The organism is Frankia sp. AgPm24 (genome assembly GCF_023243055.1).
Classification (GTDB): domain Bacteria; phylum Actinomycetota; class Actinomycetes; order Frankiales; family Frankiaceae; genus Frankia; species Frankia umida.
This window is the reverse complement of record NZ_JALKFW010000210.1, coordinates 1-115,343: the sequence shown is the minus strand read 5'-3', so window position 1 is coordinate 115,343 and position 115,343 is coordinate 1. Positions and strand designations below refer to the sequence as shown.

Annotated in this window: 97 protein-coding genes, 4 tRNA genes and 1 pseudogene; 84 read left to right on the top strand and 18 right to left on the bottom strand. The window is 71.0% G+C overall.

Annotated elements, in window-relative coordinates; all coding sequences use genetic code 11:
• The first annotated feature begins 63 nt into the window (after positions 1-63).
• Positions 64-1,365, top strand: coding sequence for an extracellular solute-binding protein (locus MXD61_RS22435; RefSeq protein ID WP_248815403.1), 1,302 nt, complete (start codon positions 64-66; stop codon positions 1,363-1,365).
• A gap of 515 nt (positions 1,366-1,880) precedes the next feature.
• Positions 1,881-3,230: a transcriptional regulator gene (locus tag MXD61_RS22430; protein ID WP_163550314.1), complete on the top strand. Its 1,350-nt coding sequence runs from the start codon at positions 1,881-1,883 to the stop codon at positions 3,228-3,230.
• Positions 3,231-3,320: 90 nt separating this feature from the next.
• Here MXD61_RS22430 and MXD61_RS22425 read toward each other — a convergent pair whose 3' ends face one another.
• The gene (locus MXD61_RS22425) at positions 3,321-4,511 is read right to left on the bottom strand and encodes a folate-binding protein YgfZ (protein WP_248815402.1); all 1,191 of its coding nucleotides are present in this window, start codon (positions 4,509-4,511) and stop codon (positions 3,321-3,323) included.
• A 642-nt stretch (positions 4,512-5,153) separates the two neighbouring features.
• Between MXD61_RS22425 and MXD61_RS22420 the strand changes: the two genes are divergently transcribed.
• Positions 5,154-5,891 (top strand): phosphoglyceromutase, encoded by a 738-nt coding sequence (locus MXD61_RS22420; RefSeq protein WP_248815401.1) that lies wholly within the window; start codon positions 5,154-5,156, stop codon positions 5,889-5,891.
• A gap of 117 nt (positions 5,892-6,008) precedes the next feature.
• On the opposite strand, the gene phoU is transcribed toward MXD61_RS22420, so the two are convergent.
• A complete protein-coding gene (phoU, locus tag MXD61_RS22415) occupies positions 6,009-6,656 on the bottom strand; it encodes a phosphate signaling complex protein PhoU (RefSeq protein ID WP_248815400.1) in 648 nt (215 codons plus the stop codon).
• Between the two features lie 431 nt (positions 6,657-7,087).
• Between phoU and MXD61_RS22410 the strand changes: the two genes are divergently transcribed.
• From MXD61_RS22410 to MXD61_RS22360, 11 genes are all read left to right on the top strand, one after another.
• A complete protein-coding gene (locus tag MXD61_RS22410; protein WP_248815399.1) occupies positions 7,088-8,512 on the top strand; it encodes a cell wall metabolism sensor histidine kinase WalK in 1,425 nt (474 codons plus the stop codon).
• Positions 8,509-9,189, top strand: coding sequence for a response regulator transcription factor (locus MXD61_RS22405; RefSeq protein WP_163549896.1), 681 nt, complete (start codon positions 8,509-8,511; stop codon positions 9,187-9,189). The genes MXD61_RS22410 and MXD61_RS22405 overlap by 4 nt, the downstream gene beginning before the upstream one ends.
• 130 nt (positions 9,190-9,319) lie before the next feature.
• Positions 9,320-10,630, top strand: a complete 1,311-nt coding sequence (locus tag MXD61_RS22400) for a Ppx/GppA phosphatase family protein (RefSeq protein WP_248815398.1) — start codon at positions 9,320-9,322, stop codon at positions 10,628-10,630.
• A gap of 445 nt (positions 10,631-11,075) precedes the next feature.
• A complete protein-coding gene (locus MXD61_RS22395) occupies positions 11,076-11,984 on the top strand; it encodes a sugar phosphate isomerase/epimerase family protein (RefSeq protein ID WP_374629385.1) in 909 nt (302 codons plus the stop codon).
• A gap of 72 nt (positions 11,985-12,056) precedes the next feature.
• Positions 12,057-12,851: a class I SAM-dependent methyltransferase gene (locus tag MXD61_RS22390; protein ID WP_248815397.1), complete on the top strand. Its 795-nt coding sequence runs from the start codon at positions 12,057-12,059 to the stop codon at positions 12,849-12,851.
• Positions 12,852-13,268: 417 nt separating this feature from the next.
• Positions 13,269-15,254 carry an acyltransferase gene (locus MXD61_RS22385; RefSeq protein ID WP_248815396.1) on the top strand — a complete coding sequence of 662 codons (1,986 nt, stop codon included), beginning with the start codon at positions 13,269-13,271 and terminating at the stop codon, positions 15,252-15,254.
• A gap of 137 nt (positions 15,255-15,391) precedes the next feature.
• Positions 15,392-16,189 (top strand): pyrroline-5-carboxylate reductase, encoded by a 798-nt coding sequence (gene proC / locus MXD61_RS22380; protein WP_248815439.1) that lies wholly within the window; start codon positions 15,392-15,394, stop codon positions 16,187-16,189.
• Positions 16,190-16,295: 106 nt separating this feature from the next.
• Complete coding sequence (locus tag MXD61_RS22375) at positions 16,296-16,394, top strand: 30S ribosomal protein bS22 (RefSeq protein WP_003948845.1); 99 nt, start codon at positions 16,296-16,298, stop codon at positions 16,392-16,394.
• Positions 16,395-16,628: 234 nt separating this feature from the next.
• Entirely contained in the window at positions 16,629-17,492 is an 864-nt protein-coding gene (locus MXD61_RS22370) for an S-adenosyl-l-methionine hydroxide adenosyltransferase family protein (RefSeq protein ID WP_248815395.1), read from the top strand.
• Between the two features lie 236 nt (positions 17,493-17,728).
• The gene (locus MXD61_RS22365; protein WP_248815394.1) at positions 17,729-18,772 is read left to right on the top strand and encodes an NAD-dependent epimerase/dehydratase family protein; all 1,044 of its coding nucleotides are present in this window, start codon (positions 17,729-17,731) and stop codon (positions 18,770-18,772) included.
• Between the two features lie 321 nt (positions 18,773-19,093).
• Positions 19,094-20,215: a lysophospholipid acyltransferase family protein gene (locus MXD61_RS22360; RefSeq protein WP_374629402.1), complete on the top strand. Its 1,122-nt coding sequence runs from the start codon at positions 19,094-19,096 to the stop codon at positions 20,213-20,215.
• Positions 20,216-20,248: 33 nt separating this feature from the next.
• Here MXD61_RS22360 and MXD61_RS22355 read toward each other — a convergent pair whose 3' ends face one another.
• On the bottom strand, positions 20,249-21,130 hold the full coding sequence (locus MXD61_RS22355; RefSeq protein WP_248815392.1) for an HAD family phosphatase: 882 nt from the start codon (positions 21,128-21,130) through the stop codon (positions 20,249-20,251).
• A 188-nt stretch (positions 21,131-21,318) separates the two neighbouring features.
• Entirely contained in the window at positions 21,319-22,248 is a 930-nt protein-coding gene (locus tag MXD61_RS22350) for a sigma-70 family RNA polymerase sigma factor (RefSeq protein WP_248815391.1), read from the bottom strand.
• A 178-nt stretch (positions 22,249-22,426) separates the two neighbouring features.
• Here MXD61_RS22350 and MXD61_RS22345 point away from each other — a divergent pair, with 178 nt between their 5' ends.
• The 8 genes and pseudogenes from MXD61_RS22345 to MXD61_RS22310 all read left to right on the top strand — a co-directional run bounded on the left by MXD61_RS22345 (position 22,427) and on the right by MXD61_RS22310 (position 32,822).
• On the top strand, positions 22,427-22,738 hold the full coding sequence (locus MXD61_RS22345) for a glutaredoxin family protein (protein WP_163547755.1): 312 nt from the start codon (positions 22,427-22,429) through the stop codon (positions 22,736-22,738).
• Between the two features lie 189 nt (positions 22,739-22,927).
• A pseudogene (locus MXD61_RS29025) lies at positions 22,928-23,689 on the top strand (redox-sensing transcriptional repressor Rex); the annotation flags it as partial.
• A gap of 452 nt (positions 23,690-24,141) precedes the next feature.
• The gene (locus MXD61_RS22335; RefSeq protein ID WP_248815389.1) at positions 24,142-25,509 is read left to right on the top strand and encodes a glutamyl-tRNA reductase; all 1,368 of its coding nucleotides are present in this window, start codon (positions 24,142-24,144) and stop codon (positions 25,507-25,509) included.
• Complete coding sequence (gene hemC, locus MXD61_RS22330) at positions 25,506-26,720, top strand: hydroxymethylbilane synthase (protein WP_248815388.1); 1,215 nt, start codon at positions 25,506-25,508, stop codon at positions 26,718-26,720. Before MXD61_RS22335 ends, hemC begins: the two co-directional genes overlap by 4 nt.
• A gap of 2 nt (positions 26,721-26,722) precedes the next feature.
• Positions 26,723-28,534, top strand: a complete 1,812-nt coding sequence (locus MXD61_RS22325) for a uroporphyrinogen-III synthase (RefSeq protein ID WP_163547759.1) — start codon at positions 26,723-26,725, stop codon at positions 28,532-28,534.
• The gene (gene hemB / locus MXD61_RS22320; protein WP_248815387.1) at positions 28,531-29,556 is read left to right on the top strand and encodes a porphobilinogen synthase; all 1,026 of its coding nucleotides are present in this window, start codon (positions 28,531-28,533) and stop codon (positions 29,554-29,556) included. Before MXD61_RS22325 ends, hemB begins: the two co-directional genes overlap by 4 nt.
• 462 nt (positions 29,557-30,018) lie before the next feature.
• Complete coding sequence (locus MXD61_RS22315) at positions 30,019-30,231, top strand: heavy-metal-associated domain-containing protein (RefSeq protein WP_248815386.1); 213 nt, start codon at positions 30,019-30,021, stop codon at positions 30,229-30,231.
• A 56-nt stretch (positions 30,232-30,287) separates the two neighbouring features.
• Positions 30,288-32,822, top strand: coding sequence for a heavy metal translocating P-type ATPase (locus tag MXD61_RS22310; RefSeq protein ID WP_248815438.1), 2,535 nt, complete (start codon positions 30,288-30,290; stop codon positions 32,820-32,822).
• A gap of 78 nt (positions 32,823-32,900) precedes the next feature.
• On the opposite strand, the gene MXD61_RS22305 is transcribed toward MXD61_RS22310, so the two are convergent.
• Complete coding sequence (locus MXD61_RS22305) at positions 32,901-34,415, bottom strand: methionine--tRNA ligase (protein WP_248815385.1); 1,515 nt, start codon at positions 34,413-34,415, stop codon at positions 32,901-32,903.
• 255 nt (positions 34,416-34,670) lie between these two features.
• Here MXD61_RS22305 and MXD61_RS22300 point away from each other — a divergent pair, with 255 nt between their 5' ends.
• The 10 genes from MXD61_RS22300 to ccsB all read left to right on the top strand — a co-directional run bounded on the left by MXD61_RS22300 (position 34,671) and on the right by ccsB (position 46,846).
• Positions 34,671-35,720, top strand: a complete 1,050-nt coding sequence (locus tag MXD61_RS22300; RefSeq protein ID WP_248815384.1) for a cation diffusion facilitator family transporter — start codon at positions 34,671-34,673, stop codon at positions 35,718-35,720.
• A gap of 138 nt (positions 35,721-35,858) precedes the next feature.
• On the top strand, positions 35,859-37,010 hold the full coding sequence (locus MXD61_RS22295; protein ID WP_374629400.1) for an RNA polymerase sigma factor: 1,152 nt from the start codon (positions 35,859-35,861) through the stop codon (positions 37,008-37,010).
• A 186-nt stretch (positions 37,011-37,196) separates the two neighbouring features.
• Positions 37,197-38,654 carry a cytochrome P450 gene (locus tag MXD61_RS22290; protein WP_248815382.1) on the top strand — a complete coding sequence of 486 codons (1,458 nt, stop codon included), beginning with the start codon at positions 37,197-37,199 and terminating at the stop codon, positions 38,652-38,654.
• A gap of 349 nt (positions 38,655-39,003) precedes the next feature.
• On the top strand, positions 39,004-40,380 hold the full coding sequence (hemL, locus tag MXD61_RS22285; RefSeq protein ID WP_248815381.1) for a glutamate-1-semialdehyde 2,1-aminomutase: 1,377 nt from the start codon (positions 39,004-39,006) through the stop codon (positions 40,378-40,380).
• 5 nt (positions 40,381-40,385) lie between these two features.
• The gene (locus MXD61_RS22280) at positions 40,386-41,024 is read left to right on the top strand and encodes a histidine phosphatase family protein (protein ID WP_251080423.1); all 639 of its coding nucleotides are present in this window, start codon (positions 40,386-40,388) and stop codon (positions 41,022-41,024) included.
• 5 nt (positions 41,025-41,029) lie between these two features.
• Positions 41,030-41,986, top strand: a complete 957-nt coding sequence (locus MXD61_RS22275; RefSeq protein WP_248815379.1) for a methyltransferase domain-containing protein — start codon at positions 41,030-41,032, stop codon at positions 41,984-41,986.
• Between the two features lie 262 nt (positions 41,987-42,248).
• Entirely contained in the window at positions 42,249-42,809 is a 561-nt protein-coding gene (locus MXD61_RS22270; protein WP_248815378.1) for a TlpA disulfide reductase family protein, read from the top strand.
• A 7-nt stretch (positions 42,810-42,816) separates the two neighbouring features.
• Complete coding sequence (locus MXD61_RS22265) at positions 42,817-43,746, top strand: cytochrome c biogenesis CcdA family protein (RefSeq protein ID WP_248815377.1); 930 nt, start codon at positions 42,817-42,819, stop codon at positions 43,744-43,746.
• On the top strand, positions 43,743-45,686 hold the full coding sequence (locus MXD61_RS22260; protein WP_374629377.1) for a cytochrome c biogenesis protein ResB: 1,944 nt from the start codon (positions 43,743-43,745) through the stop codon (positions 45,684-45,686). The genes MXD61_RS22265 and MXD61_RS22260 overlap by 4 nt, the downstream gene beginning before the upstream one ends.
• Positions 45,686-46,846 carry a c-type cytochrome biogenesis protein CcsB gene (ccsB, locus tag MXD61_RS22255; protein WP_248815376.1) on the top strand — a complete coding sequence of 387 codons (1,161 nt, stop codon included), beginning with the start codon at positions 45,686-45,688 and terminating at the stop codon, positions 46,844-46,846. The genes MXD61_RS22260 and ccsB overlap by 1 nt, the downstream gene beginning before the upstream one ends.
• A gap of 73 nt (positions 46,847-46,919) precedes the next feature.
• Here the strand turns inward: ccsB and MXD61_RS22250 are convergent, their stop codons facing one another.
• Positions 46,920-47,339 carry a PLD nuclease N-terminal domain-containing protein gene (locus MXD61_RS22250; protein WP_248815375.1) on the bottom strand — a complete coding sequence of 140 codons (420 nt, stop codon included), beginning with the start codon at positions 47,337-47,339 and terminating at the stop codon, positions 46,920-46,922.
• A 417-nt stretch (positions 47,340-47,756) separates the two neighbouring features.
• Between MXD61_RS22250 and MXD61_RS22245 the strand changes: the two genes are divergently transcribed.
• From MXD61_RS22245 to MXD61_RS22210, 8 genes are all read left to right on the top strand, one after another.
• On the top strand, positions 47,757-49,208 hold the full coding sequence (locus MXD61_RS22245; protein ID WP_163547770.1) for a menaquinone biosynthesis decarboxylase: 1,452 nt from the start codon (positions 47,757-47,759) through the stop codon (positions 49,206-49,208).
• Positions 49,205-50,155: a menaquinone biosynthesis prenyltransferase MqnP gene (mqnP, locus tag MXD61_RS22240; RefSeq protein WP_374629374.1), complete on the top strand. Its 951-nt coding sequence runs from the start codon at positions 49,205-49,207 to the stop codon at positions 50,153-50,155. Before MXD61_RS22245 ends, mqnP begins: the two co-directional genes overlap by 4 nt.
• Positions 50,156-50,174: 19 nt before the next feature.
• On the top strand, positions 50,175-50,942 hold the full coding sequence (locus MXD61_RS22235) for a UbiX family flavin prenyltransferase (protein WP_248815374.1): 768 nt from the start codon (positions 50,175-50,177) through the stop codon (positions 50,940-50,942).
• 121 nt (positions 50,943-51,063) lie between these two features.
• On the top strand, positions 51,064-51,312 hold the full coding sequence (locus tag MXD61_RS22230) for a hypothetical protein (RefSeq protein WP_163547780.1): 249 nt from the start codon (positions 51,064-51,066) through the stop codon (positions 51,310-51,312).
• Between the two features lie 86 nt (positions 51,313-51,398).
• A complete protein-coding gene (gene mqnE, locus MXD61_RS22225) occupies positions 51,399-52,547 on the top strand; it encodes an aminofutalosine synthase MqnE (protein WP_248815373.1) in 1,149 nt (382 codons plus the stop codon).
• A 14-nt stretch (positions 52,548-52,561) separates the two neighbouring features.
• On the top strand, positions 52,562-52,810 hold the full coding sequence (locus tag MXD61_RS22220; RefSeq protein WP_248815372.1) for a hypothetical protein: 249 nt from the start codon (positions 52,562-52,564) through the stop codon (positions 52,808-52,810).
• The gene (locus MXD61_RS22215; RefSeq protein WP_225438086.1) at positions 52,810-53,058 is read left to right on the top strand and encodes a hypothetical protein; all 249 of its coding nucleotides are present in this window, start codon (positions 52,810-52,812) and stop codon (positions 53,056-53,058) included. The genes MXD61_RS22220 and MXD61_RS22215 overlap by 1 nt, the downstream gene beginning before the upstream one ends.
• Complete coding sequence (locus MXD61_RS22210) at positions 53,055-53,906, top strand: menaquinone biosynthetic enzyme MqnA/MqnD family protein (RefSeq protein ID WP_163547773.1); 852 nt, start codon at positions 53,055-53,057, stop codon at positions 53,904-53,906. The genes MXD61_RS22215 and MXD61_RS22210 overlap by 4 nt, the downstream gene beginning before the upstream one ends.
• Before the next feature lie 39 nt (positions 53,907-53,945).
• On the opposite strand, the gene MXD61_RS22205 is transcribed toward MXD61_RS22210, so the two are convergent.
• Positions 53,946-54,455, bottom strand: a complete 510-nt coding sequence (locus MXD61_RS22205; RefSeq protein WP_248815371.1) for a response regulator transcription factor — start codon at positions 54,453-54,455, stop codon at positions 53,946-53,948.
• A gap of 435 nt (positions 54,456-54,890) precedes the next feature.
• On the opposite strand from MXD61_RS22205, the gene MXD61_RS22200 reads away from it, so the two are divergent.
• The 5 genes from MXD61_RS22200 (at position 54,891) to cobA (ending at position 60,462) form a co-directional block, all read left to right on the top strand.
• Positions 54,891-55,832: a helix-turn-helix transcriptional regulator gene (locus MXD61_RS22200; RefSeq protein ID WP_248815370.1), complete on the top strand. Its 942-nt coding sequence runs from the start codon at positions 54,891-54,893 to the stop codon at positions 55,830-55,832.
• A gap of 237 nt (positions 55,833-56,069) precedes the next feature.
• The gene (locus MXD61_RS29020) at positions 56,070-56,261 is read left to right on the top strand and encodes a putative leader peptide (protein ID WP_374629370.1); all 192 of its coding nucleotides are present in this window, start codon (positions 56,070-56,072) and stop codon (positions 56,259-56,261) included.
• Between the two features lie 60 nt (positions 56,262-56,321).
• Positions 56,322-58,022: a nitrite/sulfite reductase gene (locus tag MXD61_RS22195; protein WP_248815369.1), complete on the top strand. Its 1,701-nt coding sequence runs from the start codon at positions 56,322-56,324 to the stop codon at positions 58,020-58,022.
• Between the two features lie 183 nt (positions 58,023-58,205).
• Positions 58,206-58,877, top strand: a complete 672-nt coding sequence (locus MXD61_RS22190) for a phosphoadenylyl-sulfate reductase (RefSeq protein WP_163550282.1) — start codon at positions 58,206-58,208, stop codon at positions 58,875-58,877.
• 19 nt (positions 58,878-58,896) lie between these two features.
• Positions 58,897-60,462, top strand: a complete 1,566-nt coding sequence (cobA, locus tag MXD61_RS22185; protein WP_248815368.1) for a uroporphyrinogen-III C-methyltransferase — start codon at positions 58,897-58,899, stop codon at positions 60,460-60,462.
• Here the strand turns inward: cobA and MXD61_RS22180 are convergent.
• Positions 60,434-60,832, bottom strand: coding sequence for a sirohydrochlorin chelatase (locus MXD61_RS22180; RefSeq protein WP_163550675.1), 399 nt, complete (start codon positions 60,830-60,832; stop codon positions 60,434-60,436). The genes cobA and MXD61_RS22180 overlap by 29 nt on opposite strands.
• Before the next feature lie 4 nt (positions 60,833-60,836).
• Positions 60,837-61,859 carry an NAD(P)/FAD-dependent oxidoreductase gene (locus MXD61_RS22175; protein ID WP_248815367.1) on the bottom strand — a complete coding sequence of 341 codons (1,023 nt, stop codon included), beginning with the start codon at positions 61,857-61,859 and terminating at the stop codon, positions 60,837-60,839.
• 144 nt (positions 61,860-62,003) lie between these two features.
• Here MXD61_RS22175 and MXD61_RS22170 point away from each other — a divergent pair, with 144 nt between their 5' ends.
• Positions 62,004-63,533 (top strand): serine/threonine-protein kinase, encoded by a 1,530-nt coding sequence (locus MXD61_RS22170; RefSeq protein WP_308222821.1) that lies wholly within the window; start codon positions 62,004-62,006, stop codon positions 63,531-63,533.
• Between the two features lie 66 nt (positions 63,534-63,599).
• Positions 63,600-63,863, top strand: coding sequence for a hypothetical protein (locus MXD61_RS22165; protein ID WP_248815366.1), 264 nt, complete (start codon positions 63,600-63,602; stop codon positions 63,861-63,863).
• Between the two features lie 70 nt (positions 63,864-63,933).
• Here the strand turns inward: MXD61_RS22165 and MXD61_RS22160 are convergent, their stop codons facing one another.
• Positions 63,934-65,298 carry a DUF222 domain-containing protein gene (locus tag MXD61_RS22160; RefSeq protein ID WP_248815365.1) on the bottom strand — a complete coding sequence of 455 codons (1,365 nt, stop codon included), beginning with the start codon at positions 65,296-65,298 and terminating at the stop codon, positions 63,934-63,936.
• A 493-nt stretch (positions 65,299-65,791) separates the two neighbouring features.
• Between MXD61_RS22160 and mqnC the strand changes: the two genes are divergently transcribed.
• From mqnC to MXD61_RS22065, 19 genes are all read left to right on the top strand, one after another.
• On the top strand, positions 65,792-67,012 hold the full coding sequence (mqnC, locus tag MXD61_RS22155) for a cyclic dehypoxanthinyl futalosine synthase (protein WP_374629365.1): 1,221 nt from the start codon (positions 65,792-65,794) through the stop codon (positions 67,010-67,012).
• Between the two features lie 2 nt (positions 67,013-67,014).
• The gene (gene add, locus MXD61_RS22150; protein ID WP_308222820.1) at positions 67,015-68,082 is read left to right on the top strand and encodes an adenosine deaminase; all 1,068 of its coding nucleotides are present in this window, start codon (positions 67,015-67,017) and stop codon (positions 68,080-68,082) included.
• Entirely contained in the window at positions 68,079-68,798 is a 720-nt protein-coding gene (locus tag MXD61_RS22145; RefSeq protein WP_248815363.1) for a demethylmenaquinone methyltransferase, read from the top strand. Before add ends, MXD61_RS22145 begins: the two co-directional genes overlap by 4 nt.
• A 254-nt stretch (positions 68,799-69,052) precedes the next feature.
• Positions 69,053-70,369 (top strand): geranylgeranyl reductase family protein, encoded by a 1,317-nt coding sequence (locus MXD61_RS22140; protein ID WP_248815362.1) that lies wholly within the window; start codon positions 69,053-69,055, stop codon positions 70,367-70,369.
• 216 nt (positions 70,370-70,585) lie between these two features.
• Positions 70,586-70,948, top strand: coding sequence for an NADH-quinone oxidoreductase subunit A (locus MXD61_RS22135; protein ID WP_163548224.1), 363 nt, complete (start codon positions 70,586-70,588; stop codon positions 70,946-70,948).
• Positions 70,939-71,709, top strand: a complete 771-nt coding sequence (locus MXD61_RS29015; protein WP_372511886.1) for an NADH-quinone oxidoreductase subunit B family protein — start codon at positions 70,939-70,941, stop codon at positions 71,707-71,709. Before MXD61_RS22135 ends, MXD61_RS29015 begins: the two co-directional genes overlap by 10 nt.
• Entirely contained in the window at positions 71,706-72,440 is a 735-nt protein-coding gene (locus MXD61_RS22125) for an NADH-quinone oxidoreductase subunit C (protein ID WP_248815361.1), read from the top strand. Before MXD61_RS29015 ends, MXD61_RS22125 begins: the two co-directional genes overlap by 4 nt.
• Positions 72,441-72,453: 13 nt before the next feature.
• Positions 72,454-73,785: an NADH-quinone oxidoreductase subunit D gene (locus tag MXD61_RS22120; RefSeq protein ID WP_248815360.1), complete on the top strand. Its 1,332-nt coding sequence runs from the start codon at positions 72,454-72,456 to the stop codon at positions 73,783-73,785.
• Positions 73,785-74,465, top strand: a complete 681-nt coding sequence (nuoE, locus tag MXD61_RS22115; RefSeq protein ID WP_248815359.1) for an NADH-quinone oxidoreductase subunit NuoE — start codon at positions 73,785-73,787, stop codon at positions 74,463-74,465. The genes MXD61_RS22120 and nuoE overlap by 1 nt, the downstream gene beginning before the upstream one ends.
• A 2-nt stretch (positions 74,466-74,467) precedes the next feature.
• Positions 74,468-75,769 (top strand): NADH-quinone oxidoreductase subunit NuoF, encoded by a 1,302-nt coding sequence (gene nuoF / locus MXD61_RS22110; RefSeq protein ID WP_248815358.1) that lies wholly within the window; start codon positions 74,468-74,470, stop codon positions 75,767-75,769.
• On the top strand, positions 75,766-78,258 hold the full coding sequence (locus MXD61_RS22105) for an NADH-quinone oxidoreductase subunit G (RefSeq protein ID WP_248815357.1): 2,493 nt from the start codon (positions 75,766-75,768) through the stop codon (positions 78,256-78,258). Before nuoF ends, MXD61_RS22105 begins: the two co-directional genes overlap by 4 nt.
• The gene (gene nuoH / locus MXD61_RS22100) at positions 78,255-79,565 is read left to right on the top strand and encodes an NADH-quinone oxidoreductase subunit NuoH (protein ID WP_248815356.1); all 1,311 of its coding nucleotides are present in this window, start codon (positions 78,255-78,257) and stop codon (positions 79,563-79,565) included. Before MXD61_RS22105 ends, nuoH begins: the two co-directional genes overlap by 4 nt.
• A gap of 3 nt (positions 79,566-79,568) precedes the next feature.
• Positions 79,569-80,141, top strand: coding sequence for an NADH-quinone oxidoreductase subunit NuoI (gene nuoI, locus MXD61_RS22095; RefSeq protein ID WP_248815355.1), 573 nt, complete (start codon positions 79,569-79,571; stop codon positions 80,139-80,141).
• Complete coding sequence (locus MXD61_RS22090) at positions 80,138-81,013, top strand: NADH-quinone oxidoreductase subunit J (protein ID WP_248815354.1); 876 nt, start codon at positions 80,138-80,140, stop codon at positions 81,011-81,013. The genes nuoI and MXD61_RS22090 overlap by 4 nt, the downstream gene beginning before the upstream one ends.
• Positions 81,010-81,309 (top strand): NADH-quinone oxidoreductase subunit NuoK, encoded by a 300-nt coding sequence (gene nuoK / locus MXD61_RS22085; RefSeq protein WP_163548232.1) that lies wholly within the window; start codon positions 81,010-81,012, stop codon positions 81,307-81,309. Before MXD61_RS22090 ends, nuoK begins: the two co-directional genes overlap by 4 nt.
• 25 nt (positions 81,310-81,334) lie before the next feature.
• The gene (gene nuoL / locus MXD61_RS22080) at positions 81,335-83,284 is read left to right on the top strand and encodes an NADH-quinone oxidoreductase subunit L (RefSeq protein ID WP_248815353.1); all 1,950 of its coding nucleotides are present in this window, start codon (positions 81,335-81,337) and stop codon (positions 83,282-83,284) included.
• A 1-nt stretch (position 83,285) separates the two neighbouring features.
• A complete protein-coding gene (locus MXD61_RS22075) occupies positions 83,286-85,028 on the top strand; it encodes an NADH-quinone oxidoreductase subunit M (protein WP_248815352.1) in 1,743 nt (580 codons plus the stop codon).
• Positions 85,025-86,590, top strand: coding sequence for an NADH-quinone oxidoreductase subunit NuoN (nuoN, locus tag MXD61_RS22070; RefSeq protein WP_248815351.1), 1,566 nt, complete (start codon positions 85,025-85,027; stop codon positions 86,588-86,590). Before MXD61_RS22075 ends, nuoN begins: the two co-directional genes overlap by 4 nt.
• A gap of 7 nt (positions 86,591-86,597) precedes the next feature.
• The gene (locus MXD61_RS22065; RefSeq protein WP_248815350.1) at positions 86,598-87,614 is read left to right on the top strand and encodes a polyprenyl synthetase family protein; all 1,017 of its coding nucleotides are present in this window, start codon (positions 86,598-86,600) and stop codon (positions 87,612-87,614) included.
• A gap of 45 nt (positions 87,615-87,659) precedes the next feature.
• Here the strand turns inward: MXD61_RS22065 and MXD61_RS22060 are convergent, their stop codons facing one another.
• From MXD61_RS22060 to MXD61_RS22050, 3 genes are all read right to left on the bottom strand, one after another.
• Positions 87,660-88,985, bottom strand: a complete 1,326-nt coding sequence (locus tag MXD61_RS22060) for a hypothetical protein (protein ID WP_248815349.1) — start codon at positions 88,983-88,985, stop codon at positions 87,660-87,662.
• A 406-nt stretch (positions 88,986-89,391) separates the two neighbouring features.
• Positions 89,392-90,453, bottom strand: coding sequence for a 2-oxoacid:ferredoxin oxidoreductase subunit beta (locus MXD61_RS22055; RefSeq protein ID WP_248815348.1), 1,062 nt, complete (start codon positions 90,451-90,453; stop codon positions 89,392-89,394).
• Positions 90,450-92,345, bottom strand: coding sequence for a 2-oxoacid:acceptor oxidoreductase subunit alpha (locus MXD61_RS22050; RefSeq protein ID WP_248815347.1), 1,896 nt, complete (start codon positions 92,343-92,345; stop codon positions 90,450-90,452). The genes MXD61_RS22055 and MXD61_RS22050 overlap by 4 nt, the downstream gene beginning before the upstream one ends.
• A gap of 610 nt (positions 92,346-92,955) precedes the next feature.
• Here MXD61_RS22050 and MXD61_RS22045 point away from each other — a divergent pair.
• Both MXD61_RS22045 and htpX read left to right on the top strand, forming a co-directional pair.
• Positions 92,956-93,933, top strand: a complete 978-nt coding sequence (locus tag MXD61_RS22045; protein ID WP_248815346.1) for a Rossmann-like and DUF2520 domain-containing protein — start codon at positions 92,956-92,958, stop codon at positions 93,931-93,933.
• Positions 93,934-94,095: 162 nt separating this feature from the next.
• Positions 94,096-94,971 (top strand): zinc metalloprotease HtpX, encoded by an 876-nt coding sequence (gene htpX / locus MXD61_RS22040; RefSeq protein WP_248815345.1) that lies wholly within the window; start codon positions 94,096-94,098, stop codon positions 94,969-94,971.
• A 234-nt stretch (positions 94,972-95,205) separates the two neighbouring features.
• On the opposite strand, the gene MXD61_RS22035 is transcribed toward htpX, so the two are convergent.
• A complete protein-coding gene (locus tag MXD61_RS22035; RefSeq protein ID WP_163547612.1) occupies positions 95,206-95,694 on the bottom strand; it encodes a YajQ family cyclic di-GMP-binding protein in 489 nt (162 codons plus the stop codon).
• Between the two features lie 144 nt (positions 95,695-95,838).
• Here MXD61_RS22035 and MXD61_RS22030 point away from each other — a divergent pair.
• A tRNA-Tyr gene (locus MXD61_RS22030) sits at positions 95,839-95,923 on the top strand.
• A gap of 93 nt (positions 95,924-96,016) precedes the next feature.
• Here the strand turns inward: MXD61_RS22030 and pyrE are convergent.
• Positions 96,017-96,547, bottom strand: coding sequence for an orotate phosphoribosyltransferase (pyrE, locus tag MXD61_RS22025; RefSeq protein ID WP_248815344.1), 531 nt, complete (start codon positions 96,545-96,547; stop codon positions 96,017-96,019).
• Positions 96,548-96,589: 42 nt separating this feature from the next.
• On the opposite strand from pyrE, the gene MXD61_RS22020 reads away from it, so the two are divergent.
• Positions 96,590-97,045, top strand: a complete 456-nt coding sequence (locus tag MXD61_RS22020) for a gamma-glutamylcyclotransferase family protein (RefSeq protein WP_248815343.1) — start codon at positions 96,590-96,592, stop codon at positions 97,043-97,045.
• Positions 97,046-97,062: 17 nt separating this feature from the next.
• Here the strand turns inward: MXD61_RS22020 and MXD61_RS22015 are convergent, their stop codons facing one another.
• Positions 97,063-97,698 carry a hypothetical protein gene (locus MXD61_RS22015; protein ID WP_248815342.1) on the bottom strand — a complete coding sequence of 212 codons (636 nt, stop codon included), beginning with the start codon at positions 97,696-97,698 and terminating at the stop codon, positions 97,063-97,065.
• 236 nt (positions 97,699-97,934) lie between these two features.
• On the bottom strand, positions 97,935-99,266 hold the full coding sequence (locus MXD61_RS22010) for a GH25 family lysozyme (RefSeq protein WP_248815341.1): 1,332 nt from the start codon (positions 99,264-99,266) through the stop codon (positions 97,935-97,937).
• A 350-nt stretch (positions 99,267-99,616) separates the two neighbouring features.
• Between MXD61_RS22010 and MXD61_RS22005 the strand changes: the two genes are divergently transcribed.
• From MXD61_RS22005 to MXD61_RS21985, 5 genes are all read left to right on the top strand, one after another.
• Positions 99,617-99,692 (top strand) — tRNA-Thr (locus tag MXD61_RS22005).
• Positions 99,693-99,790: 98 nt separating this feature from the next.
• Positions 99,791-99,864, top strand: a tRNA-Met gene (locus MXD61_RS22000).
• A gap of 127 nt (positions 99,865-99,991) precedes the next feature.
• On the top strand, positions 99,992-100,123 hold the full coding sequence (rpmG, locus tag MXD61_RS21995) for a 50S ribosomal protein L33 (RefSeq protein WP_070131962.1): 132 nt from the start codon (positions 99,992-99,994) through the stop codon (positions 100,121-100,123).
• Between the two features lie 214 nt (positions 100,124-100,337).
• Entirely contained in the window at positions 100,338-100,796 is a 459-nt protein-coding gene (locus MXD61_RS21990; protein ID WP_163547617.1) for a MaoC family dehydratase N-terminal domain-containing protein, read from the top strand.
• 83 nt (positions 100,797-100,879) lie between these two features.
• Complete coding sequence (locus MXD61_RS21985) at positions 100,880-101,308, top strand: MaoC family dehydratase (RefSeq protein ID WP_248815433.1); 429 nt, start codon at positions 100,880-100,882, stop codon at positions 101,306-101,308.
• Between the two features lie 11 nt (positions 101,309-101,319).
• Here MXD61_RS21985 and MXD61_RS21980 read toward each other — a convergent pair whose 3' ends face one another.
• The gene (locus MXD61_RS21980; protein WP_248815340.1) at positions 101,320-102,519 is read right to left on the bottom strand and encodes a pyridoxal phosphate-dependent aminotransferase; all 1,200 of its coding nucleotides are present in this window, start codon (positions 102,517-102,519) and stop codon (positions 101,320-101,322) included.
• A 306-nt stretch (positions 102,520-102,825) separates the two neighbouring features.
• Here MXD61_RS21980 and MXD61_RS21975 point away from each other — a divergent pair.
• The 9 genes from MXD61_RS21975 (at position 102,826) to MXD61_RS21935 (ending at position 115,190) form a co-directional block, all read left to right on the top strand.
• Positions 102,826-102,898, top strand: a tRNA-Trp gene (locus MXD61_RS21975).
• Positions 102,899-102,945: 47 nt separating this feature from the next.
• A complete protein-coding gene (secE, locus tag MXD61_RS28555) occupies positions 102,946-103,194 on the top strand; it encodes a preprotein translocase subunit SecE (protein ID WP_163547619.1) in 249 nt (82 codons plus the stop codon).
• Positions 103,195-103,333: 139 nt separating this feature from the next.
• Entirely contained in the window at positions 103,334-104,125 is a 792-nt protein-coding gene (gene nusG / locus MXD61_RS21965) for a transcription termination/antitermination protein NusG (RefSeq protein ID WP_163547620.1), read from the top strand.
• Positions 104,126-104,178: 53 nt separating this feature from the next.
• Positions 104,179-104,613 (top strand): 50S ribosomal protein L11, encoded by a 435-nt coding sequence (rplK, locus tag MXD61_RS21960; RefSeq protein WP_163547621.1) that lies wholly within the window; start codon positions 104,179-104,181, stop codon positions 104,611-104,613.
• Between the two features lie 103 nt (positions 104,614-104,716).
• The gene (gene rplA / locus MXD61_RS21955; RefSeq protein ID WP_248815339.1) at positions 104,717-105,433 is read left to right on the top strand and encodes a 50S ribosomal protein L1; all 717 of its coding nucleotides are present in this window, start codon (positions 104,717-104,719) and stop codon (positions 105,431-105,433) included.
• A gap of 386 nt (positions 105,434-105,819) precedes the next feature.
• Positions 105,820-106,410, top strand: a complete 591-nt coding sequence (gene rplJ, locus MXD61_RS21950; protein WP_248815338.1) for a 50S ribosomal protein L10 — start codon at positions 105,820-105,822, stop codon at positions 106,408-106,410.
• A gap of 126 nt (positions 106,411-106,536) precedes the next feature.
• Positions 106,537-106,929: a 50S ribosomal protein L7/L12 gene (rplL, locus tag MXD61_RS21945; RefSeq protein WP_248815337.1), complete on the top strand. Its 393-nt coding sequence runs from the start codon at positions 106,537-106,539 to the stop codon at positions 106,927-106,929.
• A gap of 898 nt (positions 106,930-107,827) precedes the next feature.
• Positions 107,828-111,253, top strand: coding sequence for a DNA-directed RNA polymerase subunit beta (gene rpoB, locus MXD61_RS21940; protein ID WP_248815336.1), 3,426 nt, complete (start codon positions 107,828-107,830; stop codon positions 111,251-111,253).
• A 46-nt stretch (positions 111,254-111,299) separates the two neighbouring features.
• Positions 111,300-115,190 carry a DNA-directed RNA polymerase subunit beta' gene (locus MXD61_RS21935; protein ID WP_248815335.1) on the top strand — a complete coding sequence of 1,297 codons (3,891 nt, stop codon included), beginning with the start codon at positions 111,300-111,302 and terminating at the stop codon, positions 115,188-115,190.
• Positions 115,191-115,343: the final 153 nt, after the last annotated feature.

Here is a 115,343-nt window from a genome sequence, read left to right as displayed (position 1 = left end):
TGGTCGAGAGGGTCTCGCCTGATGCGTATCCGTCGGATGCTACCGCTACTTGTCGCTCTCGGCATGATTTATCTCACGGCGTGTGGCGGTGGCGGATCGGCCGGCTCGGCCGGAGACGGGCGTCCCGCGGCGCGTTCGGCGACACCGGCCGTCGACGATCCGGCTGGCGCCAGAGCCTCGGCGGCCTGCGCGGCCCAGGTGCGGACGCTGCGACTGGTCACCGAGGACATCTACGGCGACGTGGCGCGGGCCGGCGCGGCGGCGATGCGCAGGGCCCATCCCGGGCTCACCGTCGACGTCGTCGCGGATGCCCATGACGACCCGTCGCTGGCCGCCGCGATCCGCGCCGACCGGGTCGCGGGGCGCGGCGTGGACGTGGCAGCCGCGGGGCTCGCGATGCTGCCCGAGATGGCCGGCGACCTCGGCGCCCAGCAACTGTCCGCGCGGTCGCTGCGGGCCTCCTACGACCAGCGCGCGCTCGGCCTGGGCACCGTGGCCGGCCGGCTGGTCGGCATCCCGACGCAGCTCACCACACTGGCGCTGGTCTACAACCAGGACCTCCTGGAACGGGCCGGGGTCGACCCGAAGACGCTGTCGGACACCGACGGCGTGCTCGCCGCCGCCGAGCGGATCAGGGCCACCGCAGGAGGCATCCAACCGCTCGACGTGATCACCGACGGGCAACAGGGCCAACTGCTGCTCGCCACCCTGGCCAACTCCCGTGGCATCCCGCTGCAGGACGACGCCGGCCGCCCCACGCTCACCACCGCGGCCACCCGCGAGGCCGCCGCGTTCCTGGCCAGGATCGGTGGTTACGGTCCGCAGCCCGACCTTCCCATCCTGGCGCTGGCGCGCTTCGGGCCGCGCCGCCAGACGGCGATGCTCGCCATGGACCTCCGCGCGCTCACCGGCAACCTGAGGATCGTCGCTGGGGACGGTACGCGGGGCCCGCGGATCGGCATGGTTCCCTTCCCCGTGCTGCCCGGCGGAACGTTCCATCCGGTCGCGCAGGGAAACGCGCTGAGCGTGCTGGCCACCGACCGCTGCCAGCGGGAGATGGCGACGGAGCTGGTGGTCACGCTGTTGTCACCGGAGTTCGTCGCCGGCGACACCCGGGCGTCCAGCTCCATCCCGCTCGACACCGCGGCCGTCGGTGCGCTGTCCGCCTTCTACGCCACCTACCCGCAGCTGCGGGTCTTTCTCGGCACGGTCGGTTCGCTGGTCCGTCCGCCCTCCTGGGGCGGTGCGCTCGGCGGGCAGGTGGCCGGTGCGCTCAGCGGTCAGGTCGCCCGCCTGCTGCGCGGCGCGGATCCGAGCCAGAGCCTCGCTGCCGCCCAGACCGAGGCCGAGAACCTGACCCGATAGTCACAATTATTCATCTGAATACGGGTCAACCTCGGTTTCGAGGGAGAACCGCGGTCGGATGCGGAAATGCGTGACGTCGGGCCGGAGATATGATTTGCTTCCCGTCAAAGGGAATCGGGTGGTGTCAGAGGTTCGCGGCAGCGGTTCGGGTGGCAGTGGTTCGGGTGGCAGTGGTTCGGGTGTCGGTGTCGAGGTGTGGCGTGGCCTGCGGGAGACTCCACGTGTACGTGGGGTGCGGGTTCGGGTGTCCGGTTGGGCGTCCGGGTGGGTGTTCGGACGCATAGGTCGCTCAGGTACCCGTTGCTGTGGTCGTGGGGGTCGTTTCGGGTGATGAGCGGCCATTCCGGAGATGAGTTCCCGGTTGGGGCGTGCATTCACCGCCAACAGTGGTCCTTCCGTAACCCCTGTGCACGCATCGCGCCGGGGTAATCACTATGGACACCAGGATGTCGCGACATAGCGTTAGTGAGCGCTCACGGAATTCGCCCAGAGGATCCGACTCGAGGAGATCGTCGATGCTGACGGATAACGCGCACGCCTGCACACATCCGCTCGCATTCGTCCGCGCCCAGCGCGGTTGGTCCTACCAGCGACTCGCCCGCGTAGTTGCTCGCCGTGCCCGTGACCTGGGGGTGGCGAACATGGCGGCGGAACGGCAGAAGGTCTGGCGCTGGGAGCACCGCGGTGTGGTGCCGGACCGGGTTTCCCAGCTGGCGCTCGCCGCCGAGCTCGGTGTGCCGAACGACCGGCTGGAATCGCATCCCTGGCCCGCCTGGCTGCCCACCGGCGACGCCGTCCGGACCGAGTACCCCTGGACCCCGGGCGGCAGCGTCACCAGCCTGATGGACGTCGTCGAGGATGCCCTGTCCGACCGGCGGGGCTTCCTGACGATCACCGGGGTCGGGGTGGCCGAGCTCGCGTCGCAGTGGCTTGGGCTCGAGCCCGCGGAGCTCTCCGTCGCGTTGGCCGGCGGCCGGGTCGACGACCAGATCGTCAACCGGATCGAGCACAACATTCCGGGCCTGCGGGTGATGGACGAGCGCCTCGGTGGGGAGAGCGTGCGCCGCCTGGTCGACGCCGAACTCGGCCTGGTCGCGGACCTGCTCGTGCGCGGCTCCTACACCGAGCGGGTCGGGCGCCACCTGCACACGGTGGCCGCGGAGCTCGCCCGGTTCGCCGGCTGGGTCTCCTTCGACGCGGGTTTTCACACCGCCGCCCAGCGGTACTGGACCACGGCGCTGCACTGCGCGCACTCGGGCGGTGACCGCATGCTTGGTGCGAACGTCCTGAAGAACATGTCGCTGCAGTGTGTCGACTTCGATCGTCCGCGGGAGGCGGTCGAACTGGCCGAGGCCGCGGTGGCCTGCGTCGGCTCGGCCAGCAGCAGGGTCAGCGCCATGCTGCACATGCGACTGGCCCGGGCCTACGCCGCCACCGGCGAGACCTCCGCCTGCACGCAGGCGATCGTGCGTTCGGAGGAGGGCATGGCCGCGGCGGCCCCCGAGGAGCCGGCCTGGGCGGACTACTTCGACGACGGCGAGTTCCTGGCCCAGGTCGGCAGCTGCTACATCGACCTGGGGCACCTCGCCCAGGCGGACCGCTGGCTGGACCGTTCGCTGCAGGCCCTGCCGGTCTCCCGGGCCCGGGACCGGGCGACCTACCTGCTGCGACGGGCGTCCGTCCAGATCGATCTCGGCAACGTCGACCAGGGCTGCGCGATCACCCGGGAGGCCATGCCGATGCTCGAGGCGACCAGGTCCAAGCGCAACGCGCGTCGCGCCGACGAACTGCGGCGGCGACTACGGCGACACAGCGGCGACCCGCAGGCGCGCGAGCTCGATCAGGCGCTCTCCCGGTCCTCCTGACGGTCGCCGCCAGGGCGGCTGGCGGACCAGGCGGCGGCAGAGCAGGCGAGAGCGGACTGGGGAGCAGGACGGGCCCCGGGGCCGGGTGGCTCAGGAGGAGCGGAGCAGGCGTCCGGCGGGGCGCTTCGGCGTGGCGGGGGACTCGTCGCTGTCGGGGTCGATCGCGGCGGCGATGGGTGCGCCGTCCGGATCGGTGACGACGAGGGCGGTGTCCCCGGCGACGGAGCGCTTCACGATCGCCAGGGCGATCGGCCCCAGTTCCGCGTGCATCTCGGAGGTCCCGACGAAGCCGATCTCCCGGCCCGCGGCCGTCACCGGCGAACCGGCCGCGGCCACCATCCCGTCCAGGTGCAGGAGAACAAGCCGGCGCGGTGGACGACCCAGATTGTGCACGCGGGCGACGGTCTCCTGGCCCCGGTAACACCCCTTGTCCAGGTGGACGGCGGTGGTCAGCCAGTCCACCTCGTGCGGGATCGTGCGATGGTCGGTCTCCCGGCCAAGCCTGGGGCGACGGGCGGCGATCCGCTCCGCCTCGAACGCCGCGAGCCCCGCGGGCACCGCACCGACGTCGCGCAGCCGCTGCGCCGTCCGGGCCAGCGCCGACCGTTCGACGAGCAGGTCCAGACCGTGCGGCAGCCGCCGCACCAGGACGCCCCCGGCCACGCGGATGACCGGGTACGGACCCACCGTGGGGGCACCGGTCGGCTCCGGGGACAACGGATCGGGCAGGCCGAGGTCAGCTCCCAGGGCCGCGTCGCCCTGCGCGGACAGGGCGGCGGCGACCACCAGGGACGCCTGCGGCCCGAGCACACTCAGGACGGCCCAGCCGGCGGTGACATCCTCCGGTTCGACCCGCAGCATGAAACGCATCGACTCCAGATAGCGCATCAGCCCGGCGGCGGTGCCCGGCTCGACATCGATCCAGGTGGCCGAACCGTCATCGGCGAGCACGAGGTGGTGCTCGACGTGCCCCTGCGGGGAGAGCACCAGCGCCTCGCTGCCCCGCAGCTCGCCCAGACCGGACAGGTGCTGCGAGGTGATGCTGTGCAGCCAGCTCAGCCGATCCGGCCCGCCAACCCGCACGACACCGCGATGGGAACGGTCGACGAGGACCGCACCGGTGACCGCGGTGCGCTGCTCGCGCAGCGGATCACCGTAGTGCGCGGCCACCGGACCGTCGAGGCCCTGGCCGGCGACGGCACCGGGCAACCCGAGCAGCGGGGACGCCGCCCCCGTGGCTGCGGTCGACTCGGTCGGGCCCGGCTCGGGTTCGGCGCTCATGTACCGAGTCTAGGTCGCCGGCCGGGATCAGCCCGGTCGCGATCACCGGACGGGCGGGCACCGCGGTGTCCCCGCCAGCCGGGTGTCATCCGGGTGTCATCCGGGTGTGGGCCGGGGCCGGGGCTGACCTGGCAGTCCTCGCGGGGTCGCGGACGACGCTCGTTTGTTCCCGTCCCAGGGTGTCGTGAGCGTCCCAGTCGCCCCGGCGAAAAAGGCGTTGCGAGGGGCCCCCCGGGCCGCGTAGCGTTCTCGGTACACGAGAAGGGAGGTGGTCCACGCTTTGTATGCTCATAGGACTCGTGAGGTGACTGTCCGCTAGCCGGTCTCGTGGTCCTCACCTCTGGCCGTAGCCCACGGGCACCGGCACCGGCGAGTACCAGGCAGATCACCCGACCCCCGGGCGCCGTCGACAAGTTCCGACGGTCCTCGCTCCGCGCCTCGGCGCGGGCGGGGAAACGCCCGGGGGTCGCTTGCGTTCCGGCGTGGTTCTCGGCCGGGTGCCTCTTCGGTGGGGCGCCCGCGGGCATCCGCGGGCGAACGGGCCGTCGGTGACCGGCCACGACAGGGGCGCCGCCGGCACCGGGCCGTTGTCATGGCGGCAATGCTGGCCGAGAGCCGGGGCGGACGGGCAGGATCTCGGGTATGCCGACTCTCGTCCTGCTCCGCCACGGTGAGAGCAACTGGAACCGTGAGAACCTGTTCACCGGCTGGGTGGACGTCGACCTGTCCGACAAGGGTGTCAAGGAGGCCGCCCGCGGCGGTGAGCTGCTGCTGGAAGCCGGTGTGCTGCCGGACGTGGTGCACACGTCCGTGCTGACCAGGGCGATTCGCACCGCGTGGCTGGCCCTGGACGCCGCCGGCCGAACCTGGATTCCGGTCCGTCGCCACTGGCGGCTCAACGAACGTCACTACGGTGGCCTTCAGGGTCTGAACAAGGCCGAGACCCTGGAGAAGTTCGGCGCCGAGCAGTTCCAGCTCTGGCGCCGTTCCTACGACACGCCCCCGCCGGAGATCGGGGCGGACCAGGCCAGCGGGATCGACGAGCGTTATGCCGATCTTGCCCCCGACCTGATCCCACGCACCGAGTGCCTGGCCGACGTGGTCGCCCGGATGCTGCCCTACTGGTACGACGCGATCGTGCCGGACCTGCGGGCCGGCCGCACCGTGCTGGTCGCCGCGCACGGCAACTCGCTGCGGGCGCTGGTGAAGCACCTGGACGGGATCAGCGACACCGACATCGCCGGGCTGAACATCCCGACCGGCATCCCGCTGCGGTACGAACTCGATGACGACCTTGGTGTCATCAGCTCCGGGTACCTGGACCCGGACGCCGCGGCGAGCGCGGCGGCGGCCGTCGCCGCGCAGGGCTCGAAGAAGTGACAGCGAAGCCGTAACGGAGCCGCCGGCGGGCCGACCCGACAGGTCGTCCACCAGGCCCGCGCGTGGTCGCGGGCCTGGGCACGCCGCCGGCGCCGCCGGCCGGACCGGCCTCGCCGGTCACGCCGACGCGATCTCCCCGGTGACCAGGTAGATCACCCGACGCGCGACCGACACCGCGTGGTCGGCGTACCGCTCGTAGTAGCGGCCGCACAGCGTGATGTCGATCGCCGCTTCCATGCCGTGCGGCCAGGGCTTCTCGATCAGCACGTGGAACAGGGTGCGGTGCAGCCCGTCCATCGTGTCGTCGTCGGCCTCGAGCTGCTTGGCCAGGTCGGTGTCGCGGCTGGCGATGACGGAGCCGGCCTTGGCCACGATGCGCTGGGCGACCTGGCCCATCTCCAGCAGCGTCCCGCGCAGCTCCGGTGGGACGGCCCGCCCTGGGTAGCGGCGGCGCGCGACCTTCGCCACGTGCAGCGCGAGGTCACCCATCCGCTCGAGGTCGGCGACGATCCGCAGCGTGGTGACCATGATGCGCAGGTCGGTCGCGACCGGGGCCTGCCGGGCCATCACGTCGAACGCGCGCTCCTCGATCTCGTTGCGCAACAGGTCGACGGTCTCGTCGCCGCTGATCACGTTCTCGGCGAGCTGCAGATCGGCGTCCAGCAGCGCGGTCGTCGCCCGCGCCATGGCCGAGGCGACCAGGTTGGTCATTTCGATCAGGGACTGGTCGATGCTGTCAAGTTCGTCGGTGAAGGCGTCCCGCACGGACGGCTCCTTGTCTTCGTTGGGTGGGGCTTCGCTGGGTGGTCTGCACGCGGTGGATCTTCGCGGAACGGGTCTTCGCGCAACGGCCTTCGCCGGGCGGTTCACGGACCAGAGTGGACGAGGCGGGATCGACAGGCGAAGGCGTGTGGATTCATGAGATCACAGCGGCGGCGCGGGTAGGACACGCCGAACCTTGACGATGCGGTGCAGCTCTCGCGGTTCGGTGAACGTCGACGATAGGTCCGATGAACAACGGGCGACGATCGGCGTTGGAGGACCGCACAGCGATGCCCAGGTGGCATGGCGGCACCTAGCATGCGGCGAGTGGGTGACAGGTCGGTGGATGCCGTGACATGCCGTGTGCTTCACGTGAAGTCGACTGTCTGTGCTGACCGTCCCGCTTCGGCGGACGGATGTCCCGAGGATGGACGATGACGCTGGTACCCGGCCGCACACCGGCGCACGCCGAACCAGGTGGGGGCGCGCTCGACGGCGTGCTCCTGCCCCCGAAGCTCATCCGTCGAGTGATCTCCGGGCTGCCGACCGGGCTGGTCGTGCTCGACGCGACCGATCGGGCGGTGCTGGTCAACACGGTCGCCCGCCGGATGGGTGTGGTCCGCGACTACGAGATCGCCGTCGCCGAACTCGCCGATCTGGTGCGTTCCACCCGCCTGGCCGGACGCGACCACGAACGTCAGATCGACCTGCCGCCGGTGCCCGAACCGCCGCTGACCCGGCCGCGTCCCGACCAGGAGGCGCTCGCCGTGCGTACCCGCGCACGCCTGCTGGACTCGACTGGTCATGTTGCCGTCATCCTCGATGACATCACCGAGTCACGTCGGGTCGAGGCGGTGCGGCGCGACTTCGTCGCCAACGTCAGCCACGAACTCAAGACGCCCGTCGGCGCGCTGCACGTGCTCGCCGAGGCGGTCGCCGCGGCCAGCGAGGACCCGGTGGCCGTGCGCCGGTTCGCCTCGCGGATGACCCGGGAGTCCGACCGGCTGGCCCGGCTGGTGCAGGAGATCATCGACCTCTCCCGGCTCCAGGGCGCCGAGCCGCTGCCCGACCTGCGCCCCCTGCTCACCGGCGAGCTGCTCACCGAGGCGGTCGACCGCAACCGACTGCACGCCCAGGCCCAGGAGATCTCCCTCGCGGTGATCGGGGACGGTGCGCTGCACGTGCTCGGCGATGAGGGGCAGCTGGTCACCGCGGTCGCGAACCTGCTGGAGAACGCGATCAGCTACTCGCCGCGAGGCACCCGCATCGTGCTCGGTGTGCGCCGCAGCGGGACGACGGTCGAGATCTCGGTGGCCGACGAGGGCATCGGCATCGCGGAGAAGGACCTCGAGCGCGTGTTCGAGCGCTTCTACCGGGCCGACCCCGCCCGCTCCCGGGCCACCGGCGGCACCGGCCTGGGCCTGGCCATCGTCAAGCACATCGCGACCAACCACGGTGGAACCGTCACCGTCTGGAGCTCCGAGGGGGCCGGCTCGACCTTCACCATCCGCCTGCCCCTGTTCGCCAACGCCGCGGCGACCGCGACGCCCTCCGCCGGGATCGCCGTCCCCGTGGTCGTCGTCCCCGGTATCGCCGACGTCGGTGCCAGCTCGGACGTCGGTGCCAGCTCGGACGTCCCGGATGTGTCGGACCCCGGTGACATCCTCGATGCGCGGGAGATCCTGGCCGCGTCCGTCCAGGATGTGCCGGGTTGGGAGGCGTCCGTCCGGGACGAGGGTGCCACCGAGGTCGACGGCGATCAGGCCCGGGGCGATCATGATGCTGCGTTCCGGGGGGAACGCGGGAAGCGGTCCGGGTCGGCCGGTCCGTCGGACGGGACATGGGGAGCGATCGGGTGACCCGGCTGCTGGTAGTGGAGGACGAGGAGTCGTTCTCCGACGCGTTGTCGTTCATGTTGGAACGGGAGGGTTTCGAGGTGGGCGTCGTGGCCGATGGTCCCAGCGCTCTGGCGGAGTTCGATCGCCGTGGCGCTGACCTGGTCCTGCTCGACCTCATGCTGCCGGGGCTGTCCGGCACCGAGGTGTGCCGCACCCTGCGGACCCGTTCGAGTGTGCCGATCATCATGCTCACCGCGCGCGACAGCGAGATCGACAAGGTACTCGGCCTGGAACTGGGCGCGGACGACTACGTCACCAAGCCGTTCTCGTCGCGCGAACTCGTCGCGCGGATTCGAGCGGTGCTGCGTCGCCGCTCGGAGACGGAGGAGGTCTCGGACACGACGCTCGAGGCCGGGCCGGTGCGGATGGACGTCGAACGGCACGTCGTCACGGTCGAGGGCGCGATGGTGACCCTGCCGCTGAAGGAGTTCGAGCTGCTGGAGATGTTCCTGCGTAACGCCGGGAGGGTACTCACGCGGGGGCAGCTGATCGACAGGGTGTGGGGGTCCGACTACGTGGGTGACACCAAGACCCTGGACGTACATGTCAAGAGGCTTCGGACGAAGATTGAGCGCGAACCCGGGAACCCGCGTCACCTCGTGACGGTGCGGGGCCTGGGCTACAAGTTCGAGCCGTGACCGCTGGCCGGTCCGGCGGAGGGGCGGTGTTCGGGTGCTCGGAGGCGTTCGTCCGGCGGGCTGGTTCCCGCTCGGGTCGCATCGTGCGGCCGCGCGGTCGAGAGTCGGCGAGTCGGACCGTCCCACCACGGTGGCCACGGCCGGGCCCGCGGATGCGGCCGAGCCGGCCGATCCGGTGGAGTCGGCGGGAGCGGGGCTGGTCGCAGCGGTCGAGCTGACCGGGCTGGTCGACCCCGCGGGCCAGATGCCCGCGGGGGAGCCGGGCTCGCCGGCCGCGCCGGGTTCCGACCCCGCCGCGTCGGACGGTTCCGTGCCGGATCCGGCGGCATCCGGTGGGTCGGTGCCATCGGGTGGGTCGGTGCCATCGGGTGGGTCGGTCGTGCTGGCCGGGGCGGTGGTGCTCGCCGGGGATGGCGTCCTGGTGCGGCCCGCGGGCGCCGCGCGCCCACGGGCGGGCGTCGGCGTTGGGCCGCTGCCGGCCGGGCCGCATCCCGGCCCGATGCGGATGGGCGTGATCGACATCGGGTCGAACACGGTGCACCTGCTGGTCGTGGACGCCCACCGTGGCGGGCAGCCACAGCCGGCGGCCAGCGTCCGGGTGCCGCTGCGCCTCGTCGAACTGCTCGAGGCCGACGGCTCCCTGGGTACCGAGGGGGAACAGGCGCTGACCGCGTGCGTGCGGGACATGCGTGAGCAGGCCGAGGCGCTCGGGGTGCAGGATCTCGCGGCGTTCGCGACGTCGGCGCTGCGCGACGCGAGCAACGGCGACCAGGTTCTCGCCCGGGTCCGGGCGGCGACCGGGGTCGGGATCGGGATGCTCTCGGGCGAGGAGGAGGCCCGACTCACCTTCCTCGCGGCGCGGCGCTGGTTCGGCTGGAGCGCCGGGCGGCTGCTGGCTCTGGACATCGGTGGCGGCTCGCTGGAGATCGGCGCCGGCATGCACGAGGATCCCGAGGTCGTCGCCTCGCTGCCGCTGGGCGCGAGCCGGCTCACCCGCGACTGGCTGGCCGGCGCGGACAACGACCCGCCCCGACGCGCCGACCTCGCGGAACTGCGGCGCTACGTGCGGGCGCAGATCGCTCCGGTCGTCGCCACGATCTACCACCTCGGCGAGCACACCCGGGTGGTGGCGACGTCGAAGACCTTCCGTTCGCTGGCCCGGATCGCCGGCGCCGAACCGTACAGCCGCGGCCCCTACACCCGCCGGGTGCTGCGTCGTGACGACCTCGCGGACGTCGTCACGAAGATCACCCGGATGACCGTCGAGGAACGGGCGGCGCTCGCCGGGGTCTCGGCGAGCCGGGCCGGGCAACTGGTCGCGGGCGCGATCGTGGCCGCGGAGGCTCTCGATCTGTTCAGCGTCGAGGAGGCGGAGATCTGCCCCTGGGCGCTGCGGGAGGGAGTCATCCTGCGCCGGCTCGACTGGCTCAACTCCGGCTGACAGTATCCGCCCATAAGGGGAAAAAAGTACTTTTCGGGTTGTGGGGGATTCGCCGGGATGCGATGATGATCGGATGTGGCCGCTGTCACGTGCGATATCAGGCTATGTACTGTCGGTGGACGAGCCGCAGCATGGGCGAACCCGCGGCGATGGCCTAGCCTGGACGAGGAAGGCACCCGGCAGCTCCGGCCGCCGGCTTCTACGGCAGGGAGATGGATTGCGGGCGAGGCGTCCGAGCACACGACCGGCCGATGCGGCCCGGTCGGATGCCGCCGGCCCGCCCCCGTCCCAGGCGCCGCTGCCCGAGCCCCCATCGGCCGACTCGGCCGTCTCCCGATGGCCGGTTCCAGTCGGCTCCCGCACGCCGGACCCGACCCCGCCCCTTTCGGCTCCGCCCCCCTCAGCTCCACGCCCCTCGGCTGGGCGGGTTGGCCGTCCGGCCATCGTGACGGCGCGGCGCGAGAGCGGTTCGACGCTGCGGGTACCGGCGGCGCGGGTGGCGCTGTCCACCGCGTCCACCTATCCCGAGTCGACGGCGTCCGCGTTCGAGATGGCCGCCCGGCTCGGCTACGACGGTGTCGAGATCATGGTCTGGACGGATCCGGTCAGCCAGGATCCGCAGGCGCTGCGTCGCCTGGTCGACTACCACGGGATACCGATCCTGGCGATCCACGCGCCGTGCCTGCTGCTGACCCAGCGGGTCTGGGGCACCGATCCGTGGGCCAAGCTGGTGCGCGCCCGCAGCGTCGCCGAGACGCTCGGCGCCGGGACGGTCGTCGTCCACCCACCGTTTCGCTGGCAGCGCGACTACGCGCGTGAGTTCATCACCGGCATCGAGCGGATGGCCGGGGAGACCGACGTCCGGTTCGCGGTGGAGAACATGTTTCCGCTGCGCGCCCGCGGTCGGGAGGTCTCGGCCTACGCACCCGACTGGTCGCCGGTGGACGACGACTACGCCCATGTCACCCTCGACCTCTCCCACACCAGCGTGTCCCGTTCCGATGCCATGGCCATGGCCGGTGAGCTCGGGGAACGGCTCGTCCACGTGCATATGGCCGACGGTATGGGCTCGGCCAAGGACGAGCATCTCGTCCCGGGACGGGGCACCCAGCCCTGCGCCGAACTGCTGGAACAACTCGCCACCAGCGGATTCGACGGCACGATCGTGGTCGAGATCAACACCCGGCGGGCCGAATCCCGGGTGCAGCGCGAGGCCGACCTGGCCGAGGCGCTGGCCTTCACCCGCCTGCATTTCGCCGCCCCCGCGCTCGCCAGCGCCGCGAACACCAGCGCCGCGAACACCACCACCACCACCGACAGCGGCACCGCCAGCACTCCCGGCGTTCGGTCGTGATGACCGTCCGGCCAGGTGGTTCGCGACCCGGTGGGGGCTGACAGCGGCCGAAGCCCTCGGCACAATCAGGCCGTGACCGGTGCTCGTACCGCCACCGGCTCGATCTTCGACGCGCTGGCGGACGCGTACGCGGCGACACGCCCTGGTTACCCGGAGCAGATCCTGCTCGACATCGAGCGGATTCTTGGACGGCCGTTGGCCGGCGCGGATGTCGTCGATGTCGGGGCCGGTACGGGCATCGCCACCCGGCTGCTGCTGCGGCGCGGCGCGCGGGTCCTGCCGGTCGAACCCGGGCCGGACATGCTTGCCCGGCTGCTCGCCGCCACTCCCGGGCTCCCCGCGGTGCGTGGGGACGGTGAGGCGCTGCCGCTGCGCGCCGACGCGGTCGACCTCGTCTGTTACGCCCAGGCCTGGCACTGGGTCGATGTGCCGGTCGCCGCCGCGGAGGCCGCCCGGGTGCTGCGGGGCGGTGGCGTGCTCGCCGTCTGGTGGAACGACGTCGACGCGTCGGATGCCCGCTGGTGGCAACGTCAGCAGGATCGACTCGAGCGGATGAGCCCCGGCTACCGGCGCGACTACCGCACCCGCCCCTACGCCGACGAACTGCGCTGGACGGGCCACTTCGAGGAGGTCGTCACCCTCACCGGGCGGTGGCAGCGGCGGATCGCCCTCGAGGACTACCTGACCTGGCAGCGCTCGAAGTCCTATGTGGCAGCCATCGGCGCCGACCTCGACGAGTATCTCGGGGCCGAGCGCGACAGCGTCCTGCGCGCCTTTCCGGACGGGATCGTCGTCGAGCCCTTCCGTACCCTGTTGGTGATTGCCCGCGTCCCGGCGCGACCCGGGTCGTCGACGCCCGTCGAGTAGTACGAGCCGCCCGGAGGGTAGCTGTTCGGGTACCCCCGCTCGGCTATCTCCAGGTGTAACGCGGGACGACCTTCGAGCACCCCGATAGTGGTCCCGTTTTGCTTTGGATGTGCGCTTGTTTGTAATGAATCGAATACGTCACGTCGAATCGAGTCGTGTGATTCATCGTCGGTTTCTCTCTCGTGCGTCGATCCGTTAGTCTTGGCCGCGATCGCGGGGTGGAGTCGTACTTCGCCGGTGCAGTGCGTGGATGGTCTGGCCGCAGGGCCTCGCCGCCGCGCCGCCTCCGGTGAGGATGACAGTGCACGGCCCATCCCGCCGTCGTATGCCCACCCCGGACGCAGGGTGCCGCCCGTCGGCGCACTGATCGAGGAGGTGACGGCCCTGGTGCGGGGTGCTACCAAGTCAAGACCACAGGTGACGGCTCCGTCGCACCGCCGACCCGCCGGCGGATCGGCGGGCCACCGGGCCGACGCAGGACAGACGGGGCAGGCCGCCCAGGCCGCCCAGGCCGCGGCGAAGTTCGCCTACCATCCGGCTCTGGACGGTATACGGGTGATCTGTATCTATGTGATCCTCGCCGGTCACATGGGTGCGATTCGAGCGAGCAACGTCGCGGTCGACGTCTTCTTCGTGCTCAGCGGATTTCTGATCACGGCGCTGCTGCTGGCCGAACATCATCGGACCGGAACCGTCTCCATCGGTCGGTTCCTGGTCCGGCGAGCCTTCCGGCTCATGCCGGCGATGTGGGTCTACCTGTTCGTGGGGCTTCTGGTCACGGCGCTGTTCAAATGGGACGACACCGCGTTCCGTGACGATTTCGTCGGCAGTGCGACATCGGCCTTCTTCAATGTGAACAACTGGTACAAGGTCGCACACCCGGAGGCGGGTGGACGCTGGCTCGCCCACGTCTGGTCGCTCTCCCTGGAGGAGCAGTTCTACCTGCTGTGGCCGGTGATGTTCGTGCTGGTGCGCCGGTCCGCGCGGCTGCGCCGGCACCTCGGGCTGATCCTGCTCGGCCTGGTCCTGATGCTGGCCGGCTGGACCTACGTCCTGGCAGGCGACGGCGCGCCGCACACCCGCGTCTATCTCGCTCTCGACACGCATGTCGCCCCGCTGCTGATCGGATGCCTGCTCGCGGTGTGGCGCGACACCCGACTGCGCGCCCTGTCCCGGGCCGAGGACCTCGCTCCGCCCGTGCCGCCCACGCCACCGCTGCCGCTGCCGTTGCCGTCCACGCCACCCGGGCCGTCCGGACGTCCCGCCGCGTCGACCTGGTCGGCGGCGAGGGCTCAGGGCCATCGGCGACATGCCTCGCGACCTCGGACCGGTAGCGACAGTGCCACCGGTGGCCACAGGGGTGGCGCGGGTCGGCCGGACGTGACCGCGGCCGTCGTACGACGGTGGCCGGCGGGACGGCGCATCGCGGCGCTGGGGCTCGCCGCCGCGATCGGGCTGGTCCTGTTCGCCTTCCTCGGCCCGAACAAGAACGTCCACGCCGCGAACTGGCTCGACCGCGCCGCCTACCTGCCGAGCGCGCTGCTGGCCGCGATCGTCGTGCTCAGCGCCGACCTTCGCCGGGATGCCGTCTGGGTGCGGCTGCTCGGCCGGCCGCGGATGGCCTCCCTCGGCAAGATGACCTTCAGCGTCTACCTGTGGCACTACCCGGTGATCTCGGCGGCCAACGGACAGCTGGTGCCCCGGATCGGCCTGTGGCCGGCAGTCGTCTGCGCGGCGGTGGCCAGCACGTTCGTCGCCTACTTCTCCCATCGTCTGATCGAGCGCCCGGCGCAGCGGATACGTCCGGGGTGGGCGGACACCCCGCGTGGCCCGCGACGGGCGGCCGTCGCCGTGGCGGAGCCGTTCGCGCATCCCGCCGAGCGGCGGGTGGAGGACACCGCTGGGCTGCGCTGGCGGTGGGAGTCCGCGGACGAGGGCCGCCCGAGCCGCCGGGCGGGCATGGTCCGCGCAGATGAGGACACCCTCGCCCTCCGGCGCGGCAGCCCGACGCGCTCACCCGAGCTGGGATACCCGTGGTCCAGCGAACCGGAGACCGACGACGTCTGGGTGGATGAGGGCTATGCGCGTATCCCCGTCGGGTACGCGAGCCACGCCGCACGGGGGTTGGATACCCACGGCGACGTCCGCTACGCCGATGTCCAGGTGGATCCGGTGGGCGCCGTCCCCGGTCCGTCCGCCCCGCCGGCATATGATCATCGGCGGTCGGTGGCCGGCTGGGATCCGGTGACCGGTCCGAGTCGGCTGCCCGCCGATCCGGCGTACGTGGACGAGGTGTACCCCGGTGAGCTGATCATCGCGCCCCGCGAGATGGGCGTTCCCGCACGTGTGGAGGACCCCTGGTACTCACCGCGCGGTGTCTCGCGTCGGCCCCTGGCGGGCTGACCCGCGGGTCCGGCGGTGGCCGGGCGTGGGTGGGGGGCGGTCGGCCGCGGGGGTACGTCGGGGTGGGCCATACTCTCCTGGCCGGCACGCTGGACACGCTGGACACGCTGGATCAAGGGCTGAGGAAAGGGACGTTCATGGTCATCGGGGTCATGGGGGCGGGCAGGCTCGGGAGCGCGGTGCTTGCCGGCCTGCTCGCCTCCGGGCACGCCGCCGAGGACGTCGTCGTGGCGGAGAAGGACGCGGCCCGGGCGGCCGAGGTCGCGGGTCAGCACGGGGTGGAGGTTCATCCGCCGAGGGTCGTCGCGCAGCGGGCGGACGTCCTGCTGGTCGTGGTCAAGCCGCAGGACGTCGCCGCCGCGCTCACCGAGGTCGCCCCCGTGGTGGCCGCCGACACGTTGGTCGTGTCGCTGGCGGCCGGGGTGACGACCGCGGCGATCGAGGGGCACCTGCCGTCGAAGCCGCCGGTCATCCGGGTCATGACCAACACGCCTCTGCTGGTCGGGGCGGCGATGTCGGCGATCTGCGCCGGTCAGCACGCTGGGGACAGGCACCTGGCCGCGGCCGAGGCGCTGCTCGAGCCGGTCGGTCAGGTCGTCCGGGTGAGCGAGGCGAGCCTTGACGCGGTGACCGCGTTGTCGGGCAGCGGGCCGGCCTACTTCTTCTACGTGGTCGAGGCTCTGGTCGAGGCCGGGGTGCGGCTCGGGCTGCCGCGGGCGCTGGCGACACAGCTCGTCACCCAGACCGCGACCGGCTCCGCGCGGATGCTGGCCGAGACCGGCGAGAACCCGGCGTTGCTGCGTGAGGCGGTGACCTCGCCGGCCGGTACGACCATCGCCGCGCTCCATCACCTGGATCGCGCGGCGGTGCGCGCGGCGCTGATGGACGCCTGCCTGGCCGCCAGCGACCGCTCCCGCGAACTCGGCCAGACCTAGCCGACCAGTGTCGTCGCTGGCAGCCCGGAGCACCGGGCTCCCGTGTTTGCCCGCCGAGGCGGGTAGGCTCGCTCGGTAACCTCCTCAACATAGATCGGTCGGGTACGTGGGCTCAGTCATCAAGAAGCGTCGTAAGCGGATGGCCAAGAAGAAGCACCGCAAACTGCTCAAGCGCACGCGCGTCCAGCGTCGTAACAAGAAGTAGGCACGGCCCCGCCGTCTCGCTCCTGTGACTCCGCTCGTCCGAGCCCGTCCGTCGGACGATCCGGCTGACCGCGTCCAGCACGGGCGCCTGCCTGGTCACCGGCCCGCCACCAGCACCCTGTCGTGTACCTCAGGGAAGCACGGCATATCGCTCTACGTGCTCTGACGATTGCGGTGTGGCAGGCTGGTGTCACAAGGTGGCGTTGCCGCGTGCTGACGCAGGCAGGGGAGTGAGATGGCGAGTTCGTGGATCAACTTCCTGTCCGACTACGGTGTGGACGACGCCTGTGTCGGCGTCTGTCACGGTGTGATCGCCAGGCATGCCCCGTCGGCCCGCGTGCTTGATCTCTGTCATGGGATCGCACCGCAGGACGTCGGTCATGCCGCCATAACCTTGGCCGATGCGGTGGGCTACCTGCCGATCGGCATCCATCTCGTCGTTGTCGAGCGCCTCGACGCGGACGGCTACACCCGGGGGATCGCGGTTCGTGCCGCCGACGGCTCGGTGTTCGTCTGCCCGGACAACGGCGTCGCCTCGCTGGCCTGGGAGGCCCGCGGCGGGATCGTCGAGGTTCGCGAGATCGCCAACCGGGAGCTGTGGCTGCCGCTGCCGACCGCGGTCTTTCGCGGGCGTGACGTCTACGCGCCGGTCGCCGCCCGGATCGCCGGGGGCCTCGACCTGGCCCAGGTCGGCCCGCCCCTCGACGCGGCCAGCCTCATCCAGTTCCGGCCCCGCACCTGCGTCGTCGACGACGATCATGTGCACGGTGAGGTCGTCTCGATCGACCACTTCGGCAACCTGTCGCTGAACATGACGCGTAACGACCTCGAGGCCGCCGGCATCCTGCTCGGCGATCCCGTGGAGGTCCGCACCGGCAGTCGGGCCATGCGGCTGACCTTCACCCACACCTACGGCGAGGTGCCCCGGGGTGGCGTGACGATCTGCGAGGACGCGCTGCGCCGTCTGATGATCGCGGTCAACTGCGGGCGTGCCAGCGACGCGCTGCGGCTGCGCCGGGAGGACGCCGTCGTCGTCGGCCAACTGCCCCGCGAGACGTCTCCCTTTCAGATAGTCCGGGATCTGCCCCTGTCCGTCTGACCCGGCGACCGTCCACCACCGCGAGATGGCTACTCAGAGTAGCTAGCACACCGCCGCATCCTTACGCTGCGCAGTGAATGCGGCGTGTGTGCGCGTACGATGACGAGGACGATGGCGCAGCCACGAGCACCCGGTGGATGGTGGACGGGTAGCTGGTGGTCTGCGGGGGCATCTCGCGATCAGCCGTGGCGTGGCACGTCACCGCGTCGGGGCCGGGCCGTTCCGGGGAGACTGCGATGAGACCACGCCGGGTGCTGGTGACCGGTGTCGCCCGTCCGCTGGGCGCCGAGGTCGCCTCCGTGCTGGCAGCCGATCCCGAGATCGAATCGGTGATCGGTGTTGACACCACCGTTCCCACGGCCGATCTCGGCCGTACTCATTTCGTTCGTGCCGATATCCGCCATCCGCTGATCGCCAAGGTGATCTCCGCGACCGGTATTGACACGGTGCTGCATCTCAACGTCATCGCGACGCCGCTGGGAGCCGGCGGTCGAGCCGCGATGAAGGAGACGAACGTGATCGGCACGATGCAGCTGCTCGCCGCGTGCCAGAAATCGACCACGGTCACCAGGCTCGTGGTGAAGTCCACCACCGCGATCTACGGTTCCTCCGCGCGCGATCCCGCGCTGTTCACCGAGGACACACAGCCACGTGCGCTGCCCACGGCCGGTTATGCGAAGGATGCCGTCGAGGTCGAGGGCTACGTGCGCGGATTCAGCCGGCGCCGGCCCGACATCGCGGTCACCGTGCTGCGGTTCACCAACATCCTCGGCCCGCACTCCGACAACGCGCTGGCGCTCTACCTCGATCTTCCGGTGGTGCCGACGGTGCTGGGCTTCGACCCGCGCATCCAGTTGCTGCACTCCACCGACGCGCTCGCGGTGCTGCTGCGCGCCGCGCGCGGCCACCACGCGGGTACCTTCAACGTCGCGGGGGATGGCGTGATGCTGCTGTCGCAGGCGATTCGACGGGCCGGCCGGCCGAGTGTCCCCGCTCCCTTCCCGGCCATCGAACTGCTCGGGGGGCTCGCCCGCCGACTACGGATCATCGATTACTCCGCGGAGCAGCTCGATCTGCTCACACATGGGCGGGCGGTGGACACGAGTCGGCTGATCGGGGTTTTCGGCTACCGCCCGCGGTATTCGACGGTGGAGACCTTCGACGCGTTCGTGCGGTACCGGGACCTTCGATTCACCATCGATCACGAGCTGGTCTCCCGCGTCGAACATGGTCTGCTCGGTTCGCTGAACCGGCGATGGCTGGCGGGTTCGGCGCGATGACGGCCCGGTTCGCGACGTTCCGCCATGCCTGGCGGGAAGCCAGGGAAGGCGGCGGCGTTCATGTCCGACGGTGACGTACCCGAGCCCACACAGGGCGAGGCGAAGATCATCCCGCTCAACGGTGACCGACGCCCGGATCAGGAGGGCGCGAGGCCCGGTGCCACCCGCCGTGACCGGACCCGCGCGCGTGGCACCACCCAGCCGGCACAGCGCCGTTCGACCACCCCGACCACCCCGACCACCCCGACCGCCGCGACCAAGCCGACCGCTCCCGCCGCGGCACGTGCCACCCCCGGCGCCGACGATGGTGGCGAGTCGCCCCTGCGCGGTGTCGGCCCGGACGCCGCCGGCCCGCGGGGTGCGAACCGGACCCCCGCGGCCTCCCGCACGGCCGCGGAAACACCATCGCGTGGCCGGACCGGTGCGACCGGTGCGACCGGTGCGACCGGTGAGGTCGCGCGGGCACCTCGAGCCCGCCGCAGGACGCTGGACGGCCCCGCGTCGGCCGATCCGCCAGCCACGGTCACCGAGATGGGCCCGCGGCCCGCGGCCGACGATGCCGACCGGCCGGCGGACGACGCCGTGCGACCCGGTGCGGGCACCGGTGACCTCGAGTCGGCGCTGGCGGGCGTGCTCGCCTTTCTGCGCCGCCGGATCACCGGCGACTACGTCATCGACGAGCATGGCTTCGATGCCGATCTGACCGAGCACGTGCTCGCTCCGCTGCTGCGCCCGATCTACCGCGACTACTTCCGGGTCGAGACCCGGGGCCTGGAGAACATTCCCGACACCGGTGGTGCCCTGGTGGTCGCCAACCACTCCGGCACCCTGCCCATGGACGCCCTGATGATGGCGATGGCGATCCTCGACCACCATCCCGCCCACCGCAACCTGCGGATGCTGGCGGCGGATCTCGTGTTCGCCGTGCCGTTCCTGGCGCCCTTCGCCCGCAAGATCGGTAACACGCTGGCCTGTCAGGCCGATGCCGAGCGGCTGCTGGGTGCGGGCCATCTCGTGGGTGTGTGGCCGGAGGGGTTCAAAGGGGTGGGAAAGCCCTTCCGGGATCGCTACACCCTCCAGCGTTTCGGCCGGGGCGGATTCGTCTCGGCGGCGCTGCGGGCCGGTGTGCCCATCATTCCGTGCACGGTCGTCGGCGCGGAGGAGATCTATCCGATGATCGGGAACGCGAAGTCACTGGCTCGACTGCTCGGGCTGCCCTATCTGCCGATCACGCCGACCTTCCCCTGGTTGGGGTTGTTCGGTCTGGTCCCGTTGCCATCGAAGTGGTACATCGAGTTCGGTGAGCCGGTCGCCACCGATGTTCATCCGCCGGAGGCGGCTGACGATCCGATGCTCGTCTTCGAGCTCACCGACAGTATCCGGGAGACGATTCAGCACACGCTGTACAGCCTGCTGATGCAGCGCCGTTCGGTCTTCTTCTGACCGGGGCCAGCCGGCCGGTGGGTCGTGGGCGGATCAGGCGCTGACGACCCGCCGCCGCAGCGCCATCCCGGCCGCGACACCGCCGGCGAGCGCGCCCGCGCCGGCGGCCGCCGGAATGCCGATCCGGACCGCCTTGCGGGCCGTCCGGAAATCCTTGACCGGCCAGTCCCGTTCCCGGGCGATCGCCTTGAGATCCGGGTCCGGGTTGATGGCGACCGGATGGCCGACCAGGGAGAGCAGCGGAAGGTCGTTGATCGAGTCGGAGTACGCCCAGCAGCGGGACAGATCCAGCCCCTCACGTTCGGCCAGGGCCGCCACCGCCTCGGCTTTCGCCTGGCCGTGCAGCAGGCCGCCGACCAGCCTGCCGGTGTAGGAGCCGTCGCGGACCTCGCTGACGGTGCCCAGCGCACCGGTCAGGCTCAGGCGGCGAGCGATCACCGAGGCGAGTTCCACCGGAGTCGCGGTCACCAGCCAGACCCGCTGGCCGGCGTCCAGATGCTGCTGGGCGAGCGCGTGGGTGCCCGAGTAGATCTGCTCCGCCATCCGCTCGTCGTAGATCTCCTCGCCGTAGCGGACGATCTCCGCGACCGAACGGCCGGCCACGAAGGCGAGGGCGGTCTCCCGGGCGTCCTGGATGCCGTCGGAGTTCTCCTGCCCGCGCAGCCGGTAGGTCAGGTGCGCCAGCCCGAAGCGGAGCAGATCGCGGGAGTCGAAGAAGTCCCGGGCGGCCAGACCGCGGGCGAAGTAGAAGATCGACGCGCCGGCCATCACCGTGTTGTCGACGTCGAAGAAGGCGGCCGTGGACTCGTCGAACGGTGGACGAGGGACTTCCTGCGCCGCGACCTTCAGCGCGGCGATCGCCGCAGCCTCGGCCGCCTGCCTGATCTCGGCCGCACCCTTGCGTCGCACCCTCATCCGGTCATCTCCATGCGGTCCTGCGCCCGTCAACGTGTCGTCAGACTACGGCGCGATGCTGTCGGCGGACGGCTCCCGGCGGGGATCTGATGGCGCGAAGGTGCTCCCGCCAACAACAACGCGCAGGGCGGGTCGGTGATTCGCCGGAAAATTCCGCGGATCGCGAGTCCGGTCCGATGGATCGGTGCTCAGGCCGATCTGTGCGCGGGCAGGGAGCGCGCCAACGTGCGTACCGCGCGCAGTTGCAGGGCCCGGACGGCGCCCTCGTTGCGGCCCATCGCCAGCGCGGTCTCGCGCACCGACATCTCCTCGAGGAACCGCAGCGCGATGCACTCCCGCTGGTCCGGCCCCAGGCGTTGGATCGCTTCCAGCAGTTCCTGGCGGGTCAGGCCCGCGACGATCAGCTCCTCGGGGCCGGGCGTGACGTGCCGGTGGCCGCGGTCGGCGGCGGCGAGGATGTCCGCGGTCGGGATCTCGAAGCGACGCCGCGCGGAACGGGCCTGGTCAACCAGAAGATTGCGGGCGATGGTGATGAACCAGGCGCCGATGTCGCGGCCCTGCCAGGTGAAGGCGCCAATCATCCGCAGTGCCCGGAGGAACGTTTCGCTGACGACGTCCTCGGCCGCCGCCGGATCACCGCCCACCCGGTAGAGCGCGTAGCGGAACACCCGATCGGCGTAGTGGTCGTAGAGCTCACCGAAGGCATCGCTGTCGCCCCGGCTGGCCCGGGCGACCAGGGCCGCCCAACGCTGGTCGGCGGGTTCGTGCCGGTCGGGTTCCGCGGTCGGGTCCGGTCCGCCCGCCGGGGCGGTCGAGCTGGTGGGGGCGTCCGGGCTGTCGCTGTTGCGGCCGGGGCGGTCCGGGCCGGGCGTCGCGGCGGTGGGACCGGCGGTGGTGCGCTCCGCGGGTGCGTCGATGGGCGGTGACGCGCCCGTCGCCGCCACCGAGGTGGCGAGCAGCCAGCGGCCGAGCCGGGCGAGGCCAGGCAGGCCAACCCGGCCGACCTGGCCGGCCGGTCGGCCGGGCGCGGGGAACAGCGCGGGGGCCGGTCGCACGTTCCGGCCTCGCCGCGCACTGGCAGGGCCGGCGGCGACGTTGGTGAACGTGCAGTCGGTCACAGTCCGGACTCCGGAGGTTCGGTCGCGCCAGGACGGCCGCGAGGCCTCGGTGGACAAGGACTCAGGTAGCTGAGTGTAGCTGTACCGCGTACGGGTGGCAGCCGGGGATCGCTCCGGGTCGCCCGCGGTCGCCCCGCACCGACCCTCCCAAGCACGGCCTGGACCTACCATCGGGGGCATGAGACCCGACGGCCCAGGCTCCGCGGAACCGGACGGCGAGGCCCGCATCACGCTCCTGACCCGGGTGGGTTGCCACCTGTGTGACACCGCCCGCGACGCGATCATTCGCGTCGCGGCGCAGGAGGGGGTCGGCTGGCGCGAGGTCGACGTCGACTCCGACGTCCGGCTCGCCGACGAGTACGGCGACCGGGTGCCGGTCACCCTGGTCGACGGCCGCGAGCACGGTTACTGGCGGGTGGAGCAGGAGCGGCTGCGCCAGGCCCTCGTCGGCGGCGGCCGATGGTCGATGCGTCCCACCGGCCGTCCCTGACCCATGTCCAGAGCACTTTCGTGCACTTCGTGAATCGCTTCACGAAGTCGTACACTGCCCGACGACATCTGACTTGTGGCGCCGCACCTCGACGAGGATCGGCAAGGCCACGAAAGATGGGCCCGCGACTTCTGACGGGATCTCCCGTCCTCGCAGCGAGGGACGCGTGCCCGCAGATCGGAGCCGCGGATGAGCCAGCCACGGCGTCGCCCAGCGGTCATCAGGCGACGTGCGCGCAGTGAACCGGCGGCCAACCGATCATCGGTGCCGGAGGCGACGGTGGCCCGGCTCCCGCTCTACCTCCGCGTACTGACGACCATGGCGGATCATGGCGTGCACACTGTGTCGTCCGACACGCTGGCCGCCGCCACCGGTGTGACGTCGGCGAAAGTCCGCAAGGACCTGTCCTATCTGGGTTCCTACGGCACTCGCGGGGTGGGCTACGAGGTGGATGTCCTGCTGGACTGCATCGCCACGCGGCTCGGGCTCACCGAGGACCGTTCCGTTCTTCTGGTCGGGGTGGGCAATCTTGGCCATGCTCTCGCCGGTTACGGGGGGTTTCATGCGCGGGGTTTCCGTATCGTGGCTCTGGTCGACGCGGATCCCGACCGGGTCGGCGAGCGGGTCGGCGAGGTGGTCGTCCGTCCCGTCGACGAGCTGGAGCAGGTGATCGCCGAGTGTGCCGTCACGATCGGGGTGATCTGCACTCCGGCGGCTGCGGCACAACGGGTGTGTGACCGGCTGGTGGCCGCGGGGGTCACGAGCATTCTCAATTTCGCCCCCACGGTTCTGATGGTGCCGGAAGGGGTGGACGTGCGTAAGGTCGACCTCGCCGTGGAACTGCAGATCCTTTCGTTCCACGAGGCGCGCAAACGACCGGCGGGATCCGCCGCCGACGGGTCGTCCAGCCCCGCCCCGCCCGCGCGGACCGGCAAGGCCGCGGATTCCGCCACGACGGTCAGTGCCCGTGGCGCCCTCGAGGTCCACAGCGGAGCGCGGGCGCGACCGCGGAGGTTGACCGGGGCGGTGGGCGAACCGCGTCCGGGGCCGGCGACGACGCCGGCGGCGGAGCCACCCGTCGCGGATCGCGACCGGCTCGGCGATCCGCCCCCGACGACAGCGGCACGTGGGGTGAGCTCCCGGCCGGACAGGGTGACAAGCGAGACGGATGGGGTCGTGCGGGTGACTCGTCAAGCCGGACAGGCACGGCCGGCGCAGGTCGTGCACGAGATCGGACCGAGCTGGCCGGGGCAACCGAGCTGGTCGGGGCAACCGAGCTGGCCGGGGCAACCGAGCTGGTCGGGGGGACCGACATCGCCGGTCCTGCCGCGCGGTGTGGTGGCCGCGCCGCCGATGTTCGCCGCCCGCCCGAGTGCCTCGGGTGGTCCGGGTGGTGAGTGGGCATGAGCCTGCTGGTCGTCGGACTCAACCACCGCACGGCGCCGACCTCCCTGCTGGAGCAGGCATCGGTCTCGCCCGCGGACACCCCCAAGGTCCTGCACGATCTGACGGCGGCCGCGCACGTGAACGAGGCGGTCGTGCTGTCCACCTGCAACCGCACCGAGTTCTACGCGGAGGTCGAGACCTTCCACGGCGGCGTCGCCGACATCTCCGACCAGCTGAGCCGGATCTGCGGCATCGACCTCGCAGACCTGGCCGCGCACCTGTACGTCCACCACGACGCGCGGGCGGTCGGGCACCTGTTCTCCGTCGTCTGCGGGCTCGACTCCATGCTGGTGGGCGAGTCCCAGATCCTCGGGCAGGTACGTGGCGCGTACCGGGCCGCGCAGGAGGCCGGGGGCAGCGGTGCCGCGCTGTCGGGCCTGTTCCAGGCAGCGCTGCGGGTCGGTAAGCGGGCCCATTCCGAGACGTCGATCGACGCCGCCGGTGCGTCCATCGTAGCGGTGGGCATCCAACTGGCCGCGGTGAGCCTCGGTGTCCTGGCGGAGACCCCGGTCGCACCCCTGACCGAGCCCGCACAGCCCGCGCAGCCGCCGCTGGCGGGTGCCCGCGTGCTGCTCATCGGCGCGGGCGCGGTCGGCTCGCTGGCGGCGCAGACGGCGCGGCGTGCCGGAGCCAGCGACATCGTGATCGCCAACCGTACGGCGGCCCGGGCGGACCGGGTCGCGCAGCTGCACGGCGGGCGGGTGGTGAGCCTGTCGGACCTGCCGCACGAGATCATGCTGGCGGACCTGGTGATCTCCTCCACCGGTGCCGCGGGCCTGGTCGTCGACCAGGAGATGGCGGCCGCAGGCCTCGCCGGGCGCGGTGGGCGACCCCTGGTCTTCCTCGACCTCGCGCTCCCGCACGACATCGACCCGGGCGTGCGTGAGCTGGCGGGGGTCAGCCTCATCGACATCGAGACGCTGCGGGTCGCCCTGGACGGGGCGCAGGTGGCGCACGACGTCGAGGCGGTCCGCGGGCTGGTCGCGACCGAGGTCGCGGGATTCCTCGACCGGCGCCGCGCCGACCGGGTCGCGCCGACCGTGGTGGCGCTGCGCGCCCACGCCGACTCCGTCGTCGGCGCGGAGCTCGCCCGGTTGCGTACCCGCCTGCCTGACCTGGACAGTCGAGAGTGGGAACAGGTGCAGGGGGCGGTCCGCCGCGTCGTGGACAAGCTGCTGCACGCCCCGACCGTGCGCGTCCAGCAGCTGGCCGGCGCACCCGGCGGCGACTCCTACGCGGAGGCGCTGCGGGAACTGTTCGACCTGCCGCGCGAGGTACCCGCAGTGGTGTCCGCGCCCGATCTTGATCTTGTGGAGCATTCGTGACGGCGACCGACCCGACCAGCGACCACGTCGAACCCGCGAGGCGGCGCGCGCAGCTGCGCGCCCACTTCGCCGGGCGTCGACTGCGGCTGGGCACCCGCCGATCGGCGCTGGCGATGGCCCAGTCCGGGATGATCGCCGACCAGCTCCGCGCGCAGGTCGGCTGCGAGGTCGACCTGATCCCGATCGTCACGGCGGGCGACCGTTCGGCCGCGGAGATCAGCCAGATCGGTGGCACCGGTGTGTTCGTCAGCGCGCTGCGGGACGCGCTGCTGGCGCAGGAGATCGACCTCGCCGTGCACTCGTTGAAGGACCTGCCGACCGCGACCCCGCCCGGCCTCGTCCTGGCCGCCGTCCCGCCCCGGGAGGACACTCGGGATGTGCTGGTCTCACCAAGTGGCCGGCGGCTGCGGGAGCTCGGGCGCGGCGCCCGGGTCGCGACCGGATCGCCGCGCCGCGCCGCGCAGCTGCGGGCGCTCAGGCTGGACCTTGACGTCGTCCCGATCCGCGGCAACGTCGACACCCGGATCAAGAAGGCCATCGACGGCGAGGTCGACGCGGTCGTGCTCGCCTACGCCGGGCTCGCCCGCCTCGACCGGCTCGACGCCGTCACCGAGGTCATCGACCCGGAGGTGATGCTGCCGGCGCCCGGCCAGGGGGCGCTCGCGATCGAGTGCGGCGGTGGTGGCGGGCTCGCGCTGGCCGGTCCGGGGCGGGTTCTGGTCGGCGCGCCGATGACCGAACGTGAAGGGGTGAACCGGGAGATCCAGGGCGTGACGGCGGCGTGGCGCGCGTCTGCGGGATCGACCGGTGGCCAAACGTGGCCAGATCATGGTCAGCCCGTCGATGGTGCCCTCGCCGAGCTGCTACGGTTTGTGCTCGATGACGCATCGTCGTCCATCGCGGTGAGGGCCGAACGCGCGTTCCTCGCCGCGATCGAGGCCGGCTGCACCGCCCCGGTCGGCGCCCTGGCAGTGGCACAGCCGGCGCCGGTGGCGGACGCGGGCCTGGTGGGCGCCGGCTCAGTGGCAACGGCCGGTGATGCGTCCCCCGCGGGTCGACTGCGCCTGCGGGCGGTCGTCGCCGCGCCGGATGGCAGTACGGTCCTCCGGCGTGACGTGACCGGGTCCGCCGTCGACCCGGAGGCGCTCGGGCAGCGCCTCGCGGACGACATGCTGTCCGCCGGAGCACACTCGCTGATGGGAACTAGCTGAGCATGGCCACCCGACGCACGAAGAAGCCCGTCTCCCCGGTCGCACTGGTCGGCGCCGGTCCCCGCGACCCCGGGTTGTTGACGGTCCTCGCGGTCGAGACCCTGGCGGCGGCCGATCTCGTCGTCGCTGATCCCGACGTCGCACCCGCCGTGCTGGACCACCTCACCGCCGAGGTCCTGCGCATCGGTGACCTCGAGGCGTCGAAGCCGATCCGGGACGCCGAGGCCGCGACGGCCGCCGTGGTCAGCCGCGCCCGCGCCGGTGACCGGGTGGTCCGGCTCTACGCGTCCGACCCGTGGCTGACCCGGATCGGCGCCGCCGACGCCCAGGCGCTGGCGAAGGCCCGCATCCCCTACCGGGTGGTGCCCGGCATCCTCACCGGTGCGGCGGTCGCCACCTACGCCGGTGTCGCACCCGGCTCGCCGATCACGTTCGCCACCACCGCCGGTGACTTCTCCTCCTCGGGCACGCTGCCCGCGCCGTCGCCGTTCGGCGGCAGCGACCCGGTCGGGCCGCTGACCGCACCCGGTTTCGGCCGGCTCGGCGCCCGGCCGATGACCGGGCTGGGCAGCGGCCTCGGTGGGGGTCTGGGCGGCGGCTTCGGCTCGCCGCTGGGCCTGGGTGGCGGTGGTTTCGGTGGCTTCGGCGCTCCGCCGCCCGCCCCCGGCGACCTCGACTGGGGCGCCCTGGCGCAGACCCCGGGAACCCTCGTCATCACCGCGGCGCCGACCGAGACGGGCAAGGTCGTGGCCGCCCTGGTCGAACACGGCCGGCCCGGGGACACCCCGGTCGCCGTCACCGTCGATGGCACCACCACCGACCAGCGCACTGTCACCTCCACGCTGGACCGCCTCGAGGCCGACGTCGCGCCGCTGCTGAACGCCAGCCAGGCACCCGTCTCCCAGGTCGTCATCTCGGTCGGCCCGGTGGTCGCCACCCGCGCGAAGCTGTCCTGGTGGGAGACCCGCGCGCTGTTCGGCTGGACGGTGCTCGTCCCCCGCACCAAGGAGCAGGCGGCCACCCTGTCCGACCTGCTGCGTTCGCACGGCGCGAGTCCACTGGAAGTGCCGACGATCGCCGTCGAGCCGCCGCGTACCGCGGCCCCGATGGAGCGGGCGATCACCGGCCTGGTCTCCGGGCGCTACCAGTGGGTCGCCTTCACCTCCGTGAACGCGGTGCGCGCCGTCCAGGAGAAGGTCGAGGAGCGCAGCCTGGACGCCCGGGCGTTCGCCGGGGTCAAGGTGGCCGCGATCGGCGAGGCCACGGCGGACGCGCTGCGGGCGTTCGGCATCCGACCGGACCTCGTCCCCACGGCGGCGCAGACCAGCGAGGGTCTGCTGGAGGACTGGCCGGACTTCGACGAGTCCCTCGACCTGCTTGACCGGGTGCTGCTGCCCCGGGCCGACATCGCCACCGAGACCCTCGTCGCGGGCCTGAAGGACCGCGGCTGGCAGGTCGACGACGTCACCGCCTACCGGACGGTGCGCGCCGCCCCGCCGCCCGCCCCGATCCGCGAGGCGCTCAAGGGCGGCCGGGTGGACGCGGTCGTGTTCACCTCCTCGTCGACCGTGCGCAACCTGGTCGGGATCGCGGGCAAGCCACACGAGACGACCGTGATCGCCGTGATCGGCCCGGCCACCGCCGCGACCGCCCAGGAACTCGGTCTGCGGGTGGACGTCCAGGCCCCGGAGGCGTCCATCCCGGCGCTGGTCGGAGCCCTGGCCGAGTTCGCCGCGGAACACCGCGAGGAACTCGGCAAGATCGGCCCACTCGCCGCCCGCCTGCCCAAGCCGCGGCGCGGCGCCCGGCGGTGAGCGTGTCCGGCGGGCTGCCCGGCGGGCCGTTCGGGGACTGGTCGACGGCACGGCCGCGGCGCCTGCGGCGGACGCCCGCCCTGCGCCGGCTGGTCGCCGACGTCCGGGTGCACCCCGCCGACCTGGTGCTGCCGATGTTCGTCCGGGAAGGTGTGGACGAACCCGTCCCCATCTCCTCGATGCCCGGGGTCGTCCAGCACAGCCGTTCCTCGCTGCGCAGGGCCGCGGTGGAGGCGGTCGAGGCCGGTGTCGGCGGACTGATCCTGTTCGGGGTGCCGGCGGACAAGGACGCACGCGGCTCGGGTGCCGACGATCCGGCCGGCATCGTCCAACTGGCGCTGGCGGATCTCGCCGGTGAGGTCGGCGGCGACGTCGTGCTGATGAGCGACCTCTGCCTGGACGAGTACACCGACCACGGACACTGCGGCCTGCTCACCGCCGACGGCGAGGTCGACAACGACGCCACGCTCGTGCGCTACGCCGAGATCGCCCTCGCCCAGGCCCGGGCCGGCGCCGAGGTCGTCGCGCCCAGCGGCATGATGGACGGCCAGGTCGCCGCGATCCGGGCGGCCCTGGACGGCGGGGGCTTCACCCACCTGCCGATCCTGGCCTACTCGGCGAAGTACGCATCGGCGTTCTACGGCCCGTTCCGCGAGGCCGCGCAGTGCGCGCCGCGGTTCGGCGACCGGGCCGGCTACCAGCAGGACCCGGCCAGGTCGGTGGGGGAGGCGCTGCGCGAGGTGGCACTGGACCTCGCGGAGGGCGCGGACGCGGTGATGGTCAAGCCGGCGCTGGCCTACCTGGACATCCTGCGTGCGGTGGCCGACGCGGTGGACGTGCCGGTCGCCGCCTACCAGGTCTCCGGCGAGTACGCGATGATCGAGGCCGCCGCGGCCGCCGGATGGATCGACCGCGATCGCATGATCGCCGAGACCATCACCGGCATCGCCCGTGCCGGCGCCGACATCATCCTGACCTACTGGGCCGTCGAGGTCGCCCGCGGCCTGCGGTCCACCCGCTGATCCCCTGCCGTACTGATCCCCTGCCGTACTGGCCCCTCGTGGCCAGATGGTGGGAGGCGGGCATCATGTCAATAAATTAGTACTTTTGCGGCTTATTGGACGACGGTGCTCCGCCCAAAGTGACGGTCGGTGTCCTGGCGGCCGCCATCACGCGGATGCCCATCGTGGCGGACCGGTGTCACCATGTGGCCGTGGACCGTTGGCGCAGGTGGCGGCGGGTGTCGTGACGCGCGCGGCTCGGGCCGGGGCGGTCGGACGCGTCAGGGTCGCAGGCGGCTCTGCCCGCCTCGGGGTCGTGACATCCGTCGCTTCGGATCTGGTACCCCCCGGGGGTAGTGGTGGACGATACGGGGGAGGGGTACTTTCGGCATGCCGGACGTGCCCGCCCGGGTGCTCCGCCCGGCGAGGACATCGCCCGCGGAGCACGCTGACCGAAGACCGAGAAAGGGATGAGGGTCGCCGATGACCACCACTGCCTACACCGTGACCGGGATGAACTGCGGCCACTGCGTCCAGTCGGTGACCGAGGAGCTGGAGCGGCTGCCCTCGGTCTCGACCATCACGGTCGATCTGGCCGACGGTCGGGTCACCGTGGTCAGCGAGCAGGAGCTGGCCGACGGGGACGTCCGCGCCGCGATCTCGGAGGCCGGGTTCGAACTCGTCGGGCGCGCCTGAACGTGCCCGCCACCGACTCCACGCACCCTGACCGGGTGGAGCTCGCGATCGGCGGGATGACCTGCTCGTCCTGCGCGGCACGGGTGGAACGCAAGCTCAACCGGCTGGACGGCATCACCGCCACGGTCAACTACGCGACCGAGAAGGCCACCATCACCCGGGTCGCTCCCACTCTGAGCACCGGCACGGCGGCGGCCGATGGTCGGGCGGCCAGCGGTCAGACCGTCGGCGCCGAGTCCACCAGCCTCGGACTGTCCGTCGACGATCTGATCGCGGCCGTGCGTGCCGCCGGTTACACGGCGACGGCCGCACCGGCGTTCTCACCGGCAGCCCCTACAGCGGAGCCCCCGGCTGGCGCCCAGCCGGACAGCCCCGCTGCCGACCGGGACGGGGCCGATCCGGACAGGGTCGCCGAACCCGCCGGGCGGCCCGAGGCGGAACCCGGCGGCGCTGATCTGCGCCTGATGCGCCGCCGTCTGCTCCTCTCGGCGGTGCTGGCCGCGCCGGTGATCGCGCTGGCGATGGTCCCGGCCTGGCAGTTCGACTACTGGCAGTGGGTCAGCCTGGCCCTGACGGTGCCGGTGGTGACCTGGGGGGCCTGGCCGTTCCACGCGGCGGCGGCCCGGGGCGCCCGGCACGGCGCGGCGACCATGGACACCCTGGTCTCCCTCGGCACGCTCGCGGCCTTCTGCTGGTCGCTCTACGCGCTGGTCTTCGGCGGCGCCGGCGATCCCGGGATGCGCCATGGCTTCTCGTTCACCGGCGGCCTGGGCGACATCGGCACCCACCCCACCCCACCCGCCATGCCCGGTATGAATGACATGCCAGGCATGGCGAACATGCCGGGGATGACACCGGCCGGTGGGGCCGCCGGCGGCACGGACGACGCGGCGATCTATCTCGAGGTGGCCGCCGGCGTCCCGGTGTTCCTGCTGGCCGGGCGGTTCCTGGAGCTGCGGGCCCGCCGGCGTTCGGGGGCGGCGCTGCGCGCCCTGCTGCACCTGGGCGCGCGGGAGGTCACCATCCGCCGTCCCGCCGACGCGACGCGACCGGCCGCGCCAGCCGCGTCGGCGGACAGTCCTCAGGACACGTTCGTCGAGGTCCGGGTGCCGATCGAGGAGCTGCGCATCGGCGCGGAGTTCGTCGTGCGACCCGGCGAGAAGATCGCGACCGACGGGGTCGTGGTCGAGGGGCGTTCCGCGGTCGACGCGAGCATGGTCACCGGGGAGTCGGTGCCGGTCGAGGTCGGACCGCAGGACGCCGTCGTCGGCGCGACCGTGAACGCCGGCGGGCGGCTGGTGGTGCGGGCGACCCGGGTCGGCGCCGACACGCAGCTCGCGCGGATCGGGCAGCTGGTGGAGCAGGCCCAGAGTGGCAAGGCGAAGGTGCAACGGCTCGCCGACCGGGTCTCGGCCGTGTTCGTCCCGGTCGTGTTGGTGGCCTCCCTCATCACGCTGGTGGCGTGGCTGGTCACCGGCGCGTCGACGACCGACGCGTTCACCGCGGCCGTGGCCGTACTGATCATCGCGTGCCCGTGCGCGCTGGGCCTGGCCACCCCGACCGCGCTGCTGGTCGGCACCGGACGCGGCGCGCAGCTGGGCATCGTCATCCGGGGACCGGAGGTCCTCGAGTCGACCCGTCGCATCCAGGTCGTGCTGCTGGACAAGACCGGGACGCTCACCAGCGGCCGGATGCGGGTCACGCAGGTCCATCCGGCACCGGGGGAGGACGCCGCCCAGGTGCTGCGGATCGCCGGAGCCGCCGAGGACGGCAGTGAGCATCCGATCGGTCGGGCGATCGCGCAGGCCGCACGGGACGCGCGGGCCGACGGCACGCTGCCGCCGGCGACCGAGTTCGCCGGGGACGCGGGCCTGGGCGTGCGCGCGGTGGTCGAGGGCCATCGGGTGGTCGTCGGCCGGGACAGCCTGTTCGGCGAGCTTCCCCCCGTGCTCGCCGGGGCTCTGGCGGGCGAGCGGGAGCTTGGCCGGACCGCCGTCGTCGTCGGCTGGGCCGGGCAGCCCCGCGGGCTGATCAGCGTCGCCGACACGGTGCGGCCCACCGCGGCCGCCGCGGTCGCCGACCTGCGCCGCCTCGGTCTGCGTCCGATCCTGCTGACCGGGGATTCGACGGCCGTCGCGCGGGCGGTGGCCACCGAGGTCGGCATCGCCGCCGGCGAGGTGATCTCCGAGGTGCTGCCCGAGGAGAAGGTCGCCGCGGTGCGCCAGCTCCAGCAGGACGGCCACACCGTCGCGATGGTCGGCGACGGGGTGAACGACGCGGCCGCGCTCGCCCAGGCCGATCTCGGCATCGCCATGGGCGGCGGGACGGACGCGGCGATCGAGGCCTCCGACCTCACCCTGGTGCACGGCGATCCACGGCTGATGGCCGACGCGATCCGGTTGTCCCGCGCCACCCTGCGCACGATCCGCGGCAACCTGATCTGGGCGTTCGGCTACAACGTCGCGGCTCTGCCGCTGGCCGCCGCCGGCCTGCTCAACCCGATGATCGCCGGCGCCGCGATGGCGTTCAGCTCGGTGTTCGTCGTGACCAACAGCCTGCGCCTGCGCCGCTTCCGCCCGACTCCGCCGTAGCCCCCCGCCCGCCGAGCCGGCCCCGCTGGGCTGGTCCGGCGCGCGGGGCCGGTCCGGCGGGTCCGCCGGCTGGCGGACTCAGGTCTTGGCCAGCTCCAGCCGGGGGAAGACCGGCGTGGGCTCGGCCACCTGGTCGCCGCCGTCGCCGCACTGGGCGGCGATGCGCGCGGCCGCCTCCGGGAGGAACGCGACCAGGCGCGTCGCGATCTCACGGCAGGTGGCGACCAGTTCCGCGAGTACGGCGTCGAGGGCGGCGGGGGGCGCGTCCAGCTTGCGTTCGGCCTTCGCCAGCTCCCAGGGACGGGCCGCCTCGACATAACGGTTGCCCTCGTCGCCGATCGCGGTGATCGCCTCGGCGGCCCGCCGGTAGTCGAACGCGGTGAAGGCGGCGTCGATCGCGGCGGGCGCGTCCGCGCGCGCCCTGCGCAGGGCGGCCGCGCCCGGATTGTCCGCGGGGACCGGGGGGATCACCCCGTCCCGGTAGCGGCGGACCATCGACACCGTGCGGTTGACCAGGTTGCCGATGTTGTTCGCGAGATCCTCGTTCGCCCGGTTGACCAGACGCTCGGTGGTGTAGTCGGTGTCGCCGCTTCGGGCCACGTCACTGAGCATCCACCAGCGCAGCGCGTCGGACCCGTAGGCGGCGACGATGTCGGCCGGGTCCTCGGCGTTGCCGGCCGACTTGGAGATCTTCATCCCGTCGGCGGTCAGGTACTCGTGGACGAAGATGGTGTCCGGCAGCCGCACGCCGGCGGAGAGCAGCATCGCCGGCCAGTAGACGGCGTGGAAGCGGATGATGCCCTTGCCGATGACATGCACCCGCGCGTCGCTGCTCGTCCACCAGTGGTCGAAACCCGCCTCGTCCGTGCCGTAGCCGGGGGCGGTGATGTAGTTGCCGAGCGCGTCGAACCAGACGTAGATGACCTGGTCGGGGTCGCCGGGCACCGGGATGCCCCAGCCCCGCGCGCGGGTCATGCTCCGCGAGGCGCTGAAGTCCTCCAACCCCGCCTCGATGAACGACAGCACCTCACGCTTGCGGGTGGCGGGCTCGATGCGCAGCCGGTCGGTGGAGATGAGCTCGTGCAGCTGGTCGGCGTAGCGGCTGAGCCGGAAGAACCAGTTGCTCTCCTCGACCAGGTCCGGGACGGTGCCGTGCTCCGGGCAGCGCCCGTTGACCAGCTCGTCCTCGCCGTAGAACTGCTCGCAGCCGACGCAGTACAGGCCCGCGTAGCTCTTGCGGTAGAAGTCGCCGGATTCGGCGCACGCCGCCCACAGTTTCTCCACCCCGGGCCGGTGCCGCGGGTCGGTGCTGGTCTTGATGAAGTCGTCGAAGGACAGGTCCAGCGGTTCGCGCAGCGAGATGAACCGGGCCGCCACCCGCTCGACGTACTCCGCCGGGGTGATGCCCTCGGCCTCGGCGCTCTGGACGTTCTTCAGCGCGTTGTCGTCGGTGCCGGTCTGCAACCGGACCTCCTCGCCGCGCGCCCGCAGGTGGCGAGCGTAGGCGTCGGTCTCGACCAGCTCCAGCGCGTGCCCCACGTGTGGTTTGCCGTTGACGTACGGGATGGCCGTCGTCACGAAGTAGCGACCCATCGGTTTCGGATCCTCCCGCCCCGCCGCGGCCCCACCCGAGGAGGCTCCGCCCGGGGCCTCCTCGGTGGTCTGTCAGGACGCGCGCAAGAGGCCGGATGGCATGTGCATCAGCATCATCCGGCTGCTCGTCGCCTCGGCGTTGACCCGTGTCGTCGACACAGCCAGATCCTACGCCGCGCCGGATGACGCACAGGTGCGACGGACTGGCAGCTGCGATCATGCCGCATTGATCATTCTGGGTTACCGTCCCAGGCCATGGGACCAGCACCCACCCACAGCCATCCCCGTGCCCGTTCTCATCCGGACGGGTCCACCCGATGGTGGCCACGGCTGCGCCACCGGCTCTCGGACCTGTTCGGGGGACATCTGTTCGGGAGACATCTGTTCGGGGGCCACAGCCATGACAGCGCTGACCAGATCGACGACGCGCTCGAGGCGGACGCGGCCGGCCGGCGGGCGCTGCTGATCAGCCTGGGTGGTCTGGCGGCGACCGCGGTCGCGCAGGCGATCGTGGTGGTGCTGTCCGGATCGGTGGCGCTGCTCGGCGACACGCTGCACAACGTCGCCGACGCGCTCACCGCGGTACCGCTGCTGATCGCGTTCACGGTGGCCCGCCGTCCGGCGACCGACCGTTTCACCTACGGCTACGGACGGGCCGAGGACCTGGCCGGCCTCGCCGTCCTGGCGATGATCACACTGTCGAGCGGGGTCGCGGCCTACACGGCGATCGACCGGCTGCTGCGTCCCCAGCAGATCCATCAGCTCGGCGCGGTGGCGGCCGCCGGTCTGATCGGCTTCGTCGGCAACGAGATCGTGGCCCGCTACCGGATCGGGGTGGGACGCCGCATCGGATCGGCGGCGCTGGTCGCCGACGGCCTGCACGCCCGCACCGACGGGTTCACCAGTCTCGCGGTTCTGCTCGGCGCCGCCGGCGTGGCGGCCGGCTGGAGAGGGGCCGATCCGGTGATCGGCCTGGTGATCACCGTGGCGATCCTCGGGGTGCTGCGTTCGGCCGCCCGCGTCGTCGGTGCCCGGCTCATGGACGCCGTCGACCCGGCGATCGTCGCCGAGGCCACCCTCACCCTTCTGCACACCCCCGGTGTCGAGGCCATCCGCGAGCTGCGCATCCGCTGGATCGGCCACAGCCTGCGCGCCGAGGTCGACGTCACCGTGGACGCCACCCTCACCCTGGCCGCCGCCCACGACGTCGCCCATGCCGCCCAGGCCCATCTGCTGCACCACATCCGCCGGCTGTCCGCGGCGACCATCCACACCAGCCCGCGGACGGCCGCTCCCGGGCACTGACCCCGCAGGCCGGCACTGACCCCGCCGGCCGGCACTGACCCCGCCGGCCGATGTCGAGAACACGGCGGCGGCTCCGTCCCAGGGCATGAAAGGCCAGGGTTGTCGGGTGACCGGAGGTGGCGGGTGATCAGGGGCATGGTGGACGAGTCGTTGCTGCGGGAGCTGGTGCCCACGGTGATCGGCGTCCTCGTCCGACGCGGGGCGGATTTCGCATCGGCCGAGGACGCCGTGCAGGAGGCGCTGATCCGAGCGTTCGAGACCTGGCCCGAGGATCCCCCGCGGGACCCGAAGGCGTGGCTGGTCACGGTCGCGTGGCGGCGTTTCGTCGACGCGACGAGGGCCGAGGCGTCCCGACGTGGACGCGAACAGGTCGTCGACTCCGAGCCGGAGGTGGGCCCGGTGCCCGCCACCGACGACACCCTGCGCCTCTACTTCCTGTGCGCGTCGCCGGTGCTGGCGCCGGCGTCGGCCGTCGCGTTGACGCTGCGTGCGGTGGGCGGCCTGACCACCCGGCAGATCGCGTCGGCCTACCTCGTCCCCGAGGCGACCATGGCGCAGCGCATCAGCCGGGCGAAACGGCGCATCGCCGGCCTCCCCCTGGACACCGCCGGTGGCCTCGCGACCGTGCTGCGGGTGCTCTACCTCGTCTTCAACGAGGGCTACGGCGGGGACGTCGACCTCGCCGCCGAGGCGATCCGGCTGACCCGCCAGCTCGCCGAGCTGACCGACGAGCCCGAGGTGGCGGGTCTGCTCGCGCTCATGCTGCTGCACCATGCCCGCCGGGCGTCGCGGACCGGCCCGTCCGGCGACCTGGTGCCACTCGCGGACCAGGACCGTACCCGCTGGGACACGGCCGCGGTCGCCGAAGGTGTGACGATCCTGCAACACGCCCTGGCCCGTGATCAGCTGGGCGAGTACCAGGCGCAGGCCGCGATCGCGGCCCTGCACGCGGACGCCCCCAGCACCGCCGAAACCGACTGGGTACAGATCGTCGAGTGGTACGACGAACTGCTGCGCCTGACCGACAGCCCGGTGGTCCGCCTCAACCGAGCCGTGGCCCTGGGCGAGGCCGACGGCCCACAGACCGGCCTGGCCGCCCTCGCCGCTGTACCCCCCGATCTGCCCAGATACGCCGCCACCTCGGCCTACCTGCACGAACGCGCCGGCGACCTGGCCCACGCCGCCGACCTCTACGCGCAGGCCGCCCACGCCGCCACCAGCGTGGCCGAACGCGACCACCTCACCCGCCAGGCCGCCCGCACCCGCCACCACCTGACCCCGCCGTCCTGATCCGCCGCTCGTGGTCCGGGTGGTTCCGCGGAACACCTGTCTCCGGCCAGGGGCGTCGGTGGCGGCGTCGGACTCGCATCCGCCGCACATGTTCCACGCAGGCGACTCACACGTAAGCCTGATGTTCTCGGCCTACCGGTGCATCCGGAACGCACCGGTGCACCTGTGTCGAAGGGAGCCTCCACGATGAGCCGAACGTCCCAGGCGCCGTCCGTCGAGTCCGTGCCGCGGCCGGCGGCGGTGCCGCTCGCGGTACCGGGGCCCGCGGACAGCGCGATCGTGGCGCTGCGGCGGTTGCGGGCCGATCCGCTTGGGCGGCTCACCGAACTGGCTCGTGAGCATGGTCCGGTGGTGCGGGTGGCGAGCTGGCCGGTGTCGGCGTATCTCGTCGCCGAGCCGGACGCGATCGCCGACGTGCTGGTCAGCGGGCACCGGGCCTACGGCAAGGGAGCGGTGCGGCGTGGGCCGGCGGGCCGGCGCACGGTGGTGCAGCCGCTGACATTGCTGCTCGGCGAGGGGCTGCTGACCAGCGCGGGGGACGTCCACCGGCGACAGCGCCGGCTGATCCAGCCGCTGTTCCATCGCCAGCGCATCGCCGGTCACGCCGCGACCTTCGCGCGGATCGCCGAGCGCACGGCCGCCACCTGGCGCGACGGCCAGCGTCTTGACGTGCACGCCGAGATGACCGAGATGACCCTGGCGATCGTCGCCCGGACCCTGTTCGACGTCGATCTGGACAGCGAGGTCGTGGACATCGTCCGCACCACGATCGACCTGACGATGCCGGCGGCCCGCCGGGCCGGACTACCCGGTTTCACGGCCCTGGAGCGGCTGCCGCTTCCCGCGTCCAGGGCCCGTCGGGACGCGCGCGCCGCACTGGACCAGGCGATCCACGCGATGATCGCCGCCCGCCGAGCCACTGGGGCCACCGGCGACGACCTGCTGTCCCTGCTGCTGGCCGCCCGCGACGACGAAACCGGCGCGCCGATGAGCGACGAGCAGATCCGGGACGAGGCGCTCACCCTGCTGCTGGCCGGACATGAGACCACCGCGAACGCCCTGGCCTGGACGTTTCACCTGCTGGGACGAGACGCCGCGGTCCGCGCCGCGTTGCACGCGGAGCTGGACGAGGTCCTCGGCGAGCGGTGCCCGACCATGGACGACCTGACCCGGCTGCCCTATACGAACGCCGTCCTCACCGAGGCGATGCGCCTGTACCCGCCCGTCTGGGCGATGGGACGGCACCTGTTGGCCGACCGGGACATCGCCGGCTACCGCCTGCCCGCCGGCTCCACCCTCATCCTCAGCCAGTGGGTGGTGCACCGCGACGAACGCTGGTGGCCGCGGCCGGAGGTCTTCGACCCCACCCGCTGGACGGGCCAGCCGGGCCAGCCGGGCCAGCCGGGCCAGTCGGGACGGCCGCGGTTCGCGTACTTCCCGTTCGGTGGGGGGCCGCGTCAGTGCATCGGCAACACGTTCGCTCTGGCCGAGGGCGCGCTCGCGCTGGCCGCGATCTCCCGGCACTGGTCGCTGGCCCCGGTGCCGGGCACCGATGTGGTGCCTGTCCCGCAGGTCACTCTTCGCCCGGCTGGTGGGCTGCCGATGACCGTCCACCGCCGTCATGGTCGTGCGGAGCAGGGGTGACTCTTGTCATGGCGGTTCGGTGTCTGGGGCGAGGATGCGCTGGACAGGCGGCATTGTCGGGCGCCGCAGGCCACGGCGCGGGCCCCCGATCGGGCGAGGCGGCACCGCCCCTCGGTAGGGTCAACCAGGAGCATTACGGCCTGCCGGGCGATATCAGGGCAACATAGTCATAAATTCTGATTCCCGGCGCGTGGCGCACAGACCGCCGCCGGTGGGCGGCCGGGGCAGACCCCCGTCCGCCGGCGGCCTGAGCCCGTCGGCGCTGGTGGCGCCCATCCGGGCCAGGCGGAGACCGGCGGCACGTCCATGCGGGGCGCGAACTGTCGTAGGGACCTGCGAGGATCGGGGCATGGTGGTTCCCTCCGCCGCGCCGGCCTCCGAGGAGCTGTTCCGGCGCGCCGAGCGTGTTGTTCCCGGCGGGGTCAACTCGCCTGTCCGAGCCTTTCGTGCCGTGGGTGGCAGCCCGCGCTTCATGGTCTCCGGTGACGGTCCCTATCTCACCGATGCCGACGGCCGTACCTACGTCGATCTGGTCTGCTCCTGGGGGCCGATGATCCTCGGCCACGCGCATCCGGCCGTGGTCGAGGCGGTGTCGCGGGCGGTCACCGCCGGCACCAGCTTCGGCACGCCGACGCCCGGCGAGGTCGAACTCGCCGAGCTGATCGTGGAGCGGGTCGGGGCGGTGGAGAAGGTCCGGCTGGTCAACTCGGGTACCGAGGCGACCATGAGCGCCGTGCGGCTCGCCCGTGGCTTCACCAACCGTGCGACGATCATCAAGTTCGCCGGCTGCTACCACGGGCACGTCGACGCGCTGCTCGCAGCCGCGGGCTCGGGCCTGGCCACCTTCGGCCTGCCCGACACCCCGGGCGTGACCGGCACCGCTACCGCCGACACGATCGTGCTGCCCTACAACGACCTCGCCGCGGTCGAGGCGGTCTTCGCCGAGCGGGGCGCCACGATCGCCGCCGTCATCACCGAGGCCGCCGCGGCCAACATGGGCGTCGTCCCGCCGCTGCCGGGCTTCAACGCGGGCCTGCGCCGGCTGTGCGACATCCACGGCGCGCTGCTGATTCTGGACGAGGTGATGACCGGCTTCCGGATCTCCCGGGCCGGCTGGTGGGGCATCGAGGGCGACCTTGAGGACTGGTCGCCGGATCTGTTCACCTTCGGCAAGGTGATGGGTGGTGGGCTGCCCGCGGCGGCGTTCGGCGGGCGGGCCGACGTGATGTCACGGCTGGCTCCCGCCGGGCCCGTCTACCAGGCCGGCACGCTGTCCGGGAACCCGATCGCGGTCGCCGCCGGCCTTGCCACCCTGCGGGCCTGCACCGACGAGGTGTACGCGACGGTGGATGCCCGCGCCGGTGACGTCGCCGGCATCGTGTCCACGGCGCTCACCGAACAGGGCGTGGCACACCTGCCGGCCAGCGCCGGCTCGTTGTTCAGCTTCTTCTTCACCGACGCCACCGCCGTGATCGACTACGCTGGCGCCCAGGCGCAGAACACCGCCCGCTACGCCGCGTTCTTCCACAGCATGCTCGACGCCGGCATCTACCTGCCGCCGTCGGCGTTCGAGGCCTGGTTCGTCTCCGCCGCCCACGACGACGTCGTGCTCGAGCGGATCGCCGCCGCCGCCCCGGCCGCCGCCCGCGCCGCCGCCGCCGTCCCCGACGCCGCCGTCCCCGACGCCACCCCGGCCACCCCGGTCGCCGCCGGAGGCGCGTCGTGACGCCCCTGGACGGGCGCACCCGGGTGCATCTGGTCCGCCACGGTGAGGTGTTCAACCCGGGCAAGGTGCTCTACGGTCGGCTGCCCGGCTTCGGCCTGTCCGACAACGGGCACCGCCAGGCCAAAATCACCGCGGAGCATCTCGCAGACCTCGACATCGCCGCCGTCGTGGCGAGCCCTCTGGACCGCGCCCAGCAGACCGCCGGGCCGATCGCCGCCGCCCACAACCTGCCCGTCGGCGTCGATCCGCGCCTCATCGAAAGCCGTAACGCGTTCGAGGGCCGCACCTTCGAGGCCGGCCCGGCGGCCCTGAGCCGCCCCGCCATGTGGCCGCTGCTGCGCAATCCGTTCCGGCCGTCCTGGGGGGAGCCCTACACCGAGATCGCGCAGCGCATGCTCGCCGCCGTCACCGACTGGCGCGACCAGTACCCCGGCCGCCACATCGTGCTGGTCAGCCACCAGCTTCCGGTGTGGACGGCCCGGCGCGCCCTGGAGGGCGTCCACCTGTGGCACCGTCCCGACCGGCGCCAGTGCGCCCTGGCCAGCGTTACCACCGCGGTCTACCAGGGCAGCCAGCTCGTCGGCGTCGAGTACGCCGAGCCCAACGGCCCGACGGGCAACACGCCCGGTTCGGTCGGCGCCTGAGCGCGATGGGCGCCCACCCGGGCCTGACCGGCATCCTGTCGGCGTTGCGCTGCCCGGTGTGCGCCGGCGAGCTGGGCGGTGCGGGTGCGGGTGCGGGCGAGGTGTGCTGCGCGGCGGGGCACAGCTTCGACCTTGGCCGCGGTGGCTACCTCAGCCTGCGCGGCGGCCGGTCACGGCGGATCACCGGCGACACCTCGGCGATGGTGGCCGCCCGCGCCGCCTTCCTGGACGCCGGGTACTACGCGCCGCTGACAGCCCGGCTTGGCGCACTCACCGCCGCGGCCCGCGCCGACGGCCGGGCCGCACCGATGATCCTGGAGATCGGTGCCGGCACCGGCCACCACCTGGCCGGCGTGCTGACCGCCCTGGAGCACGGCGCCCTGGAGCACGGCGATCGAGGACACCGTGCCCGTGGGATCGCGGTGGACGTGGCGCCGCCGGCGTTGCGTCGTGCGGCTCGGGCGCATCCGCGAATCGGGGCGGTCTCCTTCGACGCCGCCGAACAGTGGCCCGTCGCGGACGGCCAGGTGGACGTGCTGCTCGACGTGTTCGCCCCGCGTCATCCGGGTGAGATGCGCCGGGTGCTGCGCCCGGGCGGGCTGCTGCTCGTCGTCACACCCGGACCCGCGCATCTCGCCGAGCTGCGGGGCCCGCTCGGCCTGGTCGGCCTGCACCCCGACAAGGACGGCCAGCTCGCGGGACGGCTCACCGAACAGTTCAGCCCCGGCCCGGTCGAGCAGCTGGACGTCCCGCTCACACTCCCGGTCACCGCCGCCGTCGACCTCGCCCTGATGGGCCCCACCGGCCACCATCGCACCCGCGACGACCTGTGTCGGGCCGCCGCGGCAGCCTGGGGGAGCGACCTCGAGAGCGCCACCGTGCCCGTCACCGCGAGCTTCCGGCTGCACCCGTTCCACGCCGGGTCGCCCGGACTGGCCGGTTCGATCAGGGCGGCATGGTAGCCGGCGGCCGCGGCTGCTGACACCGGCGCGGCCGTGGGGAACCACACGCGCACCGGTGGGTACTCGCGCCTACGCTGAGTCGAGTTCTACAGTTGGTCGTAGTTCTACAGTGGGTCGTAGACGGGTGCGGGAGCCGAGAGGGGCAGGGCACATACTGGTGCGCGTGGCAGAGATGGGACGGCGGTTCGGATCAGCTGATGGTCCGGACTCGCCGCGGAGCAGCCATGCCCGTGTTCGACCGGCCCGTGTTCGACCGGCCCGGGTGGGGCGCCTGCTGGCGCTGGTGATGGCGTTGGTCGGTGTGCTCGCCGCCTGCTCCGCGCACGGCAACGCGACCGACGCGACGGGTGGCGACGGCTACGGCTTCGTCCAGCAGTCGGCCGGGACGGACTACGTCAGTGTCGGCAACCGGCACGCCGCGCCCAGACTGTCCGGCAAGGATCTTGACGGCAAGCCGATCGACCTGGCCTCGCTGCGGGGCAAGGCCGTCGTGGTCAACTTCTGGGCCTCCTGGTGCGCGCCGTGCCGCGCCGAGTCACCGGGCCTGGCCAAGCTCGCCCGTCAGGAGCGGTCGGTCGCCTTCCTCGGTGTCAACGAGAAGGATGGCACGTCCAGCGCGAAGGCGTTCGCCCGTGATTTCGACATGCCCTATCCGAGTGTCGTCGACCGGCTGGGCACACTCGCCGCCGGCTGGCCGGTGGCGCCCGGGCTCCCGTCGACGTTCGTGCTCGACGCCGACGGTCGGATCGCCGCCCGGTTCACCGGCGGTGTCCTGCCCGAGGAACTCGCCCCCGTGCTGACCCGGTTGCAGGCCGAGACGTGATCCGCTCATGAGCGCCGCTGACCTGGTCACCAACGGTTCGGTGCTGCTCGCGGCACCTGTGGCGGCCGCCGCCGGACTGATGTCGTTTCTCTCTCCGTGCGTGCTGCCGCTCGTCCCCGGCTATCTCAGCTTCGTCACTGGTCTGTCCGGTGAGGAACTCGAGGAGCGCGAGCGCCGCGACGCCCTCCCCGAGCCGGCCGAACCAGTACTCGTGGGGGCGGTGTCAGCTGGTGGGGCGGTGTCAGCTGGTGGGGCGGTGTCAGCTGGTGGGGTGGTGCTGCCCGCGAACCCCGGTCTGGCCGGGCAGCGGGAACCGGGACCGCGGGCGCGGCTGCGCCAGTTGCGCTGGGGCGGACGGGTGACCGCCGGCACGGGACTGTTCGTGCTCGGGTTCACAGCGGTGTTCGTGTCCTACGGCGCGGCGTTCGGCGGGCTCGGCAACCGACTGCAGGCCCACCAGGTGGGGGTGAACCAGATTCTTGGTGCCTTCACGGTCGTGATGGGCCTCGCGTTCGCCGGGCTGTTCTCCCAGCTGTCCTGGGCGAACCGGGAATGGCGTTTCCACCGGCTGCCGCGTCCCGGGCTGATCGGTGCGCCCCTGCTCGGGGTGATGTTCGGTGTCGGCTGGGCGCCCTGTATCGGTCCGACCCTCACCGCCGTGCTGGGGCTCGCGACGACGAGTGCGACCGCTGGCCGGGGCGCGTTCCTGTCCGCCGTCTACTGCTTCGGGCTCGGGGCGCCGTTTCTCGCGGTCGGGCTCGCCTTCCGGCGGGCCGCTGGTGCCCTGCTCCTGCTGCGCCGGCACTCCCGCATTCTGACCGTCTCCGGTGGGCTGCTGCTGGTCGCGGTCGGAATGCTCCAACTCACCGGGGCCTGGGCCGACCTGATCATCTTCCTGCGGCCCTACGCTCCCGGCTTCTCGGAGACGCCGCTGTGACCCCTCCTCCCAGCTCCACCTCTCCTGCCAGCTCCACCTCGTCCACGCGTGAGACCAGCGAGGACGCCGGGTTCGACCAGGAGTCCGCGCCCACCCGCCGGCTCCCCGACGGCCATGCCGACGCGGCCGCCACCGCCCGTCCGGAGGCGTTCGACCCCCCGCCCCGCGCCGGCGCGGGAGCCGCCGAGCCGGACGCGCCGTCGCGGGCGAGCGGGACGCGTCCCGGCGGGGCCGCGGTGGGACGGTCCGGGCCGTGGGCGCTCGCGGTGCGCAGCTGGCGGCAGCTGACCAGCATGCGCACCGCGCTGTTGCTGCTGTTCCTGCTGGCGCTCGCCGCCGTGCCGGGTTCGCTGCTGCCCCAGCGCAACATCAACCCGCTGCGGGTCGAGCAGTATCTCAAGGATCATTCGACGATCGGTCCGGTGCTGGACCGGTTCTCCGGGTTCGACGTCTTCGCCGCACCCTGGTTCGCCGCGATCTACCTGCTGCTGTTCATCTCGCTGATCGGCTGTCTGTCCTCGCGTATCCGCTGGCACGCGCGGGCGTTGTTCACCGCCCCGCCGAAGGCCCCGGCGCGTCCCGGTCGTCTGCCCGGGGGCAGTTCCTGGACGTCTCCGCTGCCGCCGGACGAGGCCGCCGAGATCGCCCGCGGGGTGCTGCGCGGGCGGCGGTTCCGGGCCAGCGTCGCACCCGCCGACGCCCGCCGGCCGGACGGAACCCCCGACCACTCCGTCGCCGCGGAGAAGGGCTACCTGCGCGAGACCGGCAACCTCGTCTTCCACGTCGCGCTGGTCGGCCTGCTCGCCGCGGTCGGCTTCGGCTCCTGGTTCGGCTATTCGGGGACGACCCTGGTGGTCTCCGGCGACGGATTCGCCAACACGCTCGTCTCCTATGACCAGTTCAGCGGCGGCAAGCTCGTCAACACCGCGAAGCTGCAGCCCTTCTCGCTGACCCTGGACCGGTTCCGGGCGTCCTACCAGCCCAACGGCGAACCGGCCGACTTCCGCGCGGACGTCAGCTACGCCACCGACCTGGACGCCCCCACCCGGACGTCGACGATCCGGGTCAACCATCCGCTGATCCTCCACGACGCCAAGGTCTACCTGATCGGCCACGGGTACGCGCCGCATTTCGTCCTGCGTGACGCCAAGGGCACCGTCGTCTGGCAGAACAACGTGCCCTGCACGCCACGCGACGGCATGTTCACCTCCACCTGCACGGTGAAGATCCCCGACACCGGCCTCGCGCCCGTCGGTACCCGACGTGAACCGCAGCAGTTGGCCTTCAGCGGCGTCTTCACCCCGACGACCCGGCTGGACCCCACCCGCGGCTACGTCTCGATCTTCCCTGCGGCCACCGCCCCCGGGATGACGATCACCGGTTTCGTCGGCAACCTGCACCTGGACGAGGGCGTGCCGCAGAACGTCTACACCGTCGACACCCGGGACATGAAGCAGATCCCGTTGACCGGTCCCGCCGGCGCCGGCCGCACCGCGCAGATCCTGGCCCCGAACAACCCCCGCCAGCGCACGCTGACCGGCCTGCCCGGCGGCCTGAGCCTCGAGGTCGACAGCGTCGCCGAGTTCGCCACCTTCCAGGTGAAGGCCGACCCGGCCAAGCGCGAGGCGCTGGTGTTCGCGGTGCTCATCATCGTCGGCCTGATCGCGAGCCTGCGGGTGCGCCGCCGCCGGGTCTGGGTCCGCGCGCGTCCGGCGTCCGGCGGCGGGTCCATCGTCGAGATCGGCGGCCTGTCCCGCTCGCACGGGGACGGCTTCGCCACCGAACTCGCCGACCTCACCACCGGCGTCCGCGAGGCCACCGGAGCACCACCGCAGGACAAGCCAGCTGAGCCAGCAGAGCCAGCAGAGCCAGCAGAGCCAGCTGAGCCAGCAGAGCCAGCAGAGCCAGCAGAGCCGAAGAGCAGGGAACGGGAGCGCTGATGGCGGTCAACGAGGGCTTCGCCAGCCTGTCCAACCATCTGTTCGGCAGCGGCATGGCGGTGTACTCGGCCGCGATGCTCGGTTTCGCGGCCGAGTTCGCGTTCAGCCGCCTGGGCACCCGTGACGGCGAGGCGGTGACCTCCACCGAGACCTCCACCGAGACCTCCACCGTCCCGGCCGCACGTACGTCGGCGGACCGGTCCGCCGTGCTGGTCGCGGCCTCGGCCGCCGCGTCGGCGGGCAGCGTGATCGACGGTCCGGCCGTGGACGCCGCGGAGCGCGCCCGTGAGATCGAGGCGGTCCGCCGGCGGGACCGGGCCGCGCACTCGCTCGCCGGCGGTGACGACGGTGACCTGCGGGTCTCGGCGCGGGCCCGCTGGATCGGCCGGTTCGCGGTGGGCGCCACCGCCATCGGCTGGGCGTTGCATCTCGCGTCGGTCGTCACCCGCGGGGTCGCGGCGGACCGGGTGCCGTGGGGCAACATGTACGAGTACTCGTCGATGATCTGCCTGATCGCGGTCACGACGTTCCTCGGCCTGATCACCCGGCACAACGTGCGCTGGCTGGGCGTCTTCGTCATGGTGCCGGTGGTGCTCTACCTCGGCTTCGCCGGGACGGTGCTCTACGTGGCGCCCGGGCCGCTGGTGCCGGCACTCAACTCGTACTGGCTGAAGATCCACGTGGTCGGGGCGATCGTCGCGAGCGGGGTGTTCCTCGTCTCCGCGGTGACCACGCTGCTGTTCCTCATCAAGGAACGCTGGGAGAACCGGCTGGCCGAGGTCGCCACCGGACGGGCCGAGGCCAGTCGGGCGATGCAGAACCGCGGTGGGATCGTCATGCGGCTGCCCTCGTCGGCCGCGCTGGACACCCTCACCTACCGGATCATCGCGTTCGCCTTCCCGATCTGGACCTTCGCGATCATCGCCGGTGCGATCTGGGCCGAGGCGGCGTGGGGTCGCTACTGGGGCTGGGACCCCAAGGAGACCTGGTCGTTCATCACCTGGGTCTGCTACGCCGCCTACCTGCACGCCCGCGCGACCGCTGGCTGGCGTGGCCGCCGCGCCGCGACCATCTCACTGGTCGCGTTCACGGCTCTGTTCGTCGACTACTACCTGGTCAACCTGGTCATCACCGGCCTGCACTCCTACGCCGGCGTCTGACCGGACGCCGGCACGGAAGATCCCCTCGTCCAGGCCGCCCCTCGGCCGGGGCGCCTTGGACGAGGGGCGGCTGTCAGCCGCGGGAGGGTGAGGGGGGCTCGGACTCGCCGCCGCGGATGCGCTCGGTGAGTTCCCGCAGGAACTCCGGGTCGTCGTCCGGGCCCTTGGGACGGGCGACGGGACGGCGGGTACCCATCCGCGAGCCGGGACGGCCGAGACCGGCCTCACGCCGGGTGACCTCCCAGGCGGACCGCTGACCGAACGCCGGATGGTCGGAGACGGCGCGTCGCGGCGCGCGTGCGCCATAGCCGTTCACCCGCGGCCGGCCGAACAGGAACCAACCGACCGCGCCGGGAATCCAGAACAGCGCGACCGCCACGATCCAGAGAAGTTTCGACCCCACTCGTACTTCGTCCGGGGGCGTCCCGACCACATCGATGATCGCGTACGCCCAGACACCGATGATCACAAACGTCAGTGCGAGGCCCAGCACCTGCTGGTCGCTCCTTCCAGCTCTCCGTGACCGATTACGTCCTGTCAGGTTTCGTCTGTCATATGGGCTATGAACGTCGGCACGCGGGTTGGTAGTCCCGGTCCGCCGGGCGGTCACCGTGGCCCAGCGGGGCAGCCGCCGCGGCCTGCGGGTCCTGGCCGTGCGCGGCGACTCGGACGGGCCGGACGGTGTGCTCCCCCGACGTCCGCGGCTGCCCGAAGGCGGCCCCCGGAGGGTGCACGTGTCGCGAAGATGGCCGGCCCGTGTATCCCTAGTGTGCCCCTCCTCCCGGGGTCGCGTCCGGCCGGTTGGCAACAGCGTCGTCGGCGTCGCCCCGACCGGCAGCGCTGGGTGCGCCGATCGTCACCGGTGGTGGGGGATCCTACGGTTGTCGGTGCCGGCTGCGAGGATGGGGCAATGGCCTGGGCGGATCTACGCGCGTTTCTCGCGCACCTCGAACGGCGGCGTGACCTGCGACGGGTGTCGGTGCCTGTCGACCCCAGGCTGGAGGTCACCGAGATCGTCACCCGGGTGGTGCGCGAGCACGGCCCGGCGCTGCTGTTCGAAGCCCCCCTCGGGTCGGACATGCCGCTGGCGATCAACGTGTTCGGTACCGAGGCGCGGATGGCCGCGGCCCTCGGCGTCGAGCGTCTGGACGAGATCGGCGAGCGGATCGCCGCCCTGCTGCGCCCCGAACTACCGGTCGGCCTGTCCGGCCTGCGCGACGCCCTGGGCAAGGCCGCGTCGCTGACGTCACTGCCGCCGCGCCGGGTGCGCACGGCCCCCTGCCAGGACGTCGTTCTCGAAGGGTCGGACGTCGACCTGTTCCGCCTGCCCGGGGTGCACGCCTGGCCGAGCGACGGCGGCGCCTTCCTCAACCTGGGGCTGACCCACACCCGTCATCCCGAGACCGGCGCCCGCAACCTCGGGATGTACCGGCTGCAGCGCCACGACGCCCGCACCGTCGGCATGCACTGGCAGATCCACAAGGATTCCAACGCCCACCACGCCGTCGCCGAGCGGCGCGGCGAGCGGCTCCCCGTGGCGATCGCGTTCGGCTGCGACCCGGCGGTCACCTACGCCGCGTCCGCCCCACTGCCCGCCGACATCGACGAGTACCTGTTCGCCGGCTACCTGCGCGGCGAGCGGGTGGAGATGGTCGACTGCCGCAGCGTCCCGCTGCGGGTGCCGGCGAACGCGCAGATCGTGCTCGAGGGCTGGCTGGAGCCGGGGGAGCGGCTGCCCGAGGGCCCGTTCGGCGACCACACCGGCTTCTACACGCCCGTCGAGCCGTTCCCGGCGCTGCACGTCGACGTGATGACGATGCAGCGTGAGCCGGTGTTCCAGACGATCGTCGTCGGCCGCCCGCCGCAGGAGGACGGGCCGATGGGCAAGGCCACCGAACGGATCTTCCTGCCGCTGATCCGGATGATGATTCCCGAGATCGTCGACTACGACCTGCCGGAAGCCGGCGTGTTCCACAACTGCTGCATCGTCTCGATCGACAAGCGTTACCCCAAGCACGCCCAGAAGGTGATGCACGCCATCTGGGGCGCCGGGCTGCTGTCGCTGTCCAAGCTGATCGTCGTGGTCGACGCCGACTGTGACGTCCACGACTACCACGAGGTGGCCTGGCGGGCGTTCGGCAATGTGGACTACGCCCATGACCTGCTCACCACGATCGGCCCGGTCGATCATCTCGACCACGCCTCGTACGAGCAGTTCTGGGGTGGCAAGGTCGGGGTCGACGCGACCCGCAAGCTACCGACCGAGGGTTACCGCCGGGACGGCGGCTGGCCCGAGGAGATCGTGATGGATGCCGCGGTACGCGACCGGGTCACCCGGCGCTGGAAGGAGTACGGCCTGTGAGTGACGCGACCTTCCTGCCTGGACCGTCCGGCGGCCTGTCCGGTTCCTCCGGCGGCGGCGGCGAGCAGCACGAACTGGGCCACGTGCGGGCGTTCCTACGGCTGGTCGTCATCGAACACTCGGTGTTCGCGTTGCCGTTCGCCTACATCGCGGCGCTGGCCGCCTGCTTCGACGCGTCCCGCTCGGTGCACTGGACGGACCTCGGGCTGGTCACGATCGCGATGGTCGCCGCCCGTACCTTCGCCATGGCCGCCAACCGGATCATCGACCGGGCGATCGACGCCCGCAACCCGCGCACCGCCGGTCGGGAACTGGTCACCGGCGCGGTGTCGGTGCGCACCGCCGTGGTCGGCTCGGTGGTCGCGCTCGCCGTGTTCCTCCCCACCGCTGCGATGCTGAGCTGGCTGTGTCTGGCCCTCGCGCCGGTCGCCGTCGCCCCCCTGGTCGTCTACCCGTACGCCAAGCGTTTCACCGACTTCCCGCACGCCGTCCTCGGCATCGCCCAGGCCGTCGCCCCCGTCGGTGCCTGGATCGCCGTCTCCGGCCACTGGTCGTGGGCTGCCGTCGTGCTCGGCCTCGCCGTCGGCGCCTGGATCGGCGGGTTCGACCTCATCTACGCCTGCCAGGACGCGGAGATCGACCGCCGCATCGGCGTACGGTCGGTCCCGGCCCGGTTCGGGATCCGCGGCGCGCTGATCGGCTCGACGGTCACACACATCGTCACGTTCGCCCTGTTCGTGACGTACGGCCTGATGGAGGGAACCGGCGCGTTCTGGTGGGCCGGCCTCGCCGTGACCGCGGCCGCGTTCTCCTACGAGCACGCCATCGTCTCCCCGAACGATCTCTCCCGGGTCAACCGGGCCTTCCTCACGGCGAACGGCTTCGTCGGCATCGCCCTGTTCGCCTTCGCCGTCGCCGACCTGTTCAGCCGCGGTCTGTCGGTCTGACGTGCCGAGGGTGCCCTGGGTGGTGGGGGTCAGCGGCGCCAGCGGCACCCCGTACGCCGCCGCGGTGCTCGGCGGCCTGCTCGCCGCCGGCCATCCGGTCGACCTGGTGCTCTCCCGCGCCGCCCGCCTCACCCTGCTGGACGAGACCGGCCTCGCCTGGCACGACAGCGCCTGGCCGCCGGTCCTGACCGCCTGGCTCCGCGCCCCCTTCGGCGCCGCTGCCACCTCCGCTGCCACCTCCGCTGCCACCTCCGCTGCCACCTCCGCTGTCCCGTCCGGACCCGGGGCGGCGTCCAGGCTCGGGGAACTGCTCGCGGCGCAGGTCAGGGTGCACGCCCCCGGCAATCTCGCGGCCGGGCCCAGCAGCGGCTCCTACCCCACCCGCGGGATGATCGTGGTCCCGGCGAGCACCGCCTGCCTCGCCGGCATCGCCCTCGGCCTGTCCAAGGACCTGCTCCAACGCTGCGCGGACGTGACCCTCAAGGAAGGCCGCCGCCTGCTTGTCGTCCCCCGCGAGATGCCCTACACCGGGGCGACCCTGCGGCACATGCTCACCCTGCACGAGGCCGGCGCGGTCGTGGCCGCGGCGAGCCCCGGCTTCTACGCGGGCGCCCGCGACGCCGCCGACCTGGTCGACTTCGTCGCCGGACGAGTCCTGGACGCAGCCGGTGTCCCGCACGCGCTCTACCGCCGGTGGTCCGGCGAACTCGGCGCCGCCCGCGGCGACACACAGCCCCGAAACGGTTCCGCGGAACCGGCTGGCGACCGGGGGCACCCAAGCCGTTGATCGCCCCACAGCCGCCCCGAGACTCCCTGGCGCCCCGAGAGTCCCTGGCGGAACCAGCCTCCGAGGGAGCACAGTGTTCCTGGACAGGCGAGGCGTTCCTGGACAGGCGAGGGTGACGGATATGGCGGGCGGCGACTCGGCGAAGAAAAAGGCGAAGGCGAAGGCGGCCCCGCCGTCCGATGTCGATCTGCGGGCGCAGCTGCCGTACTTCGTGGCGCGGTTGGCGGTGCTGGTGCTGGTCACGGTGGTTCTGGCGCTCGTGGGGGTGAGCGTGCTGCTGGCGGTGCTGATCGGGTTCGTCGTGGCGGGGCTGCTGACCTGGCCGCTGGGGCGGTTGCAGCGGCGGGCGGCCAGGCGCGACCGCCAGTAGTGAACCCCTGCGACGAGGGGGGCTGTGATGGGGCAGCCGTGCCGGGACAGGCGGAGCGGGGCGACGATCGGGCTAGTCTGGAGCGTATGGATGCTGGGCTCAAAAGGGAGATCGAGGCGAAGGTCGCGGCCGGTGAGCGCCTGAGCCGGGCCGACGGTGAGGCGCTGTACGGCAGCGACGACCTGGCCTGGCTGGGTGGCCTGGCGCACGACGTCCGCACCCGCAAGAACGGCGACCGGACGTTCTTCAACGTCAACCGGCACCTGAATCTCACCAACGTGTGCTCGGCGTCCTGCGCCTACTGCTCGTTCCAGCGCAAGCCCGGCGAGTCCGACGCGTACACGATGCGCATCGAGGAGGCCGTCCGGCTGGCGAAGGAGATGGAGCCGGCCGGCATCACCGAGCTGCACATCGTCAACGGCCTGCACCCGACCCTGCCGTGGCGCTACTACCCGCGCTCACTGCGCGAGCTGGGCAAGGCGCTGCCGGGGGTGGCGCTCAAGGCGTTCACCGCCACCGAGATCCACTGGTTCGAGAAGATCAGCGGGCTGCCCGCCGACGAGATCCTCGACGAACTGATCGACGCGGGCCTCGAGTCGCTCACCGGCGGCGGCGCGGAGATCTTCGACTGGGAGATCCGGCAGAAGATCGTCGGTCACGAGACCCACTGGGAGGACTGGTCGCGCATCCACCGGCTCGCGCACGCCAAGGGGCTGCGCACGCCGTGCACGATGCTCTACGGCCACATCGAGGAGCCCCGGCACCGGGTGGACCACGTGCTGCGGCTGCGTGAACTGCAGGACGAGACCGGCGGGTTCGCGGTGTTCATCCCGCTGCGGTTCCAGCACGACGCGGCCGGCGACCCGCGCAACCGGCTGATGAACCAGCCGATGGCCACCGGTGCCGAGGCGCTGAGGACCTTCGCCGTCTCCCGGCTGCTGTTCGACAACATCGACCACGTCAAGTGCTTCTGGGTGATGCACGGCCTCACGACCGCCCAGCTCGCACTGAACTTCGGTGCTGACGACCTGGACGGTTCCGTCGTCGAGTACAAGATCACCCATGACGCGGACCGGTTCGGCACCCCGACCACGATGACCCGCGAGGACCTGCTGGGCATCATCCGGGACGCCGGGTTCCGGCCGGTCGAGCGGGACACCCGCTACCGGGAGATCCGCGCCTACGACGGGCCCGATCCGGCCCGCCGCGAGGTCGCCACGGCCATCGACGCCTGAGGCGGGCCGTCACGATGGTGAGCAGCAACCCGCGGTATCCGTCCCGCCCGCCGGGGGCGCCGGGCACGGGGTGGGTGTTCGCGCTGGCGTTCGTGGTCATTCTCGTCCCCGGCATCGCGGTCGACGCGTTGCTGGCCTGGGTCGGGGTGCCGATCGGCCCGGCGGCCCTGCTGGGGCTGCTCGCGGTCCTCGTCGGGCTGGGCTTCTTCCCGACCGTGCTGCGCCGCCTCGGCTGGGTGCCGGCGAGAAAACGGAGGTCCTGATGAAGTGGCCCAACCGGCCCGGCCCACGGCCACAGCGCGGGCTGCTGGCCATCAACGTGCGGTACTTCGCGGTGCGGGCACTGCTGTTCGGGGTGGTGCTGGCCGTCGTGCTGCTGCTCGGGCTCGGCGGCCTGCTCGCCTTCCTGCTGGCGCTGGCGATCAGTGGGCTGGCCAGCTACCCGCTGGCGCTGCGGCAACGTCGGGCCGTCATCGACGCGATGGAGAACCGGCACGGCGGGCAGCGTTGAACAGCGGGCCGGCGCGGCCACGGGTCGGGCACATCCAGTTCCTGAACTGCCTGCCTCTGTACTGGGGGCTGGTCCACTCGGGCGCGCTGCTCGACCTCGAACTGACCAAGGACACCCCGGACCGGCTGGCCGAGGCGCTTGTCGCCGGTGATCTGGATATCGGGCCGATCAGCCTGGTCGAGTACCTGCGCCATGCCGACGAGCTGGTCGTCCTGCCGGATCTCGCCGTCGGGTCGGACGGGCCGGTGCTGTCCGTGCTGCTCAGCACGGCGGTGCCGCTGGCCGAGGTGCGCACGGTCGCGCTCGGCTCCACGTCCCGGACGAGTGTGCTGCTGGCGCGGATGCTGCTGGAGGAACTGCACGGCCTCACCCCGACCTACGTGACGATGCCGCCCGACCTGCCGCTGATGCTGCGGGAGGCGGACGCGGCGGTGATCATCGGCGATGTGGCGCTGCGGGAGACCTACGAGGCCGAGCGGGACGGGGCGGCGCATCCGCTTGGTCTGATCGACCTGGGCGCTGCCTGGCGGGACTGGAGCGGCCTGCCGATGGTGTTCGCGGTGTGGGCGGCCCGCCGGTCCTTCGCCGACCAGCACCCCGGGGTGGTCAAGGAGGTGCATGACGCCTTCCGCGCCGGCCTCGACCTCGCGCTCGGCGACGTGGCGGCGGTCGCGGCCCGGGCGGCCCGGTTCGAGGTGTTCGACCCGGCGACGCTCGCCCGCTACTTCACCACGCTGGACTTCTCCCTGGGGGAGCGGCAACAGGCCGGCATCCGGGCCTTCGCGGCCCGGGCCGCCCGCCGCGGCGACGTACCGCCGCTACGGACCATGACCTTCGCCCAGGTCTGAGCTGCTCCGAGTCTGAGCTGCTCCGAGTCTGGGCTCTGCTCAGGCCGGCCGTCGGGCCGCGTACAACTGCCGCAGCTGGTCGACCAGCGGACCGGTGGCAAGGCCCTTTTCCAGGAGCGCGTCGGCGCCGAGGGCGAGTACCTGATCCAGCAGGGTCTCCTCCGAAAAACCGGTGAAAATCACGACGACCGCCCGCGGCGCGATACGCCGAATCCGAGGCAGCGCACCGATACCGTCCAGGACCGGCATCGCGAGATCGAGCAGCACCAGATCCGGATCGGTGCGATGCACCTCGTCGATGGCCTGCGCACCGTCGGCGGCCACGCCGACGACGGTGAAGTCCGGCTCGGTCCCGAGTAGTAGGCACAGCAGGTCACGCACACCGTCGGCGTCGTCGGCGACGACGACCCGGCATGGGCCCGGGGCGACCGGCGAGCCGGGATCGGTCGTGGCCTCGCCGGGCTTTGGCCCAACAGCGCGGGCGTCCATCAGACGGCCGGTATCCACCATTCTTTTGTACGCGCGCAGGTCGACCATGTGCATCGTCATTCGGGATGGTTTTCGAGGATGACCCAGACCGGTCATCATCGCGATACCTGCCGAGCCGGGCATGGCACTCATGACATCGCACCCATGACATCGCACCCATGACATCGCACGGAGGCATGGTGTGACACCTGGCGGAATACTCCGATCAGGTCGGCTCGCCGGGATTCTCAATGTTTCCGGCGGAACTTCGACACCATCCCTCTTGTTTCCCAACGAGAACACAAGATAGCCGGCATAATGCGGCGGTGGGCGGCCGGCCCGCCCCCGCTCCGCCCCATCGCGCCCCGCATTGTGATTACTTAGAGTAATTATTGCGATCGCTCGCGTATGGGACTTTCTGCCTCTAGCCTACAAGGGTGCTCCATGGAGTAATCTGATCACTATAAGTGAATCCAGCCGGATGGCCCGGCCGGGCGTGCCGGAAGGACAGCGCAGATGCGGCAACGGAGCCGAGGCCGTCACGGCACGGCGACCGCCGAGGACCTGCTCCCCGGCGAGGTACGTCGGCGACGCTGTGAGCGTGGCCTGACCCGTGACGAGCTCGCCGCACGCACCGGCTACAGCCGTCAGTACGTCGCCCAGCTGGAGCAGCCCAGCCGTGGCATCCCGGCCCGGCCGGTGATGGCCGCGGTGGATGCGGCGCTTGAGGCCGGCGGCGCGCTGATCGATCTGCGGGAGGCCGCCGTCGCAGCCCGGGCCGAGCGGCTTCGGCGTGGTCCCGATCCGGAGGCCGAGTCGCGCCGCCGCGTGTCCGACCTGCTCGACCATCGCCGCAGTGACGGCGAGCTGGACTACCTCGACCGCCTTGTCGCTGACCTCATCGCCCGGGCCGACGGTCTTGACCCGGTGGACGTCACCGCGCTCGTGCTCGATCACCAGAGCGTGGTCGACACCCTGCTGCGCACACCGTTGCTTCCACACCAGCAGTTCCGCCTGTTCATGCTCGCCGGTCACCTCGCCGGCCTGCTGGCGATCTCCCTGCTGGATGTGGACGAACTCGCCGGCGCGAGCACCTGCTGCCTGGAGGCGGCCGTGTTCACCGAGCTCACCGGCCACGAGGGCCTGCGGGCCTGGACCCTCGCCGTCAACGACCTGATCGACGCCGCCGCCCGCAGCGCCAGCGCCAGCGACATCGCCAGCGACATCGCCAGCGCCGGCGATGTCGCGGAGCAGAGCTGGGCTGACCTCGATCAGTCGGCCGGCGCGGACGCGGCCACCCAGGCGTTGGCCGAGATGCTCACGGCGCCCGGTGGGCGAGCGAGCCAGCCCCGCCTCATCGCGCTGGTGAAGGGCCGCATCGATCGCTTCGGCGGGGACAGCCGTCGCCCGCTGTCCCCGCAGGCCGGACTGTCCCACGCCTTCCATCCTCCAGTCTGACCACCCCGGCCCTGACGGCTGCCCAGCCCCGGATCCCGCGCGTTGTTCATTTTTCCCACCGGTGGGGTAGAGTAGGTTTTGTCGTCCTGCGTCGATCCCTGATCGCGGCGCTGTAGTAGCACCGTCGTAGCTTTTTCACCCGTTTTGCCCACCCTTGGGTGGGTCAATCTGCGGCCACCTGACGTCAGAGGCCTCACAACCCACCCATCGGCTCCACATCTGTGGAAGCATGACGGGGTGGTCGCGCGCGCCCTCACCCTCGGGGCGCCGGTTGTGCGTAGGGCTGGCCGTTCGGTCGCCATCGCATTCCGGCGCGGCGTTGTGTCGTCCCCCGCAGCCCCGTGCCTGGTGATCGAGCCGATGCTCGTCGCCCGTCTGCACGTTGACCTGCTGCGGGTTTCCAGCGCCGGCTGTCGCCGCTCCCGCTGACGTCCCCGCGCGGTGCCGTGTCGACGGTGCCGCGCATCCCCGCGCGTCGAAAGATCATTCATGCCTTCTGCTGCCCGTCCGGCCCGTTCCGCCGCGCCTTCGTCCCGTCCCAAGGGCGCGGGCCAGTGGGCGCTGGGCTACACCGAGCCGCTCAACGCCAACGAGCAGATGAAGAAGGACCAGGGCGGCCTGGAGGTGCGCGAGCGCATCCTCAACGTCTACCCGAAGACCGGCTTCGACAGCATCGACCCGCAGGACCTGCGCGGCCGGTTCCGCTGGTGGGGGCTCTACACCCAGCGCCGGCCGGGGATCTCCGGCGGACGCACCGCGGTGCTCGAACCCGAGGAGCTCGACGACTCCTACTTCATGCAGCGGATCCGTCTCGACGGAGGCCGGATGAGCGCCGACCAGCTGCGCGTCATCGCCGACATCTCCACCCGCTACGGCCGTGACGTCGCCGACGTCACCGACCGGCAGAACATCCAGCTGCACTGGATTCGGATCGAGGACGTCCCCGCGATCTGGGGCGCGCTCGAAGGTGCCGGGATGACGACCGCTGAGTCCTGCGGCGACACCCCCCGCGTCATCCTCGGCTGCCCGCTGGCCGGTGTCGACGGGGACGAGGTCATCGACGGCACCACCGTCATCGACGAGATCGTCGAGCGTTTCATCGGCGATCCGACGCTGGCGAACCTGCCCCGCAAGTTCAAGACGGCGATCTCCGGCTGCGCCGACCACTGCGCCATGCACGAGATCAACGACATCTCCTTCGTCGGGGTCGTGCACCCCGAACTCGGCCCCGGCTACGACCTGTGGGTCGGCGGGGGACTGTCGACGAACCCGATGCTCGCCGTGCGCCTGGGCACGTTCGTCCCACCGGAGCGGGTCGCCGAGGTGTGGCACGGTGTCGCCCGCCTGTTCCGTGACTACGGCTACCGCAGGCTGCGGACCCGGGCCCGGCTGAAGTTCCTCGTCGCCGACATGGGCGCCGAATGGGTGCGGGCCACCCTGGAGAAGGAGTACCTCACCGCCGCGCTGCCCGACGGCTCGCCGCCGGCGCCGCCTCGCAACGAGGGCCGCGACCACGTCGGTGTGCACCGTCAGCGCGACGGACGCAACGCCGTCGGTTTCGCCCCGCGCGCCGGTCGTCTGACCGGGACGATCCTGCGCACCGTCGCCGACCTCGCCGACCGCCACGGCGCGGGCCGCATCCGGGCGACCACCACCCAGAAGCTCGTCATCCTCGACGTCCCCGACGCGCAGGTCGACCCGCTCGAGGCAGCCCTCGCGGAACTCGACCTCGTGGTGAACCCCAGCGTGTTCCGCCGCGGCACGATGGCCTGCACCGGCATCGAGTTCTGCAAGCTGGCCATCGTCGAGACCAAGGCCAACGCCCGTGACCTGATCACCGAACTCGAGCGGCGCCTGCCCGGCTTCGACGAGCCGATCGGCATCCACATCAACGGCTGCCCGAACGCCTGCGCACGCTTCCAGGTCGCTGACATCGGCCTGAAGGGCTCACTCGTCCCGGATGACGCCGGCGAGATGGTCGAGGGCTTCCAGGTGCACCTAGGCGGGCATCTGGGCACCCACTCGCGGCTCGGACGCAAGTCCCGCGGTCTGAAGGTCACCGCGGACGGCCTGCTCGACTACGTCACCGGCCTGCTCAGCACCTACCAGGCCGAACGTGACGACAGCGAGAGCTTCGCAGACTGGGCCCAGCGTGCCGACGAGTCCGCGCTGACCGGTGGCGGGAGCTGATGGCCGGCAGCGCCCGGGCCGTCCCGTTCTACTGCCCGTACTGCGGCGAGGAGACCCTCGTCCCCGAGCCGGAGCACGGGCACTGGGCATGTCGATCATGCCAACGCGCCTTCCGCCTCAGCCTGACAGCCCTGGTAGCAGACAGCACGGCACGAGCGGACACCACGAAGGAGACGACCGTAGATGGACGCCGCGTTGAAGACCCGGGCCCTGCGAGCCGGTGACGAGCTCGAAGGCGCCCCGGCGCAGGAGATCCTCGGCTGGGCCGTCGAGGAGTTCGGCCCCAAGCTGGTGGTCGCGGCGTCCATGGCGGAGGCGGTCCTCGTGGACATGCTCGCCCGGATACGCTCGGACATTCCGGTCGTCTTCGTCGACACCGGCTACCACTTCGCCGAGACGATCGGCACCCGGGACGCCGTCGCCGCGACCTACGACGTTCCGCTGATCAGCGCCCGCCCGCAGCTCACCGTCGTCGGCCAGGACGCCGTGCACGGCCGGGACCTGTTTCGCACCGACCCCGACCTGTGCTGCCGGATGCGCAAGGTCATCCCGCTCGACCGGGCGCTGGCCCCCTACCGCGCCTGGGCCGCCGGCTCCCGGCGAGCCGAATCCGCGTCCCGGGCGAACCTGCGGGTCGTCGACTGGGACGCCCGGCGCGGCAAGGTGAAGATCCACCCGCTGGCCGCCTGGACCGAGGCCGACGTCGACCGCTACGTCGCCGAGCACAACGTGATCGTGAACCCGCTGCTGTCCGACGGCTACGACTCGGTCGGCTGCGCCCCCTGCACCCAGCGTGGCGCCGGCCGGGCCGGACGCTGGGTCGGCAGCACCAAGACCGAGTGCGGCATCCACTAGAGATAACCTGCCTGCCGTGATGGACGGACACGCAGCGGGTGAAGTCTGGCTGGTCGGAGCGGGCCCCGGCGACCCCGGACTCCTGACGGTCCGCGGTCGCGACCTGCTCGCCACCGCCGACGTCATCGTCGTCGACCGCCTGGCCCTGGCAGTCCTGGACGGTGCTTCCCCGGACGGTGCTTCCCCGGACGGTGCTCCCCCGGCCCAGATCATCCATGTCGGCAAGAGTGCCACCGCGCCGTCCTGGTCCCAGGAGCGGATCAACGCGCTGCTCGTGGAGCGGGCGCGGGCCGGCGCGCGGGTCGTGCGCCTCAAGGGCGGCGACCCGTACGTGCTCGGCCGCGGTGGCGAGGAGGCCGAGGCCTGTGCCGCCGCCGGCGTGCGCTGCACCGTGGTGCCCGGCGTCACCTCAGCCCTGGCCGTTCCCGCCCTGGCCGGCATCCCCGTCACTCATCGTGATGTTGCCCAGGAGATCGCGATCATCTCCGGCCACCTCGCCCCCGGCCATCCCGACTCCACCGTGGACTGGCCCGGCCTGGCCGCGTCCCGCGCGACCCTCGTCATCCTGATGGGCGTGGCCCGCCTGATCGCGATCACCGAGGCCCTGCTCGACGGCGGACGCCCCGAAGCCACCCCCGTCGCCGTGATCGAACGCGGCGGTACCGCCGCCCAACGCGTGCTGCGCACCACCCTGGACGGCCTCGCCGTCGACGCGATCGCCGCCGGCGTCCGCTCACCCGCCGTCATCGTCATCGGCGAGGTAGCCGCCCGCAACGATGCCGCCGTTCCCCCCGCCGCCACCCCCACCGCCACCCCCACCCCCGCCGTCGCGTCCCGCCCGCTCGTCGGCGTTCGGGTTCTCGTCGCCCGCACCCGTCCCCGCCCCGGCCTGCTGGCCCGCCGCCTGCGTGCACTCGGCGCGGACGCGGTGGAGACCGTCGTCGCCCGTCCCGCCCCCGCCGGTGGCGACGACGCCGCCGCTGCCCTGCTCACAGCCCTCGACGGCGTGAACGCGATCCTGCTCGCCGACCCCGACGAGGTCGCCGCCCTGGTCAGCCTGCTGCGCTCCGCGGGCACCGACGTTCGCGCCCTCGCCGGCCAGACCCTCGTCGCCGCCGGCCCATCCGCCCGCGAGGCCCTCGACTCCCTGGGCCTGGCCAGCGTCCCCCGTACGCACCTGCGCGCCCAGCTGAACGCCGAGCCCCGCCCCCCCGGCCCGCCCCCCGTGCTGGCCGTGGCCGGCGCCGAACCGGACCTGGGCCCGGCCGAGCACGCCTGGTCCGTGCGGCGGCTGACCCTGCTCACCGACGTGGCCGCCGAACCCGATCCCCGTATCGCTGAGGAACTGCGCCACGGCGACTTCGACGTGGCCGCCTTCGCCTCCTCGACCGCGGTGCGCGGCACCGCCGAGCTCTACGGCCCGCTACCCCCCGACCTGCTGGTCGCCGCGATGGGCCGCCGCAGCGCGCAGGCCTGTGAGGCCGCCGGAATCCGCGTCGACATCGTCCCCGCCGAACCCGGTGTCCATCCGCTCGCCGCCGCCGTCGCCGACTTCGTCACCGCGAGTCGCGATCCCCTGAACTAGCCGTGCGCACCAGGGTGTCGGCGAGTCGCGCCCGGACGGCCTCGATGACGCAGGCGTGCAGACCCAGCGGTTCGGACAGCACCCAGCGGGTCGCCGGATGGCTCTCGCGGGCCGCCTCCAACGCCGCGGGAATGTCACGATGGGTGTGGTTCCCGTCGAACAGGAAGAACGGGTAGGCGATGATCTCGGTGCAGCCGCCCGCGGCGAGCACGCCATAGCCCTCGGCGATATCGGGGTGGCTCACCTCCAGGAACGCCGCCACGGCCGCCTCCCAGCGCTGGTCGTCCGCCAGTTGGCGGGCAAGCTCACGGACAGTGGCGTTCGCCTCCCACCGTCGGGAGCCGTGTCCGATCACCAGAAGTCCCCGCATGCCCCTAGTGTGCGCCGTCGTCGGAGCTGTGGCCTGGGAAGACCTTCGCGTTCGGGTCGATGATCGGCGCCGCGTTGTTGACGGCGGTCGCGACCTCGCCGAACCCGGTGGCGATGAGACGTACCTTGCCCGGATAGTCCACGACATCCCCGGCGGCGAACACCCGCTCCACCCCGGTGACCATCGCCGGACCGACGATGATGCGTCGCCGCTGCACGGTCAGCCCCCAGCGGGTCAGCGGCCCGAGATCAGTGGCGAACCCGAGCGCCGCGATGATCGCCTGCGCCGGCCGGGTCTGCCGGCTGCCGTCGCGGGTATCGACCAGCTCCACCTGCGCGATCCAGTCGTCCCCGTGTACGGCGGTGATGTCGGTGAGTGTGCGCACCTGCACCTCGGACGCCTCGAGCCGGGCGAGCGCCGCCGGATGCGCCCGCAACTGCTCGCGTTTGTGCACCAACGTCACCGATCGCGCCACCGGGGCGAGCGCCAGCGCCCAGTCCACCGCGCTGTCACTGCCACCGGCCACCACCACATCGCGCCCGGCGTGCTCCTGCGGCCGCGGCACGAAGTACGACAACCCCCGCCCCAGACGCCCGGCCATCCCGGGCAGCGGCTTCGGCGCGAACGCCCCGATCCCCCCGGTCACCACGACAGCCCGCGCTCGCACCCGCCCACCCGAGGCGTCGGTCACCACCACAGCCTGAGCCTCCGGATCGGACGCGAGCTCCATCGCCTGCCGGCCGAGCAGATACTCCGGCTGGTACGGGGCGGCCTGCGCGACGAGCGCGTCGATCAGTTCCCGCCCACGCACCGCGGGGAACCCGGCCACATCGTAGATCACCTTCTCCGGGTACATCGCGGTGATCTGCCCGCCGACCGTCGGCAGCGCGTCCATCACCGCCACGGACATCCCGCGAAACCCCGCGTAGTACGCCCCGAACAGCCCCACCGGCCCCGCCCCGACGATCAGCATGTCCACGTCCAGCATGTCCACGTCGATCCGCTCGGCATGATCAGCTGTCGCCATGGGCATCGCAGTCCTCCATCGGATGGGATTGGCTCCGGTACGGCCGGGACAGCCCCATCCTGCCGGACCTGCCGGACAGGCCCCACCGGTCGGATGATGGACAGATGCCGCCGCGTGGCGGCCCGAGGGGGCTAGCGTGGAAGGGTGGATCGATCGACGGACCTGCGCCGGTCCGCGGGCGTGACCAGGGGCGACCTGCTCGGCCCCGGCGATCCGACCGTTATCGGCGCCTACCGGATCGTGCGCCGCCTCGGCGAGGGCGGAATGGGCACCGTCTATCTCGCCTGCTCTCCCAGCGGCGCCCACGTCGCCCTGAAGGTCATCCGTTCGAGCCTGGCCGCGGACCCGGAGTTCCGCGCCCGCTTCCGCGACGAGGTCGCCGCGGCCCGCCGCGTCGCACCGTTCTGCACCGCTCAGGTCCTCGACGCCGACCCGGACGCGCGCAGCCCCTACCTGGTCACCGAGTACATCGACGGCGTCCGCCTGGACGAGGAGATCGAGGACTCCGGCCCGCTGCCGCTGTCGACGCTGCAGGGCGTGGCGATCGGCGTGGCCAGCGCGCTGACGGCGATCCACCGGGTCGGCATCGTCCATCGAGACCTCAAGCCGAGCAACGTCATGCTCTCCTACTCCGGCCCCCGCGTCATCGACTTCGGCATCGCCCGAGCGCTGGACGCCTCCCAGGGTCGCACCCAGACCGGCTTCGTCCTCGGCTCGATCGGCTGGATGGCCCCCGAGCAGATGGACGGCGGCCTGCCGATCGGCCCCGCCGTGGATGTCTTCGCCTGGGGCCTGGTCATCGGCTACGCCGCGGTCGGCGGCCATCCCTACGGCGACGGCACGTACCAGCAGATGGCCGAGAAGATCCTGCACGGTCGCCCCGACCTGCGCCGCATCCCCGCCGATCTCGCTCCCGTCGTGGCCGCCGCCCTGGCCCGCGACCCCCGGGACCGCCCGTCCAGCGAGCGGTTGCTGTTCACACTGCTCGGCAACGGCCTCCCCCCGGACGGCGATGCCCGAGCCGCCACCTCCGCCGCCTCCGCCGCCCTCAACGGCACCTGGCCGCAGGGCCGCGGCGCCGTCGCGGAGCGCAGCCCGGAGCCGACCCGGATCGCCCGCACCAGCGAGCAGCGCAACTGGTGGGAGGACCCCGCAGCCCCCGCAGCCCCCGCAGCCCCCGCTGAACCGGCCAAACCCCGGCCCAGGGCCGCGGACGACTTCGCCGCGCCCAACCGCCGCCGCCGCGGATTCGTCGAATACGAGGACCAGCAGCCTCCGCCCCGCCCCGTTCCGCCCCGCCCCGCCCCGGCGCCGGCTCCCTATCCGGCCAGGCCGGCCCAGCCCTACCCGCCGGCCCAGCCCTACCCGCCGGCCCAGCCCTACCCGCCGGCCCAGCCCTACCCGCCTCCGGCCCAGCGGGAGCCTCGCCCACGGCGGGAGCCTCGCCCACGGCGTCGGCTGAGGCTTCGGATCCCTTTCAAGCGAACGATCCTGTTCATCCTGTTCGTTCTCCTGCTCCTCTCCGCCATCGATCAGATCGCCTCGATGCTCGACGAGCAGCGCACCCGATTCTGGGACAAGGCGACCACCTCGATCAGCGACAGCGTCAACGATCACCTGGACAGCTGGTGGAACCAGGCGAAGGACCCCTTCACCGGTTCCTCGTCCGGTTAGTGCCGCTGACTTCGAGGCCCACCCCCGACAGGCGTAAACCTGCCGTCGGGCAGGTACACCGACACCATGGCGAGCATTACAACGAAGATCAACGAACTTCTGCACAGCCCGAAGACCCGAGAGATGGTGGACAAGGCCAAGGCCGCAGCGACCAAACCCGAGAACCGGCAGAAGATCAAGGACATGCAGGCGAAGGTCACCAACCGCGCCCACTCCCACGGCAGCCCCAGCCCCGGCCCGAATCCGCCCGCTATGCCGACCAGCGGCTACGAGACGGATGTCGCTCCCGGCACCGGACGAGACGGCCCGGGCTCGAACCCCGGCCACTGATCTACAGCCGGTCTCTCTCCATCGGTGAGGCGGGCATGCGCCGGATCGCGCGTGCCCGCCTTTCGCCTGTTCAGACGGTGAGCCCATGGCCGTCTTCATCGCAGAGAACCGGATCGTCGAGATTGACGACGCTGGGGCTCGGCACGTTCCGGGGGCTGCTCCGCAGACATTGCCCATCAGGGGCACGGACAGTGACCGTTCCGTCGTGATCCCGATGAGCAGTGAGGCCCTGGTCGTGGATGGCGCGGTGGTGGGCGCCGCAGATGAGCAGGAGCAGCTCGACGTTCGTTTCGCCCTTGTCCGCGTGCCACTCGTGGCAGTGATGTATCTGAAGCCACCGAGTGTGGTCACAGCCCGGGAACTGACAGATTCCCTGATCTCGGGCGTAGACGGCGTCACGCACACGGCGTGTGGGATGGCGGCGGCGGCGACCGAGATGCAGGGGATTGCGCTGGGGGTCGCTGACCAGGGCGCGGATCATGGTGTCGCAGGCGAGGCGGCTGACCATGGCGGGCGGTAGCCCGATGCCCCAACCCAGGACAGCGGCGATGCCCGGGGGAAAGCGGCTGGGCGGGCGGACCGGCTCCTGCACCTCGCCCTCGTCTTCGTCGACTTCCCTCTCCTGCCGCTCCTGCTCGTCATCGGAGATCGGCGGACGGGACTCTTCCTGCGCGGGCTCGTCGCCGACGTCGGGGGCAGTGAGATGGACGGTGAGGGCGTGCGGGGAGTCCTGGAGGGCCGGGGCGTTGTGGTGAAGAAACGCCTCGGCGAGCGCGATGAGGGCATCGGCATCCTGGGCGCGCCCGCGTGGGGCCTGGGCGAAGTCGCCGTCGGCGGGCGGGCCGACGGGCTCGGAGCCGCTGTTCGCCTCGAGGCTCGCGTGAGCGGCGTCGATGGCGGCGATGAGGATGGCGGCGTCGTCGGGGGCGAGCGTGGCGGTCAGGCGGATGGTGCCGTCGGGGTTGTGGCTGAAGGAGAGGGCGCGGGCAGCGCGCAGCTTCGCGGGGTCGGCGGCCTGCTGGCTGCGGCGGGAGACGAGACGCTCGAGGCGGCTGGCGGTGTTTCTGAGGGCGCGGTCCAGCCAGTCGGCCTCGCTGTCGGGAGTGGCAACGCGGGTGACCGCGCGCAGCTTGGAGTAGGACAGCAGGCCGGCGGCGGATGCGGCCCTCAAGGACGGAAGCCGGGACAGGGCATGGGCCGTGGCGAGGTGCTCGCGAGCAGTGCGTAGATCCAGGCCGCAATGGAGGGCGAGCCAGTGGGCGCAGGACCGGACACCGAGTTCGGTCCAGCCCTCACGACGGTCGAAGGCGGCGATGGCGGTCAACCAGATGTGGCTGGCCTTAGCGAGGCGCACGGACCAGCGACGTAGGGCTTGGGCGACGTCATCAAGAGGGGCCTGCTCGGGATCGAGCGCAGGGCTGGGGCTGTCCGTCATGGTCATCACCGGTTCAGGGGTGAGGATCGGGTGGTTGCTGACAGATTCAGTGTCTCACGCGGCGCGGAATTTTTCGACCATGTGAGCGAATATTTTCGAACGTCAGATCGAACAGCTCGACCCTGGTTCCGCGGAACCGCCTCGAGGCCTTGCCGGTCCCGGTCCCGGTCCCGGTCCCGGTAGTCGCCGGTAGCGCCTGGTGGCAGTTGGTAGTGAGATGTGCGGCTCTGGTGGGCGTCCGCGGTTCCGCGGAACAGTCCGGCGGTCGGATCGGGACCGGTGTCGGCGCGCCAACACGGCACTGACTTCTCGTGCTGGTGGGCTGGGACGTGCAGGTGGGCGGTCGCGGTTCCGCGGAACCGTCGGCTGCGCTGGGCTGGGCTGGGCTGGGCTGCGCTGCGCTGCGCTGGGCGGGGCTGGGTCGTGTGGCGGGTGAGGTAGCTGGCGGGGCGACTCGGCCCGTTGGTGGGAGGGCAGGTCGTACGATCCTGGAGTGAGTGTTGTGGATGTCGACGGCGAGATTCCGGTGGGTCGGGGCGACGGCGGCGCGGGGGGTGAGGCCCGCGAGATCCGCGAAATCCTGGAGCGGGCGGCCGAGGGTGGGCGCATCTCACCTGAGGAGGCGCTGCTGATCTACACACGCGCACCCCTGCATGCGCTGGGTGGCGCGGCGGACACGGTACGGCGACGGCGGTATCCCGATGGGATCGCGACGTACATCATTGACCGGAACATCAACTACACGAACGTCTGCGTGACGGCCTGCCGGTTCTGCGCGTTCTTCCGCGCGCCGAAGCACGAGGAGGGCTGGGTCCGCGACGTCGACGATCTCATCACCAAGTGTGGTGAGGCGGTCGAGCTGGGCGCGACCCAGATCATGCTGCAGGGCGGGCACCATCCCGAGTTCGGCATCGAGTGGTACGAGCAGACGTTCTCGGCGATCAAGGCGGCGTATCCGCAGCTCACGCTGCACTCGTTGGGTGCCAGCGAGGTCATGCACATCTCCCGGACCTCGGGCATCACGGTGGAGCAGGCCATCGTCCGGCTGCGGGATGCGGGGCTGGACAGTTTCGCCGGCGCGGGGGCGGAGATTCTCACCGAGCGTCCTCGGCGGGCGATCGCACCGCTGAAGGAGCCGGGGCACGTGTGGCTGTCGGTGATGGAGACGGCGCACAGGCTCGGCGTCGAGTCGACGGTGACGTTCATGATGGGTACGGGGGAGACGAACGCCGAGCGGATCGAGCACCTGCGGATGATCCGTGAGGTGCAGGATCGCACCGGGGGGTTCCGTTCGTTCATTCCGTGGACGTACCAGCCGGAGAACAACCACCTGGGTGGGCGGACCCAGGCCACGACGCTGGAGTACCTGCGGCTGGTCGCCGTCGCGCGGCTGTTCTTCGACAACATCGCCCACCTGCAGGGTTCGTGGCTGACCACCGGCAAGGAGGTCGGGCAGCTCACCCTGCACATGGGGGCGGATGATCTCGGGTCGGTGATGCTGGAGGAGAACGTCGTGTCGGCGGCGGGGGCGCGGCATCGGACGAACCGGTCCGAGCTGATCTCGCTGATCCGCACGGCCGGGCGCATCCCGGCGCAGCGGGACACGCTCTACCGGCATCTGGTCGTGCATCGTGACCCGACGCTCGACCCGGTCGATGACCGCGTCGCCTCGCACTTCTCCTCGACGGCACTGCCGCTGGTCAGCACCACGTGACGGTGGCCCCCACGGTTACCGGGCCGAAGATCGAACTACACGTCCATCTTGAGGGGACGGTACGGCCGGCGACCCTGCTGGCGATGGCCCGGCGCAACAACGAGGCGTTGCCGGTGCGCACGGAGGCGGAACTCACGGAGCTCTACCGGTTTCGCGACTTCAGTCATTTCATCCAGGTCTGGGTGATGACGACGAACGTCATGCGCACCGAGGCCGACTTCCGCCAGGTGGTGGTGGACTACGCCGCGCAGGCGGCGGCGGCCGGTGCCGTGTACGTGGAGGGCATCTTCTCGCCCTGGTACCGGGTGCACCGCGGGGTGCGGGTCGAGGAGATCTTTCACGGCTATCTGGACGGTGCGCTCGAGGCCGAGGCACGGTACGGCGTCCAGGTGCGGTTGACACCGGACATCGACCGGGTCCTGCCGGTGGACGCGGCGATGGAGGTGGCGGACTGGTCGGCGCGGTTCGCGCGCAGGGATCCCGAGCGGCTCATCGTCGGACTCGGGCTCGGCGGGCCGGAGGTGGGGCATCCGCCGGAGCCGTTCGCACCGGTCTTCGCGCGGGCGCGCGGGGCGGGGCTGGCGGCGGTCCCACACGCGGGAGAGACGGTGGGGGTCGAGTCGGTGCGGGGGGCGTTGGACACGTTGGGGGCCCGGCGGATCCGGCACGGGGTGCGGGCGATCGAGGATCCGGCGCTCGTGCGGCGCCTCGCTGACGAGGGGGTCGTGCTGGACGTGTGTCCGGTGTCGAATCTGCGGACACGGTCGGTGACGACGTTGGAGGAGCATCCACTGGCCGAGCTGCGGGCCGCGGGGGTGGCGTGCTCGCTGGGCACCGACGATCCGGCGATGTTCGGCACCGACCTGGAGACCGAGTACGCGGTGGCCGCCGGGTTGGGTGTGCCGGCCCGGGAGCTGTACGCGGCGGGGGTCGCGGGGGCGCTGTGCGAGGAGCCGGTCCGGGTGGGGCTGCGCAGGCTCGGCGAGGCGACCGACTGGGACGCGGTCGAGCGGGCCGCGGGGGTGGCGGCGCCGGCGGCGCTCGCGCGGATCGGGGCGGTGGCGCCGTGAGCCGGGCGGGGCTGGACAAGGCGCCGCGGGAGGTCGCGGCGATGTTCGACGGGGTCGCCGGACGCTATGACCTGACCAACGCCGTCCTCAGCGGTGGTCTGGACCGGGTCTGGCGGAGTGCGGCGGCGGCCGCGTTGGAGCTGCGCCCGGGGCTACGGGTGCTGGATCTCGCGGCGGGTACGGCGACGTCCTCGCGGGCCTTCGCCGAGGCGGGGGCCGATGTCGTGGCCTGTGACTTCTCGCTGGGCATGTTGCGGGAGGGACAGCGGCGGCTGGGCCAGCGGCCGCTGGAGCTGTCGGCGGGGCGGCTGGTGCTGTCCGCGGGCGACGGGCTGGCGCTGCCGTTTCCGGATGCGGTGTTCGATCGGGTGACGATCTCCTTCGGGCTGCGCAACGTGGCTGACACCCGGCGGTGCCTGGCGGAGCTGCGGCGGGTGACCAGACCGGAGGGTGTCCTCGTGGTCTGCGAGTTCTCCCGGCCGGTATGGCGGCCGTGGCGAACGGTCTACCTGGAGTACCTGATGCGGGCGCTGCCGCGGGTGGCTCGGGCGGTGAGCAGTAGCCCTGACTCCTACGTCTACCTGGCGGAGTCGATCCGGGCCTGGCCGGCGCAGGCCGATCTGGCCGACCTGCTGCGGGACGCCGGGTGGACGCGGGTGGGATGGCGCAACCTCACCGGCGGGGTTGTCGCGCTGCACCGGGGGTACGCCGGCTGAGCTGGGGATTATACCAGGCTGGTACGGATGGCTTGGGGCGTGAAAGTTACTGACGGGTGATCGTTATTGCTGGGAGTGGTCGCCCGGTGTTCGAATTCGACTCGTCCAGCCATCTCCGCGTCCTGGTTGGTGCGATTGGCCTGCGTAGGGCCTACACTCGCCGGGGGTGCTCGTGAAGAATTTCACGAGCGGCCCGAACGGACCATCCTCGGTAGCGATCGGTAGCGATCCCTCGGTAGAGATCCGGAGTGCTGGTGGCGAAGGCAACGGCAGGCACCGACGGCGGCGGCAGCGGCGGCAGTGGGACGGCCGACGCCGATGTCATCGTGGTGGGAGCCGGGCCCGGCGGTTCGTCGGCCGCCTATCACCTCGCCAGTACGGGGCTGGACGTCCTGCTGCTGGAGAAGACCGTCTTCCCGCGGGAGAAGGTCTGCGGTGACGGGCTGACGCCGCGCGCCGTGCGCAGCCTCATCGAGATGGGCATCGACACGTCCGAGTCCGCGGGGTGGGCGCGCAACCGGGGGCTGCGCATCGTCGGGGGCAACGTCCGGCTCGAACTTCCCTGGCCGGAACTGGCCAACTGGCCTGGCTACGGTCTGGTGCGGCCCCGGCTCGACTTCGACGAACTGCTCGCCCGGCACGCCGAGAAGGCGGGGGCGCGGCTGTCGCAGAGCACGTCCGTCACCGCGCCGGTGGTCGACGAGCGCAGCGGCCGCGTGGTCGGGGTGCGGGCACGTACCGGTCCGGACCGCGAGCCGGTGACCTACCGGGCGCCACTGGTCGTCGCGGCGGACGGCAACAGCGCGCGGATCGCCCTGGCGATGGGCATCCGGCGGCGGGAGGATCGGCCGCTCGGGGTCGCGGTGCGCCGTTACTACCGCAGCACCCGCACGCACGACGACCATCTCGAGTCGCACCTGGAACTGTGGGAGGGGCGGCCGCGGGAGAGCCGGCTGCTGCCCGGCTACGGGTGGATCTTCGGGGTGGGTGACGGTACCAGCAACGTGGGGCTGGGTCTGCTCAACACGACCAGCGCGTTCCAGAACACGAACTACCAGGATCTGTTGCGCCGCTGGCTGGCGGCGCTGCCGCCAGAATGGGGCTTCGTCGAGGAGAACGCGACCGGGCCGGTGCGCGGCAGTGCGCTGCCGATGGGTTTCAGTCGTACCCCCCACTACCGGGATGGTGTCCTGCTGGTCGGCGATTCCGGCGGCATGGTTAATCCGTTCAACGGCGAGGGCATCGCCTATGCACTGGAATCGGGCCGGTATGCGGCGGAGGTCGCCGTCCAGGCACTGGCTCGGGCGCAGGGGCCGGCGCGGGAACGCGCGCTGTCGCACTATCCGGAACTGATGCGCGCCCGATACGGGGGTTACTATACCCTTGGGCGTTACTTTGTGCAGCTTATCGGGAATCCCACGGTGATGGCGTTCGGGGCGAAGTACGGTCTGCCGCGGCCGCTGCTCATGCGGTTCCTGCTGAAGATCATGGCAAATCTGACCGACCCTCGGGGAGGGGATGCGATGGACCGACTGATCAATGCGATGACCCGCCTCGCCCCCGCGGCCTGACGTGTTACCCGGGTCGGTCCGGCCAGGTCCCAGGTGGGCTGGATCGACGTGTTGTGCCGGCGGGGAGGCCAGCGGGGGGGCCGTGCGGCGGGCGCCGCCGGAGCCGACAGCGCCTGCGGCGAGAGCATTCGCGGCGAGAGCGCGCGGTGAGCCGCGCCCGGAAGCTGGACCCCAGAAAACATCCGGTAACACTCTTCTGAAGGGGAGGAGTTCGGCATGCTTTCGAACTACGTGCCGATCCTCGTACTGATGGCGATCGCGACGCTGTTCGCGGTCGGTTCCGTTGCGGCCGGTGCGCTGACCGGCCCGCGTAGGTTCAACCGGGCGAAGATCGACGCCTACGAGTGTGGCATCGAACCCTCCCCGGCGCCGGCCGGCCCGCAGCGGTTCCCGGTGAAGTACTACAACACCGCGATGCTCTTCATCGTCTTTGACATCGAGATCATCTTCCTGTTCCCGTGGGCGGTCGCGTTCGACAGTCTCGCGGTGTTCGGGCTCGGTGCGATGGCGCTGTTCATGGCGACGATCTTCGTCGCGTATGCGTACGAATGGCGCCGGGGAGGTCTGGAATGGGACTAGAGGAGAAACTGCCGAGCGGCATTCTGCTGACGAGCGTCGAGAAGCTCGCGAACTGGTCCCGCCGCTCCTCGCTGTGGCCTGCGACGTTCGGTCTGGCCTGCTGCGCGATCGAGATGATGTCGACCGGAGCCGGCCGTTACGACCTGTCCCGGTTCGGCATGGAGGTGTTCCGGGCCAGTCCCCGGCAGGCCGACCTGATGATCGTCGCCGGCCGGGTCAGCCAGAAGATGGCGCCGGTGCTGCGCCAGATCTACGACCAGATGCCGAACCCGAAGTGGGTGCTGTCGATGGGCGTGTGCGCGTCCAGCGGCGGCATGTTCAACAACTACGCGATCGTGCAGGGCGTCGACCACATCGTTCCGGTCGACATGTACCTGCCGGGCTGCCCGCCGCGGCCGGAGATGCTGATGGACGCGATCCTCAAGCTGCACGAGAAGATCCTCGCCGGGCCGGTCAGCGGGCAGACCGCCTGGACCGAGCCGGGTGACTCGCCGTACCCGAAGCCGATCGACGTGGCCACCGCGCGGGCGGGGCTGCCGGCGGGGGCGCTCGACACGCGCACGCTGTCGGTCAACGACCGCAAGCGGTTCGAGATTCCAGCCGGTGCGCCAGCGACCACCGGCCGGGGTGGGGTCGACGCGGACTTCGACGCTCGGCGGCCCGCGGCGGTCACGCCGACCTCGGTGTTCGGTCGGGACAAGCGGGCGCCGATCGACCCGGCGCCCAGCGACGAGTCCGGCCCTGCCGAGTCGCGCTCATGAGCGGCGAGAACGGTACGCCGCAGGACGCGGCCGGCGAACTGGTCGCGGCCGGCGAACCGGTCGCGGCCGGCGGGCAGGCGCGCGGGCCGGGCCTGCGCCAGGACGCCTTCGGCGCCGGTGGGACGGGCGACACCTCCGGGTTCGGGGGGCTGGTGGCGCCGGTTCCGGTGCTCACCAGCAGCGAGCGGCCCTTCGTCGACGCCGACGCGAACACCGTCTACGACACCCTTGAGCGGGTCTTTCCGCAGCTCGGCGAGGCAGTCGAGCGGGCCGTGGTCGATCGCGGGGAACTGACGCTGTATGTGCGGCGCGAGGCGCTGCTGGCGCTGGCACAGACCCTGCGTGACGATCCGGGGCTGCGCTTCGAGCTGCTGTCGTCGTTGTCCGGGGTGGACTACCCGGCCGATCTCACCGGACGGCGGCTGCACTCGGTGGTGCATCTGACGTCCATGACCCATCGCCGCCGGCTGCGGGTCGAGGTCAGCGTCGGGGACGACGACCCGACGCTGCCGAGTCTGACATCGGTGTGGCCGACCGCGGACTGGCACGAGCGGGAGGCCTACGACCTGTTCGGCATCGTCTACACCGGGCATCCCGGCCTGACCAGGATCATGATGCCCGACGACTGGATCGGGCATCCGCAGCGCAAGGACTACCCGCTGGGCGGCATCCCGGTCGACTACAAGGGCGCCACGATCCCCCCACCGGACGAGCGCCGGAGCTACTCGTGATCCGAGGTGCGCGATGACGACGACGTCCCAGCCCTATGAGGCTGGCTATGCCGAGTCCGGGAGCGGGCGGGTCTATACGGTCACCGGTGGTGACTGGGAGGATGTGCTTGGGCACGGCGAGCAGGAGGCCGAGCGCATCGTCGTCAACATGGGGCCGCAGCATCCGTCCACCCATGGGGTGCTGCGACTCGTGTTGGAGATCGAGGGCGAGACGGTCACCGAGACCAGACTGGTCATCGGCTACCTGCACACCGGGATCGAGAAGAGCTGCGAGTACCGGACCTGGACGCAGGCGGTCACCTTCCTGACCAGGGCCGACTACCTGTCGCCGTTGTACAACGAGACCGCGTACTGCCTGTCGGTGGAGCGGCTGCTGGGCATCACCGAGCAGATCCCCGAACGGGCCACGGTGATCCGGGTACTGGTGATGGAGCTGCAGCGGATCGCGTCCCACCTGGTGTGGCTGGCGACCGGCGGCATGGAACTCGGCGCCACCACCGCGATGATCTTCGGCTTCCGGGAGCGGGAGAAGGTGCTCGACCTTCTCGAGCTGATCACCGGGCTGCGGATGAACCACGCGTTCGTCCGGCCCGGTGGCCTCGCGCAGGACCTGCCGGACGGGGCCGATCGGGCGATCCGCGAGTTCCTCCTGGAGATGCCCAAGCGGATCGAGGAGTACCACCGGCTGCTCACCGGGCAGCCGATCTGGAAGGCCCGGATGGTGGACGTCAACATCCTCGACGCCGCCGGATGCATCGCGCTCGGGGTCACCGGCCCGGTGCTGCGGGCGGCTGGGTTGCCCTGGGACCTGCGCAAGACGATGCCGTACTGCGGCTATGAGACCTATGAGTTCGATGTGCCGACCGAGCTCGACGGCGACTCGTTCGCCCGGTACCTGGTGCGACTCAACGAGATGGGCGAGTCGCTGAAGATCGTCGAGCAGTGTCTGGACCGGCTGCGGCCGGGGCCGGTCATGGTCGCCGACAAGAAGATCGCCTGGCCGGCGCAGCTGGCGATCGGCTCGGACGGGATGGGTAACTCCCTCGAGCACATCCGAAAGATCATGGGCACCTCGATGGAGGCGCTCATCCACCACTTCAAGCTGGTCACCGAGGGGTTCCGGGTGCCGGCGGGGCAGGTGTACACCCAGGTCGAGTCGCCCCGCGGCGAGCTTGGCTACCACGTGGTGTCCGACGGCGGGACCAGGCCGTTCCGCGTGCATGTGCGCGATCCAAGTTTCGTCAACCTGCAGGCCGTGCCGGCGCTGACCGAGGGTGGCCAGGTGGCGGACGTGATCGTCGGGGTGGCCTCGGTCGACCCGGTGCTCGGGGGAGTGGACCGCTGATGACGTTCTCACCGGAGACCCACGCCGCGGCGGCGGAGATCATCGCCCGTTATCCGGCCGGCCGGTCGCGTTCGGCGCTGCTGCCACTGCTGCACCTGGTGCAGGCCGAGCAGAACTGTGTGACCACCGAGGGTGTCGCGTTCTGCGCCGAGCGGCTTGGCCTCACCGCCGCCGAGGTCGGCGCGGTCGCGACCTTCTACACCATGTACAAGCGCCATCCGGTCGGCGAGTACCTCGTCTCGGTCTGCACGAACCTGTCCTGTGCGCTGTTGGGCGGGGACGACGTCTACGACCGGATCAGGGAGCAGCTCGGGGTCGGGCATGACGAGACGACGCCGGATGGCCAGATCACGCTCGAACACGCCGAGTGCCTCGCGGCCTGCGACTACGCGCCGGTACTGACGGTGAACTACGAGTTCTACGACCAGGTCGACGCGGACAGTGCGCAGGCCATCGTCGAGGGTCTGCGCGCGGGGCAGCGGCCGGCGCCGACGCGGGGCGGGCCGCTGTGCTCGTTCGCGGAGGTCTCCCGCCAGCTCGCCGGGTTCGCCGACCCGCGACCAGAGGGAGTCGCCGGGCCGGGAGTCGGGCAGCCGTCGGTGGCTGGCCTGCTGCTGGCCGAGGCCGCTGGGTGGACTGCCGAGCAGGCGCCGGCGGGCGCCGAGGCGAAGGGGAGCTGAGGATGCCCGTCACTCCGGTTCTCACCCGGCGTTGGAACACGCCGGAGTCGTGGACGATCGACACCTACCGCCGTCTGGACGGGTACGTCGCGCTGCGCACGGCGCTGGCCGGCGACCCGGACAGCCTGATCAAACTGGTGAAGGACTCCGGGCTGCGCGGGCGGGGCGGCGCGGGTTTCCCCACCGGGATGAAGTGGGGCTTCATCCCACAGGGCGACGGCAAGCCGCACTACCTGGTCATCAACGCCGATGAGGGGGAGCCGGGGACCTGCAAGGACGCGCCGCTGATGAAGGCCGATCCGCACTCGTTGATCGAGGGCATCGTGATCGCCGCGTACGCGGTGCGGGCCAACCAGGCGTACGTCTACCTGCGCGGTGAGCTGGTGCACGCGGCCCGGCGGATGCGGGCGGCCGTGGCCGAGGCGTACGCGGCGGGGTTCCTCGGGCGCGACATCCTCGGCAGCGGTTTCGATCTTGACCTGGTGGTGCACTCCGGGGCGGGGGCGTACATCTGCGGCGAGGAGACGGCGCTGCTGGACTCGCTGGAGGGACGGCGCGGGCAGCCGCGGCTGCGACCGCCGTTTCCGGCCACCCACGGGCTGTACGCGTCGCCGACCGTGGTGAACAACGTCGAGACGATCGCCAGCGTGCCGTTCATCGTCAACCACGGCGCGGACTGGTTCAGATCGATGGGCCGGGAGAAGTCGCCCGGACCGAAGATCTACAGTCTGTCCGGGCACGTGACCCGGCCGGGCCAGTACGAGGCGCCGATGGGCACCACGCTGCGGGAGCTGCTGGAGCTCGCCGGTGGGGTGCGCGGGGGGCGCCGGCTGAAGGCCTGGACACCGGGTGGCTCGTCCACGCCGATGCTCACCGCCGACCACCTCGACGCGCCGCTGGACTTCGAGGGCATGCAGGAGGCCGGCTCGCTGCTCGGCACCGCCGCACTGATGATCATGGACGAGACGACGGACATGCTCAAGGTGGTGCGCCGGCTCACCGAGTTCTACGCGCACGAGTCGTGCGGCAAGTGCACGCCGTGCCGCGAGGGCACCAGCTGGATGGTGAAGATCCTCAAGCGGATCGAGGCCGGTGGGGGCGACGCGCAGGACGTGGACACCCTCGTCGACGCCTGCGACAACATCTTCGGCCGGGCGTTCTGCGCCCTCGCAGACGGGGCCACCTCGCCGATCGTGTCGGGGATCAAGTTCTTCCGGGACGAGTTCATCCCGGTGAGCGCGGTGACCACGAAACCGGACAGCAGCCCCGACGGGGGCCTACGCGGGAGCGCACTGACACCATGACCGTCGCGCCAACGACCCCGGCAGCAGATCTAGTCTCGCTCAACGTCGACGGGCAGCCGGTCAGCGTGCCCAAGGGCACCCTGATCATCCGGGCGGCCGAACTGCTCGGCATCGAGATCCCGCGGTTCTGTGACCATCCGCTGCTCGACCCGGTCGGCGCCTGCCGGCAGTGCATCGTCGAGGTGGAGGGCCAGCGCAAACCGGTGGCCGCCTGTACCACGACGGTCGCCGCCGACATGGTGGTCCGCACCCAGCTCACCTCCCCGGTGGCGCGCAAGGCCCAGGCCGGCACGATCGAGTTCCTGCTGCTCAACCATCCGCTTGACTGCCCGATCTGCGACAAGGGCGGCGAGTGCCCGCTGCAGAACCAGTCGATGGCCAACGGTGGCGCGTCCTCGCGGTTCAGGGAGACCAAACGGGCCTACCCGAAGCCGCTGGCGATCTCCACCGAGATCCTGCTCGACCGGGAACGCTGCGTGCTGTGCGCGCGGTGCACCCGGTTCTCCGCGCAGATCGCCGGGGACCCGTTCATCGAACTGTTCGAGCGGGGCGCCGACGAGCAGGTCGCGATCAGCGACGGGGAACCGTTCTCGTCCTACTTCTCCGGCAACACCGTGCAGATCTGCCCGGTGGGCGCGCTGACCAGCGCCGCCTACCGGTTCCGGGCCCGCCCGTTCGACCTGGTCTCCACCCCGACGGCCTGCGAGCACTGCGCGTCCGGGTGCAGCCTGCGTACCGACCATCGGCGCGGCAGGGTCACCCGGCGGCTGGCCGGCGACGACCCGGCGGTCAACGAGGAGTGGAACTGCGACAAGGGCCGCTTCGCGTTCACCTACGCCCGCGGAGCCGACCGGCTGACCACCCCGCTGATCCGCGATGACGAGTCCGGGCAGCTGGTCGAGGCGACCTGGAGCGAGGCCCTGGAGTACGCGGCGCGGGGACTGTCCGAGTGCCGGGGCCGCCACGGCGTCGGGGTGCTGGCCGGTGGACGGCTGACCCGCGAGGACGCCTACGCCTACGCGAAGTTCGCCCGGGTCGCGCTGAACACCAACGACGTCGACTTCCGGGCACGGCCGCATTCGGCCGAGGAGGAGCAGTTCCTCGGCCACGCGGTCGCCGGCACCGGGATCGGGGTGACCTACGCCGATCTGGAGGCGGCACCCACGGTGCTGCTGGTGGCGTTCGAACCGGAGGAGGAGTCCCCGATCGTCTTCCTGCGGCTGCGCAAGGCCGCGGACAAGTCGGCCACGGCGGTGCACGCGCTCGCGCCGCTGGTGAGCCGGGGGCTCGCGAAACTGCACGCGACATGGGTGAGCGCCGAACCCGGGGCCGAGCCGGCCATCGTCGACGCGCTCGCGGCGGTGGGGGCGGGAGGCTCGGAGACCGATCCGCTGGCCGCCACGGCGCGGGCGGTGCGGGCCTCCGGCGCGGTCATCCTCGTCGGTGAGCGGGCGGCGCAGATCCCGGGGCTGCTGTCCGCGGCACTGCGGTTGGCCGACGCCAGCGGTGCGGCGCTCGCCTGGGTGCCACGGCGGGCGGGCGAGCGGGGTGCGGTGTCGGCGGGGCTGTTGCCCTCGCTGCTGCCGGGTGGACGGCCGGTGGCCGACCCCGCCGCGCGGGCCGAGGTCGAGGCGGTGTGGGGGACGCGGCTGCTGGGAGCGCCGGGACTGGACACCAGCGGGATTCTCGCGGCGGCCGTCGGCGGCCGGCTGGACGCGGTGCTGGTCGCCGGGGTCGACGCCGAGGATCTGCCGGACCCGGGGGCGGCGCTGGCGGCGCTGGCCCGGGTGCCGTTCTGCGTGTCGTTGGAGGTTCGGCGTTCGTCGATCGTCGAGATCGCGGACGTGGTGCTGCCGGTCGCGCCGGTGGCGGAGAAGGCCGGGTCGTTCGTCGACTGGGAGGGACGGCTGCGGCCGTTCCAGCGGGCGCTGTCGACCACGGCGCTGCCCGATGTCCGCGTGCTGCACCTGCTGGCCGCCGAGATGGGCATCGACCTGCGCCTGCCGGACACCGGTGCGGCGGCGCGCGAGCTGCGCGGCGTCGGACGGGTCGGCTCCCAGATCGCGCGGGTGCCGGCACCGACGGAACCCGCCGCGCCGGCGGCGGTGCCGGGCGTGGGTGAGGCGGTGCTGGCCAGCTGGCATCAGCTCATCGACGACGGGGTGCTGCTGGCCGGCGAGCCGTATCTGGCGGGCACCGCGCGTGCCTCGGTGGTGCGGCTCTCGGCGGCGACGGCGGCCGAGATCGGGGTGCGCGACGGGGAGCCGGTGCGGGTCTCCACCGGGCACGGGTCGATCACACTGGCGTGCGCGGTGACCGCGATGGCGGATCGGGTGGTCTGGGTGCCAACCCATTCGGCCGGCTCGCATGTGCGCCGGTCGCTGGGGGCGTCGGCCGGGGCGGTGGTGCGGATCGCGGCCAGTGGGCTGCCACCGTCCAGCTTCGGCCAGCTGTCGGTGAACGGCGTCAGGCCGGAGGGAGGGCGGTGAACGGGGCTGTGGGCACGGCGGTGTTCGCGGCGCCGGTGGACCCGGATCTGAGCGGGTTCGGGCAGGACCCGTTCTGGCTGGTGCTGGTCAAGGCCGTGGCGGTCTTCGCGTTTCTGCTGCTCATGACGCTGTTCGCGATCGTGTTCGAGCGCAAGGTCGTCGCGCGGATGCAGCAGCGGATCGGGCCGAACCGGCACGGGCCCAGGGGATGGCTGCAGAGCCTCGCCGACGGCGTGAAACTCATGCTCAAGGAAGACCTGATCCCGGCGCTGGCCGACAAGCCGATCTTCGTTCTGGCGCCGATCGTCTCGGCGATTCCGGCGTTCCTCGCCTTCGCGGTGATCCCGTTCGGACCGCAGGTGTCGATCTTCGGGCAGCACACCACGCTGCAACTCGCAGACCTGCCGGTCAGCGTGCTGTACATGCTGTCCGCGGCCTCACTCGGGGTGTACGGACTGATTCTGTCCGGCTGGTCGAGCGGCTCCACCTATCCGCTGCTCGGCTCGCTGCGCTCGGCCGCCCAGATCATCTCCTACGAGGTGGCGATGGGCCTGTCGTTCGTCGCGGTGTTCATGTACGCCGGGACACTGTCGACGTCCGGGATCGTCGAAAGCCAGTCGGGACGGTGGTACATCGCGTTGCTGCCGTCGTTCGTCCTGTACGTGATCTCGATGGTCGGCGAGACGAACCGGACGCCGTTCGACCTTCCCGAGGCCGAGGGTGAACTGGTCGGCGGATTCCACACCGAGTACAGCTCGATCAAGTTCGCGTTCTTCTTCCTCGCCGAGTACATCAACATGGTCACCGTCTCGGCGATCGCGACCACGCTGTTCCTCGGTGGCTGGCAGCCGCCGCCGATTCCGGGGCTGTCCGGTCTCGACCACGGCTGGGTGCCGATCATCTGGTTCGTGCTCAAGCTGCTGCTGTTCCTGTTCTTCTTCATCTGGCTGCGGGGCACACTGCCGCGGCTGCGCTACGACCAGTTCATGGCGTTCGGGTGGAAGGTTCTCATCCCGGTCGGACTGCTCTGGGTGCTGATCATCGCCGTGTTCCGGGTCTACCAGAAGGACGTCGACGACCGCACACCATGGCTGATCGGCATCGGGGTGGTGGTCGGTGTTCTCGTCATAGTCGCGCTCATCGATCCCGGTGGCGGTCGCTACCAGCGGGAACTCGAGGAGACCGAGCGCCGCAAGCTCGCCGAGGCACCCAGCCTCGAGAACATTCCGTGGCCACCGCCGCAACAGCCGACGGCCACCCCCGCATCCGTCGTCGCCGTGGACCACCAGCCGCGCCAGGAGGGCTGAGACATGGGCGTGTTCGATCCCTACAAGGGCTTTGGCGTCACCTTCTCGACGATGTTCAAGAAGCCGACGACGGAGCAGTACCCCGAGGAGAAGAAGGCCACCGCGCCGCGGTTCCACGGCCGCCACCAGCTCAACCGGCATCCGGACGGGCTGGAGAAGTGCGTCGGCTGCGAACTGTGCGCGTGGGCGTGCCCGGCGGACGCCATCTACGTCGAGGGCGCCGACAACACCGAGACCGAACGTTTCTCTCCGGGGGAGCGCTACGGCCGGGTCTACCAGATCAACTACCTGCGCTGCATCCTGTGCGGGCTGTGCATCGAGGCGTGTCCGACCCGGGCCCTGACGATGTCGAACGACTACGAACTCGCCGACGACTCCCGCCAGGACCTGATCTTCACCAAGGAGCAGCTGCTCGCGCCGCTGGCCGAGGGCATGGAGGCCCCGCCGCATCCGCTGCGCCTCGGCGAGACCGAGACCGACTACTACCTGCGTGACCCGGACGCGCCACTGCCCTGGCAGGTCGCGAGCCAGAGCGCTGACCAGCCCGATGGCCAGCCCGATGGCCAGACCCGATGAGCTCCTTGGTGACGGCCGCGGGCGAGCTGACCAGTACGTCCACCGGGGAGGCGGTGACGTTCTGGATCCTCGCGCCGGTCGCGGTGCTGGCCGCGCTCGGGATGATCCTGGTGCGCAGCGCCGTGCACTCGGCGTTGTTGCTGGTGGCGAACCTGTTCTGCGTCGCGGTGTTCTACCTGTTGCAGCAGGCGCCGTTCCTCGGCTTCGTGCAGATCATCGTCTACGCGGGCGCGATCATGGTGCTCTTCCTGTTCGTGCTGATGCTGGTCGGCGTCGACTCGTCCGACTCGCTGGTGGAGACCATCCGCGGGCAACGGCTCGGCGCGGTGATCTTCGGGCTGGGGTTCGCCGGGCTGCTGGTCTTCCCGATCGGCTCGGCGATCGACGGCGTCCGCGGGGACGGGCTTGAGACCGCCAACACCGGCGGCAACGTCCAGGCGATCGGGCGGCTGCTGTTCAGCCAGTACGTGTTCGTCTTCGAAGCCGTCTCGGCGCTGCTGGTCGTCGCCGCGATCGGGACGATGGTGCTCGGCCACCGCGAACGTGACGGCGGCCCGGTCGGCCAGCAGGAGTGGATGCGGCGGCGCTTCGCCTCCGGCGGGCAGGTCACTCCGCTGCCCGGGCCCGGGGTGTTCGCCCGCCACGACTCGGCGGACACGCTGGGGCTGCTACCCGGCGGCGGGCGGGCCTCGGGTATCGGGGGCATCCCGGGCATCGAGTCGCCCGAACCCGCTGAGTCGCCCGAACCCGCTGAGTCGCCCGAACCCGCCGCGAACGACGGGGATTCGGCGTTGGCCGGGGCTGCCGGTAGGGGAGCCGCGGGTAAGGGAGTCGCGGGTAAGGGAGCCGCGGGTAAGGGGGATGAGCAGTGAATCCGGCGAACTATCTGATTCTGGCGGCGCTGCTGTTCACGATCGGGACCGCCGGGGTGCTGGTGCGGCGCAACGCCATTGTCGTGTTCATGTCGATCGAGCTGATGCTCAACGCGTCGAACCTGACCCTGGTCACCTTCTCCCGGCTGCACGGCACCCTCGACGGCCAGATCATGGCGTTCTTCGTGATGGTCGTCGCCGCGGCCGAGGTCGTCATCGGCCTCGCCATCATCCTCAGCATCTTCCGGACCCGCCGCTCGGCGTCGGTGGACGACGTGAACCTGCTGAAGTACTGATCACGGAAGAACGGACGAGACTTCAGTGACGCATACTCCGGTTCACTACGCCGCCGCCTCCGGCGCGTTCTCGCTGTCGTGGCTGCTCATCGCGCTGCCCCTGGCTGGTGCGGCCGTGCTGCTGCTCGGCGGGCGGCGCACCGACCGGTTCGGTCATCTGATCGGCACGGCAGCCGCGGCGTTGAGCTTCGTCGTCGGTGTGGTGCTGTTCGCCGCGATGCTCGGACGCTCCGGAGAGGACCGGGCGGTCTCGCAGCACCTGTTCTCCTGGATTCCGGTGAACGGCTTCCAGGTCGACGTCGGCCTGCTCGTCGACCAGCTCTCGATCGTCTTCGTGCTGCTGATCACAGGCGTCGGCACGCTGATCCACATCTACTCGATCGGCTACATGGCGCACGATCCGGCCAGGCGGAAGTTCTTCGCCTACATGAACCTGTTCCTGGCCTCGATGCTGCTGCTGGTGCTCGGCAACAACTTCCTGTCGCTCTACGCCGGGTGGGAACTCGTCGGCCTGTCGTCCTACCTGCTGATCAGGTTCTGGGAGTACAAGCCGGCCGCGGCCACCGCGGCGAACAAGGCGTTCTACATGAACCGGGTCGGTGACGTCGGCCTGGCCATCGCGATCATGCTGATGTTCGCCACCGTCGGCTCGACGAGCTACGCGGACGTCTTCGGCGCCGCGGCGGCGAACGTCGTCGGCTACGGCACCATCAGCGCGATCGCCCTGCTGCTGCTGCTCGGCGCGTGCGGCAAGTCCGGCCAGTTCCCGTTGCAGGCCTGGCTACCGGACGCCATGGAGGGTCCCACGCCGATCTCGGCGCTGATCCACGCGGCGACCATGGTGACCGCCGGCGTCTACCTGATCGTCCGCTCGGCACCGATCTTCAACGAGTCGCAGGCGGCCCGCACCGTCGTCGTCGTCATCGGCGCGATCACGATCCTGCTCGGCTGCGTCATCGGCTGCGCCTACGACGACATCAAGAAGGTGCTGGCCTACTCGACGGTCAGCCAGATCGGCTACATGTTCCTCGCGGTGGGCCTCGGGCCCGCCGGCTACGCGATCGGCATTATGCACCTGCTCGCGCACGGCTTCTTCAAGGCCGGACTGTTCCTCGGTGCCGGGTCGGTCATCCACGCCATGGACGACGACCAGGACCTGCGCCACTACGGCGGACTGTGGCGGTACATGCCGATCACCTGGGCCACGTTCGGCCTGGGGTTCCTCGCGATCATCGGGTTCCCGGGACTGTCGGGGTTCTTCACCAAGGACCGCATCATCGAGACCGCCTTCGACAAGGGCGGCACCTCCGGTTACCTGCTCGGCGCGGTCGCGCTGCTCGGCGCCGGCATCACCGCGTTCTACATGTCACGGCTGTTCCTGATGACCTTCCACGGCCGGCCCCGCTGGTCAGGTGAGGGTGAGGACGCCCGTCATCCACACGAGTCGCCGCCGACGATGACCGGACCGATGATCATCCTGGCGATCGGTTCGACGTTCGCCGGCGGCCTGTTCGTTCTGGGCCACAGCATGCAGAACTGGCTCGAGCCGGTCGCCGGCGAAGGGGTCGAGGGTGTGCACACGTTCTCCCCGATCGTGCTGACCGCGCTCACCCTCGTCGTGGTCGCCGGTGGGTGCGCCGCGGCCTGGCTGCGCTACCAGGCTCGTCCGGTGGAGGCCACCGCCCGGCCGGACGCGGAGGTCACCCTGGTGACGGTCGCCGCCCGGCATGACCTGTTCGCGAACACCCTGAACGAGACCATCGCGATGCGCCCCGGCCAGTTCCTGACCCGTTTCCTGGTCTGGCTGGACCTGGTCGGTGTCGACGGGCTCGTGCGGGGCAGCGCCGCCGGCATCGGCGGACTGTCCGGGCGGATGCGCCGCCTGCAGACCGGTTTCGTCCGGTCCTACGCTCTGTCGATGTTGGGAGGTGCCGTCCTGATGGTCGGCGCACTGCTGCTGGTGTGGGGCGGCTGACGTGAACTCGGTGCCCTGGCTGACGATTCTGCTGCTTGTCCCGGCCGTCGCCGCGGTCGTCGTCGCCGCTTTCCCGCGGCGGCTCGCGACCCAGGCCAAGCAGCTCACCCTCGCCGTCACCCTGGTGGTGCTGGTGCTCGCGGTGTTGGCGACGTTCGCCTACCACCCGAACCGGGCCGGCTTCCAGTTCGCCCAGCGCTACGACTGGATCCCCACCTTCGGCATCTCCTACGCGGTCGGAGCGGACGGCATCTCGCTGGTGCTGATCCTGCTGACCGCGCTGCTGGTACCGGTCGTGGTGCTGTCGTCCTGGGACGAGTTCGACAGCGAACCGGACGGGCCGGCCAGGCCGTCCGGGCCGGACGGGCCGTCCGGTGGGGTCGTGCCGGGTGATGGCGGTGGCAGCGGTCCTGGCGGCGATCCTGGTACCGGGGGTGGGGGGACGGCGGTGCTGGTGGCGGTGCCGCCGGCGCCGGTGGTGGACGCGGTTCCAGCGGTGGACGCGGTTGCGGCGCCGCGGCGGTCGGTGCCGGTGTTCTGCGCGTTGCTGCTGGTGCTGGAGGCGGGGCTGGTCGGGGTGTTCGCCGCGACCGACGTGTTCCTGTTCTACGTCTTCTTCGAGGCGATCCTGATTCCGATGTACTTCCTGATCGGGAGCTTCGGGCCGGCGGGGCAGCAGGCGCAGCGTTCGTACGCGGCGGTGAAGTTCCTGATCTACAGCCTGCTGGGCGGGCTGCTCATGCTCGCCGCGGTGATCGGGCTGTACGTCGTGTCCGCCGAGCAGCTGGGCAGCGGCACGTTCGACTTCGCCCTGCTGCGCCAACTCGACATCACCCCGGGTGTGCAGAAGCTGCTGTTCCTCGGCTTCTTCGTCGCGTTCGCCATCAAGGCGCCGCTGTTCCCGTTCCACACCTGGCTGCCCGATGCCGGTGCGCAGGCGCCGGTCGGGGGAGCGGTGCTGCTCGTCGGCCTGCTGGACAAGGTGGGCACGTTCGGCCTGATCCGCTACTGCATCCCGCTGTTCCCGGACGCGTCGGACTACTTCGCGCCACTCGTGCTGGCCCTGGCGATCATCGGAATCTTCTACGGGGCGCTGCTCGCGATCGGGCAACGGGACATGAAACGGCTGGTCTCGTACACCTCGCTGGCCCACTTCGGGTTCATCGCGCTCGGCCTGTTCGCCTTCACCAGCCAGGCCGGTACCGGCGCCGTGCTCTACATGGTGAACCACGGGCTCTCCACCGGACTGCTGTTCCTGGTCGTCGGCTTCCTCATCGCCCGCCGCGGCACGGCCGACATCGGCGCCTACGGCGGACTGGCGAAGGTGACACCGGTGCTGGCGGGAACGATGCTCATCGCTGGTCTGTCGTCGCTGGCGCTGCCGGGCACGAACAGCTTCGTCAGCGAGTTCCTGGTCCTGGTCGGCACGTTCACCTACAACAAGGCGCTGGCGATCGTCGCCACCGCCGGCATCGTACTGGCGGCGATCTACGTCCTGTCGCTGTACCAGCGGACGATGACCGGCCCGATCACCCACGAGGCCAACCGGACGCTGCCCGATCTGTCCTGGCGGGAGAAGGCCGTCGTCGCACCGATGATCGCACTGATCATCGGGCTCGGGGTGTACCCGAAGCCGCTGATCGACATCATCCGGCCGACGGTCACGGCGACCTACACCGACGTCGGCAAGTCCGATCCGGCCCCGACCCATCCCGTCACCGTCCAGCCCGGAGGCCGTTCGTGAGCGCCAGCCTGCTCGCGCAGACCGAGAAGATCACCCCGCCGTCGATCGAGTACTCCTCGCTCAGCCCGCTGCTCATCGTGTTCGTGGTGGCGCTGATCGGGGTGCTCGTCGACGCCTTCGCGCAGCGGGAGGCCCGCCGGGTGATCCAGCCGGTGCTCGCGGCCGGCGGGTTCATCGCCGCGTTCGTCGCGGTGGCGGTCCTGCACGGACGGCACGCGCTGCTCGCCGCGAACGCGGTGGCCATCGACGCTCCGGCACTGTTCATGCAGGGCACGATCCTGGTGTTCGCGCTGCTGTCGGTGCTGCTGGTCGCCGAACGGCAGTTGGATTCGGCCGGCGGTGCGATCGTCGCCTCGGCCGCGATCACTCCCGGGTCGAAGGGGTCGACGGCGGCACGGACGTCAGCCGACATGCAGACCGAGGCCTACCCGCTGATGGTGTTCTCGGTCACCGGCATGATGCTGTTCGTCGCGTCGAACAACCTGCTGGTGATGTTCGTCGCGCTGGAGATCCTCTCGCTGCCGCTGTACCTGCTGGCGGGCCTGGCGCGCCGACGGCGCCTGCTCTCGCAGGAGGCCGCGATGAAGTACTTCCTGCTGGGCGCGTTCTCCTCGGCGTTCTTCCTCTACGGCCTCGCGTTCGCCTACGGGTACGCCGGCAGCGTCGAACTGGGGAAGATCGCCACCGCGGTCGGTACGACCGGCAGGACCGACGCCTATCTGTACCTCGCGGTCGGGCTCATCGCGGTCGGGCTGTTCTTCAAGATCGGCGCCGTGCCGTTCCACTCCTGGACCCCGGACGTCTACCAGGGGTCGCCGACGCCGGTGACCGCGTTCATGGCCGCGGGGACGAAGGTGGCCGCCTTCGGGGCGATCCTGCGGGTCTTCTACATCGCCTTCGGACCGCTGCGTTGGGACTGGCGGCCCGTGCTGTGGACGGTCGCCATCCTCACCATGGTCGTCGGTGCGGTGCTCGCGCTCACCCAGCGTGACATCAAGCGGATGCTCGCCTACTCGGCGATCGCCCACGCCGGCTTCCTGCTGGTCGGCCTCGCCGGCACCAACACCGACGGGTTGCGCGGCGCGATGTTCTACCTGGTGACCTACGGTTTCACCACGATCGCCGCGTTCGCCGTCATCTCGCTGGTGCGCACGTCCGACGGGGAGGCCAGCGACCTGTCCCAGTGGCGGGGGCTGGGCCGCACCTCACCGCTGCTGGCCGGGGTGTTCTCGTTCCTGCTGATGGCCCTCGCCGGCATTCCGCTCACCAGCGGGTTCACCGGCAAGTTCGCGGTGTTCCAGGCGGCGATCGAGGGAGACGCCACCCCGCTGGTCGTGGTCGCACTGGTCTGCAGCGCGATCGCGGCGTTCTTCTACGTGCGGGTGATCGTGCTGATGTTCTTCTCCGAGCCGCTCGCGGACGGGCCCGTGGTGATCACCCGACCCACCCTCACCTTCGCTACGGCGGGTATCGGCACGCTCGCGACACTCGTCCTGGGAGTAGCGCCACAGCCTCTTCTCGACCTGGCGAACACCGCGGCGTCGTCCGGCTTCGTACGCTGACGGTGGTATGAGCGCTATCGGGCTGGACGTCGTGGGGATCAGGACCGATCCTGATCTCGAAAAAGCCGTGCGAGCAGGTCTCGCTGAGGTGGAGGAGCTGCTGCGTGCCTCGGTGCGCAGCGAGTTCAGCTTCGTCACCGAGACCTCCAGGCATCTCGTCGACGCGGGAGGTAAACGGTTCCGCCCGATCGTCGTGCTGCTGGCGGCGCAGTTCGCCGATCCGCAGGCCCCCGGAGTGGTTCCCGCGGCCGTCGCGATCGAGCTGACCCATCTGTCGACCCTGTACCACGATGACGTGATGGACGAGGCGCCGCGGCGCCGGGGGGCGGCCTCGGCCAACGCCCGGTGGACGAACACCGTCGCCATCCTCACCGGCGACTACCTGTTCGCCCGCGCCTCGGACATCACCGCGGATCTGGGCCCGGAGGCGACACGCATCCTCGCCCGCACCATCGCGACCCTGTGCGAGGGGCAGATCCGGGAGACCATCGGGCCGTCCGGCGGTGAGGATCCCGTCGAGCACTACCTGCGGGTCGTGCGGGAGAAGACCGCCTCGCTGATCGCCACCTCGGGCCGGCTCGGTGCGATGCTCGCCGGCGCCGATCCGATCACCGTGGACACACTGGCCACGTTCGGTGAGATGTTCGGGGTGGCCTTCCAGCTTTCCGACGACATCATCGACGTCGCCTCGGACGCGGCGGCCTCCGGCAAGACCCCGGGGACGGACCTGCGCGAGGGCATCCCGACCCTGCCGTTGCTCTACGCGCTGCAGACCGACGATCCGGCGGCCCGGCGACTGCGTGAGCTCATCGCGTCCGATTTCGCCGCCGGGGGTGGAAACCCGGATGACGGGGTGGCGGAGGCGCTGGAGCTGTTGCGCGGCCACGAGGGGATGGCCCGCGCCCGCCGGGAACTCGCTGTCTGGTCCGCCCGGTCACGCGACTGCCTGGCACCACTGCCGGACTGCCCGGCGAAGACCGCGCTGCTGTCGCTGGCCGACTTCGTTCTCGACCGGACCGGCTGACCCGGCGGGCGGGGGGCCACAGTGCCCCCACCCGCCGGTGGGGGCTCAGTGCCCGGTGGCCGTCGTGGAGCGTGGCAGCAGTGGGGTGATGCTGATCGGGCCGGGCTGCAGCACTGACGACGAGGGGGACGACGCTGCGGGGGACGCCGAGGGGGTGTCCGGGGTGAACGGCAGGCCGGTGTCGGGTTCGCCTGTCGCGGACGGGCTGGTGCTCGGGCTGATCGTGGCGTCCGAGGTGGGCGAGGTGGGCGAGGTGGGGGAGGTGGGCGAGGTGGGCGAGGTGGGCGTTGACTCGGGGGTGCCGGTCGACGAGGTGCCCGGGGTGAGCCCGCGCAGGTCGGTCGGGCCGGTGGCGGTGCCCTGCGGGACCAGCGTGATGATCGGGATCGGCGCGGTCGTCGGGCCAAGCGTGGTGGTGGTGAAGGCGCTGGAGGTGCCATCGGTGCTCTGGCCGGGATGCGGCGCGGGCACGGCGCGCGGCGCGGTGGAACGGATGGAACCGCGGGCCGCCTGGGACTGCGAGGCGCCGAACGCGAGGGCGTCGGTGCTGCCGTTGTACTGGATGCGGGAAGCGTCGCCGTTGGTGGGAACAGTCGCGGATCCGGGCTGTTCGCCGCCGAGGGTCACCCCGGCCACGATGGCCGACAGGCCTGCGAGTGACACGGTGCCAGCCGCGGCCAGGCGCACCCGCCCGTTGCCGCGCCGCGTCGGCGCCCGATGCGCGCCCGGGAGACGGACGGCCTGGGTGTCGCGCGGACGGGGAGCCGGCACCATACCGGCGGGGCGCACGGGCATCCGACTGGCTGTGAAGGCCACGCCGTTGCTGTAGCCGCCGTAACCGTCCGCGCCGTAATCGTTGGGGTCGTCATCGGCCCAGTGGGCGCCGTCGGACATGGGCTGCTCGTACCAGGCGTCGTCCGGCAGTTGGTCGGTGTTGGGGATGGGGTGGCCGCCGGTGGCGGGGTAGGGATCTGCGTCGTCAGGCCAGCTGTCCGTGGCTGGCCAGGCGGGGGCGGCCGGGGGCCGCGGGGCGGCGGTCGGGACCAGGACGGAGCTCGTGGTGTACCGGCTCGGTGCGTACGGGGCTGGGGTGTACTGGGCTGGGGTGTACTGGGCCAGTTCTCGGTCGCGGCGGGCGGTGGTGCTGACCGAGAGGGGGCCGGTGATGGTGTCTCGCTCGCCTGGAGGTGAGACGGGCGGGCGGGCCGGGACGGGCCAGGGGGTGGGACGGGGAGCGGGGCTGGGAACGGCGGTCTCGGGTGCCAGCGCTGACGGGCGGGCCGCGGAGCGCCGGTCCAGGGAGCGCCGGTCGGTCGAGCGCCGGTCGGCGGTGCCGTGCCGGGCGTGCCGGCCGGCCGAATGGCTACCCACGGGGGCCTCCGGACGGAACACGAGGTCGCGCCGCCATCAGGACGGGCGCATGGACAGGACCCATCGGCGAACGCGGACCGGCCGCGGGTCGTGGGCTGAGGGCTCGATGACCCCGCACTATGCCTCCGGCTGCACTGGTGTGGTGAGCCCCCCCGGGCCGCACGGCACCCCCACGCGCACTGTCACAGTACCCGACCAACGCAGAGTGGCAAATATCAGACGGAGGGCGCGTAACGGCGCTGTGGCCGCGTGATGTCCGTCGGCCTGGCCCCTCTGGGCGTCCGGGCGAAGCCGCCGGAAGTACGGGAAGCGACGACAACGACGACAACGAGGCCGGGACCCGCACGTCGTGTGCGCGTCCCGGCCTCGTCCACTACCGGTCTGACCTGCCCCGTGGGGACTGGGATCAGTCGATGGTCCAGGTCTCCCCGCCGGAGATCATCGCCATCAGATCACCGTCGCCCTGCTTCGCCTTCGCGTCGGCGACCTGCTTGTTGAGCGCCTCGTCGTAGGTGGGGACATCGACGTTACGGAAGATGCCGATGGGGGTGACTCCGTGGGTGTCCCCGGTGAGCCGGGACAACGCGAACGCCTGGCTGGGCTCGGCGGCCGAGGCGTTGTGCACCAGGACCCCGGGGGCGTCGGCGGAGACGACCTCCAGGCCGCCGTCGTCGGCGCGCCGGATGGCCTTGTCGCCCTCGGCGCCGAAGACCAGCGGCTCGCCGTGCACGAGGCGCAGCGTCACGTCGTCGCGGGTCGAGCGGTCCTTGAGGGTGTCGAAGGCGCCGTCGTTGAAGATGTTGCAGTTCTGGAAGATCTCGACGAACGCCGTGCCGGGGTGCTCGGCGGCGGCGCGCAGCACCGAGGTCAGGTGCGCACGGTCGGAGTCGACCGAGCGGGCGACGAACGTCGCCTCGGCGCCCAGGGCCAGCGAGACCGGGTTGTACGGACGGTCCAGCGAGCCGTACGGCGTCGACTTCGTGATCTTGCCGATCTCGGACGTCGGCGAGTACTGGCCCTTGGTCAGCCCGTAGATCTGGTTGTTGAACATCAGGATCTTGATGTTGACGTTGCGGCGCAGCGCGTGCAGCAGGTGGTTGCCGCCGATGGACAGCGCGTCGCCGTCCCCGGTGACGACCCAGACCGACAGGTCCGGCCGCGAGGTGGCGAGGCCGGTGGCGATCGCCGGCGCCCGACCGTGGATGGAGTGCATCCCGTAGGTCTGCAGGTAGTACGGGAAGCGCGAGGAACAGCCGATCCCGGAGATGAACACGACGTTCTCGCGCGCGATGCCGAGCTCGGGCAGGAAGCCCTGCACCGTGGCGAGGATGGCGTAGTCACCGCACCCGGGGCACCAGCGCACCTCCTGGTCGGAGGTGAAGTCCTTGCGGCTCTGCGGACCTGGTGCCGCGGGCACCAGATCGAGCAGACGGTTACTGATCCCGGAACGGTTCGTCGTGACGGTCACTGGTTGATCACGTCCTCCAAGACGCCGGCCAGCTCAGCTGCCTTGAAGGGCAACCCGCGGACCTGGTTGTAACCGATCGCGTCGACGAGGTACTCGGCCCGGATGAGCATCCGCAGCTGGCCGAGGTTCATCTCGGGGATGATCACCTTGTCGTACGACCGCAGGATCTCCCCGGTGTTGGCCGGGAAGGGGTTGAGATGACGCAGGTGCGCCTGCGCGACCTGCAGTCCCTTGGCCCGTACCCGCCGGCAGCCGGCGGCGATCGGGCCGAAGGTGGAGCCCCAGCCGAGCACGAGGACCCGGGCAGAACCGGAGGGGTCCTCCACTTCCAGCGGGGGAACGTCGTTCGCGATGCCGGCGACCTTGGCGGCCCGCAGCCGGACCATCCGGTCGTGGTTCGCCGGGTCGTAGGAGATGTTCCCCGGCCCGTCCGACTTCTCGATGCCGCCGATGCGGTGCTCGAGACCGGGTGTGCCCGGGACGGCCCACGGGCGGGCGAGCGTCTCGGGGTCACGCAGGTACGGCCAGAACTCCGGACCCTTGTCGCCGGTGTGGTTCGGCTCGGTGGTGAAGGTGACGCTCAGATCCGGAAGCTCCTCGCGGGTCGGCATCAGCCACGGCTCGGAGCCGTTGGCCAGGTACCCGTCGGAGAGCAGGAACACCGGGGTGCGGTACTTCGTCGCGATCCGGGCGGCCTCGATGGCCGCGTCGAAGCAGTCACCGGGGGAGCGGGGCGCCACGATCGGCACCGGGGCCTCACCGTTGCGGCCGAACATGGCCTGCAGCAGGTCGGCCTGTTCGGTCTTGGTCGGCAGGCCGGTGGACGGGCCACCGCGCTGGATGTCGACGATCACCAGGGGCAGCTCGAGGCTGACCGCGAGGCCGATCGTCTCGCTCTTGAGCGCGACACCCGGGCCGGACGTCGTGGTGATCCCGAGCGAGCCACCGAAGGACGCGCCGAGCGCCGAGCCGATGCCGGCGATCTCGTCCTCGGCCTGGAAGGTCCGCACGCCGAACCGCTTGTGCTTGCTCAGCTCGTGCAGGATGTCCGAGGCCGGCGTGATCGGGTAGGTACCGAGGAAGATCGGCAGCCCGGTCAGCTCACCCGCGGCGACCAGCCCGTAGGACAGGGCCAGGTTGCCGCTGATCCGCCGGTAGGTGCCGGGCTTCATCCGGGCCGGCGCCACCTCGTAGGTGACGGTGAACGACTCGGTCGTCTCGCCGTAGTTGAAACCGGCGCGGAACGCCGCGATGTTCGCCGCGGCGATCTCCGGCCGCTTGGCGAACTTCTTCGTCAGGAATGCCTCGGTGCCGCCGGTCGGCCGGTGGTACAGCCAGCTCATGAGGCCGAGGGCGAACATGTTCTTCGCCCGCTCGGCTTCCTTCTTGTTGACCGACCCGCCGCCACCGCCACTGTCGGCGGCGGCGTGCACCGCGTTGATGGTCATCGAGGTCAGCGGCACCCGGTGGACGACGTAGGGGTCGAGCGTCCCGTCCGTCAGCGGATCCGTCGCATAACCGGCCTTCTTCAGGTTTCCACCTGTGAAGGAATCGGTGTTGACGATGAGGTTCGCGCCGGGCGGCAGATCCTTCAGATTCGCCTTCAGAGCGGCGGGATTCATCGCGACCAGGACGTCCGGGGCGTCGCCCGGCGTAAGAATGTCGTGGTCGGAGAAATGCAGCTGGAATCCGGAGACTCCGGCCGGTGTGCCGGCTGGCGCGCGAATCTCCGCGGGGAAGTCCGGGAGCGTCGACAGGTCGTTGCCGAACGTGGCGGTCTCGCTGGTGAACTGTTCTCCGGTGAGTTGCATACCGTCGCCGGAGTCGCCCGCAAAACGCACGACGACCCGGTCGAGTCGGCGGGTCTCCCGCTCCCTGACCTGTTCAGACACTTTCAGTAACCTCCTCGGGTACCACACCAGCGTAGCGGCTGCCGCATTGAGGTGCGTGCGGCGAGCCGGGCCGGGCCAGGTGCCCGGACGCGGCCGACCGATCGAACCCGAATCCGATGATCTACGGTTCTCTGCCCTGGGGGTGATTGGCTGTCGACTCTGTGTACGACTCTGTGTGCGTTTGCGTCCGTGTGCGTATGCGCACCCCGTTGTTCCGCCGCGGTGGTTCGTACGGGTGCGGCCGATGGTGCCGGGTCGAGGCATCCGGCCGAGGGATTCACCACTGCGGGGGGCTCACCCGTGTTGAGCCCGGTTCGGAACGTGACTACCGAGGTGCTCCGTGCACCACGTAACGTGCACCACCCACCGCGGGATCGGTTGGCCTGCGGACGCTTCACCGGCGCTCGCGATGACTCTGTGCCTGCGACTCACCATCCTTTGTAGCCACCATGCGCGGGACGTGCGGAGGAAGGGCCGCTCCACCGAGCGTATCGGCCCAGGGCCTTGTGGCGGGCTGTCGTCCGGCCGACGTGGGTAGCTCGCGGGGTCCACAGTGCCCTTGACGACAGCGGATCCGACACCTTGGTGGCGCTGGCGGGAGCATCGCGCCATGAGCGGTCGAACTTCTGCGTCGGGCCCGAGCAACACCCGCCTGGCCAGCGGCGACCTGGCCGGCGACGGCCCGGTCAGGGTGGGTCTGATCGGCGCCGGCCGGGCTGGCGTGGCGGTGGGGCACGCGTTGGCCGGGGTGGGGTACCCGGTGGTGGCGGTGGCCACGCGGACCGAGTCGTCCCGGGCCCGGGCGGCCCACCGGTTCGCCCAGGCGTGGACGGGCCCGGCGGCGCGGATCGCCAGCCGGCTACGGTCCGCCGACCTCCTGTTGATCGCCGTGCCCGACGATGTGATTGCCCAGGTCACGGGTCGGCTGGTCGCTCTTGGCGCGGTCCGGGAGGGCCAGCTGATCGCGCATCTGAGCGGCCGGCACGGGCTTTCGGTGCTCGCCGCCGGACTGGGATGCGGTGCCCGGCGGGCCGCGCTGCACCCGATCATGACGCTGCCCGGAACTGTCGGAAAGACTGATTTCTATAGTTTTGCGAGGGTTCCGTTTGGCGTCACCGCGGACGCCGAGGCGCTCGGGCCGGCCCGGCGCGTGGTGGCCGATCTGGGGGGTGTTCCGCTCGAGATCGCGGACGAAGGACGTGCGCAATATCACGCCGCGCTGGTGCTCGGGGGGAACTTTCTGGCCAGCCTGACCGGTGCCGCCCGTGACCTGCTCGGGGGGGTGGGCATCGACGATCCGGCCGCGGCGCTGGGCCCGCTGCTACGCGCGTCCCTGGACAACGCGCTGGCCGGTGGCTGGGCGGCGGCGACCGGACCGGTGCGGCGGGCCGACATCGCCACGGTGCGCGCTCACCGCCAGGCGCTCGGCCGGGTCGATCCCGCCGTCGCCGAGGTGTACCGGGCGCTGGCCCTGTTCACCACGCACGAGCTGGGTGCGGCCGGAGCGCTGGACGAGGCGCAGGTCACGCGGCTGCGGGCCGAACTGACCGAGGACGCCGATCCGTCCGCCCGCTGGGGCCAGGGCTGAATCAGGGCTGGGTCTGGGGAGAAATCGGCCACATCGCTGATCGGACGGGTCGGGCCGGGGAACGTTGGTCCGGCGCCGCCACGTTGGTTCGGGTGCACAGCCGTCCGAGTGGGCCACCGCCGGCGGACGGATGTCGTCGCACAGGACGGACCACCGATCGCCATGCCACATCGCCACCTCAACGGCCTGAAGACCGCGCTGCTGCTCGGCGTGCTGTCCGCTGCCATCCTGCTGGTCGGCTCGCTGTTCGGTCGCGCTGGCCTGCTCGTCGCGCTGTTCCTCGCCCTCGCGATGAACGGCGTGTCCTTCTTCTGCTCCGACCGCATCGCGCTGCGGGCGATGAGCGCCTATCCGGTCACCCAGGTCGAGCAGCCGCGGCTCTACGCCATCGTCGGCGATCTCGCCCGGCAGGCCCGGATGCCGATGCCGCGGCTCTACCTGAGCCCGACCGGCGCGCCCAACGCCTTCGCCACCGGTCGTGGTCCGCGCAAGGCGGCTGTCTGCTGCACCGAAGGCATCATGGAACTCATGGACGACCGGGAGCTTCGCGGCGTCCTGGGACATGAACTCAGCCATGTGTACAACCGGGACATCCTTATCGCCTCCGTGGCCGGAGCATTGGCCAGTATTATCGTGTATCTGGCCAACATGGCCCAGTTCCTGGCCATCTTCGGTGGCGGTCGCAGTGACGAGAACGGGCCCGGAATGTTCGAGCTGCTCCTGCTGATGATCCTGGGTCCGGTCGCCGCGACGATCATCCAGTTGGCAATCAGCAGGGCGCGCGAGTACCAGGCGGACGAGTCCGGGGCGACGCTCACCGGCGACCCCATCGGGTTGGCGAACGCGCTGCGCAAACTGGAGGCGGGTACCGCCGCCCGGCCGCTCGCGCCGACCTCCCGGGTGGGTCCGGCAGCCGCGCTGATGATTGCGAACCCGTTCCGCGGCGGTGGCGTCGCCAAGCTGTTCTCGACGCATCCGCCCATGAAGGAACGAATCGCGCGACTGGAGCAGATGTCCCGCATGAATCCGTATGGGTGACCCGGCCGGCTGGTTATGTTGTTACCTGTCGTGGTGTCGCGGGGTTACGGATGAGGATTCGGAGTAATATTTCCCTGCGTGGCCAGACGCACGGCGGCGGTCGTCGCCCGTGCGCCCCTGACCGCGGCGGAGCACACCCCCCAGGTTCCGCCGCAGGCACCCCGCCCGATCCCCCCATCGGGCGGGGTGCACCGTTCCACGGTCGCCGGCGCCACCGCCGCCGGCGAGGCCCGCTCAGCGGTAGTTGACGAACTGGAGCGGGACCTCGAAGTCCTCGCCCTTGAGCAGCGCGATGACCCGCTGCAGGTCGTCCCGCTTCTTGCCGGTCACCCGCAGTTGGTCGCCCTGGATCTGGGCCTGCACGCCCTTGGGTCCGTCGGTGCGGATCTTCTTGGCGATCGCGCGGGCCTTCTCCTCGGACAGGCCCTGCTGCACGGTCACGGGCAGGCGGAACTCCTTGCCCGAAGCCTTCGGCTCGTCGAACGTCAGCGCCTTGAGGGAGATGCCGCGCTTGACGAACTTCTCCTGCAGGACGTCGAGGATCGCCTTCACTCGCTCGTCCGTGTTCGCTACCAGCAGAATTGACTCGCCGGACAGCTCCGCGGACGCGCCGGTGTCCCGGAAGTCGAAGCGGGTCCTGATCTCCTTGGCCGTCTGGTTGACCGCGTTGTCGATTTCCTGGGCGTCAACTTTGCTGACGATGTCAAAGGACGGGTCGGCCACGGGTGCGGGCCTCCTGTTCGGTGCGAGATGCGGACGGATGGCGCGGCGCGGCGACTACGCGCCGTAATGATCGGAAGGCGTGGTGGCGGTTGCGGCCAGCCCGCGTCCCGATGCTCCGTCGGGACCGGTATGCTCGTCCACGACGGCAGGTTGCCCGAGCGGCCAAAGGGAGCGGTCTGTAAAACCGCCGGCTCAGCCTACGATGGTTCGAATCCATCACCTGCCACCACCCCCGGTGCAGCCCGGATCAGCTGCGACACAGGCCCTGGAGACTTCTCCGGGGCCTGTCGCATGTCAGCGCGGGCGATGACGCGCCCGTCGGTCAGCCGGCGGCGGCATCGAGGTCGGCCCGGGTCAACAGCGGGCGCAGCTGCAGGCCGAGTTCCGCGAGGCGCTCGCGGCCGCCCTCGGAACGGTCGATGACGCACACCACATCCGTGACGATCGCGCCCTCGGCCCGCAACACCCGGGTGGCGTCCAGCACCGCGCCGCCGGAGGTCACCACATCCTCGACGAGGACGACGTGCCGGCCGGCCACCGCGCCGCCCTCGGCCGTGCGCATGGTGCCGTACTCCTTGGCCTTCTTGCGCACGAAGCGGGTCGGCAGGCCGGTGCGCTGGGAGAGCAGCGTCGCCAGCGGAACACCACCGAGCTCCAGACCCGCGAGGACCTCGGCACCCGGTGGCAGCAGGTCGACCATCTGGTCGACGATGGCGGCCAGCAGCGCCGGATCCGCCTCGAAGAGGTACTTGTCGAAGTACTCGGCGCTCGTCCGACCGGAGCGCAGCAGGAAGGCGCCGGTCAGGTGGGAGGCGGTCCGAACCCGGGCGGCCAGCGTGGCGTCGTCACTCACGTTCGAGCACTGTAGTGCGTCGGGCCCGGCTAGCGTGATCTCATGTCCGCGCCCGCCGCCGAACGCCCACCGCTGTTCGTGTACGGGACCCTGATGTTCGCCGAGGTGCTGACGGTCCTGCTCGACCGGGTCCCGCGGATCGAGCCCGCGGTCGTCGCCGGCTGGCGGGCGGCCAGCCTGCCGGGACGCCGCTACCCCGGGCTGGTCCCCGACCCGGCGGCACGCACGTCCGGGCGGCTGCTGCTGGGGTTGGCCGAGGCGGAGATGGCCGTCCTCGACGCGTTCGAGGGCGCACTCTACGAGGTTGGCCCGCTCGTCCTGGTGGACGGGCGGGCCGTGTCCGCCTACCTGTGGCGGGACCTCTCGGTGGCGTCCACCTCGGTCTGGGACCCGGGGGTCTTCGCCGAGAGCCACCTCGAGTGCTACGCGCGTCGGTGCGTGGCCTGGCGGGCCGGGCTCACGCCCGGCCAGGTCCGCCAGCCCGGCCAGGTTCAGTAGCCGCTCCCGGGGCTGACCTACCGGGGCTGATGGCCGCCTGTGCCGCCGTAGCCGGGCTGGCCGCCGTAACCGGGCTGGTCGGTCTGGCCGCCATAGCCGGGGGGCTGGCCGTAACCGGGCGGCGCCGTGGTGCCGGGGGCGGCGGGTGCGGTCGTCGCGTGTTCGGCGGGTCGTCCGGCGCCGGTGGCACGGCCGGTGGGAGTGCTGACGCCCGGGCGGTCGCTCGGGTACGGCTGGCCGTAGCCATCGCGTGCGGGTACCTGCTCGTGGGTGAGCAGCGCGTAGATCACCAGAACGTCGATGGCGATGATCACGACCGACCACACCGGGAAGGCAGCCATGTAGGCGAGCTGCCCGATGGCGTTGATGGAAGCGATCACCACACCCGCCCACCGGGCGATGTCGTTGCGGGCGTAGATGCCGTAGGCGATCACCATCTCCACGATGCCGATGCACAGGAACAGCCAGCCCCAGAAGTGCCGGTCGGCGTACAGCACGTTGATGTCGCCGGTGGACAGGTTGTTCACGATCACGGTGTAGTCGCGCAGGGATGCGATGCCGTAGATCAGGTTGTGGAATCCGACGATGAACATGATCACGGCGGCGAAGGTGAGCCATCCACTTCGTGGGAACGCCGCCCGGTTTCCTGCCATCTGGTCCTCCCGTTGCCCGCCGGCACACGCATGGCCGGTGACCGCCGGACCCCGTAGTGGGCGGACAGGTGGGGACGGCGGGCGCGACCTGACGGTCGCGGCGGGTCGAAGCCCGCACCATGCGCTCCGGCGACGTCCTGGTAGTCACCGGTAGTCAGACAACTACCGTCCGCCGCTTCCTTTCGATACCCACCGTCCACGAACGTCATCCCCGCGCACCGTCATTCGGGTGCGGCTCAGGGGCCCGGGGGGAGCTGGGAGACCTGGCCGGTCGCCGCGTCCCAGCGCAGCCGGCCGCGTTCGAAGGTGCTCTGCCGGCCGCCGGGCACGGAGTACTCGTCCGAGGTGGGCAGGCCCAACGGTGAACCCGAACCACCAAGGCCGAGATAGGTCGACAGGATTCGGCCGTGGACCTCGTGGGCGCCGGTCGCCGGCCCCCAGTAGACCCAGCCACCCTGGAACCGGGCCTGCTGCCCGCCGGACGCGGTCGCGCTCTCGACGTCGCTGACAGGACGGCCCAGGAAGCTGTTCGAACCACCGAGGCCGAGGTACTTCGAGGAGATCGGCCCGTACAGCGCGTGCACGCCGGTGGCGACCGACCAGAACTCCAGGCCGTTGGCGTACTGCTGCCAGCGGCCACCCCCACCGGCCCGGTTCTCCACCCCGACCGGGGCGCCGAGCGCCAGGGCGGTGAGTCCGGCGCCGGCGTGCCACTTCTGGATCTCGCTGCGGGTGCCGTCCGCCAGGGTGGCGAGCGTGGCCGGGGTGCAGCACAGGACGTCCTGGTCCACCTGGCTCGCGATGCCCGCCACGGTGCCGGTCGCGCTGTACTGCCACACCGCCCAGCCGGGCCAGCCGCCGGGGATGGTGTTGGGGGTCGCCCTGTCGTTGTGGTTCGCGAACCACAACGGGTACCTGGTGAACTCCCGGGTGTTGGCCATCCGGTCGGTCCAGAACCACTGGCTGCTGTAGACCATCGGCACCCGTCCGGTCTCGGACTCCACCTCCTCCAGGAACGCCCTGGTCCACGCGGCGAGCGGGCGGGGGCCGAGCCCGCCGGTCTCCTCGAGGTCCAGCGCCGGCGGGAGGAAGCCCGCGGCCTGGGCCGGGCCGATCGCCGCGACGAAGTGCTTCGCCTGCTCGACGGCGGTCCCCAGCGAGGCGGACGGCCGGGCGTAGTGGAAGGCGCCGACGGCGAGGCCGGCCTTCGTCGCCGCGTCCCGGTCGCCGGCGTAGTACTTGTTCGTGTACTGGTTGTTCTCGGTGGCCTTGATGTACACGAAGCTCACGCCGGCGGCGTGCACGGCGTTCCAGTCGATCGCGGCGCCGTAGGGGTGCTGCCAGGAGGAGATGTCCACGCCCCGTGGCCACAGCGGCGAGGGGCCGGCGGCCTGCGCGACGCCGACGGTGGCCGCCACGGTCAGGGTGGCGGCGGTCAGGGTCGCGGCGGTGATCCTCGCGGCGGTGATTCTCGCTACAGGGAGCAGCCGGCGTGGCAGGGGGATGGCGAGCGCGGTCCGGGCGGTGTGTGGGCGGTCAGACCGACCGGGACGCGGCGTGAGACGCATGGGCAACCCTCGATGCTCGGGAGGCAACGGTGCGGTGGCTCGAAAGCCGGTCCGGTTGCGTCCGGGCAGGGACGCAGCACCAGACGGCCCACACGCTAAGCATTAAGAGAGTTACTTACAGCTATCTAAGTCAGGGGGATCTGGATTGGTGGCTACGGAGTGTTTTAACTTCCTGGCAAATCGCCACCATCTGGGCCGTCGCGGGCGGCGGGTCGGGCGCGGCGGCGCGCCCACGGGCGAAGGGGAGATCTGCGGGCGAACGCCCGACGCGCGGGGGTGCGGAGGAACGAACAGGGGGTGGGTCGCCCACCAGCGCCCAGCGTCGTGTAATCTGAGCACCGCGACTTCGCGCCCCTTTAGCTCAGTCGGCAGAGCGTCTCCATGGTAAGGAGAAGGTCTACGGTTCGATTCCGTAAAGGGGCTCCACGTACCAGCCCTTGGGTGGGTTCGTGTCCGGGTTGAGCGGTTCCGCCGGTTCGCCTGGGTAAGCTGGTCCGGTCCCCGATCGGTCGGGTGGCCATTCTGGCGGTGTAGCTCAGTCTGGCAGAGCAAGCGGCTCATAATCGCTGTGTCGCCGGTTCAAGTCCGGCCACCGCTACTCCAGGGTGCGGCAGGCCGCGCCCTTTCTGGGCTCGCGGCCTGCCGCGACGCTCGACCAGTTCTGCAGTCGACTTAGGAAGAGGCATCACGCCGTGGCCGCCACTGACGTTCGCCCGAAGATCACCATGGCGTGCCAGGTGTGCAAGCATCGGAACTACATCACGCGCAAGAACCGGCGTAACGACCCGGATCGTCTTGAGCTGAAGAAGTTCTGCCCCAACTGCGGCAAGCACACCGAGCACCGCGAAACCCGCTAGATCCGCCGATGTCGGGCATGTCCCGACATCTGGTGTCGTTCCACCGCAGCCGGTCAGGCCTTCCGCCTGGCCGGCTGTTCGGCGTGCCGGGCGTGCCGGGGTGTGACCGGCCGACGGTGAGCGGGGTCCGGGCGGCGGGGCGGGGTCGCATGGTGGGATAGGGCGTCTCGTTCCCGCACCGTGTCCAGAAACCGTGTCCAGAAACGGAGCTGTGATGCCGCTCAACCAGGACTTCGTCGGGCGGTGTTTCGTCGCCGAGGTGCCCTTCCAGGTCGGGCGCGAGCACATCCGGAAGTTCGCCCGGGCCGTCGGTGACGACAACCCGCTGTACCACGACGTGGCGGCGGCCAGGGCCGCCGGCTTCGCCGACCTCGTCGCCCCGCCGACGTTCCTGATCAACGCGATGCCCGGGACGCTGGGCCTGCCCACCGACGACCCGGCGCTCGGCCTCGACTACACCCTCGTCGTCCATGGCGAGCAGCGCTTCCAGCTGCACCGTCCGGTGGTCGCCGGGGACGAGCTGGTCACGTCGTCAACGCTGACCAGCATTCGGGCCGTGGGCCGCAACGAGCTGCTGGTGACCACGTACCAGTACGAGACGACCGGCGGCGAGCAGGTCGCCACCGGCATCTGCACCCTGGTGTCCCGCGGGACCGCCGCGCCGCGCGGATGAGCGCGTCACCGGCGGTGGACGGCAGGGCGGGCGAGACAGGGGCGGGGGAGACAGGGATGGGGGAGACAGGGATGGGGGAGACGATGACGGCGACGATCGGCTACGACGATGTCGAGGTCGGCACCGAACTTCCGGAGCGGCTGTTCCCGCTGCGCCGGGCCGATCTGGTCCGGTACGCGGGGGCGTCCGGCGACTTCAACCCCATCCACTGGAGCGATCGGGCGGCCGCCGAGGCGGGTCTGCCCGGGGTGATCGCGCACGGGATGCTCACGATGGCCACCGCCGCGCGTCTGGTCACCGACTGGATCGGTGATCCGCGGGCGCTGGTGGAGATCGGGGTGAAGTTCTCCTCGCCGGTCGTCGTGCCCGACGACGACGAGGGGGCCACGGTGTCCGTGCGCGGGGTGGTGGAGAAGAAGCTCGACGGCAACCGGGTAGTGGTGAACCTCACCACCCGGTGCCGGGGCGAGAAGGTGCTGATGGCCTCGCGGGCCACCGTCCGACTGCCCTGAGCTGGCCGCAGCTAGTCGAGTTCGGCGAGCAGAGCGGCCACCCGGTCCACGCCCTTGACCAGGTCGTCGTCGCTGAGCGCGTAGGACAGGCGGGCGAAGCCCGGGGTTCCGAACGCCTCACCGGGGACGATCGCCACACCCACCTCCTCGAGGATGAGCTGGCACAGCTGTGCGCTGGACGTCGGGGTCTTCCCCCGCAGCGGACGGCCCAGCACCGCCTGCAGCGACGGGTAGCAGTAGAAGGCGCCCTGAGGCACCGGGCAGCGCACCCCGGGGATCTCGCTCAGCATGCGGTGCATGGTCAGCCGGCGTCGGTCGAAGGCGGTGCGCATCGTGGCGACCGCGTCCAGCGGGCCGGTGACGGCGGCGAGCGCGGCGGCCTGGGCGACGTTCGAGACGTTCGAGGTGGCATGCGACTGGAGGTTCGTCGCGGCGCTGATGACGTCGGTGGGGCCGATCAGCCAGCCGACCCGCCAACCGGTCATCGCGTAGGTCTTGGCGACGCCGTTGACGATGACGCACCGCTGCGCCAGATCCGGGACCTCGGCGAGGATCGAGGAGAACCGGGCCTCGCCGTAGACGAGGTGCTCGTAGATCTCGTCGGCCAGCACCCAGATGCCGGTCCGGGCCGCCCACTCGCCGATCGCGCGGACCTCCTCGGGGGTGTGCACCGCACCGGTGGGGTTCGAGGGTGAACAGAACAGCAGTACCTTCGTGCGCTCCGTGCGGGCCGCCTCCAGCTGTTCGACGGTGACCCGGTAGTCGGCGTCGGGGCCGGTCACGACCTCGACCGGGACGCCGCCCGCGAGCCGGATCGACTCGGGATAGGTCGTCCAGTACGGCGCGGGCAGCAGCACCTCGTCACCCGGGTCGAGCAGCGTCGCGAACGCCTCGTAGACAGCCTGCTTGCCGCCGTTGGTGATCAGAACCTGGCTCGGTGTCACCGTGACGCCGGAGTCGCGCCGGGTCTTCTCGGCGACCGCCGTGCGCAGCTCCGGCAACCCGCCCGACGGCGTGTAGCGGTGCATCCTGGGTTCGTGGCATGCGCGTTCGGCGGCGGCGACGATGTGCTCCGGAGTCGGGAAGTCCGGTTCGCCCGCGCCGAAGACAACGATGTCCTGTCCGGCGGCCTGCATCGCCTTCGCCGTCGCGTCCACGGCGAGCGTGGCGGACGGGGCGATGGCGCCGATGCGGCGTGAGATCCTGCTCATGGCACCTATGCTGCCATGGTGGCGGTGGGGGTTGGCCGAGCACGCGGGGCCGGGCTCCCGGTCCACTTGGGTCGGTCCACACCACCCCACAGGTCCCGCTCCGGGCGGGTCCGGGCAGGTCGGCGCGCGGGTCGACCAGGTCGATCGGGTCCTGCGCGGTTGGTGTCCGTGGTGTTCGGCCGCGCAGGGGGTATGCTCGATCCGCCCGGGCACCCATTCCGGTGACCGGCCCGCAGCTCGAACCGTGCGTTACGGTAGTAGCGCGTCATGTGCGGGGCGGTGGCGGCGGGGGTCAGGGAGTGTTCTAGGGGCGTGGCTCAATTGGTAGAGCACCGGTCTCCAAAACCGGCGGTTGCAGGTTCGAGTCCTGTCGCCCCTGCGCTGTTCGACGGTCTGGTTGGTTCGGCGACTGAGTGGGTGGAGTGAGTGGCGACCGATACCCGTGACGCGGCACCGCGTCCGAGGGGGGCCACGCGTGCCGCGACTCGGCGTCGTTACCGGCCCGTGCAGTTCATCCGCGAGGTCATGGCGGAGCTCCGGAAGGTGGTCTACCCGGGGCGGAGCGAGCTTGTCACCTACGTGGCGGTGGTGCTGATCTTCGTCACCGTGGTGACGGCCTTCGTGGCCAGCCTCGACTTCGGGCTGACGAAGGCGATCCTCGCGATCTTCGGCTGACGGGGCTGCTCGACTGGCGGTTGCCTGACGCCGGGTCGCCGGCCGGTCGGCGACCGCTCGCCCACACCATGCCCGCGCAGCGTCCCCGCTGGCGCGGAGTCAGAGCACCAGAAGCGTTCACGAGAAAAGGATCGCCCGCGTGTCCCAGTCCCCCGAGCACGCCTCCTCCGAGCAGGGGGAAGCCCTCGCCCGTCTCGATCCCCTGGCGGCGTTCGAGCGGGACGAGGTGGCGAGCACGGACGCCGGCGCCGAGCCCGACGAGCTCCCGGGCGACCAGGCGTCCGACGCCGAGCCCGCATCGCAGGAGCCGTCCGCAGGCTCCCCCTCGACCGTCGTCCCCGAAGAGGAGGACGAGGTCGACGAGGCGGAGCTGCTGCTTCGCGCGATCGAGGACGCACCGGGCGAGTGGTATGTCGTGCACTCCTACGCGGGCTACGAGAACAAGGTCAAGACGAACCTCGAGACCCGGATCTCCAGCCTCAACATGGAGGACTACATCTTCCAGATCGAGGTGCCGACCGAAGAGGTCCCGGTCGTCAAGAACGGCAAGCGGCAGATGGTCCTGCAGAAGAAGTACCCGGGGTACATCTACGTCCGGATGGACCTGACCGACCAGTCCTGGTCGGCGGTGCGTAACACGCCGGGTGTGACAGGGTTCGTCGGGCTGACCAACCGGCCGTCGCCGCTGCGCCGGGAAGAGGTGCAGTCGATCCTCGCGCCGCCGGCGCCGAAGGAGAAGAAGGTCGAGACCGTCCGGGTCCAGGAGTACGAGGTCGGAGAGTCGGTCACCGTCATGGACGGCCCCTTCGCCACGCTCCCAGCTACCATCAGCGAGATCAACCTCGACGCTCAGCGGCTGAAGGTGCTGGTCTCGATCTTCGGTCGGGAGACTCCCGTCGAGCTCCAGTTCAACCAGGTGGCGAAGATCTGACCATCCGGTCCGCGTAACCCGAAAGCCAGCAGCCCCGGCAGGAAGACGAGCACATGCCGCCCAAGAAGAAGAAGATCACCGCGATCATCAAGCTCCAGATCAACGCGGGCAAGGCCACTCCGGCTCCGCCGGTCGGCCCCGCGCTGGGCCAGCACGGCGTGAACATCATGGAGTTCTGCAAGCAGTACAACGTGGCCACCGAGTCGCAGACCGGCAACGTCGTGCCGGTCGAGATCACCGTGTACGAGGACCGCTCGTTCACCTTCGTCACCAAGACCCCGCCGGCCGCGAGGCTCATCCTCAAGGCCGCCGGTGTCGACAAGGGCAGCGGTACCCCGCACCGGGACAAGGTCGCCAAGCTGACTCCCGCCCAGGTACGTGAGATCGCGCAGACCAAGATGCCCGACCTCAACGCGACGACGATCGAGGCCGCGGAGAAGATCATCGCGGGGACCGCCCGCTCGATGGGGATCACCGTCGGCGACTAGTTCGCCGCCACCGCCTCCCCGCACGACCGATCCAACGCCGTGGGAGGGCGTACGGGCGACCGTGGCGTCGTCCGGCCGTCCGCCGGCACCACGAGGAGACAGCATGAAGCGCAGCAAGGCATACCGCACCGCAGCGGAGAAGATCAACCCGGACAACCTGTACAGCCCGCTGGAGGCCGTCCGGCTGGCGCAGGAGACCTCCACCACCAAGTACGACGCGACCGTCGAGGTCGCGATCCGGCTCGGCGTCGACCCGCGCAAGGCCGACCAGATGGTCCGCGGCACCGTCAACCTCCCGCACGGCACTGGCAAGTCGCCGCGGGTCGCGGTGTTCGCCGCCGGTGAGAAGGCCGCCGAGGCCACCGCCGCCGGCGCCGACATCGTCGGCAGTGACGACCTGGTCGCCCGCATCCAGGAGGGCTTCCTGGACTTCGACGCCACCGTCGCCACGCCCGACCAGATGGCCAAGGTCGGCCGGATCGCCCGCATCCTGGGCCCGCGTGGCCTGATGCCGAACCCGAAGACCGGCACCGTCACCCTGGACATCGGCAAGGCCGTGTCCGACATCAAGGGCGGTAAGATCAACTTCCGCGTCGACAAGCAGGGCAACCTGCACATCGTCGTCGGCAAGACGAGCTTCACCGACGCCCAGCTGATCGAGAACTACACGGCGGCGATCGACGAGATCGTCCGGGTCAAGCCGTCGGCGGCGAAGGGCCGGTACCTCAGGAAGATCACCTTCGCCACCACGATGGGCCCCGGCATCCCGGTCGACCCGAACCGCATCCGCAACCTGCTCGAGGACGCGGTCACCGCCTGATCCTCGGCGCCCCCGCATTCCTGCCCACCAGCCCGGACCAGCACACCTGGTCCGGGCTGGTGGTATGTCGGGGCCCGAGCCCGGCGGCATGTCGCGTACACTGAACGACGATCACAGTTTTTCCACCGAAGACCGCTGGTCGCCGTCGTCCTCCATGGCGCGTGGGGCATCGCGAACGCCCCTCGCACGCTGTGGCTGGGTCGACAGCCGAAGGCCCCGATCATTGTGGGCGGCCCGCGTAGGTGACGGTCAGCGAAGGACTGCGGTAGCCCATGGACGAGGCTCCGCGCTCATCACGCCCCGTGCGCCTGCGCCGGGGCGTTCGTCGTTTCCGGGGCTGCGCGGATGGTTGAACGGATGACCGGCGCACATCCTGAAGGAGCCCCATGGCGAAAGCTGAGAAGACCGCCGCGGTGGCGGAGATCGCCGAGGACTTCCGTTCCTCGACAGCCGCGGTGCTCACCGAGTACCGCGGTCTCACGGTCAGCCAGCTCACCGAGCTGCGGCGTGCCCTTGGTACGGGTACCCGCTACGCGGTCGTCAAGAACACCCTCACCAAGATCGCGGCGAACCAGGCTGGCGTCACCGGGCTCGACGAGCTGTTCGTCGGTCCGACCGCCGTCGCCTTCGTCAGCGGTGACCCGGTCGTGGCCGCGAAGGGCCTGCGTGACTTCGCGAAGGCCAACCCGGCGCTGGTCGTCAAGGGCGGTGTCGTCGAAGGGCGGCCGCTGAGCGCCGAGGAGATCCGCAAGCTCGCCGACGTCGAGTCCCGTGAGGTGCTGCTGGCGAAGCTGGCCGGCGCCATGAAGGGCTCGCTGTCCGGCGCGGTCGGTCTGTTCGCCGCCCCGCTGTCGCAGGTCGCCCGACTGGCCGAGGCGCTGCGCGAGCAGCGGGCGAGCGAGGCCCCGGCGGTCGAGACCGAGGCCGCTCCGGCGGTCGAGGGCGAGACCGAGCCGGCCGCCGTCGCCGCCGAGTGACGTCCGCACCACCAGGCTGAACCTGTACCACCCCCCGAGACAGACGCCGGACGCCGCCTTGGCCGCATCAGGCCGGGCATCGGCGCTGGCGCCGAGTAACAGACCGATCAGGAAGGAACCGCCATCATGGCGAAGCTGTCCACCGAAGAGCTGCTGGACGCGTTCAAGGAACTGACCCTGCTCGAGCTCTCCGAGTTCGTGAAGCAGTTCGAGGAGACCTTCGGCGTCACCGCCGCGGCGCCGGTCGCCGTCGCCGCGGCCCCGGCTGCCGGTGGCGCGGGTGGCGAAGCCGCGGCCGTCGAGGAGCAGGACGAGTTCGACGTGATCCTCGAGTCCGTCGGCGACAAGAAGATCCAGGTCATCAAGGAGGTGCGCGCGCTGACCAGCCTCGGCCTCAAGGAGGCCAAGGACCTCGTCGACGGCGCGCCGAAGCCTGTCCTGGAGAAGGTCGCCAAGGAGGCCGCGGAGAAGGCCAAGGCGGCCCTCGAGGGCGCCGGGGCGAGCGTCACCGTCAAGTAGTTCCGACGGGCGCCCGGGCGCCCGTCGTAGCACCTGTGACCGTGGGCCGGGGCACCTCCGAGGTGCCCCGGCCCACGGCATGTGCAGCGGCGGAAATACCCGGATGCGCTGCTACGTAAGGGCTTGGGCGGGTCGGGCTGTTCGTGACGTTTTCCCGAGGGGGTTGACTGCCTCAGTGGATCGGGGTTCCATCATGTCGCGAACACTCGTCGGGAAGCAGATGCGGTGAGCTACGTTCCCTACGCGCGGTTGATCCGCGCCTGGCCTTGCCAGCGGTGTGCCTGTCGGCTACACTGCTAGTTTGCGCTGCCCTTTTCGTTGCATCGGTTCCGTTGACGTCGGTTCCCGGGCGAGGTCGGGCTCTCCAGTGGGGGTCTGGTCCATGCCGCCGGGTGGCCCCGGTTGCTCGCCAGAGCCATGTCTGCGGCGGATTCCGGTTCGACGTGAAGGCGCGCTGCCGTGCTGGTGCCTGGCACGGCTTCTAGCAGCCACACCGAGGAACCCAACGCCCGTGCACCGACCCGTTGTTCTCAGCGGACCCAGGCGTCGCCGCGCGCTCGCGCCGCGACGGCCCTTCGGCGTGCCCGCAGTCAGCCGAACGCCAGCCGCACCGACCGGGTGCGACTTCGCGGGCCGATGGACCAGGAACCGACGGATCCCGCTGCGGGACGGGGGTTTACTCCGACCGCGTGACCGGTCGCCGAGTCAGTGGCCAGTCGGCCGGCGACCCCGCGACGTTCGTCCCGTGAGAGACGTCCCGCGGTCATCCTCTCACCGGCGGGGCACCCCCGCCGCCGTTCCCGACAACCGTAGCGAGACACTGATCACCTGACCACCCCCGACGGATCCTTGACGTCCGCGACGCCAGCCCGACGATCAGGCCACCGGAAGGACCACCTTGGCCGCCTCGCGCTCTTCCTCCCGCATCTCGTTCGCTAAGATCATTGAGCCCCTCGAGGTCCCGGACCTCCTTGCTCTTCAGACGCAGTCCTTTGATTGGCTGATCGGCAGTGACGCCTGGGCGGAGCGGGTTCAGGAGGCCATCGACTCGGGTCGGGACGATGTTCCGATCACCTCCGGTCTGGAGGAGGTCTTCGAGGAGATCTCCCCGATCGAGGACTTCTCGGGCTCCATGTCCCTGTCCTTCCGGGACCACCGGTTCGAGCCGCCCAAGTACTCCGTGGAGGAGTGCAAGGACAAGGACATGACCTTCTCGGCCCCGTTGTTCGTGACGGCCGAGTTCACCAACAACACCACCGGTGAGATCAAGAGCCAGACGGTGTTCATGGGCGACTTCCCGCTCATGACCCCCAAGGGCACCTTCGTCATCAACGGCACCGAGCGCGTGGTGGTCAGCCAGCTCGTCCGGTCCCCTGGTGTGTACTTCGAGCGCAGCCTCGACAAGGCCTCCGACAAGGACCTCTACTCCTGCAAGGTGATCCCGTCCCGCGGGGCCTGGCTCGAGTTCGAGATCGACAAGCGCGACACCGTCGGCGTCCGCATCGACCGCAAGCGCCGCCAGTCCGTCACCGTGCTGCTCAAGGCGCTCGGCTGGGACGAGGCGCGCATCCTGGAGCGCTTCGGCGACTTCCCGTCGATGCGGGTCACCCTGGAGAAGGACCACACCGCCAGCCAGGACGACGCGCTGCTCGACATCTACCGCAAGCTGCGCCCTGGCGAGCCGCCGACGCGGGAGTCGGCGCAGACCCTGCTGGAGAACCTCTTCTTCAACCCGAAGCGCTACGACCTGGCCAAGGTCGGCCGTTACAAGGTGAACAAGAAGCTCTCCCTCGAGGTGACCCACGACGTCGGCGTCCTCACCGAGGATGACATCGTGCGCACGATCGAGTACGTCGTCAAGCTGCACGCGGGTGCCGACCCGGCCGACTACGAGGTCGACGACATCGACCACTTCGGCAACCGGCGGCTGCGCACGGTCGGCGAGCTCATCCAGAACCAGGTCCGGCTGGGCCTGGCCCGCATGGAGCGGGTCGTGCGCGAGCGGATGACCACGCAGGACGTCGAGGCCATCACGCCGCAGACGCTGATCAACATCCGGCCGGTCGTCGCCTCCATCAAGGAGTTCTTCGGCACCAGCCAGCTCTCGCAGTTCATGGACCAGACCAACCCGCTGGCCGGTCTGACCCACAAGCGCCGCCTGTCGGCGCTGGGCCCGGGTGGTCTGTCCCGCGAGCGCGCCGGCTTCGAGGTCCGCGACGTGCACCCCAGCCACTACGGCCGGATGTGCCCGATCGAGACGCCGGAAGGCCCGAACATCGGTCTGATCGGCTCGCTGTCGACCTTCGCCCGGGTCAACCCGTTCGGGTTCGTCGAGACGCCGTACCGCAAGGTCGTCAACGGCCAGGTCATCGACCAGATCGACTACCTGACCGCGGACGAGGAGGACCGGCACGTCAAGGCGCAGGCCAACACGCCGCTGCAGCCCGACGGCACGTTCGCCGAGGACCGCGTCCTGGTCCGCCGTAAGGGCGGTGAGGTCGAGTTCATCCCGCCGGACGAGGTCGACTACATGGACGTCTCGCCGCGGCAGATGGTGTCCGTGGCCACGGCCATGATCCCCTTCCTCGAGCACGACGACGCCAACCGCGCGCTGATGGGCTCGAACATGCAGCGCCAGTCGGTGCCGCTGCTGCGGTCCGAGGCGCCGCTGGTCGGCACCGGGATGGAGGCCCGCGCGGCCAAGGACGCCGGTGACGTGATCGTCGCGGGCCAGGCCGGCGTGGTCGAGGACCTCTCGGCCGACTACATCACCGTCATGCACGACGACGGCACCCGGCGCACCTACCGGCTGGCCAAGTTCCGCCGCTCCAACCAGGGCACCTGCATCAACCAGAAGCCGATCGTGAACGAGGGCGATCGGATCGAGGCCGGTCAGGTCATCGCGGACGGCCCGTGCACCGACAACGGTGAGATGGCGCTCGGCAAGAACATGCTGGTCGCCTTCATGCCGTGGGAGGGGCACAACTACGAGGACGCGATCATCCTGTCGCAGCGCCTCGTGCAGGACGACGTGCTCTCCTCGATCCACATCGAGGAGCACGAGGTCGACGCCCGCGACACCAAGCTCGGCCCGGAGGAGATCACCCGGGACATCCCGAACGTCGCCGAGGAGGTCCTGGCCGACCTCGACGAGCGCGGGATCATCCGGATCGGTGCCGACGTGCAGACCGGGGACGTCCTGGTCGGCAAGGTCACCCCGAAGGGTGAGACCGAGCTGACCCCGGAGGAGCGGCTGCTGCGCGCGATCTTCGGTGAGAAGGCCCGGGAGGTCCGGGACACCTCGCTGAAGGTGCCGCACGGCGAGTCCGGCAAGGTCATCGGCGTGCGGGTGTTCTCCCGCGAGGACGGCGACGAGCTGCCCCCCGGCGTCAACGAACTGGTCCGGGTGTACGTCGCCCAGAAGCGCAAGATCACCGATGGTGACAAGCTCGCCGGCCGGCACGGCAACAAGGGTGTCATCGCCAAGATCCTGCCCGCCGAGGACATGCCCTTCCTCGAGGACGGCACCCCGGTCGACGTGGTGCTCAACCCGCACGGCGTGCCGCGACGGATGAACATCGGCCAGATCCTGGAGACCCATCTCGGCTGGGTCGCCAAGACCGGCTGGCAGGTAGACGCCGGCACCGAGGGCTGGAAGGACCGGCTGCGCGGCATCGGCGCCGACGCCGCCCCGCCCGGCACCAACGTCGCCACCCCGGTGTTTGACGGTGCCCGCGAGGAGGAGATCACGGGTCTGCTCGACTCGACGCTGCCCAACCGGGACGGCGTCCAGCTGATCGGCTCCTCCGGCAAGGCCACGCTCTTCGACGGTCGCACCGGCGAGCCCTACCCGTACCCGGTCGCGGTCGGCTACATCTACATCCTCAAGCTGCTCCACCTGGTCGACGACAAGATCCACGCCCGGTCGACCGGCCCCTACTCCATGATCACCCAGCAGCCCCTGGGTGGTAAGGCGCAGTTCGGTGGCCAGCGCTTCGGTGAGATGGAGGTGTGGGCGCTGGAGGCGTACGGCGCCGCCTACGCCCTCCAGGAGCTGCTGACCATCAAGTCCGACGACGTCGTGGGCCGGGTCAAGGTCTACGAGGCGATCGTCAAGGGCGAGAACATTCCGGAACCCGGTATCCCGGAGTCGTTCAAGGTGCTCATCAAGGAGATGCAGTCGCTGTGCCTCAATGTCGAGGTGCTCTCGAGCGACGGCGTGCAGATCGAGATGCGCGACACCGACGAGGACGTCTTCCGTGCGGCGGAGGAACTCGGGATCGACCTGTCCCGGCGTGAGCCGAGCAGCGTCGAGGAAGTCTGACCGACTCCCTGCGTCCCGACCGAGATAGAGAGAGCAGGCGACAGTCTTGCTGGACGTCAACTTCTTCGATGAGCTGCGCATCGGTCTTGCCACTGCGGACGACATCCGCCAGTGGTCGCACGGCGAGGTCAAGAAGCCGGAAACCATCAACTACCGCACCCTGAAGCCGGAGAAGGACGGGCTCTTCTGCGAGAAGATCTTCGGTCCGACCCGGGACTGGGAGTGCTACTGCGGTAAGTACAAGCGGGTCCGGTTCAAGGGCATCATCTGCGAGCGCTGTGGCGTCGAGGTGACCCGGGCCAAGGTCCGTCGTGAGCGGATGGGGCACATCGAGCTCGCCGCCCCGGTCACCCACATCTGGTACTTCAAGGGTGTGCCGAGTCGGCTGGGCTACCTGTTGGACCTGGCGCCGAAGGACCTCGAGAAGGTCATCTACTTCGCCGCCTACATGATCACCAAGGTCGACACGGAGGCGCGGCACCGCGACCTGCCCACCCTCGAGGCCCGCATCGGCGTCGAGAAGCAGCAGCTCGAGGACCGCAAGAACGCCGAGGTCGAGAGCCGGCAGAAGCGGCTGGAGGCCGACCTGGCCCAGCTCGAGTCCGAAGGTGCCAAGGGCGACGCGCGGCGCAAGGTCCGCGAGTCGGCCGAGCGCGAGATGCGCCAGATCCGCGACCGCTCGCAGCGCAAGATCGACGACCTTGACCGGGTCTTCGACCGCTTCAAGAACATGAAGGTCCAGGACCTGGAGCCGGACGAGCTGCTCTACCGCGAGCTGCGCGACCGGTTCGGCCAGTACTTCGACGGCGGCATGGGTGCCGAGGCGCTACAGCGTCGGCTGGCCGACTTCGACCTGGCCGCCGAGGCGGACTCGCTGCGCGAGACCATCCGCAGCGGCAAGGGCCAGAAGAAGGCCCGCGCGCTCAAGCGGCTCAAGGTCGTCTCCGCATTCCTGATCACCCGCAACTCGCCCATGGGCATGGTGCTCGACTGCGTTCCGGTGATCCCGCCGGACCTGCGGCCGATGGTGCAGCTCGACGGTGGCCGCTTCGCGACCTCCGACCTCAACGACCTGTACCGCCGGGTGATCAACCGGAACAACCGGCTCAAGCGGCTGCTGGACCTCGGCGCGCCCGAGATCATCGTGAACAACGAGAAGCGGATGCTGCAGGAGGCCGTCGACGCGCTGTTCGACAACGGCCGCCGCGGCCGCCCGGTCACCGGCCCCGGTAACCGTCCGTTGAAGTCGCTGTCCGACATGCTCAAGGGCAAGCAGGGCCGGTTCCGTCAGAACCTGCTCGGCAAGCGCGTCGACTACTCCGGCCGTTCGGTCATCGTGGTCGGCCCGCAGCTCAAGCTGCACCAGTGCGGTCTGCCCAAGCAGATGGCGCTCGAACTGTTCAAGCCGTTCGTGATGAAGCGCCTGGTGGACCTCAACCACGCGCAGAACATCAAGTCCGCCAAGCGGATGGTGGAGCGGGCCCGCCCCGTGGTCTGGGACGTGCTCGAGGAGGTCATCACCGAGCACCCGGTGCTGCTCAACCGGGCGCCGACCCTGCACCGTCTGGGCATCCAGGCCTTCGAGCCACAGCTGGTCGAGGGCAAGGCCATCCAGATCCACCCGCTGGTCTGCACCGCGTTCAACGCCGACTTCGACGGCGACCAGATGGCGGTGCACCTGCCGCTGTCCGCCGAGGCGCAGGCCGAGGCGCGCATCCTGATGCTCTCGAGCAACAACATCCTCTCGCCGGCGTCCGGGCGTCCGCTGGCCATGCCGTCCCTGGACATGGTCACCGGTGTGTTCCACCTGTCGACCCTGAGCGAGGGCGCGATCGGCGAGGGACGGTCGTTCTCGTCCGTCGCCGAGGCGCAGATGGCCTACGACGCGAAGGATGTCGCGCTGCAGGCCCGGATCAACGTCCGGCTGCGCGACACCACCCCGCCGGCCGAGTGGACGCCGCCGGCGGACTGGATCACCGGGGACGTGTTCACCCTGGAGACCACGTTCGGCCGCTGCCTGCTCAACGAGGCGCTGCCGGAGGGCTACCCCTTCATCAACGAGCAGCTGAACAAGAAGGCCCAGGCCGCGATCGTCAACGACCTGGCCGAGCGGTACCCGAAGATCCAGGTCGCGGCGACGCTGGACGCCCTCAAGAGCGCCGGCTTCTACTGGGCGACCCGCTCCGGGGTCACCGTCGCCATCGAGGACGTCGTCGCGCCGCCGAACAAGGCCGAGATCCTCGACGACTACGAGCAGCGCGCCGACCGGGTGCAGAAGCAGTTCGACCGCGGCTTCCTGTCCGACGAGGAGCGCCGTAGCGAACTGGTCCAGATCTGGACCGAGGCGACCAACAGGATCGCCGAGGCGATGGAGGCGAACTTCCCGAAGACCAACCCGGTCTACGTGCTGGTCAACTCCGGAGCCGCCGGAAACATGATGCAGATCCGGCAGCTCGCCGGCATGCGTGGTCTGGTCTCCAACCCCAAGGGCGAGATCATCCCGCGGCCGATCAAGGCGAACTTCCGCGAGGGTCTCACCGTGGTCGAGTACTTCATCTCGACCCACGGTGCCCGTAAGGGCCTGGCCGACACTGCCCTGCGCACCGCCGACTCCGGCTACCTGACCCGCCGGTTGGTCGACGTCAGCCAGGACGTCATCGTCCGCGAGGAGGACTGCGGCACCGAGCGCGGCATCCTCACCCGGATCGCCAGCCGTGGCACCGACGGCACCCTGGTACGCGACCGTTACGCCGAGACCTCGGCCTACGCGCGCACGCTCGCCTCCGACGCCGTCGACGAGCACGGTGAGATCATCGTGCCCGCCGGTACCGACGCCGGCGACGTCGCGATCGGCCAGATCATCGAGGCCGGCATCGAGAACGTCCGGGTCCGCTCCGCCCTGACCTGCGAGTCGCGGATGGGTGTGTGCGCCCAGTGCTACGGCCGGTCGCTGGCCACCGGCAAGCTGGTCGACGTCGGCGAGGCCGTCGGCATCGTCGCCGCCCAGTCGATCGGTGAGCCCGGCACCCAGCTCACGATGCGTACCTTCCACTCGGGTGGCGTCGCCGGTGACGACATCACCCAGGGTCTGCCGCGTGTCGTCGAGCTGTTCGAGGCCCGTAGCCCCAAGGGCAAGGCCCCGATCACCGAGGTCTCCGGCCGGGTGAAGATCGAGGAGACCGAGAAGACCTTCAAGGTCGTGGTCGTCCCCGACGACGGCAGCGAGGAGATCGCCTACCCGGTGTCGCGCCGCTCCCGGCTGCGCGTGCGTGAGGGCGACCGCATCGAGGTCGGCAACCAGGTCGTCGACGGTGCCGTCGACCCGCACGAGGTGCTGCGCATCCTCGGCCCGCGCCAGGTCCAGCTCCACCTGGTCGAGCAGGTCCAGGAGGTGTACCGCTCGCAGGGTGTGTCGATCCACGACAAGCACATCGAGATCATCATCCGCCAGATGCTCAAGCGGGTGAACGTGCTCGAGTCCGGCGAGACCGCGCTGCTGCCCGGTGAGCTGTGCGAGCGGGCCCGGTTCGAGTCGGAGAACCGCCGGGTGGTGGAGATCGGCGGTCAGCCGGCCTCGGCCCGTCCGGTGCTGATGGGTATCACCAAGGCGTCGCTGGCCACCGAGTCGTGGCTGTCGGCGGCCTCCTTCCAGGAGACGACCCGGGTGCTCACCGACGCGGCGATCAACGCCCGCTCGGACTCGCTCGTCGGCCTGAAGGAGAACGTCATCATCGGAAAGCTGATCCCGGCTGGTACCGGCATCTCCCGGTACCGCAACATCCGGGTGGAGCCGACCGAGGAGGCACGGGCGGCGATGTACTCCGTCGGGGCCTACGAGGACGCCGGCAGTGTCGAGTACGGCGCCTTCGGGACCGGCTCGGGCCAGGCCGTTCCGCTCGACGAGTTCGACTACCGCAGCTCCGGAGACTTCCGCTGATCCGCTGATCCGACGCGCCGGGTGGTTCGCTACCGCGCGCGTCGGTCGACGGTGCTGTGACGGCGGCCCGGTTCTCTCACCAAGGCGTCGCTGGCCACCGAGTCGTGGCTGTCGGCGGCCTCCTTCCAGGAGACGACCCGGGTGCTCACCGAC

Coding starts and splice junctions, on each gene's coding strand:
- nuoE (WP_248815359.1), top strand. CDS start 73,785: ATGACGTTCTCACCGGAGACCCACGCCGCGGCGGCGGAGATCATCGCC.
- MXD61_RS29015 (WP_372511886.1), top strand. CDS start 70,939: ATGGGACTAGAGGAGAAACTGCCGAGCGGCATTCTGCTGACGAGCGTC.
- mqnE (WP_248815373.1), top strand. CDS start 51,399: ATGGATGCTGGGCTCAAAAGGGAGATCGAGGCGAAGGTCGCGGCCGGT.
- MXD61_RS22430 (WP_163550314.1), top strand. CDS start 1,881: ATGCTGACGGATAACGCGCACGCCTGCACACATCCGCTCGCATTCGTC.
- MXD61_RS22180 (WP_163550675.1), bottom strand. CDS start 60,832: ATGCGGGGACTTCTGGTGATCGGACACGGCTCCCGACGGTGGGAGGCG.
- MXD61_RS22120 (WP_248815360.1), top strand. CDS start 72,454: ATGACGACGACGTCCCAGCCCTATGAGGCTGGCTATGCCGAGTCCGGG.
- MXD61_RS22410 (WP_248815399.1), top strand. CDS start 7,088: ATGACGCTGGTACCCGGCCGCACACCGGCGCACGCCGAACCAGGTGGG.
- MXD61_RS22370 (WP_248815395.1), top strand. CDS start 16,629: ATGGCGAGTTCGTGGATCAACTTCCTGTCCGACTACGGTGTGGACGAC.
- MXD61_RS22420 (WP_248815401.1), top strand. CDS start 5,154: ATGCCGACTCTCGTCCTGCTCCGCCACGGTGAGAGCAACTGGAACCGT.
- MXD61_RS21980 (WP_248815340.1), bottom strand. CDS start 102,519: ATGAGCAGGATCTCACGCCGCATCGGCGCCATCGCCCCGTCCGCCACG.
- rpmG (WP_070131962.1), top strand. CDS start 99,992: ATGGCGTGCCAGGTGTGCAAGCATCGGAACTACATCACGCGCAAGAAC.
- MXD61_RS22245 (WP_163547770.1), top strand. CDS start 47,757: ATGGCCTGGGCGGATCTACGCGCGTTTCTCGCGCACCTCGAACGGCGG.
- MXD61_RS22200 (WP_248815370.1), top strand. CDS start 54,891: ATGCGGCAACGGAGCCGAGGCCGTCACGGCACGGCGACCGCCGAGGAC.
- MXD61_RS22355 (WP_248815392.1), bottom strand. CDS start 21,130: ATGAGGGTGCGACGCAAGGGTGCGGCCGAGATCAGGCAGGCGGCCGAG.
- MXD61_RS22265 (WP_248815377.1), top strand. CDS start 42,817: ATGAGCGCCGCTGACCTGGTCACCAACGGTTCGGTGCTGCTCGCGGCA.
- rplK (WP_163547621.1), top strand. CDS start 104,179: ATGCCGCCCAAGAAGAAGAAGATCACCGCGATCATCAAGCTCCAGATC.
- proC (WP_248815439.1), top strand. CDS start 15,392: ATGGTCATCGGGGTCATGGGGGCGGGCAGGCTCGGGAGCGCGGTGCTT.
- rplJ (WP_248815338.1), top strand. CDS start 105,820: ATGGCGAAAGCTGAGAAGACCGCCGCGGTGGCGGAGATCGCCGAGGAC.
- MXD61_RS22345 (WP_163547755.1), top strand. CDS start 22,427: ATGAGACCCGACGGCCCAGGCTCCGCGGAACCGGACGGCGAGGCCCGC.
- MXD61_RS21990 (WP_163547617.1), top strand. CDS start 100,338: ATGCCGCTCAACCAGGACTTCGTCGGGCGGTGTTTCGTCGCCGAGGTG.
- MXD61_RS22305 (WP_248815385.1), bottom strand. CDS start 34,415: ATGGGTCGCTACTTCGTGACGACGGCCATCCCGTACGTCAACGGCAAA.
- rplL (WP_248815337.1), top strand. CDS start 106,537: ATGGCGAAGCTGTCCACCGAAGAGCTGCTGGACGCGTTCAAGGAACTG.
- MXD61_RS21985 (WP_248815433.1), top strand. CDS start 100,880: ATGACGGCGACGATCGGCTACGACGATGTCGAGGTCGGCACCGAACTT.
- MXD61_RS22045 (WP_248815346.1), top strand. CDS start 92,956: ATGAGCGGTCGAACTTCTGCGTCGGGCCCGAGCAACACCCGCCTGGCC.
- MXD61_RS22020 (WP_248815343.1), top strand. CDS start 96,590: ATGTCCGCGCCCGCCGCCGAACGCCCACCGCTGTTCGTGTACGGGACC.
- MXD61_RS22325 (WP_163547759.1), top strand. CDS start 26,723: ATGGCCACCCGACGCACGAAGAAGCCCGTCTCCCCGGTCGCACTGGTC.
- MXD61_RS22190 (WP_163550282.1), top strand. CDS start 58,206: ATGGACGCCGCGTTGAAGACCCGGGCCCTGCGAGCCGGTGACGAGCTC.
- htpX (WP_248815345.1), top strand. CDS start 94,096: ATGCCACATCGCCACCTCAACGGCCTGAAGACCGCGCTGCTGCTCGGC.
- MXD61_RS22160 (WP_248815365.1), bottom strand. CDS start 65,298: ATGACGGACAGCCCCAGCCCTGCGCTCGATCCCGAGCAGGCCCCTCTT.
- MXD61_RS22220 (WP_248815372.1), top strand. CDS start 52,562: ATGGTGAGCAGCAACCCGCGGTATCCGTCCCGCCCGCCGGGGGCGCCG.
- MXD61_RS22335 (WP_248815389.1), top strand. CDS start 24,142: ATGAGCCTGCTGGTCGTCGGACTCAACCACCGCACGGCGCCGACCTCC.
- ccsB (WP_248815376.1), top strand. CDS start 45,686: ATGGCGGTCAACGAGGGCTTCGCCAGCCTGTCCAACCATCTGTTCGGC.
- MXD61_RS22290 (WP_248815382.1), top strand. CDS start 37,197: ATGAGCCGAACGTCCCAGGCGCCGTCCGTCGAGTCCGTGCCGCGGCCG.
- MXD61_RS22135 (WP_163548224.1), top strand. CDS start 70,586: ATGCTTTCGAACTACGTGCCGATCCTCGTACTGATGGCGATCGCGACG.
- MXD61_RS22125 (WP_248815361.1), top strand. CDS start 71,706: ATGAGCGGCGAGAACGGTACGCCGCAGGACGCGGCCGGCGAACTGGTC.
- MXD61_RS22105 (WP_248815357.1), top strand. CDS start 75,766: ATGACCGTCGCGCCAACGACCCCGGCAGCAGATCTAGTCTCGCTCAAC.
- MXD61_RS22425 (WP_248815402.1), bottom strand. CDS start 4,511: ATGAGCGCCGAACCCGAGCCGGGCCCGACCGAGTCGACCGCAGCCACG.
- MXD61_RS22315 (WP_248815386.1), top strand. CDS start 30,019: ATGACCACCACTGCCTACACCGTGACCGGGATGAACTGCGGCCACTGC.
- MXD61_RS22015 (WP_248815342.1), bottom strand. CDS start 97,698: ATGGCAGGAAACCGGGCGGCGTTCCCACGAAGTGGATGGCTCACCTTC.
- MXD61_RS22165 (WP_248815366.1), top strand. CDS start 63,600: ATGGCGAGCATTACAACGAAGATCAACGAACTTCTGCACAGCCCGAAG.
- MXD61_RS22010 (WP_248815341.1), bottom strand. CDS start 99,266: ATGCGTCTCACGCCGCGTCCCGGTCGGTCTGACCGCCCACACACCGCC.
- hemL (WP_248815381.1), top strand. CDS start 39,004: ATGGTGGTTCCCTCCGCCGCGCCGGCCTCCGAGGAGCTGTTCCGGCGC.
- MXD61_RS22310 (WP_248815438.1), top strand. CDS start 30,288: ATGACCTGCTCGTCCTGCGCGGCACGGGTGGAACGCAAGCTCAACCGG.
- MXD61_RS22090 (WP_248815354.1), top strand. CDS start 80,138: ATGAGCTCCTTGGTGACGGCCGCGGGCGAGCTGACCAGTACGTCCACC.
- MXD61_RS22175 (WP_248815367.1), bottom strand. CDS start 61,859: ATGGCGACAGCTGATCATGCCGAGCGGATCGACGTGGACATGCTGGAC.
- MXD61_RS22215 (WP_225438086.1), top strand. CDS start 52,810: ATGAAGTGGCCCAACCGGCCCGGCCCACGGCCACAGCGCGGGCTGCTG.
- MXD61_RS22365 (WP_248815394.1), top strand. CDS start 17,729: ATGAGACCACGCCGGGTGCTGGTGACCGGTGTCGCCCGTCCGCTGGGC.
- MXD61_RS22300 (WP_248815384.1), top strand. CDS start 34,671: ATGGGACCAGCACCCACCCACAGCCATCCCCGTGCCCGTTCTCATCCG.
- nuoF (WP_248815358.1), top strand. CDS start 74,468: ATGCCCGTCACTCCGGTTCTCACCCGGCGTTGGAACACGCCGGAGTCG.
- MXD61_RS22435 (WP_248815403.1), top strand. CDS start 64: ATGATTTATCTCACGGCGTGTGGCGGTGGCGGATCGGCCGGCTCGGCC.
- cobA (WP_248815368.1), top strand. CDS start 58,897: ATGGACGGACACGCAGCGGGTGAAGTCTGGCTGGTCGGAGCGGGCCCC.
- MXD61_RS22230 (WP_163547780.1), top strand. CDS start 51,064: ATGGCGGGCGGCGACTCGGCGAAGAAAAAGGCGAAGGCGAAGGCGGCC.
- MXD61_RS22205 (WP_248815371.1), bottom strand. CDS start 54,455: ATGACGATGCACATGGTCGACCTGCGCGCGTACAAAAGAATGGTGGAT.
- MXD61_RS22275 (WP_248815379.1), top strand. CDS start 41,030: ATGGGCGCCCACCCGGGCCTGACCGGCATCCTGTCGGCGTTGCGCTGC.
- MXD61_RS22065 (WP_248815350.1), top strand. CDS start 86,598: ATGAGCGCTATCGGGCTGGACGTCGTGGGGATCAGGACCGATCCTGAT.
- nuoI (WP_248815355.1), top strand. CDS start 79,569: ATGGGCGTGTTCGATCCCTACAAGGGCTTTGGCGTCACCTTCTCGACG.
- rplA (WP_248815339.1), top strand. CDS start 104,717: ATGAAGCGCAGCAAGGCATACCGCACCGCAGCGGAGAAGATCAACCCG.
- MXD61_RS22195 (WP_248815369.1), top strand. CDS start 56,322: ATGCCTTCTGCTGCCCGTCCGGCCCGTTCCGCCGCGCCTTCGTCCCGT.